The organism is Paraburkholderia sp. BGA-UO-ETr-F12 (assembly GCF_059567945.1).
Genome location: NZ_JCAQOZ010000066.1, coordinates 1 through 114,535 on the forward strand (window position 1 = coordinate 1; position 114,535 = coordinate 114,535).

Below are 114,535 nucleotides of genomic sequence, written 5' to 3' on the forward strand. Positions count from 1 at the left end.
CGGGCGGCATTCGACTGGTCCTCAGCCATGAACCAGTTCGCGATTCTGTTTGGAGAGCGTTTTACCAACGCACGCGGGTAACTCCGCTAACCGCCTCGCACACAAAAATGCGGACAGGTTCGGGCAACGCTAATAGACCACTAACATAACAAGGAAAGGCCAAAAGACCAACAACAGAACAGAACAGAACAGAACAGACCACGACCACAGCACGGCAACGCCAAAAACCCACCTCAACAACAAAACCACCAGCCAGCCCCTGCTACGATGCTGCCTTCGTCAAAGCAGAACGACAACGGTACCCTCGAGTGAAGCGCCTGATCTCCCAACTCCTGCAGACCCTTGAAAAAGGGCTGACCCTGGCAAACCAACCCATCGCCAGAGCCTTCTGGCACCTGCGTCACCCCACGCTGCGCGGCATGGCATGGGCCTGCGCCGCAATCCCGGCGCTCTTCGTGGTGTATGTGCTGGCCCTGATCCCGTTCACGCCCAGCATCGGCGATATCCGTAAGGCGAAAATCGAGCAGCCGGCGCAAATCCTCTCGGCAGACGGCAAACTGCTGGCCGAATTCAAGCCCTCGAACCGCGAGTGGGTAAAACTCCAGGACATCTCGCCAAACGTGGTGAACGCGCTAATCGCCACGGAAGACCACCGTTTCTACCAGCACTTCGGCCTGGATTGGCGCCGCACGGCATCGGCCGCGCTGCACACGTTTTCCGGCGACCGCCAGGGCGGCTCGACCATTACCCAGCAACTCGCCCGCAATCTCTACCCCGATGAGATCGGCCGTGCGCCCACGCTGACCCGCAAGATCAAGGAGGCGATCACGGCCTTCAAGATCGAGGCGCTCTACACCAAGGACGAGATCCTCGAGACCTATCTCAACACGGTGCCGTTCCTCTACAACGCCTACGGCATCGAGATGGCGGCACGAACCTATTTCGGCAAATCGGCCGGCGAACTGAACGTGCTGGAAAGCGCGACGCTCACCGGCATGCTCAAAGGCAACAGCTACTACAACCCGGTGCTCAACCCGGAACGCGCCCTGCAACGGCGCAATACGGTGCTGGCGCAAATGGTCAAGTACGGCAAGCTCACGCCCGCGGCCTACGCGACACTCTCACGCCGTCCGTTGCGGATCGATTTCGAGCGGCAAACCGAGCCGCCCGGACCCGCGCCGCACTTCGCCCAGCAACTGCGCAGGTGGCTCGCGGCCTGGGCGGATCGCAACGACTACAACATGTATTCCGACGGGCTCGTGGTGCGCACCACCATCGACTCACGCCTACAAACCATGGCCACCCAGGCCGTGACCTTGCAGGGCAACCAGTTGCAAGGCATCGCCAACTCGGCATGGGGTACGCGCGCGGGTTGTTCGAACGGCCACGATCTGCTGCAAACTTTCCTGCGCGAAACCCCCGACTACCGCGCCGCGAAAGATGCGGGCCTGACGGACGACGAAGCGCTCAAGCGCGTCTCATCCGATCGCAACCTGGTGCAGTCGGTGTGCGAATCCAAGACCCGGGTACAGGCGGACTTTCTGGCGATGGACCCGCGCAACGGTCAAATCAAGGCGTGGGTCGGCAGCCGTGACTTCAGCCAGGATCCGTTCGACCACGTCCAGCAGGCACGACGTCAGCCAGGATCGACCTTCAAACCGTTCGTCTACGCCGCGGCCTTCGAAGACGGCGCCAAACCCTCCGATACGTTTGTCGACAAAGCCGTCGAAATTCCGTTGGCCGGCGGCGAAGTCTGGCGGCCAAGCGATGAGGATGAACCGAGCGAGCGCGCCATCAGCCTGCGCGACGGCCTCGCGTATTCCCGCAACCGGATCGCGGCCCAGTTGATGGAAACGGTCGGTCCGAACAAGGTCGCGCGACTGGCGCGCGCCATGGGCGTGCGCGACAGCGAACTCGATCCGGTGCCGTCGCTCGCGCTCGGCACGAGCCCGGTGACGCTGAAGGAAATGGTCTCGGCCTACGGCACGATCGCCAACCTCGGCGGTTACGTGGAGCCGGTGATGGTCACGCGTATCGAAGACCGCAACGGCGAGGTGCTGGCAGAATTCACGCCCGTGCCGCCCAAGCAGGAGTTGCCGCCCGACGCCGCCCGCACGCTCGTCGACGTGATGCGCGACGTGGTGAGCCGGGGCACGGGCTCGAGCATTCGCAGCCGCTTCGGCGTTCGCGGCGATGTCGCGGGCAAGACGGGCACCACGCAAGGCAACGCCGACGGCTGGTTCATCCTGATCCAGCCGCAGCTCGTGGCAGGCGCGTGGGTCGGTTTCAACGACAGCCGGGTGACCTTGCGCAGCGACTATTGGGGACAGGGGGCGCACAGCGCGTTGCCAATCGTCGGCGACTTTTTCCAGCGCGCGCAGCGCTCGAAGCTGATCGACAGCCGGGTCAGATTCGCGACCGATCAGCAGCCGGGTTGGTTTGCGGAACGCTCGGACAGGTTGCGCGCGTGGTTCCAGCATCTGTTCACAGCGCAGTCCACGAAGACTGACACGCCGGTCGTCAAGCGCAATACGACACGACACGTGCCTGCCGCCACCGCGCCTGCACCGACGTCCGCTGCGGATGTCGAACCGAAACCGTTGGCCGCGCAGCCGCCGCTTCTTCAAGCGCCTGTGCCGACGAGCGGGGCGGTGAGTGGTGCAGCGAACGGCTCCGTCGACGGTGAGACGCATGGCAGCGGCGAGCCGGCTTTGGCGCCGACGCCCACGCCGGACGACATCGCTCCGCCGGACGCTGACGGCAGCGCGGCCCACTCACTGCCGGGCGCGCCGGCCGGCGCGAGCGCAGCGCCGTGAGGGCTTCGCGAGCGTTCCGCCGTCACGACCTCGCGGCCTTCGCCGTGCCTGCCGCCGCTCGACAGGAACGCGGCAAACCATGATTCGCGCGGGCTGCTTCAGGCGCACCCGCCGTCAGGCAACGAAGCTGCCGTGCCACGCTGCCGCGGCGGTTCGCGTTAGAACCGGTGCGTCATGCCCAACGTCGCAAGAATCTGCTTCGTTCCGGGTGCGGTCACGGTCACACCCGGCCAGCTCACCGTAGCCGTGCCGTTGTTCTTCATGTAGCCCGCCCGCATGTACAAACTCGTGCGTTTAGATATCGAATGATCGATACCCAGTTCGATGCCAGGCGTGTTGTCATGGGTGCCGCGCACGTTGCGCTGAACTCCGGCAATCTCGATCACGTCGGCCGGCGTGGCCTGAATCGTGGCGCCCAACTCCGCAATGCTCAGCGCGTGCCCGGTGCCCAGATGGGCGGCCAGCGACCCGGGCGCCGGGTCCTGCGCACGGTTATAGGAATAGTTGAACTGGAAGTTCACGATGCCGATCCGGTAAGCGAGCGCGCCAATGAAGTGCTCGGTGCCCAGCAGGCTCAGCGCGGCCGGGAGACCGGCAATGGTTTCCCGCCCGGAGTGCTGGTTGACGTACGCAACGCCGGCGTAGAAACCGTAACCCGAGTAGGTGGCCGCGACGTTCAGCATGTTGCCTGTCGTGGCCGGCACGGGCTGCGTCACCGTGGCGGAGAACGCATACATGCCGTAGAACTGCAGGCCTTTGAGATTCGGCGATTGATACATGACTGAATTGCTGGCGCGGCCGGAATCGTATTGCGTCGAGAGCGTGTTCCGGTCCACCGCGAGGACCATGGCCGAAAACGGCGACAATACTTCGTTCGCGCGAAACGGATCGGACGGGTAGATGACCCGGAAGCTGGGTTCGTACTGCCGTCCCATGGTCAAGGAACCGTATTTGTCGTTGCTCAGACCGACCCAGGCCTGGCGATAGAAGAGCGCGGAGGTATCGGCGAACAGCCCGCCGTTGTTCACGTTAAAACCCGTTTCGACGTTGAACTGCGCCTTCAGCCCGCCGCCCAGGTCTTCCGTCCCCTTCAGGCCGAACAGGGAACCGGTCGAGCCGCCGCTTTTCTCGGCATACGAATGGACGCCGCCGTTACTCAGATACTGAATGTTCGCATCGACGACGCCATACAAAGTCACACTCGACTCTGCGGCCGCGGCGCCGCCGGCGGCAAGAATCAGCGTCGCTCCGCAAACGCCATGATTGATAAAACGCATGCATGTCTCCTCTTTTTATATCCGCCTGCAGCGGACTTGATTGCACTGTCTTCATGCGGGAGCGCGTGGGGTCCGAATTCTTCGACCCCGGCGACCCCGGCCGGTCGCGGCAAAATGGAATGACCGTGCTAATTTCAAGTCAATTGACGGGATAAAGCCAGTGCATTGTTTTCATGAGAAGAGTGCAGATATTGCATGGCAAGAAGAACCCGGCGAAACCCGGCTGAGGCCGACGCAATCGCCTGAGTCGTCCGGCCGGCCGAAGCTCGGCGATGTCCCGCCCCGGCGGCTCCTGGCGGCGATTGTTCAGGTGCATGCAACAGTGTTTTCAGTAGGGGAGGCTGATCTGGCGCGCCTGATTGCGGATAATTTCGGGATTGGAAAACAGTTAATAAATGTAGATGAGCAGGTTCAACCCTATTTTTTCAGATCACCCATCCGGTGAGGGGCAGGCACCCGCAGCATCGCAGCGCCAAAACCAGCTGGCCGGCCGGGCGCGCCTGCTTCTCGCAGCGATTGCCACGTGCGCGAGCCTTGTGGGATGTGCATCGTCGACCGATGTTGTCGCTACCGACAAACCCGGCACTTACACCGTTGCGGCGAGCGCGACCGGCGGCCGGATGGCCTGGGCTCGGGCGCATGAACACGCGGTAAGCGAGGCGCGCGATTTCTGCGAACGTCGCGGCATGCAAAGCAGTGTCACGACTGAAACGGTGAGCGGCGTGGAGATAATGACCGAGCACGCATCGTCGGTGAATTTCGAATGCCATCCGAAGTTTTAGGGCTGCGGGGAAACGGGCGACGCCGTGTCGTCGATCAGCGTGAATCCATGCTCGGCGCTCCATTGACGGCGACGCGTCGCGTAGTCGTCGGCCGCCATCGCGGTGCAGATAAAGGTGGGGCCGCCGCCGCACCAGTCGATGGTCAGCGTTTTCGAAAATACCTTTAACCCGGTGGCCACGCCATCGACAAATATGTCGCCTTGCGGTCGCCGGAGCAGGGCGAGCGGATCGTCGAGCGTGCGCAAGGACTCGGGCAGCCAATGACGGCATTCGACAACCGGCGATCCCGGCGGCCCCGGCGGCGGCTCCTCGTGCGCATGCCGTTTTGCGAGGTCTTCGACGAGCGACTCCTGTAGCCAGAGGTCCTGCACGGCGACGAAGCGCTCAGGCCTGGCTGTGGCGATCAATTCGGCGAGCGGCACCACCGAGGGTTGATCGTGCGTAAGCGGGCTGACGCGCCCCTTGACGTCTGTCTCGCTGACCTCGTCAAGTTCCCAGAAACGCGACTCGCGGCAGTGGTACAGAACGCGCTCCCGACGGTCGAAAACGTACAGCCCCCATGTGCCGCGACTTGGCATGGGAGACACGAAGTAGCGCCCATCGTGGGAAAAGCGAGCCGATGCGCCGCCGTTGAGCAGCACGATGCCGTCGGGGAACAGAAAGTCGCAGACAATGGGGCCGCCCATGGCGATCTCTTCCGCACAGATCACGCGGACTGGCTCGTTTTCGGGTGTCTGGACAGGCTCGTCACCGACCCAGGCGCTGCCGCCACGTGGGCCGTCGTGTACGGCGCGCGCAGGACGCTCGGCATTCTGCCCGACTGGCTCTGATTCGACCGTGCGCGGCTGCAGTCCAATGCGCCGTTCGAATGCCTCCAGCGCCAGCACGGAAATCGTCCAGACACCGATACCAGCCGGTATTCCGAGCACGAGATGAGGCACCTCGAGGGCCGTGCGGATGCCGAGTCCAATTGGCCAGCACAGCTTGATGAGCGAGAGCCAATGAGTGCGGAGAACGGCAAATCGACTCTGCAGCCATTCGAACAGCGCGATAGAAAGCCAGCCCGCGAGGCCCCATTGCAGCGATAGCCTTGCACTCGCCCATGTCACCAGAACAATGACCACAAGTTCGGCGAGCATGTGCCACTTAGTCGCGCGCGGCCGTTCAGTTGAATCGTTTGTATTTTCGGCCATTGCCGGATCAATGAAATACCATAGCGCGACATCATAATAAAATCCCGCGTCGTCGTGATTTCGTCGTGATTATTCGTGCGTGCACGCCCATTGAGGCGCTATATCCAATGAAAATATTTTTTCCCACTATCCGTTCGATTTTGCTCATTCTGGTCGGATTGGTGGTTCTCATTGCTGCCATAAAAGGGCTTTGCGATGCCGCCACACTCTGGCAGGCACGCAACTGGCCCGCGGTCGCGGCGCGCGTCGATCAATGTTCGTTGGCGAGGCGCTATGGCAAGCGCGATTCGTGGTGGGAAGTCACGGCTGCGTTTAGCTACGGAAGCGGTTTCGAGCAGCATTACCAGGAAACCTGGACGCCCCCGGATTCGCCGCGGTATAAGCGTGGGCCGGATCCCGTCGTGAACCCGGCCGAGGAGGAAGCCCTCGCCAGAAAGTTTTGCGCCCGAGCCGCTGCGGGAGGACTGCGGGTGTCGGCCGATCATCCCTCGTTGGCGTGGCGAAGCGAAGCGGTCGAGACCGGCGAATGGAAGATGGATCTGGGGATGGGGCTGGGATTCAGCCTCGCTGGCCTGCTTTTGATCGCTGTCGGCGTGGCGCTATGGCCGGGAAGAGAAGCCGCGGTGAAGTCGGCTAAAGCAAGGAAACTGCGCCAGGCGGCGAGGGCGGGGCGGGAGAAAGCAGGCAAGGGCCGTCGGGTCGATTCATAACCCAAACCGCGTAAACCGCCTGCCTCTCTTGCGATCCGTATCAAAGAAAATGCCCGCCAGAGCGGGCCTTCGTTATGTGCCATGCGGGCTGAACTGCAGCAGTGTGGGGCAGTAATCGGTCACCTCGCTCGCGATTGTTTCGGCCGGGATGCTGTTGATATCCTGCTCAGCGAAAACGGTCCGCATTTTCGATTGGGAATGGAGACGCCATTCAGGCTTGATTTGACAGAACATCGCCACACCGGGCTTGCCCAAGGCTGCAGCAATAATCGCTTTGACGGCATCGAACGCGCTTTTGAACGCGAATATCGCGTGCTGCTGATTCGATACGCATCGAATAGCAACCGGCCACGTGCCGGCATTCGACATCGGCACCTGGATCGTTAACAATCGCTCCGTGGAAAAGCGATAAATATCATTCTCAGATTTTTAATAACAAAGGCAACGACAATGATGACTTCCAGCGACGGCCTGACCAGCCCAGCGCGGCTACTGCGACTCGCCTCATGCGTGATCGCGATTGTCTTCGCCATTTTTCTGAACATGCTCGGCAGTCTCGTGATCCGCGATATGGCATTTGCACCGCGTGGCGGGCCGCCAGCCATCGAGCAATTCGTAGATGCTCCGGCGAAAGCGCAGTTGGACTCAGCACGGCGCGATCTGCAATTGCAGCGCGACGCGCTCGATGAGAAGGCTGACACCATGGAGGTGGCGCGCGGACGCGCCGCGAAGGAGTACGCGGACGAGAAGGAAAGTTTCCGTAACTGGCTGGCAACCCGTTCGGTGACGGGCGACAGTGAAAGGGATCCGGACATTCTGGCCAGAACCCGCAAGCTTGATGCGCTCCAGGCGGTGGCGATCAACTGGCAGCATCAGATCGATGCGATTGGCGACCAGCAGCGGACACTGGCATCGCGGAAGGCTCAGTTGGACGCGCGAATCGCCGACGTGGACGCAGTGGCCAAGCGGCGCCTCAACGAGGCGACCCGGCATTATGAGTTGCAGGTGTTCGGCCTGCGGCTTGCGCTAACGTTACCGATACTGCTGGTCGCGATCTGGTTGTTCATCCGCTATCGCAGGGCGCGTTACTGGCCTTTTGTGTATGGCTTTGGCCTGTTTGCATTGAGCGCATTTTTCATTGAACTGGTCCCGTACCTGCCGAATTTCGGCGGCTATGTCCGGGTCCTGGTCGGCATTGCGCTCACGGTATTCGCCGGCCTTTACATGATGAAGGCCTTCAGGCGCTATGCCGAGCGTAAGCGGCTCGAACTGCAGCAGGACCAGGGAGAACGTGCGCGCGCGATCGGATACGAAAAGGCCGTTCGTTCACTCGGAAAAAAACGCTGCCCGTCATGCGAAAAACAATGGAATCTCGGCGGCGACGACTCCACGTTCTGTGTGCATTGCGGATTGAGGCTCTTCAATGTATGCGGATGCGGTGGCCGGAATTTCTTCTTTTTCCCGCATTGCCATCAGTGCGGTACTGCGCAGGACAATGAGCCGGCAGCGGCTTCCGAGTGACGGTCATCGACCGCTTCGATCCGCAACGCGCTCGCCAGAGGATTCCCGGAGCCATTTGCGGGTTGGCCATGGATCGGTCTTCGCCCGCACCGCTGCACGGACGTTGGATGGCCGTTCGCCGACTTAATGCGAATGACGGTTACACTGAATAACCTATCTTCATGTGCCCGGAGACTCCTATGAGCAAGCATAACCTTGTATCGACTGCCGCCACATTGCTGTGCGTGGGCGCCCTGACGGGCTTGATCGCCACCCCGGCTCAGGCAGGCAGCGCGCCGGTGAAATGCCATCTGACCTTCAGCATGTCCGGATGGTCGGCGATTTACCAGCATGCGCAAGGGCACGGCAAGGTAACTTGCGATAATGGGCAAAAGGCCGCTGTCACGATCAGCGTGCACGGCGGCGGCCTGACGGCCGGCAAGTTTCACGTCACCGGCCACGGCGATATCACCCATGTCTACAGCATTAAGGATGTGTTCGGCAGCTACGCGCAGGCCGGTGCTTCGGCCGGCGCAGGAAGTAGCGCTACCGCGCAGGTGCTGACCAAGGGAACGACGTCGATGGCGTTGAGCGGCAGCGGTGAAGGCATAGACCTTGGTGTAGCGGTCGATGCTTTCAAGATCGAACCGGTGCGCTGAGACACCGGAGACGCTTTGATGTATCCCGTCGCCGGGCGTCACAGCAGTGGCGCCCGGGGATGGCGCCCGATGTGCGCACTACGGGATTGGACTTCGGGATTGGACTTGAGTAGTCGGAATAATCGATTTGACATAAGATAAATTATCAACATCTGTCTTGTAAGAGCAAAGTTGTAATGTCGTACCTGGGCAAAGTTCAAATGTCGTAGCTGGAGCTTTTTCGGCTCATGCTGGATGCCGGTTCTGACTGCCGGAGTCCATCGTGGCCCAACCCGGAACGATCACCATGAGCATGCGCGAACTGGATCGACTGAAAGTTATCCAGGCGGTCGTTGAAGAGCGGCTGATGCCCTGGCGGGCGGCCGAGCGGCTCGGACTGAGCCGGCGCCAGGTTGAGCGGCTGGCTAACCGGTATCGATGCGAAGGTGCTGCAGGGCTTGTTTCACGCCGACGTGGCCGCCCGGGCAATCATCAGTTGCCCGTCAATCTGTGTCCTCAGGCCCTGGCGCTGATCCGCGAGCGCTACGCCGATTTCGGACCGACGCTCGCCTGCGAGAAGCTGCACGAATGCCACGGGATCACACTGTCGAAGGAAACCGTGCGGCATCTGATGACGGATGCCGGGCTGTGGATTCCGCGCCGGCAGCGCCCGCCGAAGGTCTACCAGCCGCGGGCCCGGCGCGCGTGTCTGGGCGAGCTGGTGCAGATCGACGGCAGCGAGCATCCGTGGTTCGAGGAACGGGCGCCGGCGTGCACGCTGCTGGTGTATGTCGACGATGCGACCAGCCGGCTGATGGCGCTGCATTTCACGGCGACCGAGTCGACCTTCAGCTACTTCGAGGCAACGCGCGGGTATCTGGAACGCTATGGCAAGCCGGTGGCGTTCTACAGCGACAAGGCGAGCGTGTTCCGCTCGACGCACACGCAGACCGGCGAGCGCGGCGTCACGCACTTTGGCCGGGCGATGTACGAGCTGAACATCGACACGTGGTGCGCGAACAGCAGCTCCGCGAAGGGCCGCGTCGAGCGCGCCCATCTGACGCTGCAGGACCGGCTGGTGAAGGAGCTGCGGCTGCGCGGCATCCGTACCATTGACGCCGCGAACGCGTATGCGCCTGCCTTCATCGCATCGTATAACGCGCACTTTGCGAAACCCCCGAAGAGCAGGTTCGACGCGCACCGGCCATTGTGTGACGATGAGGATCTGGACGCGCTGCTGACCTGGCGCGAACTGCGGCGTGTGACGAAGTCGCTGACGGTGCAGTACGACCGCGTGATGTACCTGCTGGAAGACACGCCGGCGAACCGCAAACTGATCCACCGGTATATCGACGTGTGGGAGTATCCGGACGGGCGCATCGAGGTGAGGGCGAACGGCACGGCCCTTCCCTGCGTGCCTTACGACCGGCTCGCCGCGATCGATCAGGGCGCGGTGATCGAACACAAGCGGCTCGGTCATGCACTGCAGGTCGCACAGGCGCTACAGGCGCAGCGCGACAACCGGCGCGCATCGGGCTCGCCGTCGCGCACGAACCGTGGCGAGGCGGTCCAGCCTGACCAGCGCAAAAGTGGCACGAAGAAGCAGCGCGAGTTCATACAGGCCGATGTTGATGGTGTGATCGTGCAGCTGGCGCAACGCAATCAGCCGAAGCAACCGCGCAAACCTGGCCGTCGGTCTGCAGGATCTGTCTGATCGGACTGACACGCCCTGCCCGCTCACACGCCGTCCTTCAACGCTACGTGAGATTCAAACCGGTAAAGACAGAGTCAAACTCAACGTCGAAACCCGACATTTCTAAATAGCTGCCACCACGACATCTTGAAATGGCCATGACATGAACGGTCGCACTGACGCTTCCTTTCAACGGCCTCAATTGGAATCAGGTCGATATCTTTTCGACTCGCCCTTTGTGCGAAGCGCCACCTGCCTAAGCTCTGGTAATGAAATCAAGACTGCTGAGCAGTTCGGTAAGCAAAAATCCAGAGAGTCGCTCGGCGGCAGATGAAAAGGAGCCCGCCAGGATGGCGGGCAAATTATTACGCCGGAGCCGACTGCGGTTTGCCTCGTCCTGCCGTCGTTGTACAACGATCCATCCCGATGGCCGCAGGACGATAGTTCTGACGGCCACTTAGAAGCGGGTGAGCATGCCGACGGCGCCCATCACCTGATTGCTCGTCGCCGAGTTACCGCCGGCGTTATACATCGTTGCGACATTGTGGTTGCCGATCGCGTGCTGGTACATCGCCTCAGCGTACACTTCCGTGCGCTTCGACAGCGAGTAGCGAGCAATCGCGTTGACCTGGTTCCACTTCGGATCGGTGGCGAAGTTCGACTTGCTCACACCGTTCAGGTGACCGTCCGTGAACGTATCCATGAGGCCGAGATTCAGCGCCGGCGTGAGTGTGTACTTGACGTTCAGTTCATAGTTGTCGAAGTGCGTCGAACCGCCAGCCGGGTTCAGGCCGAACGCGGCAGTGTTCTGGAACTGGCTGTGCGTGTAGACGAAGTTGACCGCCGCCGGGCCGAACGTATAGCCGACGCCCGCACCAACCGTGCGCTGCACATCCGCCGTCAGATTGCCGCCGCCAGCGGTCGACTTGAACTCGCTCGGGTCAGCCGCGACGTTCTGATTGGCCGTGCCCGCAGGGGTGCTCGCAGCCCCCGAGCCGTTGATCTGGAGGTAGGCTGCGGCCAGTCGCAGCGGGCCGTTGCTGTAGCTCGCGCCGGCACTGTACGCGCGGTCGACCGCGAAGCTGGTGCTGTTGCTGAACGCGTACAGGGCGCCGAACTGGAGGCCGGCGTAGTTGACACTCGAGTACTTGACCGAGTTGCTCATGCGGACCGAGTGTTGCAGGTTGTCGTTGTCGTACACGTGTGCGAAGCCCGCGTCGCCGAACGTGCCTGCCGTGCCGGACAACGGTGAGACGTAGTCGACCATCGAGTCATACTGGCGGCCCATCGTGACGGTGCCGTACTGAGCCTGGCTCAGGCCAACGAATGCTTGACGGCCGAACATGCGACCGCCCTGGCCGAGCGCGCCGTTGTTGACGTTGAAACCGTTTTCGAGCACGAAGATAGCCTTGAGGCCGCCGCCGAGATCTTCCGCACCGCGCAGACCGAAGCGGCTGCCGCTGATATTGCCGCTTGCGAGTGCGACGCGCGAGCTACCGTGGCTGGGTGTGCCATTCTGAACGTTGTTCGTATAGGCGATGCCCGCGTCGATCAGGCCGTAGAGGGTGACCGAACTCTGCGCGTTGGCAGCGGACGCTGCAGACGCTCCGATAAGCGTGACGACGAGGGAAATCCTCTTCATGACATAAGACCCCATGACGTGAAAGGAACAATCGGAGCCAGTCTATAGCCGTGTCCGGCGCAGAAACTGAATCGCCCTGAAAAATTAGGAGACAACCATTTCATCAAACCGCAACAATTGAGCTGCGATCTGGCTTTGCGACCTATGGAGAAACGGTTTGGAGTGCCATTTGTTTGTATAGCGAGTTGCTCAGCCGCAACAGTGATTGCGCGCCAAATAGGTCTATTCCGCCCGCACGCCGTCGAGTTTTTGCTCGAGGTAGACCGCTTCGGACGACTCATTCTTCCGAGGTGGCATTGCCCTCCACCGCGTTTGGTCCCGCATTAAAGCAACGGTGCGCATCAGGCTTGCGCTACATGGCCGGCGGTCATCCGGCCGACCCGATCGGCCAACAGCTCGCACAGTACGTTATCCTTATCAGTTAACCTTCCAGATTGGCGCGTAGGCGGTCCAGCAATGCTACGTGCCGAGGCGTTCTTTTGGTATGGCGCAATGACGTTCAGCGCTCATCTGATCTGATGTATCGGGAGCTCGAAGTGCTGACGGATCAGCGAGCGTCTTCACTCGCTTCCAGACGCGCGTCCGTCGATCTCACCGCCGTTTGTAATGAATCGAAGGCCATTTGTCATCCACGTCACATGACTCGCGCGGTACGGACATCTTTCCAACTCCTGGTGGACACACAGCAAGCCTAACGTTACCTCCGTTGTAACGCGCGGTAATGAAAAACAGCATGCCGTAAGCGGCACATTGCGCTCGCTGCCACCCGGTGTGCCCTGTGTCAATCCCGTTGGAGAGATCCATGAAGCGTATTGCTACCATCCCACGAAAACCCTTCGTTCAAGCCATTCTGACGTGCAGCGCATCTGCACTGGCGCTCGGCACCGCACTCTACCCTGCCATTTCCGCCAGTCAGCAGCCTGACACGACCTCCATTCAAACGACCTCGCCGATCAAGCATGTGATCGTTGTCGTGGGCGAAAACCGTACCTTCGATCATGTGTTCGGCGCCTACACCCCGCGACGTGGGCAAACGGTATCGAATCTGCTCTCGAAAGGCATCATCACGCAGGACGGCAAACCCGGACCCAATTTCGCAGTAGCCGCACAGTACACCGCGAAAGCCGACAACCCTAATCGTTTCGATCTGAGCCCTTCCGGCAAGAAGCTCTATACGGTACTGCCGGCACCCAACACGGGCTTTGTGGCAACCGCCCCGAGCGACACCAGCCCCCCGCCCTTCGCAACCCTTGCAGCGGCGCAGGCGGCAGAAGGGACGACACTCCTGCCACAGGACGTCATGCATCTGACGACCGGCGCGTCGGGCTTGCCGCAGCAGGTACCGGATACACGCTTTGGCGCAGACACCTTCAACCTGCCGAACGGCCCCTACCAGATTTCGCGAGTGGGTCCGGACTACGATCAATACATGAATAGCCCGGTGCACCGCTTCTATCAGAACTGGCAGCAGTCTGACTGTAACGTCTCGCAGGCGACCTACGACAACCCCAGCGGCTGCCGAATGGACCTGTTCGCGTGGGTCGAAACATCGGTCGGCGCCGGCTCGAATGGCAAACCGAAGCCAGCCAACTTCACCGACCAGACGACAGGCGAAGGATCGACAGCACTCGGCTATTACAACGTGAATACCGGCGATATGCCCTATTTCACCGAACTCGCGCGTCAATACACGATCAGCGACAACTATCACCAACCGGTGATGGGCGGCACCGGTGCGAACAGCATCATGATCGGTACGGCTGATGCGCTCTACTACACCGATGGCAACGGCAACGCTGCGACTCCGCCCGCCAATCAGATCGAAAATCCTCATCCACTGGCAGGCACAGACAACTGGTACACGCAGGACGGTTACTCAGGGGGTACATACAGCAACTGTTCTGACCCGAAGCAGCCAGGGGTAGGCGCGATCCGCCATTACCTGGGCACGCTGCCCTATCACCCCGACGCGAACTGCGCGGCCAATACCTACTATCTGCTCAACAACTACAACCCAGGCTATAACGGCGACGGCAGCGTCAACACGAGCAGTCCCTTCACGATTCCGCCTTCGCCGGTCCGTACGATCGCGGATTCACTGCTGGCGAAAAACGTATCATGGAAGTATTACGGCGAAGGCTGGAAGACATTCGTCAGCAATCCGTCCACGAGCGTCTACTGCAACATCTGCAATCCGTTTCTCTACGAAACCGCAATCATGAGCAATCCGGCGCTAGTCGCTGCGCACCTGCAGGACACGACCGACCTCTATGCGGATATCACGGCCGGGACCTTGCCGGCCGTGTCGTTCGTGAAGCCGGGTGGTCTGCTGGACGGGCATCCTGAATCGTCGAAGTTCGGTCTGTACGAGGGTTTCGTGCATAAGCTTGTCGATGCGGTCCAGGCCAACCCGAGGCTGTGGGCGTCAACAGCGATCCTGATCACCACAGACGAAGGCGGCGGCTACTACGATTCGGGCTACATCCAGCCGGTAGATTTTTTCGGCGACGGTCCGCGCATTCCGCTGATCGTGGTGTCGCCGTATTCCCGCGGCGGACGTGTGGTACATGAATATGCGGATCATGCGTCGATCGTCAAGTTCATCGATCGCAACTGGTCCCTGTCTCCGATCACATCGCGCAGCCGCGACAATCTGCCGAATCCGGTACAGCTCCCGGGCAATCCGTACGTACCGACCAACTCCCCGGCTATCGGCGATCTCTTCGACTCGTTCCATTTCAATGGAAATCGCGGAGATAATCACGACGGCAACGGCGAGGGTAACAGCGGTGGTTTTGGCTGGTGGCCGTTCTGAATCGACTCAGATAAGTGGGCATATTCGGGAAGTTCCGCGACACGGCGCGTGGGTGGCTGTGCCGCGGAAATCCATTTGGCTGCAGCGCTGTGCCGCCCTCGCGAGACATGAGCGCTTCGGAGTCGACGCTCATATGCAAACTATAGTAATGAGTCAACGGAGGTCGACCTTGAAAACCCGGTCGCCGCTACCTTGTCAGCGCTCCCGGACGACACGACGCAGGCACGCTCAAGGAAGACCCGACGTGATGTCGGGCGCCCCCTTCAAGCATCCATCTTTAATGCGCAGTCGTTGCCGACATATACTGCTCTCGCACTGCCAGTCCTCCGTATGGCAAGTGAGATGCTGTGACCGTCGCAACGTAATCTGAATACGCATATTCCACCCTTGCGACCGCCACGGGTTTTTCCATGAGAGAAGTCAAGGTGGTATCCCCGGTCATTGCCGTCGGAACGCCAAGGGCTTGGCGCAGACTTTGCAGAGCGATCCGCCAGCTCTGCCGGGTCTCTGATTCAGTCATGTCCCGGCGGTAAAGATTGATCGCCATGAGAGTGCGGTCCGGTTTAAAGCTGAACCATATTTCGCTCACAGGCGGGCCGTTTGTGCGAAGCAGTTGCGCCGGTACGCCGCGACAGCGCAGATAGCGAAAACCACGTGAAATCTCGTCGCAGTGCACGTTGTCGCGGGTCATCTGTTCGGCCACCTCCGACTCGGTACTGCGATCGAGTTGCAGTCCGAGTGCCGGACGGTCCGGTGCCGCGATCGAGCCTCTTTGCCTGGAAATAGCGTTGCTCCTCATGGACAGGACGACGTTCGAGTCGACCGTATCGACTGGGCACGGGACGCCGAGTTTAGCCAGAAGCTGCCGCCCGTGCGACGTATGCAGCCAGCCAATCGCAGCGACACTGACGCACGTCGCTGCAATGAGGCCAGCCATAATGCGCGTGCTTCGCGCCGCCGCTAGCTGGAGCATGATGTCGCAACCGTAGGAGGCAGATAAAGCGGGCCGCCGGGCGTAGCACTCGTGATGGTGCCACGCAGGTTGAACAGCGTCGGCACTGCACTATATTGAAACTTTGTGCCAACCGGGATGCCGGCGGAATTGGTCGAGGTGAGCGCGTAGGTTCCATTGGTCGTCGAGGTCAAGGCGGCGAAGTCCGCGGCGGGTAGCTTGCTCTGGAACGTCGCGACCAGGTCCACCATGAACTGGTCGAACACGCAGCCAGGCACGCCGACGTCGTTATGGGCGGTCGTCATGTCCTGACACATTTCCGGTTGGGCGTCGACATCACCGGTAACCTTGACCGGCCCGGGATAGGTGTACGGCCCTCCAAGGAGCGATTCGAACTGCAAAGTAAGACATGCTTCGAGCCGCGCGGGGGTGTCATGGGCCGCACTGCTTTTGCTGGTGTTGCCTGTTACCGCCGCAAAATACGGTGCCTCGACGGGATCTGCCAATAGACCGGTGACTGCCGCGTTCACGACGCCGGCCACGGCTGCCGGGGCGGCCGAGTCACCGCCGAGTGCCGACCAGATCGCCTTATTCTCGGGGTGCTGAACCACCGGTGGACTCACGTCATTGCCGCCGCCACAAGCAGTGAGCGCCACCAGCGCTGCCGCGGCCAACAGGATGCCAACGAACCGTTTCATGGATTATCTCCTCAGGAAGCCGTCGCGACGCCTTTTTCCTCAAGTGCCACGATAAGCACCTCGGTGGGACGGCAAACGTTCTATACGTGGGCTGAGGCAGAACGGATGCAGCGTACGCATTTTCCTCAACAAACGCGCGGATAGAAGGTGGTGGCCTCAGCTTCCATGACGCATGTCGGCCCTGCGATATCTGGCCGTGCAGCAATCCTGCGTGCCGGAGATGCGAACTGGCAATTCGAATGACCTGACAATAATGCTGCTTCGCAGCACTGACCGTTGCCGTCATGCCGGGGATAAAAGCAACGTGACGTCGATGGTGACACTGGACATGTGCGAACTCGACCTTCAAAGGTGATTCAGGCCCACGGACCGCCATCGATCATGGTCACGGCCGCCGAAAACACATAACCTTCACTGCGCAGTGTCTTGATGTAACGGGGTTCGCGCGCAGTGTCCTGCAGGCGTTGCCGCAAACGGCTGACCAGCAGATCGATCGAGCGGTCGAATGGATCGGCCTGGCGGCCCTGGGTCAGATTGAGCAATTGATCGCGCGTCAGCACCCGTTGGGGATGATCGAGAAATACCCGCAGCAGGCGATACTCCGCGCCGCTCAGCGCGGCCATCGTGCCCTCGGCGTCGAGCAGATGGCGCGCGGTGGTATCGAGCCGCCAGTCGCCGAAGCCGATCATCGGCGCGGTTTCGGTCAACTGCATGCCGGGTGGCAGCATCCGCGCGCGGCGCAACACGGAGCGGATACGTGCCAGCAGTTCGCGCACCGCAAACGGCTTGGACAGGTAATCGTCCGCGCCCATTTCCAGTCCGAGAATACGATCCGCTTCTTCGCTGCGGGCGGTCAGTATCAGTACCGGCACCGTGCGGAACTTGCCAGCACGCAGTTCGCGGCATAACACGAGACCGTCCTTTCGACGATTGACACGCACCCGGTTCGCGTTCACCAGCGAAAAATTGACCGGGTGTGCCTCGGTACCAACTTCGAATTTGACGGTTCCGCAATGGCAGGACCCGTGCAGCAGTTCGGTCTGCACATGGCCTCCGCCGTGGCGCCCGGCTGCTGTATAGCACCGCACTCGACGCTTTGTATCGCAATGTATCCGGATGTTCTCCTGACACAAAACATTGCAGCCAGTCGCCCTCCCCGACACAAGCCAGATACGAACGGGCGTTCCAATGCAGCCATGCTCACTACTCAAAGGACGCTGACATGCTCCTCCGACTCAGAATCACCCCTCGCATCGCGCTGTTCGCCGTAAGCGTGGCCGCTGGTGCCGCCGCCATCACCGCCACCCTCGGTGGAGGTCCCGCGGCCAGTGCCGCGGCCCGTCCCGCTACGAGCCAGTTCAACGCCGGCGCGGCCACTACCGCGCCGGAATTTACCGGCATTGATAAATGGCTCAATAGCGATCCCCTCACCTTGCGGCAGTTGCGCGGCAAGGTCGTACTCGTTGATTTCTGGACCTACACGTGCATTAACTGCATTCACGTACTCCCTTACGTGAAGACCTGGAACCAGAAGTACAAGGATCAGGGTCTGGTCGTGGTCGGTGTGCACACACCCGAGTATCCGTTCGAGCGCAACACCGACAACGTCGAGTCGGCGATCAAACGCTTCGGCATCACGTTCCCGGTGGCGCAGGACAACGACTACGCAACGTGGCGAGCGTACGACAATCAGTATTGGCCGGCGTTTTATCTGGTCGACAAGAATGGACGGCTGGCCTACACGCACTTCGGCGAAGGCGACTATGAGCAGACAGAGGCGAAGATCAAGGCATTGCTGGCGCAAAACCCGTGATTCGTATCTCAATGTATCCAGGCACCGAAAGAACACAGAACATTGCAATTGGGCCAGTTTCCAGACACAAGCCAGATACGTCAGCACGTTTTAATACATCAACGCCGGATGCAAGACATAAGCAACTTCGCCGATGACCGGTTGAACGGTTGCGGTTGATTCCAGATTCCAGCGCCTTCCTCTTAACTGATTAGTTCGTGGAGCACGATATGAAAACCTCAATGATCGCTTTGGCCTTCGCCACATTCGCAACAACTGGTTTCGCACACGCATCCGACGCACCGGCAGCAAGTGCAAACCCGGCGGGCGCCGCTCAAATTCAACAATGGAACCCGAGCGAGGCCGGCGCGATGCAAAAGACACGCGCAGAAGTTCGCAACGAGCTGCTGCAAGCCGAGCACGACGGCCAGCTCAGCTATCTTCGCAAGGTGTACCAAGGTAGCTGACCGTCTCAACCCGATGGAGGGTTGCATTCCTCGTTCATTAACATAAGCAATCCTGTTGATTAAAGACCACATGGTTCATCGCGAATGGACCTTGTGAAATGGAACACATTCGGATTACATCATGACTCAAATCGACCAACTACTGTACACGGCTAAAACTCATACAACGGGCGGACGGGACGGAGCGTCACGCAGTTCCGACGACCGTCTGGACATTAAGCTCTCGCCGCCCGGTGGCGCGGGCAAAGGCACCAATCCGGAGCAGTTGTTCGCTGCCGGATGGTCCGCGTGCTTTATCGGCGCAATCGGGCTTGCGGCCAGCGCAATGAAAGTCCGGCTCCCAGCGAATCTGGCGGTCGACGCCGAAGTCGATCTCGGCGTAACGGACGGTGCCTATTTCCTGCAGGCACGTCTGAATGTCAGCGTGCCGGGGCTGGACCGCGAAGTCGCCCAGGCGCTCGTGGATGCCGCGCATCGGACTTGCCCTTATTCCAAAGCCACGCGGGGCAACATCGACGTCCAGATCAGTCTGGTCTAACCGCCGCCGCGCGCCAACTGTGCTTTCGTTACCGTGCCTTTTTGTCCGTCTCGCTGAGGCTCTGGCCGCCTTTGGCCACATCTGCTTCGTGAGTTCGCGCGAAGACGACGAGGCGTGCAATAAGTCGCTGACACACGTCGCCGTGCTGGTTCCGTGTTTCGCTTTGCACGGTCACGATGCCACGGCCGGGCTTCGACCTGGACCGTTCGACAGTCAGGATGGTGCTGGTCACTCGCAGTATGTCGCCCGGCCGCGTGGGCCGCGGCCAGGCGATATCGCCGCCGGCCCCAATGATGCCTCCGGCCAACGGCAGGCTTTGCACCAGCAGCCTCATGGTGACGGCGGCCGTATGCCAGCCGCTTGCGGCTAGTCCTCCGAACAGAGTATCGCGTGCGGCGACGTCATCAAGGTGAAAGGGTTGCGGGTCGAATTCGCGGGCGAACGCCTGGATCTGTGCAGGCTCAAGCCTCGCCTCGGCACTTTCATACACAAGGCCTTCGGAGAGGTCTTCCAGATAGAGCTTCTGGGCTGTCATGCCAATGTTATCGGTCATCTCTCTGCTCCTATGTCGAGCCATGCGCTTTGCAGGCAGCTCTCGCAACTTCGAGGGCAGCGCAGCGTCCGGAAACTCACGCGGACTTCTTCCGCAAACGCCTGCGGCTGCTCCCACGCCGCAAAGTGGCCGCCTTTCGGCAACCGGTTGTAGTGAATCAGCTTCGGATACGCTTTCTCCGTCCAGCTCTGCGGCGCCGCGTAGATTTCGTCCGGAAATACGCTCACGGCAACGGGAATCGCAACGTGCTTCGGCGCGAAGAAGTTCAGCTTGTTCTCCCAATACAAACGTGCCGACGAAACGGCCGTATTCGTCACCCAGTAGAGCGTAACGTTGTCGAGCACGTCATCTCGCGTCAAACCCTCGCTTTGTCCGTTAAAAACGCGGGCAATCAACGCCTGACTCGCCGCATCATGGTCGAGCATCCATGCAGCGAGACCGATCGGGGAATCTTCGATCCCGTACAGTGTCTGCGGACGGTTCGCCATCTCCTGCGCATAGCCGAGACCATGCTTGTAGAAGTAGTCGAGCTGATCGAACGCGTGCCTCTCGTCCGGCGAAAGACCGGCCGGTGGCGGACTTGCATACTTCAGTTTAGTGGCAATATCATCCGGCACGGTAGCTGGCATGTTGGTATGAATGCCCAGCAGTTCCGGCGGTGCGATCAGCGCCATCTGTTCCGTCACCGCATTGCCCCAGTCGCCTCCTTGCGCGACGTAACGCGTATAGCCAAGGCGCTTCATCAGCACTGTCCACGCGCGAGCGATTCGCGCCGGATCCCAGCCTGTTCCGGTTGGCTTGCCCGAGAAGCCGTGTCCCGGCAGCGAAGGAATCACCACATCGAAAGCGTCCGATGCATTTCCACCATGGGCCGTTGGATTAGTCAGCGGATCGATGACCTTCAGCTGCTCGATGATCGAACCAGGCCATCCGTGCGTAATCAGGACGGGCAACGCATTCTGATGTTTCGAACGAACGTGGATGAAATGAATATCCAGCCCGTCGATCTCGGTCACGAATTGCGGCCACGCGTTCAATCTCGCTTCGACCTCGCGCCAGTTGTAATCTGTCGACCAATATTGCGCAAGCTTTTGCATCGTCGCAAGCTGCACGCCTTGCGATGAATCCGTGACCGTCTCGCGTTCCGGCCAACGTGTCGACTTGATACGTCTGCGCAGATCGGCGAGTTGAGATTCCGGCACATGCACGCGGAGCGGACGAATCGAAGCATTGTCGCCGCCTCCCACAGTGGCAACTTCAGTAACGGATTGATTCGGCTCCGCAAAAGCGTAGCGGCTCAGTGACGCTGCAGCGAGCGACGCCGTTGCCACACCGAGAAAACGACGACGCGACGACGCATGGGCATTGATGATTTCTGACACAGAAACTCCACTATTACTTTCGTAGTCTTAATGAATAGAAAGACACACAATCTGCTAATCGACCGACCTCTGTATACCAACATGCCTTGAGCGCCAGATCGGTACCGCGCTTCGGCGGAAAGTGCGATGCCGTGATATCGGCGTCAACTTCCCCGGGGGAAACCCGCGTGCTGCTTCCGCTGGATGAATGCGCCCGATAACTAATCGTCGAGATCGCCAAGCAGTTGGCTCAGGTTCAGTTCCGCGTCGCGCGTCTGGAACCCGCGTGCCATGGCTGCTTCCATACGGCGTTGTGCAGGCTGAGACCGCACGTTTTCACCGAACAGATTCGAATCGCGACGAAACTCGTCGACGGGGGCCAACGCGATGGCATTGACGCGCTCCTTAACCATCGCGTGTCCGGCTGCCGGAAACCGCGAGATGCGTCGCGCGAGCGATGCCACAAAGTCGCCAAGCGACTCGGCCGGCAACGCCCGATTGATCCACCCATACCGTTCTGCTATATCAGCGTCATAATCCAACGCGCCCAGCATCACTTCAAGCGCACGACCGCGGCCCATCAAGCGCGTGATGAACTGGGTCGCGCCGCCGCCAGGGACTAGTCCGAACGCCGCTTCCATCTGACTAAACAGCGCCGATTCCCGCGCGGCAAAGCGCATATCGCACGCCAGCACAAATTCGCTGCCCGCGCCACGCACACGCCCTTCGATCTGTGCGATCGAGACAAGTCGGCTGGCACTCAAATGCCGGAACAGCAGCGCAATCGATGGCTCGCCGGTCAGCTTTGCGGCTTCGTCGCGATACTCCTTGACCTTCGTCACATCCACATGCGAGATGAAAAAGTCGGGGTCGGCACTGCTGAAAACGAGTACGTTCGTACCGTTGTCGGCCTCCGCGTCCTGAATCAGCGTAACCAGGTCGCGCACAAGCTCGGGACCGAGCAGATTCATGGGCGGCGCAAACATCTTCACGAACAGAACCGCTCCGTCGCGGTTCACTTCAAGCGTCTCGAACGTCATCGAGGGCTCCTGATGGGCAAGGCTGGTATCGGGTCTGGAAAAAATGTGGCCGAGCGCCTCACATCGGCGCATTGAGTACATGAGGCGCCCGGATAACTATGAATCTAGTCCTTCCTGGGTCACCTGAGTAGCCGGTAGAATTGAGAACTTCCCTTTCACAGGTGGAAGGCCATGGATCGTTTAGAGGCGATGGGCATCCTGCTAGCGGCGATAGACACGGGAAGCCTGTCCGCCGCAAGTCGAAAGCTTCGCATTCCTCTGGCAACAGTAAGCCGACGCGTGTCCGAGCTGGAGGCCCATCTGAATGTGCGATTGGTCGTGCGCGGCACGCGCAAGCTGACGTTGACGGAAGCCGGACGTGGTTATGTGGCGTCCTGCAGGCGTGTTCTGGAAGAACTCGCGGAGATCGAACGTACAACTTCTGGCGAGTACCATGCACCGCAGGGAGAACTGGTAATCAGCGTGCCGCCGGTACTAGGGCGGATCCACGTGCTGCCGGTGATCGTCGAATTTCTAGCTGCGTTTCCGCAAATTCGTATGCGCGTGCAATTGACAGACCGGCTCGTCAATTTGCTGGATGAGCGCGTCGATCTGGTACTGCGGCTTGGGGAGCAACCGAGCAGCAGTCTGATCACAACGCGTGTCGGGCTGCATCGGCAAGTGCTGTGCGCAAGCCCCGCCTATCTGAACGCGCATGGGATACCGCAGAAACCCGAAGACCTTGTATCGCACGACTGCGTGACATACGAGGAATATGCGATGGGCAGCAACTGGGAATTTCAGTCAAAAGGTCGGACACTAAAGATCGAAGTGCCGTCGCGCCTTGTGGTCAGCTCGGTGGAGGCTGCCGTTGTTGCCGCAGAGGAAGCGGCCGGCATTGCACGGGTCATGTCGTATCAGACCGATGGCGCCGTGAAATCAGGCAGTCTCGTGATGCTTCTGGAAGCCTTCGAACCGTTGCCGACTCCTATCAACCTCATGTACATGGCGCAACGGCAGATTCCGCTCAAGCTTAGGGCTTTTATCGATTTTGCCGTTCCACGACTGAGAGAAAGGCTCGGCCCCGCGAGTAACGTGGATCGGCCCCGGCGCGACAGCCGGACGGCGGATTGACTTCGTCCGTCTCGTGTACCTTATTCGGTCACAACCGCTTTGCTTGCCGCCGCGATGATCGCGTCCGCAACAGCCTTCGGATGACTGAGCATTGCGACGTGACTCGAGTCGACATGAATCGTCGTCGCGCCGATCTTCTTTGCCATTGCGTCCTCTGCACGCGGATCGATCATGCGATCGTGGTCACCCTATCCCAGCCCGATCCATCGGCCAAAGCACCGTGCACCAGGACGACGTTGGTCCCCTTCAGGTCCTGCGGCGGCGCAGCGTGCGCCGCGTGCACAGAGAACGCGCCGCCAAGCAGAAGCGTGAACATGAGATATTTGTTCAACAGACGGTACATGAGGACATCCTCCTGAATGTGTAAAGCGGTGCCAGCCGTCGGCATCGCAGGTACCCGCACGCCTTAGAGGAATGGCGAAATGTTCGCTATGGCGCGTGTTATGTAGGCCTCCTTCTCTCCCACTGGGGCAACGTGCTGAATGGCGTTGCGTGCAGCCTCTATCCCTTCCAGACGCGCAATGAACCACGCCGCCAGATACTGCGCCGCCAAACAGCCGCCGGCGGTCGCGACGTTGCGCTTCGCCGCAAACGGCCGGTCGAGCACCGCCACGCCCGCTTCTTCGACCCACGGTTTGGTGGTCAGGTCGGTGCAGGCCGGAACGCCATTCAGCAGGCCCAACTTCGCGAGTATCAGCGTGCCCGAGCATTGCGCGCCCAGAAGTTGACGCGCCGGGTCGAACCGCAACTGCGACATCAGCGCGGCATCCGCGGCAACCGCGCGTGTCTGTATTCCGCTGCCGACCAGGACCGCGTCGGCCTCGCAGGCGTCCTTTAGCGTCGCTTGCGCCTCCAGCACCACGCCGTTCATCGATCGCACTTTCGCGGTCGGGCTGGCGATCGCAACCTGCCAGCCGGGCTTCTTGACCCGGTTGAGGATATTTAGCGCGATCAGCGAGTCGAGTTCATTAAAGCCCTCAAAGGTCAGAATAGCGATGTGCATGACGTCCTCGTCCGCGTGGAGAAGTTGTGGTGAGCCATGTTAGAGCCGCGATTAGATACAATAAAATAATTGTCATGGATACACTTGGACATGGTTCAGCCGCGCTACAAGCAACTCGTCGACCGCCTTGCGGCGGAGATCCGTGCGGGCCGTCTGCGCCCCGGAACGCGTCTGCCAACGCATCGCGACCTTGCTGCTCGAGAAGGCCTCGCGCTGGTCACGGCCACGCGGGTGTATGCGGAGTTGCAGGAGATGGGTCTGGTGAGCGGCGAAACCGGCCGTGGCACATTCGTCAAGGAGGCGCTCCCTCGAGCCCAAGGCATCGACCTGAGTGCGTGGAACGCGGACACCGTAGACCTGAACTTCAACTATCCGTCGTCGCCCGGCCAGACCGATCTGCTTAGAGGGGCGCTGCGCCAACTCGCCGTAACGGGCGACCTCGAGTCTCTACTTCGATACCAGCCCCACGGTGGGCGCGAGCACGAGCGCGCGACGGCGGCGCGCCATCTGGCAACCCGGGGGCTGCCGGCTACGGTCGAAACGACATTGCTCGTGAGCGGCGCACAGCACGGGTTGACGACGGCCGCCCTGGCTCTCCTCGAGCCGGGCGACGTTGTGGCGGTGGATGCGCTGACTTACCCCGGATTCAAGCTCGCTGCAGAGACTAATCGACTGGAACTCGCATCGATCCCAGCCGCTGGGCGCGGCCCCGATCTGGATGCACTTGCGGCTCTGTGCAAGCAACGACGGGTCCGCGCCATCTACGTCATGCCGACGCTGCACAACCCACTTGGCTGGGTGATGAGCGCGACGCGACGCAGGGAGCTCGTCGCTGTCGCCCAGCGCCATGGACTGCTAATCATTGAGGATGGGGCCTACGCATTCCTGGCTGAAGATGCACCGCCGCCGTTGGCATCGCTTGCGCCTGATACCACGGTCTACGTGTCGAGCCTGTCGAAGAGTGTCGCAACCGGCCTGCGCGTCGGTTTCGTCTGTGCACCGGCCGAATGGGTCCCAAAGATCGAACGGGCTATCCGGGCGACAACGTGGAACACCCCGGCGATCATGACGGCCATTGGCTGCGGCTGGATGGAGGACGGCACGGTGGCTCGACTCGAAGTGGAGAAGCGACGGGACGCGGCGACGCGCCAGGACCTTGTCGCCGATATTCTCGGACAGGTGGAGCGGGTCAGCCATCCCAACTCCTATTTCGTGTGGCTTCCACTGGCGCAGGATGTTCGCGCGGACGAAGTTGCGATGGCGCTGTTGCGTGAGCGAGTGTCCGTATCGACAGCCCTGCCGTTCTCCACGTCGGCTCATGTACCTCATGCAATCCGGTTGGCAATCGGTTCCGTCGACCTCGTCACGCTCACGCGGTCTCTGCAAACGGTGGCCCGAGTGATCGCCGAACGGACCTACTGACCGACAGCCGCGCCAGAGCCTGCTGGGCACGTTTCTCAAGGCGGCTGCACCCTCCTTCATGGCGGCCTGCAAAGAGCGGTTTGCCCAGCCGCCTGAAAGCGATTTCGACGCGCACCGGCCGCGCACCGCATGCTCGCCAGGCGCCACAGCTTGCGGCCCGATATCACCACGGTCGTCCGGCGAATGATGCGGCGGATCCACCGGCACAAAAATTGCGCTGACCGAAAAGCTTTCTCGCCCGACTTGCAGGAGTGGCCTGCTGGTCGGCATATCGCCAACGACGATATCGATAAGGTCACGGAGGTTCTCAATGAACGATACAAGAGATCTAGCGGATTCGGCGCTAGTCACAAAGGATTCCGCGTTATTAGTCCGGCAGTACGACACCGCGGTTTCATGGGGGGCCGTGTTCGCCGGCGGCGTCGCTGCGGCCGCATTCTCACTCATCCTGTTGACGTTGGGTACCGGCCTCGGTCTGACGGCAATTTCTCCGTGGTCATCGGGACCGTCGAATGCGAAAGCATTCGGATTCGCCGCTGTTGTGTGGATATGTGTGACCTCAATTCTCACGTCTGGACTAGGGGGCTATCTGGCGGGACGGCTACGCAGCCGCTGGCTCCTGATCGACAACGACGAAGTCCACTTTCGCGACACCGCCCATGGTTTCCTGAGCTGGGCCGTGGCGACGCTCCTCACAGCGGCCGTACTGACATCGACTCTCTCAGGCGTTGCACGTGTCGCCGCCCAGACTACTGCGGCAGGCAGTCCCGTCACGACGCAGACGATGCAGCGCGGGAATGCGGAGGCCGCGACGAACACGTGGCCGCTGGGCTACTTTGTAGATTCTCTCTTCCGTATGCCCGCCGGGTCGCTTGGGGTGCCCCCCGGTTCCGCCTCCGGTGGCAGCGATATACGCAGCGACATACCGCGCGCGGAAACCGCGCGTATCTTCCTGAACAGCGCCGCGACAGGCGATCAATTGTCGCCAGAAGACACCGCGTATCTAAGCCAGCTTGTCTCCCAACGGACTGGCCTCACGCCAGCAGCAGCACAAGCACGCGTGGTAACAACATACACGCGCCTTTTGCAAAAATTGACTGCGCTTGATGCCGCAACGAAAAATGCCGCCGACAAGGCGCGCAAAGTCTCCATCGGCGCATCCCTCTGGCTCTTCGTCTCGCTTCTGCTAGGCGCGTTCTCCGCCAGTCTGATGGCGACTCATGGCGGCCGCGTGCGCCAACGCTGATTGCAAACTCAATTTCGACTACCCAAGGAGGCGGTTATGCGCTCAATTCTTCTTTACATGCTCGGTGTACCTATTCCAATCATCATTCTTATCGCGCTGTTCTGGCATTAACGACCGATTTACCCTCCGAACGCCTGACGTCTTCCGGCGTCCGGAGGGGCGTCGTGAGCGTTTCCTTGTCCCCAGTGCCGCGACCCAAACGAAGCGGATAGGCATGCCGGTTGCGAAAAAGGGGAATATCTCCTGATTCGCGATATGTCTACGATCCTTCTTGTTGACGACGACGTGCATTCGCTTTCCCTACTCCAGATTATTCTCGTAGGGCATGGTCACCGCGTGCTTCTCGCTCAAGGCGGTGAGGCCGCCCTTCACACGGCCGCGCAACGCCTTCCCGATCTGATCGTGACTGACTGGAATATGCCAGGCATGGATGGCATTGGCTTGTGCGAACATCTGAAAAGCTATCCCGCTCTTGCTCAGATTCCGGTAGTTATGACATCCGGCCGTGTTCCGCCACGGGAGAAGTCGGCACTATGGGATGCTTTTCTTTCCAAACCTCTCGATCTGGCCGCCTTGGAGCACGCCGTTGACTCGCTGCTCGTGAAGCGATTGTCGGGGCCTCAATCCCCTCTCAATGTGCCTGGTCCCGCGTTCTCCCGATGGCAACCCGTCTCCTCAAAACTGATGGTTTAGCGATCGGTGGTGATCGAGACGCCGACGGAGTCAGGTGCGAATTTGCGCCGACGCCGCAGATCGCGGTACGCCAATTGCTCGCTACGGTGATGAAAACTGTTCAAGGAGGTACGCCGTGAGCCAGAAAAGTGATAAGCAGCCGGATGTCGAGCATCCGCAACCGGCGCAGCATAGCGACGATGCACGCAGCCGCATGCCCGAGCGCCGCGACGACGGGCACAAACAGTCTTCCGGAGACAAGCCTTCGAGGAAGGCCGAGGAAGGAGAACCGCCTGTGGGATAAGCGCTCGCTAACGGGGCGCATGTGCGGCTGCAGAGACGCTGCGGATACGCCTCCGCCGGGTTGACCTGATTGCTGCGCCTCGCGGCGAAGGCGCCATGAGCGCTGCACTCCTTTTGCCGCCTCGTCCGCGACTCGAAGATATCGCTCGCGGTAATGAGGCGTTCCTTTCGCATACCAAAGTATCTTGAGAAACGGGCTAGCGGACGCAGTCCGCGCCTATTCACCGTCGCCGCAAGACGCTGGACGTGCCTGATCCGAATATCCCGGTTTGAGCGCCCCCCTTACCCGATGCGCGCGCAGTGAACCTCGTCCCTACGCGAAAACTCCACATGCAATTCGCGGTTCGTCGAAACGCCGCTACGCCGACATTCGCGTCACACCTTGCGATCGACTATGCGTCTCGCGAGAGTCGCCCGGATATGAAAGGCATTCGCAAGCTCTCCCGACCATAGGTGTTCGCGGAGCATCTGCCCGTCAAGTTCGGAGGCAAAGGAACGGTTTGCGCGATGCAAACGTTGCAAATTACACCGTGTAGAAATCGTAATTTTGCAAAGACCAAGGTTCCTGGATTGGGCGGTGACCGTCTACAACGCGGCAAAGGCGTTGCCGAATCCAGTCAACCCCTTCCGGATGCTGCCGTTGCTCAGCGTGCCGGGATTGCGAGCCCGTGACGCGGTTGGCTTCACGTACCCTCTTTGATTATTTTTTTCGCGCTTGCCGATGTGCTATGCGTAGCCGGATACTGACTTTGCCCGCGTTGTCTCCTCTGCGGGTGCATCAGTTTCGGCCCGCCTCGGGCGGGCCTCTTTTGAGCAATGCGTGCGAACGCTTGCCAATGAAGGTGATGTAAATCCGGAGGCGCCATGGAAATCTGCGACGGATGCGCCAACATTGACGGCCGCCCCGTGGGTGTCGAGGGACACGAAGGCATCACTTTGATTGGTGTGGCGGAATGCAACGGTGCGCTCGCGCTCGAACATTATCGCTGCGACAAATGCCGGGCGATCATTGCCAGACGATTCGTGGGCCAGTGCGATGAGCGTGTCTGGAGCGTAATCGAAGCCGCACGGTAGCAATCCCGTCCAGCCTTTTCGGCGGATCGATCAGGAACGCCCGGCAAGTCCGCCACACGATCACCAAGCCCGGGCAATCAATGCACGAACCAGGTGCGAGTCCGCTACGCGCGGATGCACGCCGTCACCGGCGCGGTGCAAAAAACTGCCGCGCCGCGCCGGAATGCGGCAATTCCTGTTTGGCACGCTTCTCGCTAATAAGGGAGTGCAAGGAGCCGGCGCAATCCGGTTTAACACACAATCTGGAAATGGACGGCTAGGGTTCCGGCCTGCTTCAAGCAGGTGCTGGTCCGAGAGCTGTCGACCTCGGTGAGGTTACACGGCGGGATAAAAGCCCGGGAGAGAACGCGATGTTTGCGCTGCTCCCTGCCGTCGCTAACCGTCCCTTCCGAGGTCAACCTCATGCGTAAGCTCGTTCGCTTTCTCAGCATCGCCGCGGTCTCTCTCGCCGCTTTCACCTCCACTCCCTCGTTTGCCGCCGGACGCACCGACTTCAAGGTCTGCTGGACCATCTACGCGGGCTGGATGCCGTGGGGTCAAGCGAAAACCCAGGGCATCGTCTCCAAATGGGCCAGGAAATATGGCATCAATGTCGATGTCGTGCAACTGAACGACTACGTCGAATCCATCAATCAGTACACCGCCGGCAAGTTCGACGGCTGCGCGATGACCAACATGGACGCGTTGACCATCCCAGCCTCAGGCGGCGTGGATTCGACTGCGCTGATCGTCAGCGACTATTCGAACGGCAACGATGGCGTGCTCGTCAAGGGCAAAGGCAAACAGATCGCCGACCTGAAGGGTCAGCAGATCAATCTGGTCCAGTTCTCGGTATCGCACTACCTGCTTGCACGCGCCCTCGAAAGTGCGCATATGAGCGAGCGCGACCTCAAGGTAGTCAACACCTCCGACGCCGACATCTCCGGTGCGTTCGCCACGCCCGCCGTCCACAACGCAGTGACGTGGAACCCGATGCTTGCCGAACTGAAGGCGCAGCCGAACGTCACCGAAGTCTTCGACTCGAGCAAGATTCCCGGTGAAATCATGGACATGATGGTCGTCAACACGAAGACCCTGAACGACAACCCGGCGCTCGGCAAGGCGTTGACGGGCGCATGGTTCGAGATGGTCGCGTTGATGCGGGCCAATAACGCCGACAGTACCGCCGCGCTCACCGCGATGGCGAAGGCATCGGGCACCGATCTCGCGGGCTTCAAGGGGCAACTGTCGACCACCGCGCTGTTCTATACGCCGCAGGCCGCGGTCGATTTTGTCACCAGCCCCAACCTGCCGAAGATCATGACGCGCGTCGCGGAGTTCTCGTTCGATCACGGTCTGCTCGGACAGGACGCGAAAAGCGCGGACGTGGTCGGCATGGCGTTCGACAAGGGTGTCGTGATCGGCAACAAGGGCAACGTCAAGTTGCGCTTCGATCCGACCTACGTGGAAATGGCCGCGGCCGGCAAGCTCTGAGTCGAACAACACGTACTTCATCCGGCAGGCACCCATGAGACTCATCAATCGACACCCCAGCCGAAGCGGCGGCCTTATGCTGCTGTTGCTGCCGTTCATCGTGCTGATGGCGGTTTACTTCACCGGGTCGTCGATGCGGCTCAAGCTCAATCCCGATGACAAGCTGCTGCCGAGCGCCACGCAAATGAGCGACGCCATCAAGGAGGTCGCCTTCAATGAGGACAAGCGCACGGGCGAGTATCTGCTGTGGGCCGACACGGTATCGAGCTTGAGAAGGCTCGGCATCGGCCTCGTTGTGAGCGCTTTAATTGCCTTGGTGGCGGCCATCGCGACCGGCTCGTTTCCGCTGGTAGGCGCGACGTTCTCACCGTTCATCACGGTGATCTCGATGATTCCGCCGCTCGCCGTGCTGCCGATCCTGTTCATCGTGTTTGGGCTCGACGAATTGTCGAAGGTCGTCCTGATCGTGGTCGGCATCACGCCGATGATCATCCGCGATCTGCATGCGCGGGCGCGCGAGATTCCAGCCGAGTTGTGGGTCAAGGCACAGACGCTCGGTGCAACCAGCTGGACCCTGGTTCTGCGCCTCGTGCTGCCGCAACTGCTGCCGCGCTTACTGGTGGCAATGCGTCTCGCGCTGGGTTCGGCGTGGCTGTTTCTTATCGCGGCGGAAGCGATTGCTTCGACAGATGGCCTCGGTTACCGCATCTTTCTGATGCGTCGCTACCTGGCAATGGACGTGCTTCTGCCTTACGTCGCGTGGATCACGCTGCTCGCGTGGCTCATCGACGAGCTGCTGCGCCGCCTCACGCAATGGTCGTTCCCCTGGTACGGCGGAGGCGCACGATGATCGAAGTTCGTAACGTCTGGAAGGAATACGGCGATCAGGTCGTGCTCGAACGGTTGAACCTGCGTGTCGAAGAAGGCGAGTTCTGTTCGATGGTCGGCGCATCGGGCTGCGGCAAGTCCACGTTCCTGAGGCTATTGCTCGGTCAGGAGCGCGCGACGCGCGGCGAAATTCTGCTCGATGGCGAGCCCTTGCCGGCTGAACCCGATGAACATCGCGGCGTGGTGTTTCAGCGCTATTCGGTATTCGACCATCTGAGTGTGGTTCGCAATGTGATGCTCGGACTCGAATTGCGTCGCGCGAAATTCACGGGCCGTCTATTCGGTGCGCAGCGACGCGCCGCGCGCGATGAGGCCGTCGCGATGCTCAAACGCGTCGGCCTTGGTGCGGCGTTGGATAAATTTCCGCAGCAGCTATCGGGCGGCATGCAACAACGTCTCGCGATTGCCCAGGCGCTGATGATGAAGCCACGCGTGTTGCTTCTCGATGAACCATTCGGCGCGCTCGATCCCGGCATCCGCAAGGACATGCACGACTTGCTGCTCAGCTTATGGCGCGAATCGAAGCTGACGATTTTCATGGTCACCCACGACCTGAAGGAAGGCTTCACGCTCGGCAGCCGCGTACTGGTGTTCGACAAGGTCCGCGTCGACCCTCAAGCGCCGGGCGCCTACGGTGCGCGCATCACCTACAACATTCCGCTCGACCACAGCCGCGACTCCAGGTCGTCCATTCACATGGCCCAAGCCGTCGTGGAAGGCGCATCGCGTGTCGAAACGGTCTGAGCCCAAAGGGAATCTTAAGCACATGGATTTGCTACTCGAAGAAACCGTCCCCGGCGGCGGCCATACCTCGCTGATCGTCAAGCGCGGCCAGTCGTTGCGCATCACCGACCTGCGCGGCGGCGCGAACGCCAGCGTCCTGCTGATCAACGCATCCGAGAAAAGCGAACGGCTCAATCTGCCCGATACGCTCAAATGTCAGCACACGGCGAAACTGACGGCCGGTCATTGTCTGTACTCCGATATGGGCCGTGTGCTCGCCGCAATCGTTACGGATACCTGCGGCTGGCATGACAGTATCGGCGGAGTATCGAATGCAGAGGAAGTATACGAACGCTACGGCGCGGGTCGTTACCAGGAGCTGCGCAACGCGTTCTATCGCAACGGCACGGACAACCTGCTGGTCGAAATGGGCAAGTGGGGGCTGGGTATCCCGGACCTGCTGATGACACTCAATCTCTTCAGCCGAGTCGACGTCACCGACGCTGGCGCGTTGAATTTCGTTCCAGGCAATTCAAAGGCCGGCGACTATGTCGAGCTGTATGCCCCGATGAACACGCTGGTCGTGCTGACCTCGATCCAGCATCCGCTCGATCCGAACCCGGAATACGCGCCCAGGCCGGTCAAGCTTGCGTTGAGCCACGCGGAGCGCGACGTCGCCGAACTTTGCCGAACCTCATGCGAGGAAAACGTGCGCGGCTTTCTCAACACCGATCGTTTCTTTCTTTGAGCGGAGCCTGACACCATGACCACAACGCTTACCGTCAGCGACAAACGCCCCGAACATGCGGTCTTTCGCGAGACACTCGCGGCCGGCGAACCGTGGCTTCACGAACTGAAAACCGGGCAGACGCTGCGCATTCTCGACCTGGAAGGCAATCAGGCCGTCGATACGCTGTTCTACAGCCTTGCAGATCCGCGCGAGCGTTTCGACCCGCAACGCACGCTGCGCCGGCAAAAAAACCTGTATCTGACGACCGGCACCGTGCTGTATTCGAACCTTGGCAATCCGATGCTGACGATCGTGGCCGACACCTGCGGCCGTCACGATACCCTTGGCGGCGCCTGCGCGCAGGAAAGCAACACGGTTCGCTACGCACTGGAAAAGCGCTACATGCATAGCTGCCGCGACAATTACCTGCGTGCGTGTGCGCACGACGGACGTTTGTCGAAGCGTGACATCGGCGCGAACATCAACTTCTTCATGAACGTGCCCGTGACACCGGATGGCGGTCTTACATTCGAAGACGGCATCTCGGCACCGGGCAAGTATGTCGAATTGCACGCGGAAATGGACGTGATCGTACTGATCTCCAACTGCCCGCAGTTGAACAATCCGTGCAACGCCTATAACCCGACGCCCGCGGAGTTGCTGATATGGAACTGAAGCGTATCCGCGACTGGCTTTACTTCGTCATGCTGGTTCGCGCCGGACGACATTGCACCCGCACGCGCGAACAACTGACCCACGCACATCGCTGACACGGACCTCTGCCGCGGACGACCGCGGCATGCAATCCCCACGTGGCGGGACGACCCGCCCATGAATCCAGTCCCCTCTCATGTTCGAGAAAATCCTGATCGCCAATCGTGGTGCCATTGCGTGCCGCATCCTCAGAACGCTGCGTGAACTCGATGTAACCGGCGTCGCCGTCTACGCGGAAGCGGATCGCGCGAGCCTCCATGTGAGCGAGGCGCCCATCGCGCACGGTCTCGGTGACGGTCCGGCTTCCGCCACCTACCTCGACACCGGCAAGATCCTCGAGATCGCCCGCCGCGAAAACGTCCAGGCAATTCATCCGGGCTATGGATTCCTGTCCGAGAATGCGGCCTTTGGCGAAGCGTGCGAGGCAGCGGGCATCGAGTTCATCGGACCGACGCCAGCGCAGTTGCGGGCGTTTGGCCTGAAGCACACGGCCCGCGGGATCGCAGCGGACCAGGGTGTGCCGATGCTCAATGGCACGGGCTTGCTGGACGACCTCGCCGCCGCGCTGGCAGCCGCTGAGTCGATCGGCTACCCCGTGATGCTGAAAAGCACGGCGGGCGGCGGCGGCATCGGCATGCGGGTATGCTGGAACGTCGAAGAACTGCGTGCTCATTTCGAGGTGGTCAAGCGTCTTGGCCAGAACAACTTCAGCGATGCGGGCGTGTTCCTCGAAAAGTACATCGAGCGGGCGCGGCATCTGGAAGTGCAGGTATTCGGCGACGGCCGCGGCGACGCGATCGCGCTCGGCGTGCGCGACTGTTCGGTGCAGCGGCGCAACCAGAAGGTACTCGAAGAAACGCCCGCGCCCAATCTGCCGGACGGCATGTCGGCCGCCCTGTGCGAAGCTGCTGTCAAGCTCGCGAAAGCGGTCAGTTACCGCTCCGCCGGCACGGTCGAATTCGTCTACGACAGCGCTGCGCAGCAGTTCTATTTCCTTGAGGTGAACACCCGTCTGCAAGTCGAACACGGCGTGACCGAGCAGGTCTGGGGTGTGGATCTGGTGCGCTGGATGATCGAACTGGCGGCGGGCACCCTCGCGCCGTTGCAGGAACTCGCCGCGGGTTTGAAGCCGCAGGGGCACGCGATTCAGGCACGGCTCTATGCCGAGGACCCGGGCCGCGATTTCAAGCCGAGCCCGGGCTTGCTGACCGATGTCGCGTTTCCGCGCGCCGACGGACGTTCGCTGCGCATCGATACGTGGATCGAGGCCGGCTGCGAAGTACCGCCCTACTTCGACCCGATGCTCGCCAAGGTGATTGCGTGGTCGCCAACGCGCGACGCGGCGTGCCACGCGCTCGCTGACGCGTTGCAGAATACGCGCCTCTATGGCGTGGAGACGAACCGCGACTATCTGCGGCAGATCCTCGACGATCACCCGTTTGCGTCCGGCGAGCCGTGGACGCGCTGCCTCGAAGGTCTCAAGTATCGGGCGAGCACGCTCGAAGTGATCAGCGCCGGCACGCAGACAACCGTGCAGGATTATCCCGGCCGCCTTGGCTATTGGGCGGTCGGCATTCCGCCATCCGGTCCGATGGACGACCGTGCGCTGCGGCTCGGCAACCGCCTTCTCGGCAATGGCGCCGACGCTGCCGCGCTCGAGATTACGATGAGTGGGCCGACCTTGCGCTTCAACACGGACGCGGTCGTCGCCGTGACCGGCGCGAATCTGCCCGTGCTGCTCGACGATATCGAACAGCCGTTGAACACGACCCTCCTGGTTGCCGCCGGCTCGACGCTCGCTTTCGGCACCATTCGCGGTGCGGGCGCGCGGGCCTATCTGTGCGTGCGCGGCGGCTTCGACGTCGCGCTGTATCTCGGCAGCCGCAGCACCTTCACGCTCGGCCAGTTCGGCGGGCATGGCGGACGAGCGCTGCGGGCGGGCGATGTGCTGCATCTTCAGCCGTTGCAGGACGTGCATGCTGGCGCGGTACTCGCTAACCTTCCCGCACTGGAAACCGTGCGCACGCTGCGAGTGATCTATGGTCCGCATGGCGCGCCGGAGTACTTCCGCCCGCGCTATATCGAGCAATTTTTCGACACCGAATGGGAGATCCATTTCAACTCCAGCCGCACCGGCGTGCGTCTGATCGGACCGAAGCCCGAGTGGTCGCGCGAGGACGGCGGCGAGGCGGGACTGCATCCATCGAACATTCACGACAACCCCTATGCGGTCGGTGCGGTCGATTTCACCGGCGACATGCCAGTGATTCTCGGCCCCGATGGTCCGAGCCTTGGCGGTTTCGTCTGTCCGGTGACGATCATCGAGGCGGATCTCTGGCAAATCGGCCAGTTGAAGGCCGGTGACAAGGTGCGCTTCGTGCCGGTGCAGATCGACGCCGCGCGTGAGGTTGCACGCCAACGTCTGCGTGAATTGGAAACGCTCGAATTCGAGTCGCAAGCGGCATTCACGAAGGCCGCGGCGCTCACCTCGCCTATCGTCCTCGAAACCGGTGCGGATCGCGAACGGCTCGTCGCGCGGGTTTCCGGTGACACGCATCTGCTGCTCGAAATCGGTCCGACGGAGCTCGATCTCGCATTGCGTTTCCGGGGACACGCGCTGATGCAGTCGCTCGAAGCGATGGCACTCACCGGCGTGATCGACCTGACACCTGGCATCCGCTCGCTGCAGATTCACTATCAGCCTGAAAGCCTGCCGCTTGCGCAGTTGCTCGCGATCGTCGAGCGCGCATGGCAGGACGTGCTGTTGCAGAAGAATTTGCGCGTACCGTCGCGGATCGTGCATTTGCCGCTGTCGTGGGACGATCCCGCGTGCCGCCTCGCGATCGACAAATACATGACCACGGTGCGCAAAGACGCGCCCTGGTGTCCGAGCAATCTCGAGTTTATCCGCCGCATCAACGACCTCGATTCGATCGATGCGGTCAAACAGATCGTCTTCGATGCGAGCTATCTCGTGATGGGGCTCGGCGACGTCTATCTCGGCGCACCGGTCGCGACGCCGCTCGATCCTCGCCACCGGCTGGTGACGACCAAATACAACCCGGCGCGTACGTGGACGGCGGAGAACTCGGTCGGCATCGGCGGCGCGTATCTATGCGTGTACGGGATGGAAGGGCCAGGCGGTTATCAGTTCGTCGGCCGCACATTGCAGATGTGGAATCGCTATCGCGAAGTCGCGGATTTCGCGGGACGCCCTTACCTGCTGCGTTTCTTCGATCAGATCCGTTTCTACGAAGTCCCAGCCGATGAATTGCTGCGCATCCGTGCGGACTTTCCGCTCGGGCGCTATCCGTTGAAGATCGACGAGACCGAGTTGTCGCTGGCCGACTATCAAACGTTTCTCACGCGTGAATCCGCCGGCATCGAGCAATTCCGCGCGCGCCAGCAAGCCGCGTTTCAAGCCGAACGCGAGCGCTGGCGCGAAGGGGGAACCACGGATGAGAGTTTCGACGCCCCGGTCGTCGAGAGCGCGGAACTGGCACCGTTGCAAGACGGTGAAATTGCGGTGGACAGCGAAATTGCCGGCAGCCTCTGGCAAGTGCGGGTGTCGCCCGGCGATAGGGTCGAGGCAGGCGACGTGCTGCTTATCATCGAGTCGATGAAAATGGAGATTTCCGTGTGCGCGCCGTATGCGGGAATAGTCAATGAGATTCACGTGGCGCCCGGCTCGCCGGTGCGCGCCGGGCAGCGCGTTGCCGTCATCAAACGTCTTTGACTATTCGGAGAAAACACTCATGTCTTCATTCGATCTGCGCCTGTCCACGCTGCGCGCCGCTTACCGCACCGGAACGCATACGCCGCGCAAGCTGATCGGCGAGTTGCTGACGAAAGCCGCTGCACTGAATCCCGAGTTTCATCTGTTCATCCGCCTTCTGAGCGAAGCCGAAGTCGCGCCGTATCTGGATTGGCTTGAAACGCAGGATATCGAAGCATTGCCGCTTTATGGCGTTCCGTTCGCGATCAAGGACAACATCGATCTGGCCGGCATTCCGACAACGGCCGCGTGCCCCGCGTTCGCCTATACACCGGCCGAGTCGGCGACACTCGTCGCCCAGTTGATCGCGCTAGGCGCCGTGCCGCTCGGCAAGACCAATCTCGATCAGTTCGCCACTGGCCTGAACGGCACGCGTTCACCGTACGGCAGGTGCCGTAACAGCGTGCATCCTGACTATCCGTCGGGCGGGTCGAGCGCGGGGTCGTCGCTAGCCGTCGCACTGGGCGTCGCGAGCTTCGCGCTCGGCACAGATACCGCAGGTTCGGGTCGTGTGCCGGCAGGCCTGAACAACCTCGTTGGACTCAAGGCGAGCAAAGGCCTGCTGTCGACCGCCGGTGTCGTGCCGGCCTGCCGCACGCTCGATTGCGTGACCTACTTCACCGCAACCGCGCAGGAAGCCAGCGAACTGCTCGCACTGACCGCCCAGATCGATCCCCGCGATGCATACAGCCGCAAAAACCCGCAATGGAACGACGCACGCGCGTTCGGCAGGCTCGCTACGTTCCGGTTCGGCGTGCCGTCGCAACTCGAATTCGCGGGCTGCGCGGAAAGCCCGGCATTGTTTGCAAAGGCTCGCGCGATGCTCGAAGCGGCGGGCGGTGAAGCCGTCCAAATCGACTTCGCGCCATTCGTCGAAGCGGCAAACCTGCTTTACGAAGGCCCTTGGGTCGCGGAGCGCTACAGCGTCGTGGACGAATTGCTGGAAGCGAACCCGGAGGCCGTATTGCCGGTTATTCGCGATGTGCTGGCGAAGGCGCCGGGGGCCACCGCCGTCGAACTTTTTCGTGCGCAATATCGCCTGCAGGCATTGAAGGCGATCTGCGATGCGGCGCTTGAACCGCTCGACTTCGTTCTCACACCGACGTATCCGCGGCCTGTTACGCTGGCGGAGCTTGAGCGCGATCCCATCCGGCCGAATTCGTTACTCGGCTACTACACGAACTTCATGAATCTGCTCGACTATGCCGCCGTCGCGACGCCGACCGGGTTCATGGCGAATGGTCTGCCATGGGGTGTCACGGTGTTCGGCCGCGCCTTCACGGATCAATATCTGCTAAGCGTGGCGGACACATTGCAGCGAATGAGCGGAATTGAATGTGTCGGCGGCAGCAAATCCGATGCGAACGATAGGCCTCGGGCGAACAACGATCGCGTGAAGGTGGCGGTGTGCGGCGCGCATATGCAGGGTTTGCCGCTCAATCGTGACCTGGTAAGCCGTGGCGCGCGCCTCGTAGAGGCTACGCACACTGCGCCGCATTATCGGCTGTCTGCGCTGGCTGCCGCACCGGATAGCACAAGACGCCCTGGAATGCGCCGAGTGTCAGACGGCGGCACGGCGATCGCGATTGAGGTCTGGGAAATGCCCAGCCTGGAATTAGGTTCGTTCATCGCGACCATTCCCTCTCCGCTTGCGCTGGGGAAGATTGAACTGTCAAATGGCCAGTGGGTGACGGGGTTCGTGTGCGAGTCGTATGGGCTGGAATCCGGGGCAGATATCACGGAGTTTGGCGGCTGGCGAGCATGGCTCGCCAGCCTATTCCGGTAGTCATCGGACGCCTGCCGGACGTAGAGGCGTCGGCTGCAAAGCGCAATGCAGCAACCCAAACTTGACCGCTGGTGCGAAGTCCGGGTTCCGGCCTGGCATTTCGAACAATTACATAAAGCCTTCACCAGCATGACCACTCGCCTTCACTCCCGCCAAAAACCAACCCTCCGCTCAGCCGTTCGTTGACGCCGATTGCGGGCCGACAGATACCCACAGGGTCTTTCGCCCCGAAACATGTTTCACGTTGGTAACTCAAACTTTGGACGTACCCGGTACATTGGCGCATACCCATTGTCCATCCGCTTCCACCAACGCAAACATGAGCAATACACGGTCTGTCAGCAGGGCGCTCGCGGCAGTCGGCGACGCGCCGTTCACTCGATCCCGAGAGGACGCTCCGACAAATCATTACAGCCGGTTTCACAGCATATTGCTCCTCACCGACCGGCTCGACGCGCCATGACTCCGTTACGGCGCCCTATGCCGGTTAGGAGGTTATGCATTTTGCGCGCCCCGTCTTGCTTTCAATTGGATAACGTCATGCAGAAAAAACATTGAGTTGTGACAACACGCAAGAACCATGGCATGTTCCCAAAATCCTGGCAGAGAATGACTCCCCATCCGACCATCAACGGCAGTATCTGTTTTCGTTTTCGGAGATACCTATGAGCGAAGCCGTGTCCACGCAACCCAGGCGCTCCCGACGCGGGCTCATTCTATTTGCGCTTATCGTGCTGGTGCTGATCGCGGTTGTCGTTGTTCACCTGTTGACGCGCAAGAAGCCCTCGCGCGAAGTCGCGCCGATCGTCGTCACCGTGGCGAGCGCGACACTCGGTTCGATGCCGGTCATGTTGAGCGAACTCGGCACGGTTACACCCACCGCCACCGTGACCGTGCTGCCACAACTGAGCGGCTACCTCACTGAGGTCGGTTATCACGAAGGCCAGGAAGTCCAGAAAGGCCAGTTCCTCGCCCAGATCGATCCGCGCCAGTATCAGATCAGCAAGCAGCAGGCTCAGGCGGCACTCGCCAAAGACCGCGCGTCGCTCGCCCAGGCGCGCGCCGATCTTGCCCGCTACACGCAGTTGAACGAGCGCAAGTCGATCGCGCAGCAGACCTTTGAAGATCAGAAGTTCCTCGTGCAGCAGGACGAGGCCGCGGTTCAGTCCGATCTCGCCAACATCGCCCAGTTCGACCTCGACCTGACCTATTGCCGCATCACCGCGCCGGTCGCCGGCAAGGTCGGCCTGCGTCTCGTCGACCCGGGCAACTACGTAACCGCGTCGTCGTCGACGGGGATCGTCGTCATCACCACCGTCAAGCCGACTACCGTGCAGTTCACGGTGCCGCAGGACTCGCTCGCATCGATCGTGCAGCGCCTGAATGGCGGCGCAAAATTGCCGGTCACCGCCTATAGCAGCGACAACGCGCGCGAGATCGCCACAGGCGCGCTTTACGCGGTCAGCAACCAGATGGCCACGTCGACCGGCACCGTCACCTTACGCGCCACGTTCCCCAACGACGACGAAGCGCTATTCCCCAACGAGTTCGTCAACGTCAAGCTGCTGGTCGACACGCTGCAGAATGCCGTGCTGGTGCCGACCCCAGCCGTGCAAACCGGCGCGCCGGGCGACTTCGTCTATCTGGTCAACGCGAACAACACCGTCTCCGTGCATAAAGTGAAGCTCGGCCCGAGCGACGGCAAGAACACGGTCATTCTCTCGGGCCTCGCCCAGGGCAACCAGGTGGTCACGGACGGCACCGACCGCCTGAACGACGGCGCCAAAATCCAGGCGGCCAAGCCGAAGCCCGCGGCGGCCAAGCCAGCGTCCGGCGCCGCCGCCGCGGAACCTGCTACCTCCGAACCCGCTGCCGCGTCGGCCGCGGCGTCGGCCAATGCGGCTTCGTCGTAGCAGGTTCGTGCGCCGATGAATATTTCCCGCCTGTTCATTCTTCGACCGGTCGCCACGCTGCTGCTGATGATCGCCCTCGTGCTGGTGGGCCTCGTCGCCATGCGCGTGCTGCCGGTTTCATCGCTGCCCAACGTCGACTATCCGACCATCCAGGTGCAGACGTTCTATCCGGGCGCGAGTCCGGACGTGATGGCCACCACAGTCACGGCGCCGCTCGAAGTGCAGTTGGGCGAAATCCCCGGCTTGCAACAGATGACCTCATATAGCTCGGAGGGCGCGTCGGTCATCACGCTGCAGTTCGATCTCTCGCTCGACCTCGACATCGCGCAGCAGAACGTCCAGCAGGCTATCAATGCTTCGAACAGCTACCTGCCCTCCGGCCTGCCCGCGCCGCCGACGTATGCCAAGGTCAATCCGGCCGACCAGCCGATCCTGACGCTGGCGGTCACGTCGAAATCGATGTCGTTGACCCAGCTCGAGGATGTCGCCAACAACCGTCTCGGCACCAAGATTTCCGAAGTGTCGGGCGTGGGCGTGGTGACCACGAGCGGTGGCAATGTGCCGGCCATTCGCGTCGAAGCGGACCCGCACAAGCTGGCCGCCTACGGCCTGAATATCGACGATCTGCGCACGCTGCTCAGCTATGTCAACGTCAGCCAGCCGAAGGGCAATTTCGACGGCCCCGACCTCGATTACACGATCAACGGCAACGATCAGATCAGCGATCCGAAGGACTATCTGAACACGGTGATCGCCTACCAGAACGGCGCCCCGGTGTTCATGCGCGACGTCGCGCGGGTCAGTCAGGCGGCCCAGGACGTCGAGCGCGGCGCCTGGTACAACGGCTCGCCGGCCATCGTGCTCAACGTCCAGCGGCAGCCGGGCGCGAACGTGATCGCCACCGTCAATCAGATCATGAAGCAGTTGCCGCAGCTCGAATCCACGCTGCCGGCCGGCATGAAGGTGACCGTGGTGTCGGACAGCACGGGTGTGATCCGCTCGTCGGTTGCCGACGCGGCGCTCGAACTGATTCTCGCCATTGTGCTGGTGGTCGCGGTGATCTTCGTGTTCCTGCGCAATGTGCCCGCCACGCTCATTCCGAGCGTCTCGGTGCCGGTGTCGCTGATCGGCACCCTGGCGGTGATGTATCAGTTGAACTACTCGATCGACAACCTCTCGCTGATGGCGCTCATTATCGCCACCGGCTTCGTGGTCGACGACTCGATCGTGATGATCGAGAACGTCGTGCGTTATCTGGAGGAAGGCCGCACACCGCTCGAAGCCGCGCTGGAGGGCGCGGGCCAGATCGGCTTCACGATTCTGTCGCTGACCATCTCGCTGATCGCCGTGCTGATTCCGCTGCTCTTCATGGGCGGGGTGATCGGGCGTCTGTTCAGCGAATTCGCAGTCACGCTCGCCGTTACCATCGTGATCTCCGCGATCGTTTCGCTGACCGTGGTGCCGATGCTCTGCGCGCGCATGTTGCGCGCGCAGGCCGACCGCCATCCGAGCCGCTTCGAGCGGATCAGCGAAGGCCTGTTCGACAAGACACTCGGCGCCTATGAACGTGGCCTGCGCTGGGTGCTGGATCACCAGGTGCTGACGCTCGTCGTGGCCATCGGCACCGTGGTGCTGACCGGCATCCTGTACGTGGTGATTCCGAAGGGGCTCTTTCCGGTGCAGGACGTCGGCGTGATCGAGGGGATCAGCGTGGCCGACAACTCGGTGTCGTACGCGGCGATGGTGAACCGCCAGGGCGCGCTCGCCGATGCGATCCTGAAAGACCCGGATGTCACCTCGCTGACCTCGTACGTGGGTATCGACGGCACGAACTCGACGCTGAACAACGGTCGCTTCCTGATCAATCTTCGCGATCACGACAAGCGCTCCGATACCGCGCAGGAGATTGCCCGGCGTCTGCAACAGGAAGTCGCGCAAGTGCCGGGTGTCAGGCTCTACATGCAGCCCGAACAGGACCTGACGCTCGACACCACAGTCTCGCCGAACCAGTACAGCTTCGTGCTGCGCGGACCGAGCCAGCAGGCGTTCCAGAAGTACGTGCCGGAACTGGTCGCGAAGCTCAAGCAGATCCCGTCGCTCGCCGACGTGCAAAGCGACATGAATAGCGACGGCCTGAGCGTGAACGTCGAAGTCAACCGGCAACTGGCGGCACGCTTCGGCATTACGCCCGCGACGATCGACAACGCGCTCTACGACGCGCTCGGCCAGCGGATCGTCTCGACCATCTTCGAGCAGTCGAGCCAGTACCGCGTGATTCTCGTCGCCAAACCGGAGTCGCTGCCGAACGTGCAGTCGATCGGCAACCTGTATCTGCCGAGTCAGACCAGCAGCACGGGCCAGGTGCCGCTGTCGGGTATCGCAAAGATCCAGATCACGAAGTCGCCGCTCGTGATCAGCCATCTGGCGCAGTTCCCGTCGGTCACGATCTCGTTCAATCTCGCGAAGGATGCGTCGCTGAGCACGGCGGTCAAGGCGATCCATCAAGCCGAACAATCGGTGAATCTGCCGCCGTCGATCACCTCGTCGCTGCAGGGCGCGGCGCAGGCTTTCGAAGACTCGCTGTCGAGCGAGGTCTATCTGCTGATCGCGGCACTGGTGGCGGTGTATATCGTGCTCGGCGTGCTGTACGAGAGCTTCATCCATCCGGTGACGATTCTGTCCACCCTGCCCTCGGCGGGTATCGGCGCACTGCTCGCGTTGATGATCGCCGGGAGCGACCTGGATGTGATCGGCATCATCGGCATCGTGCTGCTGATCGGTATCGTCAAGAAGAACGCCATCATGATGGTGGACTTCGCGCTGGACGCCGAACGCAATCACGGCAAGCCTCCGCGCGAAGCGATCTTCGAGGCGTCGCTGCTGCGTTTCCGGCCGATCCTGATGACGACGCTGGCCGCCATGCTCGGCGCACTGCCGATGCTGCTCGGCTCCGGCACGGGTTCGGAATTGCGGCGGCCGCTGGGGCTCGCCATCATCGGCGGTCTGACGCTGAGCCAGATGCTGACGCTTTTCACCACGCCGGTGATCTATCTGTTCTTCGACAGAATGGCCGAACGCACGAGACGCTGGCGCAACCGCAACAAACCGGACAATTCGGATAAGCCGGAGGATTCGCCTCGCGGCGACGCGGAGGAAGCGCCTTGAACATCTCGGCGTTATTCATCCGGCGCCCCGTCGCGACCACGCTGCTGGCGATCGCCATTCTGATCTCCGGTGCGCTCGCCTACTTCCGGCTGCCGGTTGCGCCGTTGCCGAACATTGCCTTTCCGGTCATCGTGGTGCAGGCGAACATGGCAGGTGCAAGCCCGGACATCATGGGAACCACGGTGGCCGAGCCGCTCGAGCGGCGGCTCGCCACCATTGCCGACGTCGAAGAACTGACCTCGATCAGCTCCGTCGGCTCGTCGCTGATCGTGGTCGAGTTCGGTTTGAAACGCGACATCAACGGCGCCGCGCGCGACGTCGAAGCGGCTATCCAGGCCGCGCGCGCCGACTTGCCGACCACGCTGCGCAGCAATCCGAGCTATCGCCAGTACAACCCGGCCGATGCGCCGATCATGGTACTCTCGCTCACGTCCGACACGCTTACCAAGGCACAACTCTACGATTCCGCCGATTCGGTCATCCAGCAGCAGCTCTCGCAGGTCCAGGGGGTGGGTCAGATCACGCTCGGCGGCGGCGCGCTGCCCTCGGTGCGGGTGGAATTGCAGCCGGGCAAACTGAGCAGCTACGGTATCGGTCTCGAAGACGTGCGCGCGGCAATCAGCGCGGCCAATGCCGACAGCGCAAAGGGCCATCTCGACGAGGGCGATCAGCGCTACGTGGTCACCTCCAACGACCAGATCACCCATGCTGCGCCCTACCGCGACCTGGTGGTCGCCTACCGCAACGGCGCGCCGGTGCAGTTGCGCGACGTGGCCGAGGTCAGGGATTCGAACGAAAACATCCGCAATGCCGGCCTCTTCAACGGCAAGTCGGCCATTCTCGTGATTGTGTATCCGATGCCTGGCAGCAATGTCGTGAGCACCGTCGCGCAGATCCGCAAGGTCCTGCCGTCGATCGAGGCGACACTGCCAAGCAGCGTGCATGTGGGCGTCGCGATCGACCGCTCGGAATCGGTCAGGGCGTCGGTGGGCGACACGGAGCGCACGCTGTTTATCGCCGTGCTGCTGGTGGTGGGCGTCGTTTTCATTTTCCTGCAATCGCCGCGCGCCACGCTGGTGCCGGCAGTCGCGCTGCCGGTCTCGATCGTGGGCACCTTCGGGCCGATGTACCTGCTCGGCTACAGCATCGACAACCTCTCGCTCATGGCGCTGACCATCGGCACCGGCTTCGTGGTCGACGACGCGGTGGTGGTGCTGGAAAACATCGTGCGTCACATGGAGTTAGGGCTCAGCCCGAAAGAGGCCGCCTTGAAAGGCAGCGGCGAAGTGGGCTTCACCGTAATCTCGATGAGCCTCTCGCTGATCGCGGTGTTCCTCCCCATCATGCTGATGCCGGGCGTGGTCGGCCTGCTGTTCCACGAGTTCGCGGTCACGCTGTCCATCGCGATCCTGATTTCGCTGGTGATTTCGCTGACGGTCACGCCGGCCATGTGCGCCTATGTGCTGAGCCGCGAGAACGCCGGACATTCGAAAGCGCGTTGGGCAATATGGGTCGAAAAGCAGTTCGATCGTTTCAAGGAGGCCTACGCGCGCTCGCTTACTGCAGTCCTGGACCATGCACTGCTGGTCATCCTGCTGCTGGTCGGCCTGCTGGTGGCGAACGTGTTCCTGTTCAAGCTGGTGCCGGCCACCTTCTTTCCCGAGCAGGACACCGGCATCCTGATCGGACAGATCATCGCCGACCAGAGCATCTCCTTTCCGGCGATGCAAAAGAAGCTCACGCAATTGCAGGAGATCGTGCAGAAGGACCCGGCGGTGGCCTCGGTGGCCGGCTTTACGGGCGGCCGCGCGCTCAATACCGCGAACGTGTTCGTCGAACTCAAGCCGCTGGCGGAGCGCCATGCCACGGCCACCGAAGTTGTGAACCGTCTGCGGCCCAAACTGAATGCAGTGTCGGGCGCCCGGCTCTTTATGCAGGCGCAGCAGGATCTACGCATCGGCGGACGGCAATCCGCCGCCGAGTATCAATACACCCTCACCAGCGACGATTCCGCCGCGCTGTTCAAATGGACGCCGCTACTCGTCGCCGCGCTCGGCAAGGAGCACGGGCAGTTGCTCGACGTGAACTCGGACTTGCAGCAAAACGGGCTGCAGACCTACGTCACCATCAATCGCTCGACGGCGGCGCGCTTTGGCTTCGCGCCGAACCAGATCGACAACGTCTTGTATGACGCGTTTGGCCAGCGCACGGTGTCGACCATCTACAACCCGCTGAACCAGTATTTCGTGGTGATGGAAGTGGCGCCGGACTACTGGCAGTACCCGCAAACGCTCAACCAGATTTACCTGAGCACGGCGGCGGGCAACCCCAGCGGCACCGCCGGCACACAGATGCCGGGCACCACGGTGTCGGGCGTGACGGTGGCGACCGAGGCCAGCACGACGACGAACGCACTCAACTCGAACGCGCAGGCCAACGCGACCACCAACAGCATCGCCAACAGCAAGGGCGGCAGTTCGACCGGCAGCGCGGACAGTACCTCCGCTGAAACCATGGTGCCGCTGTCGGCGCTGGCTTCGTTCTCGAACAGCCATACATCGACTCAGGTGAACCACCAGAGCGGCCTCGTGGCTGCGACGATTTCGTTCAACCTGCCGGCGGGCGGTTCGTTGAGCAACGCGGCGGTGGCGATCAACAACACGATCCGCGAGATCGGCATGCCCGCGAGCATTCACGGCTCGTTTGCCGGCGCGGCGGCGGCCTACTCCCAGTCGATGGGCACGGTGCCGCTGCTGATTCTGGCGGCACTCGGCGTGGTGTATATCGTGCTCGGCGTGTTGTACGAAAGCTCCATCCACCCGCTGACCATTCTGTCGACGCTGCCGTCCGCGGGCATCGGCGCGACGCTGGCCCTGCTGATTTTCGGCACACCGTTCTCGGTGATCGCGATGATCGGCATCATCCTGCTGATCGGTATCGTCAAGAAGAACGGCATCATGATGGTCGACGTCGCAATCCAGTTGCAACGCAGCGAAGGCATGCCGGCGAAGGAAGCGATCCACTCGGCCGCCGTGGTCCGTCTGCGGCCGATCATGATGACCACGTTCGCGGCCGTGCTCGGCGCGGTGCCGCTCGCTATCGGCATCGGCCAGGGCGCGTCGCTGCGCCAGCCGCTCGGTATCACCGTGATGGGTGGCCTGATCCTGAGCCAGGTCTTTACCCTGTACACGACGCCGGTGATCTACCTCTACCTCGACCGTTTGCGTTTCAAGCTGGTCAGATGGTCCGCGAACCTGCCATGGAATCGCGACACGCAGCAACCCGGACAACCGGATACGAAGGCATGACGATGAAGATTTCCCGTAACCGCTTTGGCCGCTCTGGTCATGTTGGCCTCGTTGGCGTCATTGGCCCACTGCGGCCCCTGGCCGTCGCGACGCTGGCCCTGCTGACCGGTGCCTGCACGGTCGGCCCCGACTACCACCGCCCGCCGGTCAACGTGGCCGCCACCTACTCGGAGTTGCCGGGTTGGACCCAAGCCGAGCCTTCGGCCGAGAAACCGAAAGGCGACTGGTGGACGGCCTTCAACGATCCGCTGATGGACCAGCTCGAACCACTGGTGTCGGTATCGAACCAGACCGTGCGCGCGGACTATGCGAACTATCAGGAAGCGCTTGCAGAAGTGCGGTTAGCGCGCGCCAGCCTGTTTCCGACCATCGGCGTAACCGGTTCGGGCACCAAGGCGCGTAGCGCGGTCGGCAATGTGGCGCGCGTGACGAACTCGGGCTCGCTGGAAGGCAACGTCAGCTGGGCACCCGATCTGTGGGGCCAGGTGCGGCGCACGATCGAAGAAAACGCCGCGACGGCGCAAGCGAGCGAAGCGACGCTCGCCAATGCGACGCTCTCCGAGCAAGTGGCGCTGGCCACCGCAATCATCGAACTGCGCACCAGCGACGCCAATATCGACCTTCTGCAGAAGACGGTCGCGGCCTACCAGCACTATCTCGACGTTGTATCCGATCAGGATCAGGCGGGCACCATCGCGCCGTCCGACCTGATCACCGCCCGCACCCAACTCGAGACCGCGCAGTCCAGTCTGATCGCGCTCGGCGTGGCGCGCGCTCAATATGCGCATGCGATTGCCGTCCTCGTGGGCAAGAATCCGGAAGAGTTGTCGATCACGCACAGCACCGCGATGCCGACGCTGCCGGGCGTGCCGGTGGGTGTGCCGTCGACGCTGCTCGAGCGGCGGCCCGATATCGCTGCTGCCGAGCGCAGGATGGCGGCGCAAAATGCGGCGATCGGCGTGGCGGTATCGGCGTATTACCCGGAGATTTCCCTATCCGGGCTGGCCGGCTTTACGCAGTCGCCCTTATCCGGTCTGTTCAAGGTGGCCAACTACGTCTGGTCGCTGGGCGGCAGCGCGACCGAAACGCTTTTCGACGGCGGCTTGCGCAGCGCCGACGTCGACGCGGCGAAGGCGGCCTACGATTCAGCCGTCGCCACCTACCGGGGCACGGTGTTGACGGCATTCCAGAACGTTGAAGACGATCTGAGCGGGTTGCGAATCCTGGCCGAGCAATCGGTGGTGCTGGAGACGGCCGTGAAAGACGCAACCCGTGGCGCCGAGATCGCGTTCAACGAGTATCAGGCCGGGACAGTGGACTACACGACGGTGGCCACCGCGCAGGCCACCCAGTTGAGCACTCAGCAGACCGCGCTGAATGTTCAGGAAACGCGCCTGCTGGACACGGCCTCGCTATTCGGCGATCTGGGCGGCGGCTGGTCGGCGGATCAGTTGCATGATCCGCGGCATCCTGAGAAGCAGACTGCGCCTGCGCAGACCGGCAATGCGACGGCCGGGAGTGTCGACGCGAAGGCGCAGTGATCTCGACGTGCAGCGCGGGGCGGCCCCGTCAGCCCTTCACCCCGCGAATGCTTCGGCGCACGCTTGCCGATTGATCGGGCTGCGTGACCGGCCCGCTATGCGTCGTGTTCGAGGCCCCGCTGTCAGGTAATGGATGCATGTTGGGTAGCGCGATTGGGGCGCCGAGTCTGCCGCGGGTGGGAAAAGAACTATAGTAAAGAGGATTTCCAGCCATCCGAAGGAGTTCGAGTATGAAAGCACGTACCTATCGCGCCACCGCTACCGGGATTCTGATCGCCGCGTTGCTACCTGTCTGCGCTGCCCAGGCGCAGCTCGGAAACCTGCTCAACCAGAGCGGAGGCGGCGGGTCGTCCGGTGGTCTGGGGAGCCTTGGCGGCGTGGGCAGTGCGCTGTCGGGTCAGTCATTGACCTCGGGCAGCACAAGCAACGTGGCGGGCGTACTCGAGTTCTGCATCAAGAACAACTATCTCAACGGCAATAGCGCGTCTTCGGTCAAGGACTCGCTGATGAGCAAGCTTCCCGGCGGCTCCAGTTCAGCCTCGTCCGACAGCGGCTATACCAACGGCGCCAAGGGCATCCTGAGCAGCGGCAATGGCCAGCAACTGGACCTGAGCGGCGGTGGTCTGCAGCAACAGGTCACGAAGCAGGTCTGCGACAAGATTCTCGCCCAAGGCAAATCCCTGCTGTGATCCGGCAGCGGACCATGCTCGTGTCGGCGCGCGTACTCGACAAAGCCGATGGAATGCCCACGCTGCCCAATGTGAAGTTCTACGCGTTCGCGAATACGACTTCGGTGGCCGCGCGTGAATTGATCTCCGCGGTCGAGAAATCCGGCAGACACACTGGGTTTTCCATGCCTGCGCGCGTCAATCGACCGGCGGAACCACGCCTTCCGACAAGGTCTTGATGAGCCTGGTGCGACGCCGTTCAAGATCCGCGATCTGACGATCGATAGCGGCGAGGCGTTGCCGCTGAACGTCGGTGATCTGGTCGCACGACCGGGCGCCTTCGGTCAACAGCATGCAGTCCGGGAACCCGCGAATATCCTCGATGGTGAAACCGGTCGCGATCATGCGCTGGATCTGCCTGACCTGCGCGACCGCCTTTTCGGGAAACATGCGGTAGCCGTTGCTCGCTCGCACCGATGCGAGCAGACCGTGTTCGTCGTAGTGCCGTATCGACCGCACGCTCGCGCCGGTGCGCTGCGAGAGCTCGCCGATGGTCAGCACGATGGTCGGCAATTCGTGTGCGGGCATCCTGTTCATGAAAAACAGCTTAGCACAAGCCGCTTGACTCTCACATCAGTGTGAGGGTTGAGACTGGCTGAACTGTCAATCATGAGGAATATGCCATGCGCGCCCGAATTTTCAGTAACGTTTTGATTGCCGCCGTCGCGGCGAGCACCCTCCTCTCGTTCGTACCCGCGGCGGCCGCCGGTTCGACGAACTATATGGTTGCATCGAAGGACGGGGTCAGGCTGGCGGTTCAGGAAACCGGCAACCCCGACGGCCCGCCGGTCATTCTGATCCACGGTCTGCTCGGCAGTCGCCTGAACTGGGACGCGCAGGTGCAAAGCCCCGCATTGCGCCAGTACCGGATCATTACGTACGATCTGCGCGGCCACGGTCTGTCGGACAAGCCCACCGGCGCAGTGCCGTATCACGACGGCCGCCGCTGGGGCGACGACCTCGCGGCCGTGATCAATGGCTCGCACGTGAAGAAACCCGTCGTGGTCGGATGGTCGCTTGGTGGCGTGGTGATATCCAACTACCTCGCAGCCTATGGCGATCGCGCCATCGCCGGTGCCGTGTACGTGGATGGCGTGGTCGAACTGACGCCCGGCCAGCTCGTGGCACACCCCGAGGTCTACCGGGACATGAACGCCCGTGATCTGAAGACGCATCTCGACGGCGAGCGCAGCTTTGTCGGACTTTGCTTCAACCGGCGGCCTGATGCCGACACGTTCGCCCGGCTGCTCGCCAACGCCGCGATGGCGTCCTGGGACATGCAACGAGAAGTCCCTACGATGACGGTGTTCGCCGCCGAGGGTCTCGGCAACGCGCATGTGCCATTGCTCTTCCTCTACGGCGGCAAGGATTCGCTGGTCGATACCCACGCGACGCTTGCCCGCGCCACCGCGCTCAATCCCCGCGTCGTCAGCAAGGTGTACGCTGAATCAGGCCACGCGCCGTTTATTGAGGAGCCCGATCGTTTCAATCGCGACCTGGCCGAGTTCGTCAGAACGGCTACCGGGCAATGAAGACCGAGGTACTGCCCGCCCTTGTGCCTTTGTGCCTTTGCCTCGCGGCGAACCGTCTTGCGGATGCCGGATAAGCGCCCGGGCGTGAACGATCCTGCATCCGCATGCACCGTCATGGCGCCCATGCCCAGCCGTTACGCATGTTGCGCCAGACAGGTGCATGCCGGCAGCACATGGCCTCGTTTGCCGTGTCGGCTGAAATCCCCATGGCAACAGCGTTCTTCGCCTGACCGCATCAGAGGTGGCATGACTCTTGTGCATGTTTCTCAAACTCTCATACAAAAGCGGATGCCGGATGCACGAATATCGATTACGACGCAAACCATACTTGCCGCTCAACGCGCCCGCATTGTATAAGCGTCAGGCATCACCTTGTCAGGACGGAAAGTGAAGCCGGTGAGAATCCGGCACGGTCGCGCCGCTGTATCCGGTTGGGCAGTCTCACGATTGCTGAACCGGGAGTCAGACCTCTTGTCGACCTGCTTCTCCCTCAAATGGGACGCGCCAATCCCAAGGACCTAACCGATGATTTCTCAGTTTGCCAAAGTTTTCAGTGACTCGAGTACGGAGGTGCGAAGCAAGCTCTTCGGCATCTACAGCCTGTTAATCGCGCTCAATGTGCTGGCGTGGACATGGGCCGTCGTGGCATTCCGCAACCATCCGCTGCTGCTCGGAACCGCGCTGCTGGCCTATGGTTTCGGATTGCGTCATGCCGTCGACGCCGATCACATCGCCGCAATCGACAATGTCACGCGCAAATTGATGCAGGAAAAGAAGCGGCCTGTGGCGGTGGGCTTCTTCTTTTCGCTTGGCCATTCAACGGTTGTCGTGCTCGCGTCCGTCGCCGTTGCGATTACGGCATCCGCCATGCAAACGCGTTTCGATCATTACAAGGAAATTGGCGGGGTCATCGGAACCCTGGTGTCGGCGCTGTTTCTGTTCGCGATCGCGCTCATGAATCTGATCATTCTCAAGTCGATCTATAGCGCGTGGCGTCACGTCAGAAACGGCGGCAAATATGTCGAAGACGATTTCGACATGCTGCTGGCGGATCGCGGCTTTCTGTCCCGGCTCTTTCGCCCGCTGTTCCGCCTGATTACCCGCAGCTGGCACATGTACCCGCTGGGCTTTCTGTTTGGCCTGGGATTCGATACGGCAACCGAAATCGGCTTGCTAGGGATCGCCGCAACGCAGGCCTCCAGGGGTCTCTCTCCATGGGCGATCATGGTGTTTCCCGTCCTCTTCAGCGCCGGCATGTCGCTGATCGATACGCTTGACGGACACCTGATGTTAGGCGCTTACGGCTGGGCCTACCTGAAACCGATCCGCAAAATCTACTACAACATGACCATCACGCTGGTGTCGGTCATCGTGGCCGTCGTGATTGGCGGTATAGAAGCGCTGGGGCTGATCGCCGACCAGTTGAAGCTGCAAGGTCCGGTGTGGGATGCCATCGGCACGCTCAATGAAAATTTCGGAACGCTCGGCTACATCATCATCGGCATCTTCGTTCTTAGCTGGATTGCGTCGGTCCTGATCTATCGGGCAAAGCGTTTCGACGAACTGGAAGTGAGCCGCTAACGGCACGCGTCAGTCCGCCCGGGATTCGAGCGGACTGACGGCATCGAAAGCGTGACTTCGCACGCTCGTAAGCCGGTTGTAACCCTGCGCTGAAATTGGTAATAGCGCTACCTTGGACATGTGAAACCTTGTATCTTTGGCTGAGTAGCCGCGTGGCATAATCAGCGCCTCGCTCTTACCTGTATGCGTGCTCCGTTCTCAGCATGTTTCGCTCGCGCCTCCTGAAGATTGGCAACCTGTTCGGATTGCTTGCGATCCTGATGAGCACGCTTGCGCCAACGGTTTCGCAGGCGCTAGCAGCACATAACCGGCTGGGCGAAGCACTCTCGAGCTACTGCACCGCGGAGCCGGACACCACGCCGCTCGCGCATGCCGGCAAGTCGTCGCACTCCTCAGCATTCCACTGGCAAGCGTGCGCCTACTGCGGCATGCTTGCTCATGCACCGGTATTGCCGGGCACGCCGGCGGTGTTTGCCGCCACGCAATTGGTCGTGCGTGCGCCGGTTGTCGCCACGCGCAATGCGCTCCACGTCCCCCTCTTCTACACCGCGGCCCAGCCGCGTGCGCCGCCTGTCTTTTCCTGAGTCGACCTGTACCTGAACAGAATCCGCGCTGTGCGAGCAGTCGTGGCGTGTCGCCGCACGCACGCGCTGCGCGGTATCAAGACAATTGGAGAAGGACTCAATCATGCGTAAGCTTTTCAAGCGGCACGCGGCGCCCGCGCGCGCCGCTCTGATGGCGGCGGCCGGCGCCGCCGCCTGCCTTGCCGGTTCGCCGGCTGCTTCGGCCCATTCGGTCGTCGGCGATCGGGTATTCCCCGCCACCTTGACGGTCGACGACCCAGGCGTCGGCGATGAATTCGACACCCAGTTCGGCCATATCAAGACGCAGGACGACAACGGGGACAACATGAACGTCAACACCGTCTCCTACGAGTGGGACAAGCTGATCACAAAGAATCTCGCGTTCAGCATTGGCAGCAACTACGTCACGCAGAACGCGCCGAACGGCGGTTCGGCCAAGGGCTGGGACAACCTCAGCGTGGGCGCGAAGTACATGATCTACGCCAATGCGCGTCACGAGTTCATGGCGTCGATAGGACTGCTCGCGGAAATCGGCGGCACCGGCGCAAAATCGATCGCCAACGCTTATTCCACGCTCACGCCAAGTTTTTATTTCGGCAAGGGCTTTGGCGACCTGCCTGCCTCACTTGGCTACCTGCGTCCCTTTGCCGTGACGGGGGAGATCGGGCCGAACCTGACGACTACCTCATCCGACAATGGTCCGAACTCGCTCGGCTGGGGTTTGACGTTGCAGTACAGCATTCCTTACCTGCAATCTCAGGTGAAGAACCTGGGCATCCCGCAACCGTTCAGCAACCTGGTGCTGGTCGTGGAAGCGCCGATGAGCACCTGCACGGCCGGCGCATGCGCCGGTCAAACCACCGGCACCGTCAACCCAGGCGTGCTCTGGCTCAACCGTTACGGACAGTTCGGCGTCGAAGCGCAAATTCCGGTCAATCACCAGAGCGGCAATCACGTGGGCGTGCTATTCGACGCCCATCTGTATTTCGACGACATCTTCCCCAACTCTCTTGGCAAGCCGCTCTTCAATTAAATGAAAACCTCTCTTCTGAACTCATTCACAGCACGTGGCCTGGTTGCCGCGTTCGCGTTGACTGTCGCGCAACTGGCGCATGCTCACGCGTATCCGACCCATCAGGCGCCATCCGCCGGTTCCACGGTGACCACCGCCCAGAAGGACGTGACGATCGACTTTGACGACGGTCTGGAACCGGCATTCAGCTCGATTACCGTGACCGATGCAAAGGGCAAACCGGTGACGAGCGGCAAATCCGTGGTCGATTCTTCCAACAGGAAGCACATGTCGGTAGCGCTGAACGCACTGACGCCGGGCGATTATTCGGTCGCATGGGTGGCGGTCGCGGAAGATGGGCATCGTACCCAGGGGCACTACAGCTTCAAGGTGAAATAACGGTAGCCCCGCGGCTCGCACGATATCCAGAAGCTGCCCGGCCTTCTCTTCAGTCACGGCCAGAATGATCTGCACCGGCTGATCGTCGAGCCTGAGCATCAGCGCATTAGCCGACTTCGTTACCCAGCTTGGGGGCCGTTGTGTTCCCGGTTACGTATCAGCGTGGGAATTGCGCGCGAGTTCCGACGCAGCCGGGATCCCGGGCTATGACTGCGAGGCGGAAACTGCGGCACCAAACGGCAACAGGGAAACCCGGGTCCCGCCAGGCCAACAAGCCCGGCGGGACCCGCACCTGCTCAAAAGATTCAGGCGAGATCGAACCGGTCGAGGTTCATCACCTTGGCCCAGGCCGCAACAAAGTCGCGGATAAATTTCTCCTGCCCATCGTCACTTGCATAGACTTCGCCCAGCGCCCGCAACTGGGCATGCGAGCCGAACACCAGATCGACACGGCTGCCGGTCCATTTCACTTCGCCGGTCTTGCGATCACGCCCTTCGAACGTCTCGTTGGCCGCTGAAACCGGCGTCCATTCCGTACCCATGTCGAGCAGGTTGCGGAAGAAGTCGTTGGTCAGTGTTTCCGGCTGCTTCGTGAACACGCCATGCTGGTTCTGCCCGGCATTCACATTCAGAACGCGCAGGCCGCCGATCAGCGCCGTCATCTCGGGTGCGGTCAAAGTCAGCAATTGCGCCTTGTCGATCAGCAAATCCTCAGCGGAGACACCGAGCTTGCCTTTGAGATAGTTGCGGAAACCATCGGCGACCGGTTCGAGGAACCCGACCGATTCCACATCGGTCTGCTCTTGCGACGCATCCATGCGACCGGGCGCAAAAGGCACGCTCACCTTATGGCCTGCTTTCTCCGCCGCCTTCTCGATGCCGGCGTTGCCTGCCAGCACGATCAGGTCAGCCAGCGAAACTTTCTTGCCACCGGACTGCGCGCCGTTGAATTCGGCCTGGATGCCTTCCAGGGTCTTCAGCACGCTGCCCAGTTGCTCGGGCTGATTGACCGGCCAGTCTTTCTGCGGCGCGAGGCGAATGCGCGCGCCATTGGCGCCACCGCGCTTGTCGGAACCGCGGAAGGTGGAGGCCGACGCCCAGGCGGTCGTGACCAGTTGCGAGACGGACAGTCCGGAGGACAAGATCTTCTGCTTGAGCGAGGCGATATCCGCTTCATCGACCAACGGGTGATCGACCGCCGGAATCGGGTCTTGCCAGAGCAGTTCTTCAGACGGCACTTCCGGGCCCAGGTAACGGGCGCGCGGCCCCATGTCACGGTGGGTCAGCTTGAACCATGCACGGGCGAACGCATCGGCAAGCTGATCGGGATTTTCGAGGAAGCGCCGCGAAATCTTCTCGTAAGCAGGGTCGAAGCGCAGCGAGAGATCCGTGGTGAGCATCGTAGGCCGCTGCTTCTTTGCGGGGTCGAACGCATGCGGAATCGTTTCGCCGCCGTCCTTGGCGACCCACTGATTGGCGCCCGCGGGGCTCTTCGTCAACTCCCATTCGTGGCCGAACAGGTTCTGGAGGAATCCATTGCTCCACTGCGTCGGCGTGCTGGTCCAGGTGACTTCCAGGCCGCTCGTGATCGCGTCGGCTCCGCGACCGGTGCCGAAGCTGTTCTTCCAGCCCAATCCCTGATTTTCCAGGCCCGCAGCCTCCGGCTCCGGCCCCACGTTGCTGGCGGGACCCGCACCGTGCGTTTTGCCGAAAGTGTGGCCGCCGGCGATCAGCGCGACCGTTTCCTCGTCGTTCATCGCCATGCGCCCGAACGTTTCGCGAATGTCATGGGCCGCTGCAAGCGGATCGGGATTGCCGTCGGGGCCTTCCGGGTTCACATAGATCAACCCCATCTGAACCGCGGCCAGCGGGTTTTCCAGCACACGCCCATGCTCGTCGCGGCTGGTTTCGCTGCCGTGCAATTCTTCGTCGGCGACGATCACGCCTTCGTCGTCCTGCTTACCGGCTGCACCCTTGCCGTAGCGGACGTCGCCGCCGAGCCAGGTTTTTTCGTTGCCCCAATAGACGTCGAGATCCGGCTCCCACGTGTCCTCACGGCCGCCGCCAAAGCCGAAAGTCTTGAAGCCCATGGTTTCCAGCGCCACGTTGCCGGTCAGGATCAACAGGTCGGCCCAGGAAATTTTCTGCCCGTACTTCTGTTTGATCGGCCATAGCAGCCGGCGGGCCTTGTCGAGACTGACGTTGTCCGGCCAGCTATTGAGCGGCGCGAACCGCTGCTGGCCGCGCCCGGCGCCGCCGCGGCCGTCGCCCGTGCGGTACGTACCGGCGCTGTGCCATGCCATGCGGATAAAGAGCGGGCCGTAGTGACCGAAGTCGGCCGGCCACCAATCCTGCGAATTCGTCATCAGCGCGGCGAGGTCCTTCTTCACCGCGGCGAGATCGAGGCTCCTGAAAGCTTCGGCGTAGTTGAAGCTGTTGTCCAGCGGGTTGGACTTGCTGGAGTGCTGGCTGAGCAAATCGAGCCGCAGTTGCTTTGGCCACCAGTCACGATTCGTCGTGCCGCCACCGGCGGTATGGTTGAACGGGCACTTTGCTTCGTTTGACATGCGCTATCTCCTTGAGAGGACATACCCACTTGGTCTGCTACCGCATCCGGCTCCTGGGGTGCGCCGCCGAACCGCGTCGGCGGGCTGGCCGGAAGTCACATAGTGGGCGCTTTTTGTGTACCACTGTTGACTACCCGACGCGCATACGCTTCATCCGATAACGATGTCATCGCATGCATGGGGCGAGCTTGCCTCGCGTCGGCAAACGACTGCAACTTAAAATATACGTGCGACTGGGCGTCAATTGAATGCGATTCTCGCAATGCCGTTGATAGGTCTCGACTATAGCGCGATCAGCCGTAAGCGAGTGCCCAGCGTGCCCCGCGCAGCCAGCATCGCTCGTCCGCCAGGTCGCCGGTGCGGTACAGGCGTGTCACGCGACGCCAGCCGCCCTTCTGAAAGGCGGCGTCGAGCCGGGCTTCCGACGCGTCATCGCGCCCTCCTTCGCACGGGTAAAGGGCGACGGCGGAGACCCACGCGGCGAGATATTCGTCGCCGGCGCGTTCGATTCGGAATACCACGCCGTAGTGGGACATGGCGGGGGACACGGCGGCGCCCCGGGCAGGCGGCCAGATATTCTCCGTCGTGAGGGGAAGAATCAGCCTGCCGCCGTCGTTTAAACGGTCGAGCCAGATGTCGGCGGGATGGGTCACGCCGGCGTTGACATAGATGACGTCGGCCGGATCAAAGGGCATCGAGAAGCCGTCGCCCTGAAGCACCTGAACGTTGCCGACATTCGACAGATTCGCAGCCGCGCGCGCGGCCAGACCGGCATCGAATTCGATGCCGGTGACCCGGCCTGCGGGACCGGCAAGGCAGGCCATGATGGCCGTGTAGTAACCGACACCCGCGCCGATATGGACGACGTGGTCGCCGGCTCGAATCCCGGCGCTGGCGAGAAGCGGCACATGGTAGGACGGCATGCCGTTATTAAGGCCGCGCTCCGGGATGATGCCGATCAGGACATCGGCATAGACACGGGCGGGATCGTCGTCGGGCGTGGCAACGTAGCCGGCGGGACACAGGATGGGCCACGGTCCGGGGCCCAGATAGCGTTCGCGTTCGACAGCCGCGAACGCCGCCTCGATGCCCGGGTTGGCGATACCCGCCAATGCCATCAGCCGCCGGGCGTACGCGCGGCGGACTTTGGCAAGCTCCTGCTGACTATCCATTTACCGACCTGCCGGTGCGACATGGCGATTTACGCCACCCCTTTCAGGTTAGCCGAAAGTAAAGGCAAACGCTCGCCCGCCCGGATCCAGAAATTCGATCGGGAACGTGTGATCGGCGACCTCGCCGGCTTGCCGCAGGAGTGGGCAAAGACGCTGCCCGGTGACGGTGCCGGTGCCGTCGGCAGCGACGTCCGTGCCATGCGCATTGCCGGGCGCCGCGCTCTGAGCGGGCGTCGAACGCCAGACTCGTGTCCGCGCCGCGCATTGATGTGTAAACCAGACTTTCTACAATGAATCTACCGGCACATGGGGCGCCAGATTGCCTGAAGAATCTCTCCCGCCGGTGATCGTTGGCTGGAGGCCGCGCGTTCGTCTCGCGCAAGGATTCCACATGAAATCTGAACACCTGGAAGCGCATGAAGAGCCGGAGGAAACGACGGCAAGCAAGGTGTGCGTCGCGCTTGCGGCCATCGGCACATTGATGGCGGTTTTCGGCATCGCCATTTGCGTATTCGGTCTCGTCGAGTTCAATCAGACGAAGGTTCTGATCGGCGTGTGCGTCATCGTGGTATCGACGATCGCCTACATTCTGATGCTGACGGGAGCCAGGTGAAAAGCAGCGTGCGCCCTGCTCCGGCAACTGACGTCGCGGGTTGCCCGCCGGTACCGGGCTCCCTGTATGTGTCATAAAGGCGACAACTTTCTTTTAAACTGCTTCTAAACTGTTTACGGATAGATGACGGCTCGATATATTCCGTCAAACACAACGGGATCGACGTTTCGCTTCACTCAAAGACGCCACACGCCGGATGGATTCGCCGATGCTCCGGCGCTTCCGTCACCCGCCGGTGACGACCTCGCATAACGAGGTTTTTGCTGCGCGCCCGTTCGATCGCACCCTCCCGACATTGACCTCATTCCTGCGCGGCCTCGCGCGGCTTTGTCGTGGGCGCTCGGTCCGCATCGCTTGCCAACCTGGGTCCACGCCGTGCTCTCGGAAACACGCGGCATGGACACCTTAAAAGAAGAAGGAAAAAATGAAGAAGACTCTCCTCGCCACCGCTGTCCTCGGAAGCATCTCGCTCAGCGCTCATGCACAAAGCAGCGTCACGCTGTATGGCCTGATCGATGCCGGTATCAGCTACGTGAACAACGCCCGTGCCGGTACGAGCCATGACAACCTCGTCAAGTACGACGACGGCGTGGCATCGGGCAGCCGTTGGGGCCTGCGCGGCACCGAAGATCTGGGTGGCGGCCTGAAGGCGCTGTTCGTGTTGGAAAACGGCTTTAACAGCGGCACGGGTGCCGCGGGCCAGGGCAATTCGATGTTCGGCCGCCAGGCATACGTCGGCCTCTCGCAGAACAACGTCGGTTCGCTGACGTTCGGTCGCCAGTATTCGTTCTCGACAGACTATCTGGGCGGCAACTACTCGACGGGTGGCCAGACTGTCGCTGGCAACTACGCTTACCACATCAACGACGTGGACCAGTTGACGTCGAGCCGGATCAACAACGCGGTCAAGTTCAGCAGCGCGAACTTCTCGGGCTTCACGTTCGGCGCGTTGTACGGCTTCTCGAACCAGGCTGGCGCATTCGCAGGCGCACCGGCAACCGGCACGGCCGCGGCACCGGTCGCAGGTTCGTCGCGTGCATACAGCTTCGGCGTGAACTACGCGAACGGCCCGTTCGCCGCGGGCGCGGCGTACACGGACATCCGTTATCCGAGCCAGGCAACCACGACGCAATCCTCGACGTCGATGGCCAACGTCACCACGGGCACCATCCGCGATCTGCGCACGTTCGGCGTGGGCGGCCGTTACTCGATCGGCGCGGCGACGATGTGGGCGTTGTACACGAACACGCATTTCACGCCGATCACGGGCGGCTCGACCACCTTTGCCGCGTACGAAGCAGGCGCGAAGTACGCATTCACGCCGGCACTGACGGCGGGTGCGGGCTATACGTACATGCATCTGAGCGGCGCCCGGGCAGGTCACTGGAACCAGGCCGACTTGAGCGTCGACTACGCACTGAGCAAGCGCACGGACGTGTATGGACTGGGTATCTACCAGATCGCGTCGGGCCGCAACGGCACGCAGGATGTACAGGCGCAGATCGGCTCCAGCACGAGTTTCTTCGGCCCGTCCGGTCCGGGTGCGGACAACCAGCTGGCATTCCGCGTCGGCGTGCGTCACCGCTTCTGATGTCCATGTCTGAGCCGGTTTGAGCGGGTGTGAGCGGGTGTGAGCGGCAAGGATCCGCTCTCACCACCGTCCGGACATTGCATTGAAGCCCCGTCGATACCCTGAAGCGACCGCGCCGAACGGGTGTCGACGACAAACGGCTCCTGCCTCCCATCACGACGATGACTGAGCATCAAGGTCGAGCGCGGCCTTGCGGACAGCCGCGGCATGGCGCATGGGGCGTCGGTGGCAAGGCGTATTCCAACGTCGAACTGGGCGAGGCCATACAACGCGGCGCCAATTGATGCGCCGCTGACGCATTACGGAAAATGCGCCGGGCATAGCCACGATGCACGCATCGAGCTGGTTGCTCTGCCCGGCCGGCACTGCTTTCGTGTCGCCCGGCAACGGCGCGCCGCCCCGGTCAATAGACGATTCGCATACGACAGCCTTTTTCTGCACGGCATGTTTGCCAGCCAATAGCCACGCCACCCCTATCCCCAAGAGAATGGGATGTGCCTGCCATATAGGGAGGCATGCGTGGCTGCCGCAAGCAGCCATTCCTGCAAAAAGGAAAATCGTATGTTGATGCGTGACGCAATCCCTACCGCCCTGACACGCGGATCCGCTCTTCTTTCGCAAGACCCGATTAGCCCGTCCTCGCTCAAGACCTTCCACCATACGTTCGACATTTACCTGAAAGACTCGAACGCGTTCATGAATACGTATTTCTCACGCTACTTCGAGTGGCAAGGTGTGTGCCGCGAGCGGTGGTTTCATGAATGCATACACAACGATCTGCTGGGCTCGGACGGCATGTTCGTGACCAAACGCGCGCACCAGGAATACGTCCACGAAACGTTCCCCTTCCAACGCGTGGATTGCTATCTGAACACGGTGCAGGTCAAGCAGTGCTCGGCCTATCTGCTGTTCCGCTTTTGCGTGGATGGCCGTGAGGTTTCGCAGGGCTATCAGCAGATCCTGTATGCCGGACGGGACCGCAAGATCAGGCGCTTCCCGCAGGGCATCGTCGAACGGGTCAAGGAGTATGAACTGCCATGGACGGCGTTAGCCGCCTGATCTCGACAACTAACTTTCGCCGTTTATTTTTTTCGCCGGGTTTGTCGTGGGAGTTCACCGCTATCTTTCACCGCCAACTTCCACGCCTGACCTTGACCACTAACCTCCAACGCTAGACTTCACCTTTTCTTTCACCTTTTGCCGCCGGCGCAAAGAACGCGCTGGCGGTTTGTTCAGTGCGCGGTCCGCCGGCGAGCCCGGTACCGGCAAGCGCACGGTGAACGTGGTGTGTGCACCGCGCGTCGAACTGCATTCGATACTGCCGCCCAGAAGCTCCGCCGCGCGGCGGCAGAATGCGAGCCCCATTCCCGCACCGCTTCCATGCCGCTTGGTGGAGAAGAAGGCGTCGAAGATATGGGGCAGCACGTCGGGCGCGATGCCCGGCCCCGTGTCGCGGAATCGCAGCACGCAGAAACCATGCTCCTGAACCGCGCTGATCGCGATCTCCCCCTCGCCGCTCACGTGAATCGCGTGCAGCGCGTTTTTCAGCAGGTTGAACAGGACAAAAACCGCCAGCGTGTCCGAACCCGAAAAGCATAAGCTTGCGTCGATCGGCGCCACGCTGACGCGGGCACGTTCGTCGCCACGAAATGGATATCGCTCGAGCGCCGACGCCACACATTGCTTCATCGAATGAGGCGTAAAGCGCGTGCGGTCCAGACGATCCAGCGTGAACGAAGCGAGTGCCATTTCGACCATCGCGCTGGTGCCCGAGACCTCCCGCCTGATCGCCGTGGCGAGCTGGCTGACGCGTTCTGTCTGCCCGGAATGCTCCTCCTGATCGTCGTAGAGCCCGTGCGTGACTGCCAGCCGGTAGCCTTTGAAAACGTGCGACCACACGCTGGCGATCTCGTCGGCATGCATCGCGATCGTCGCCAGCGGCGTGGCGATTTCGTGCGCGATCGTCGCGGCGATCGCATAGGGATGAATCAGGTGATAGCGGACGATCGTGATCGCGAGAAGCCCCAGACTGAGGGCAACAAACAATACCCCCGGGGGATAGAACGGATAGCCGTAGTTGACCGCATAGTCGACTGCCGCAAATGAATAGACACAGAGGCTCGCCAAACAGAGATCGAGGCGCCGGCGCGCTTCGGCGCCGGCCTGCTTGCGGGCCGCGAGCAGAAGCTGTCCGCTGCGCCCGGCCAGCAATATGGTCTGCAGTACGTGCAAAGGATGCAGCGGCCCGGCGCTCGGGTAGTAGCCAAAGAAGTAGTGCCGGTAGCCGGAGACGACTTCATCGCCAGGCAGCAGCACAGTGAAGACGAGGCACAAACCGTAAGATGCGAGCAATATCGGCCGCTCGCGACGCCTTGCCGCCACCTCCGTCACGAAGTGATAGAAGGTGGTAGGCAGGAAGAGAATGAAGAGATAACCGACCCGAACCAGCACGCTTGCAATGTGAGGGTCCCGCGTCTGGAACAGCAGGGTCCAGGTCCCCTGCCATGCGAATGTCGTCGCGCACATCAAAAGAAACGGCGCCGACAGACGCGTCACCCCTTGAGTGATGAGTACGTAAAGGCCGAACACCACGAACAGCGCTGACACAAAGGCGGTCGGAATGGCGTACATGTGGCTCGATGTGTCGGGAAACGTTGGTCTGTTACGGCATTTTCAAAGCGGCTATGCGGTTTGGCTAATTCCTCATAGATGGGCCTGCAGATTGCGGCCACTACGCCATTGCGAAAACGTCAGCGTGTCCAGACCCAGGTCCGTGGAATCTATTCTGGTCCAGCAATAGAAAACGTCGTCCCAGCCAGGGATGCTTTGCGGCTTTACCGTCCTGAATGCCGCACCGGGACGAAACGCCAGATTCGGCCAGAAAACCGGCATCGACTCGCGGACCGCCATCTGCTTGAGCAGATCCGCCGGCCCGCTTTCGTCGGCCACGATCTCCGCCTGCGAGATCCAGTCGTTCTCTGCCCATGCCTGGAAAACGCTTGGGTTGCCCGCACGGTCGAACATCAGGATCGCGTTCTGTTCCGGACGCCAGTAATACTCGACGATACCTTCGGCGGCGACCACCGCGTCGATCACTTGCCTCGTTCGCGGATCGCAATAGGTCATGCCGTTATCGCCCAGGCCCAGCCAGCCCGACTCCGAACAATGCCTGCTTCTGGCGTCTTTTAGAAAATGGACCAGCCTGTTGGCTGAATCAGCATCTGTTTTTCTCAGATAAAGATCGACAATGCCGGCATTGAAAGCCTTTACTGCAACGGTTTCGTCGGCGACACCGGTCAGGAGCACTTTCGCGCAACGCAAATTGGATATTGACGAAAGGAATTCGACTCCGCTCAGTCCGGGCATATCGTAATCGACCACCACCGCAGCCACCTCTGAAAACCGTGCATCCCGGGTCAGCACGTCCCGCTCCGCCGAGCTTTCGACAAACCGCTCGAGGCCGGTCTCGGTCAGACCGGCTGAAGCCGGCGCAAACGCCAGCGAATTCTCACGGGCGTGTTTGCGGATGAAAGCGAGCGCGGTTTGAGGCCGCGTGAAAAACAGATTAGTGGAAATATCCGGAAAGAATCGGCGCAACGCGTCGAGGTAGCTGTCGCTGTCGTCCACGAAAACGACGGATGCCGGATAGAAAACGGGGGGTCGAATAAAATTGTTCATGTCTTTTACGTGGAATATATGGCGTGCCTTGCACCGGCTTATAAGCCGGTTTCTCTCACACTGGCTCCCGGGCCGATTCCGCAGGACCATATAGTACCGGGGTCTTTGCATTAACGTGCAAACTTGCGGGGGCTTTCCGTCATAGTATGCGAATGGAATAGTTTGAATTTAATCGGGCTGAGCCGACTATTCTGCCGCCGTCGCGCAGAAATGAAGATGTCAGATTCAGGGATTGACTTCAACCCGCCCTTCGCGATGCGCAGCGGCGCTATCGGCACGCGGTGACGCCGTCTACCGTGGTGCAATGACGTATCGACCAATGGCTTTCGCCCGTGAGTCCCGTGCTGCCGCCGATGCCGGGCGGGCGCGGTTGAGGCCTGAAATGAAGGTCGATTCTCGAAAAAGTATGCGTGGCCGGCGCCGCGGGTAACGGCGCGACAGCCGCGATCGCGCGTTGTACCGCCGCGTCCCACGCCGGATTGCCGCTGGAGTGCATCGGCGCAATTGAATCGATCGAACCGTCCGCGTTGACGCGAATAGAAATAATCGCTTCCGGGTTGTCCGCAACGTTGCGTGAATCGACGACCAGATTGCTGGCCAATGCGCAACCCACATAGCCGCGCCATTGCAATCCGGTCAACTGATCGAGCGCCGGTGTCGGCGCGCCGCTCTGCGTCACGCGTGCGAGGCAGCGGCTGGCCACGTCGGTCGCCGATGGCAGCGGCGGACCCTTCTCATTTTGCAGATCCGTTGACGTACACGCCGCCAATAGACACAGCGGACCCAGCACGGATGAAGCAAGAGCAAGCAGCCAGCGATTGTTGTTATTCATCTGCGGTTCCACTTGTCGGCCATTCAGGGTGCGTGGTTCGCAATTGGCGCGCACCGCGCACCGACCCCGAAGCTTACACCTGAGCGCTGCCCTGTTCCCTGAGCCGCTTGCGGTGAGCCGCAACCTTCGCACGGTTGCCGCACATCGCCATGCTGCACCAACGACGCGCGTGACCGCGCGTGTGATCCGCAAACATCAACGTGCATCTGGGGCCTTCGCACGCTTTCACGTAGGTGAAATCCTCCTCGCATACCAGCCTCGCCAACACCTCGGCGATCGGCATCAGTAGCGACTCGGGCGATTGCCAGCGGCGGCTCGCGCGCAACTCAAAGCGCGTCGCACCGTCCGATGCGTTCGTCACGATTTCGCCGTGCTGGTGATCCTGCGCGAGCAACTGATTCAAGGGCTCGATCTCACGCAGATCTTTGGCAGCCAGCGGCCATCCCTTCCGCTTCTGGACAAACCCCCTGAACCATTCGCGCAGTTCGCGCGCGCGCGCCGCCAGCGCATCGAGTTCGGCCGGGCTCGACTGGCTGCGCATCGCCTCGAGGACAGTGCGGGGCACTAGCGCCGCCTGGTCCAGCCAGGCAAGCAAGCCTTCGCCGTCGCTGATCCAGTCGACGGCTTCATCGACTGGCGTTGCAACCGAGTTCAGGAAATCGAGGCCCGGCGCGTCGGCCACCAGTATCGCGAGAGTCTGACGGTAGTCCATTTCTCATGACGGATGTGAGGTGACGATGACTGCATCGTAACCACTAAAAACTCACTTGACAAGTTACATCGTTCGTTTGTAACCTCTAAATAAAGATTTATCAGGTTACACAGCATGCACACCAACCGGATGCGCATGCATACCAGGCAGCACCCAGATCCATCAAAGGAGCGAGAAATGTCGATCGGCAATGTGAGCGCGGTGCTGGTGCACGGCGCGTGGGCTGATGGCTCAAGCTGGAGCAAGGTGATTGAACGCCTGAAGGCAAATGGCATACACGCGGTAGCGGCCCCCTTGCCGCTCAGTGCTTTGCACGAGGACGTGGCGGCCCTCGAAAGAACGCTGGAGCGCATCGACGGTCCGGTTGTCGTCGCGGGGCATGCCTACGGCGGCGCGGTGATCGGCGCGACACGCGCCGACAACGTCAAGGCGCTCGTCTATATCGCCGCGCTTGCGCCTGCCGAGGGCGAAACGGTGAGCGACGTGTTCTATCGTTGTGAAGCGCACCCGCTGGCACCCAAACTGGCGCCGGATCGGCACGGCCGGATATGGTTGCCGGAAGAAGCGTTCGCAGCCGCGTTCGCACAGCACGCGAGCGTGCAGGAGTTGGCCGTGCTTAGCGCGGTTCAACGTCCCATTTCGGTTTCATGCATCGGCGAGACGCTCGGGCGTCCACTCTGGAAGGACCGGCCGAGCTGGTTCCTGAGCGCCGGGCAGGACCGGATGATCAATCCCAACACGCAACATTTCATGGCACAGCGCATGAACGCGCGCGTGCATTCACACGAGGTCGATCACACACCGATTGTTACGGCCCCTGACCTCGTTACCGACGTCATCGTCGAAGCGGTCCAGGCCGCCTCGGCCTCCCTGTCAACTCGTTAGGAATACCTAAAACCGATCGCACCTACAGGCTCTCGCCGCCCGTCATTTCCCAAATCAGGAGTTAAGCCATGTCATCCATTGCCAATCGTTATGCCGACGTCAACGGCGTCAAGGTGTTCTATCGCGAAGCGGGTCGTTCGAACGCACCGAAACTGTTACTTCTGCATGGCTTTCCGAGTTCGAGCCACATGTTTCGGGACCTGATCCCCCTGCTTGCCGAGCGCTTCCATATCATCGCGCCCGATCTGCCAGGGTTTGGCCAGTCGGACATGCCGGCACGCAGCGCTTTTGCCTACACATTCGACAACATCGCCAACGTGATCGAAGGCTTCACCGAGCAGATCGGTTTCGATCGCTTTGCCATGTACGTATTCGACTACGGCGCGCCCACCGGCTTTCGGCTTGCGCTCCGGCACCCTGAGCGGATTACCGCGATCATCTCGCAGAACGGCAACGCGTACGAAGAAGGGTTGAGCGACGGCTGGAATCCGATCCGCGCATATTGGCAGGATCCTTCGCACGCCACTCGCGCAGCCCTTCGCACCATGCTGACGCACGAATCGACCAAGTGGCAATACACGCATGGCGTACCGGACACGAGTTCCGTGTCGCCAGACGGCTACTCGCTCGACGAGTTCTATTTGAACCGCCCAGGCGCCGACGAGATCCAGCTCGATCTGTTCGGAGACTACCGGAACAATGTCGCGTTGTACCCGGCATTCCAGCAGTATTTCCGCACTCATCAGCCCCGTTTCCTTGCCGTATGGGGAAAAAACGATCCGTTTTTCCTGCCGCCCGGCGCCGAGGCATTCAAGCGCGACATACCGAACGCCGAGGTGCGTTTCTTCGATACCGGACACTTCGCGCTGGAGACTCACGCGGCGGAGATCGCCGCGGCAATAGCCGGATTTCTGGTCCGCTGACCGGCAAAGACAGCATCGCGGTCGTTCATGGGATGCGCCGCTCAAACGGCGCGTCCGCGAGCTAAAGGAGAGGGGAAATGTCCAGCAAGGTAGCGATCGTGACAGGCGCGAGCCAGGGTATCGGCCGTTCGACCGCCATCAGGTTAGCGAGCGGCACGACGAAGCGTCACGAAGAACCCGTTCTGATTCCAGACTAACAGGAATATCAGGAACAACTGAGCGAGAGAAAAGACCATGGAAAGCGCCTTGCTTTGGCACCCGCTGCCAGCCCCGGCGAATTTGTGTAAGCTCATCTACGCTTTTATCGCCCAGGATCTTGCGCCCATGCCCTCTTCCATCCGCAACTCGCTCCTCTGGATCTTCGACGCGTTCGAGCGCGATCCGACCTACATCAGCAAGCGGATGTTCGGCAGCGATGCCGCTTATATCGACGGCCTGCTGTGTCTGATTGCCGCCGATCGCGACAAGCCGTGGAATGGTTTGCTGGTCTGCACGTCGCATGAGCGGCAAGCCGCGCTCATCGAGGAAGTACCTGCTCTACGGCCACACCCGGTGCTCGGCAAATGGCTTTATGTCCCGCAAGACGATCCGGCATTTGAAACCGTCGTGGAGAAAATGACGGCACTGGTGCTCGCGCGCGATCCGCGTATCGGCGTCGAACCAAAGCCGCGCAAACGCCGCGGAGCGTCCACGTTGCCAAAGACGTAACGAACATCCGCTCGTACGCAGCCGGTCGGCAAGCCATACATGATGCGACGACACCTCACCGTCAAAAAAAGGTCGCGGTACGCGAGCTTGCACCGAAGAAATACGCACGACTGTATTTCTGCCATGAGCAAACCATCATTCGTGTCTAGCGCTATTTTGACGACCGGAAGACCCGCTCACCGCGCGGCGCGAAGCTCGGCTGGCTCGAGGTAGAAATTCGTGTTTCCCGCGAGGCGTTCGACCATGAAGTCGATGAACGTCCTGACTCGCAGCGGCTGCTCGGTTCGATGGCGATAGTAGATGTAGATGGCCTCACGCTGGGTGACATGCCTGACGAGCAGCGGAACGAGTTGACCCCGCCTGATCGGCGCGGCGGCCGAAAAGCTGCCGAGTTGACCGATTGCAAGTCCGGCCAGCACGGCTTGCGTCTCCGCGTCCGTGTCGTTGACGCATAGGGTCGTCGCGATGTCGCGATAGACAATCTCGTCGCCGATCAGGAATTCCCACGGCGCCTGCTTGCCGGTATTCGCCCTTCGATAGCCGGTGCATCGGTGTGCCCCGAGTTCGTCGATGGTCCGCGGCGCGCCGTGTCGCTCGATATAAGCCGGGGACGCACAAACGATCAGTTGAATCGGCAGGAGCCGCCGCGCGATGGTCCCGCCCGAGGGTGGCGAGCCGCCCCGAAAACCGACGTCGGCGCGATCGCCGACAAGATCGGTGAAGAGGTCGTCGAACTGCACGTCTAGCCCCACATTCGGGTGCAATTCGGCAAATTCCATGAAATATGGCCACAGCACGGTATGCGCCATTGCCCTTGGCGCGCTGACCCGCAGTGGCCCGGCAATCTCGTCCTTCGAGCGCCGCGCGTCGTCGAGTGCGGACGACAGTACGGCTAGCGCAGGTTTTACGCTGTCCAGCAGGCCCTGCCCCTCCTCAGTGAGGCTCAGCTTGCGGGTGGTTCGATGGAACAGCCGGACCCCCAACTCCTTTTCCAGTTGCATCACCGCATGGCTCGCGGCCTGCGGCGAGATGCCCTGATCCACGGCTGCCTTGCGCAGACTTCCCAGCGCCGCGGCCCGGGCGAATATCGTGATCGCGCGCACTTCGTTCATGGCCATCCGGATTAGCAAATAAAAGTTGATTATCAGTCTACCGATCCATGGCTAGTTTGTGCCAATCGCCGCTCCTATGATTCGTTCACTTTCACTCGAAACGCAGGAGCAACATCATGTCAAACCCGGCAAACAACGGCTTCAAGCGCGTCTGGTTCATTACCGGTGCGTCGCGCGGCCTTGGCGCCCTGATCGTTCAGGCGGCTCTCGCTGACGGCAACGCAGTGGTTGCCACCGGCCGCAATGTGGCGGCGATCGCCGAGCGCCTTGGTGACTCGCCGGCGCTCCTGCCGGTGGCGCTGGACGTGACCAACGAAGCTCAGGCGCAAGCTGCGGTTCAAGCCGCGGTGGAGCGATTCGGCCGCATCGACGTGCTGGTCAACAATGCCGGATTCGGTTTGCTGGGTGCGATCGAGGAGTCAAGTGATGCCGACGTGCGCCGCATGTACGACACCAACGTATTCGGCCTGCTGAATATCACGCGCGCCGTTTTGCCGGTGATGCGCGCGCAGCGCTCAGGACACGTCGTCAACATGTCGTCGATCGGCGGCTATCGGTCCGCCGCCGGGTTCGGCGCGTATTGTTCGACCAAGTTTGCCGTGGAAGGCTTGACCGAGGCGTTGCACGCCGAACTGAGGCCGCTCGGCATTCACGCCACGGTCGTGGAGCCTGGTTATTTCCGTACCGACTTCCTCGACGCGTCATCGCTTGTGGTCGCCGGGAATGTCATCGCCGACTATGACGAGACCTCGGGCAATGTCCGCCGTCGCGCCGCGAGCCTGAACCACAACCAGCCAGGCAACCCGGAGAAACTCGCGGCGGCCATGATCGAACTGGTCGATGCACCAACCCCGCCATTGCGGCTGCCGCTTGGCACCGACACGCTGAAGGCCATTGCTGAAAAGAATGCCTACGTGGCGCAGGAAACGGAAACGTGGGCGGCGTTATCGGCGTCGACTGACTTTCCTGGCTGATCGTCAGCCGATCGACTGAGGGGCGCCGCAGTCCCCCTCAGTGCCGCCACGACCCATGCGCCAACTCCACATCCCGTCTCGCCGCGGCCAGTCCTTCAACCATGCCCGCACGATCCAGCGGAATGCAGTAAACCGGCTTCGCCCGTTCGAAACGCCAACTATCGGCGAGCGTTCCGGCATCGACCGGATCGAAGCCGAACTGATCGAGCAGCCCGCTCACGACCTGTTTGGCCTGCTCGTCGTCGCTAGCGAACGGCAGTGCCCGGCGATTCGGCGCACCGGTGGGCTTGCCATCCGTTTCGAGGTCCTTCGCCAGGATCGCGTTGAACGCCTTGACTACCTTTGCCCCCGGCAGTTTGGCGGCCAGCATCTGGCTAGTGGTCGTCGAGCCGCTGGCGAGCGCCTCGATCGCGCCGTCGCGGTCGGGATAGTGATTGCACGTGTCGATCACGATCTTGCCGTCGAGCGCCACAGCCGGTAACGCACCAATGCTGCCGAACGGCACGGCGACAATCACCACGTCGCCGAACTTCGCCGCCTCTTGCGCCGTGCCGAGCGCACAGCCAAGCGCCGCAGCCGTGCTGGTCAGCGTCTGCGGACCCCGGGAGTTGCTGATCATCACTTCGTGACCGGCGCTTTGGGCGAGCGCCGCCATTGCGCGGCCGATAAAGCCGGCGCCGAGTATGCCTATCTTCATGTTTCACACTCCATGTCTATCTGAGGATCGCACCTTTGAGCGCACGCCCATCGGTGAGAAGCACTATGATTCAAAACTTCATCCGGATAAACAGGCGAAATTCGACGGCTGTCGAAATCAGGAGTGGGGAATCATGGATCGTTTGACCAGCATGGCCGTATTCGTGAAAACGGCCGACAGCGGCTCGTTCGCCGCGGCCGCGCTCGCCTTCGGCATCTCCTCGCAGATGGCCGGCAAGCACGTCAGCACGCTCGAGGAACGTGTCGGCGCCCGTTTGCTCAACCGCACCACGCGCCGCCAAAGCCTCACGGAAATCGGCCAGATTTTCTACGAGCGCTGCAAGGCGCTGCTGGCGGACGCCGAAGCGGCCGAATCGGTCGCGCAGGAACTGTCGGCCTCCCCACGCGGGCGTTTGCGCATCACCGCACCGGTGACCTTCGGCACCTGCTGTCTCGCGCCGATGATCACGCGTTATCTGAAAGTTCATCCCGAAGTACGGGTCGAGTTGGCGCTGACCGACCGTTTCGTCGATCTGGTCGACGAAGGGGTTGAAGCCGCGATCCGTCTCGGCACGCTGTCGGATTCGTCCCTGATCGCGCGGCCTCTGATGCCGTACCGATTGGTGGCCTGCGCGTCGCCCGGCTATCTGGCCGAGCGCGGCGAGCCGGCCACCCCGCAAGCGCTGGCGGAACACGAATGCCTGAGCTTCGTCTACACGAGCCTGCCGGTCGAAACCGAATGGCGTTTTACCGACGCGCACGGCGAACACGTAGTCCCCATCTCCGGCCGCTTTCAGGCCAACGACGTGAAAGCGCTGCTGGCCGCCGCGCTCCATGGCGGCGGCGTGATCCTCGCGCCCGAAGTGGCGGTGCGGGACGAACTCGCCGCGGGCCGGCTGGTGCGCCTGCTGAACGGCTACAAAGCGCCCGCGCGCCCCATGCATCTGGTGTTTCCGGCCAGCCGCGCCACCCCGAAATTGCGTGCGTTTATCGACCAGGTGGTGGCCGAATTCGGCCCTCACGCCACCTGAAAAGCGCCGCCGGACATTCCTGTCAGGCGCTTTCCGCCATCCGCCAATCTCCACCCATTGAGCGCTAGAATTGCCGGCTTTGCCCGCTTCGGGCGCGCGACAAGGCAAAATACGGGTTTGCGCGGACGAAACGCACCGCAAGAACACTGCAAAACCGGATGAATCAGACCTCGGCGGCTTGCCTGCCGCCGACCCTCGCCATGACGCATGACGACTGCCCAGCAAGCCAGGCCGGCGCGCCGGGCGCGTCGCATGCGGCGCAGCCAGGACAGCTCGTCCTTTAACAGAGCCCCCTCAGGAGCATTCATGACCGATTCGAACCCCTCTTTTCTCGGCAGGATTTCACTTGCCGTGAGTACGTTTTTCAGCATCCTCGGCGACGGCGAATTCGCCGCCGGGGTATTGCGCCTGCGTAATGGTGGCGGCAGCGCCGCCGCGAGCGCCGCGCCTGCACCCACGCCTGCTCCCGTCGCGGCACCTGCACCCGCCCCCGCGCCGCAACCCGCCCCCACACTGAAGGAAGCAAGCCCCGACGCCGCGCTCCAGTTGCTCGGCCTGCTGCAACGCGACGCGCGCTTCATCGATTTCGTCGAAGAGGACATCAAGAACTATAGCGACGCCGACATCGGCGCCGCCGCGCGCCTCGTGCACGACGGCTGCCGCGCCACGCTGCGCGAGCATTTCACGATCCGTCCGGTACGCGATGAAGCCGAGGGCAGCCGCGTGACGCTGGCCGAAGGTTTCGACGCCACGTCGGTTCGCCTGACCGGCAACGTCGTCGGCAAGGCGCCATTCAACGGCAGCATCAGCCACCGTGGCTGGCGGGTCGACGAAGTGCGTCTGCCGAAGCTCACCGAAAGCCATAACGCCAAGGTAATCGCACCGGCCGAGGTGGAGCTATGAGCGACGCGCGCTTCTCAATCGGCATCGACCTCGGCACGACGCACTGCGCGCTCTCGTACGTCGACACCACCGCCAGCGACGGCGAAAAGACCGCCCAGGGCGTGCTGCCGATCGCCCAGCTCACCGGTCCCGGCGCGATCGACAACCTTGATCTGCTGCCCTCGTTTCTCTACCTGCCGCACCCGGATGAACTCGCTTCGGGCGACCTGTATCTGCCGTGGACCGGCCAGCGCGAATTCGCGGTTGGCGAATTCGCCCGCAGCCGCGGCGCGGCCACGCCGATCCGGCTCGTGTCGAGCGCCAAGAGCTGGTTGTGCCATCCGGGCGTCGACCGTCGCGCGGCGATTCTGCCGAACGACGCGCCGCCTGAAGTCGCGCGCGTGTCGCCGCTCGAAAGCTCGGTGCGCTATCTGACCCACTTGCGCGAAGCATGGGATCACGCGCACCCGGACGCGCCGTTCAGCCAGCAGGACATCACTGTGACGATTCCCGCGTCGTTCGATCCGGCCGCGCGCGAATTGACCGCCGAAGCCGCCGAGGCCGCCGGCTACGGCCGCATGACGCTGCTCGAAGAGCCGCAGGCCGCGCTCTATAGCTGGATCCAGAAGAGCGGCGGCCAGTGGCGCAAACAGGTCAAGGTAGGCGACATCATTCTCGTGGTCGACGTGGGCGGCGGCACGACCGACCTCTCGCTGATCGCCGTGATCGAGCGTGAAGGCAATCTCGAACTGCATCGCGTCGCGGTCGGCGAACACATTCTGCTGGGCGGCGACAACATGGACCTCGCGCTCGCCCACGTGGTGGCCCGCAAGCTCGCGGCGCAAGGCACCACCGCCGACGCATGGCAATTGCGCGCCCTCACCTATGCGTGCCGCTCGGCGAAGGAAACGCTGCTCAGCGATCCGTCGACCGATACCGTGCCGCTCGTCGTACCGAGCCGCGGCTCGAAGCTGATCGGCGGTTCGATCCGCACCGAGCTCACGCGCGCGGAGTTGACCCAAACGATTCTCGAAGGCTTCTTCCCGCAAGTGGAGAGCGCGGCGCGTCCGGTAAGCCGCGCGCGTGCCGGTCTGACGCAACTCGGCCTGCCGTATGCGCAGGACGCCGGCATCACGCGGCATCTGGCGGCCTTCCTGGGCCGTCAGGTGGGCGCGCTCGCCGAACTCGAAGGCTTGCGCGATCTCGCCACAGCGGAAAACGCAAGCTTTCTGCATCCCACCGCCGTGCTCTTTAACGGCGGCGTGTTCAAGTCGCCGCTGCTGGTCGAACGGATCATGGGCACGCTCAATGGCTGGCTCGCCGCTGAAGGTGCGCCGCCAGCGCGCCTGCTCGAAGGCGCCGATCTCGATCTCGCCGTTGCGCGCGGCGCGGCCTATTACGGCTACGTACGGCGCGGCCAGGGCGTGCGCATTCGCGGCGGCACCGCGCGCGCGTACTACATCGCGATCGAATCGGCGATGCCGGCCGTCCCCGGTCTCGAGCCGCCGGTGCAGGCGCTGTGCGTCGCGCCGTTCGGCATGGAGGAAGGCACCGAGGCCGAACTGCCGGCGCAGGAATTCGGGCTGGTGGTCGGCGAACCGGTGCACTTCCGCTTCTTCGGATCGTCGGTGCGTCGTCAGGATCAGGTGGGCACGCTGCTCGACTTCTGGGGTCCCGAGGAATTGCAGGAACTGGAAGAAATCCAGGCGACGCTGCCGTCCGCCGGGCGCACCGCCGGTGAAGTCGTGCCGGTGAAACTGCATGCGCGCGTGACGGAAGCCGGCACGCTCGAACTCGAAGCCGTGCCGCGCGGTAGCGACGAGCGTTGGAAGGTCGAATTCGACGTGCGCGGCAGCGCCAATGCATGACTGAGATGAAGCGCTACAGCGTCGGCATCGATCTCGGCACCAGCAACACGGTGCTGGCTTACGCCGAAGTGGGCAATCCCGCGGCGGGTTCGCAGGAGATTCGCGTCTTCGAGATCGAGCAGCTGATCAGTCTCGGCGAAGTCGCCGCGCGGCCGCTGCTGCCTTCGGTGCGGTATCACGCGGCGCCGGGCGAACTGAGCGCGGGTGATCTGCAGTTGCCGTGGCGCACAGCGGCGGACCCGGACGGCGGCACACCCGGTGAGGCCGATCAGCCCGTCGTGATCGGCCGGCTCGCGCGCACGCTCGGCGGCCAGGTGCCGGGGCGGCTGGTGGCAAGTGCGAAGAGCTGGCTGTCGCACGCGTCGGTGGACCGAGTCGCGCCGATTCTGCCGTGGGGCGCCGCGGACGATGTCCGCAAGGTCTCGCCGGTCGAAGCCAGCGCAAGCTATCTGGCGCATGTGCGGGCTGCCTGGAATCAGCGCTTTCCAGACGCACCGCTCGAAGCGCAGGACGTCGTGCTGACGGTCCCCGCGTCGTTCGACGAAGGCGCACGCGCGTTGACGGTAGAAGCCGCGCGTCTCGCCGGTCTACCTACCTTAAGGCTGCTGGAAGAACCGCAGGCCGCGTTCTACGACTGGCTGTTTCATCATCGCGAAAGCCTTGCAGCCGAGTTGGCTGACACAAAGCTCGTGTTGATCTGCGACGTCGGCGGCGGCACCACCGACCTCACGCTGATCGAAGTGCGCATGCGCGACAGTGAGCCGGAACTCACGCGCATCGGCGTGGGCAACCATCTGATGCTCGGCGGCGACAACATGGACCTCGCGCTCGCGCATCGGGTCGAGGCGCGTTTGTCTGAGGCCGGCACCGAGCGCACGCGTCTGTCGGCGGCGAGTCTGTCGCAACTGGTCGAACGTTGCCGCGGTGCGAAGGAACAACTGCTCGGGCCGCATGCGCCGGAGTCCGCTTCGATCACCTTGCTTGGCGCGGGCGCGAAGCTGATCGGCGGCGCGCGCACGGTGCAGGTCACGCGCGAGGAAGTCGAGCAGATCATCGTCGACGGATTCTTTCCGGCGGTGGCGTCGCACGAACGGCCCGGCAGACCGCGCGGCGCGATCGTCGAATTCGGCCTACCCTACGCCACCGACCCAGCCGTGACGCGTCATATCGCATCGTTTCTGAGCCGTTTCGCGGCGCAGTCGCGTAAGGCGCTGGGTTCTGCCTCTGATTCTTCTGCGCATTCGTCCAACACTGAAGCAGGTCAGGACGAGTCCTTGCCGATCCCCGACACGCTGCTGCTGAACGGTGGCGTGTTTCGCGCCGAGGCGCTCAGGCAGCGACTCGCCAGCACTCTGGGCACATGGCGCGGCGAATCGCTCAATGTCCTGCACAACGACAATCCCGATGTCGCCGTGGCGCGCGGCGCGGTTGCCTATGCCCTTGCCCGCAGCGGCCAGGCGCCGAAAATCGGCGGCGGCTCGGCGCGCAGTTACTTTCTCGTGCTCGACGAAACCGTTGACGGCGAGCCCACCGCCGAAGCAGCGCAACGCGGCATCTGCCTGCTGCCGCGCGGCACCGAAGAAGGCCACGAGATCCGGATCGAGGACCGCACATTCGCACTACGTCTCGGGCACCCGGTTCGCTTTCACCTGGCCTCGTCAAGCGCGGACACGATCTATCGGCCCGGCGAACTGACCGATCTTGCGCAAGGCGACTTCGTTCGACTCCCCCCAATCGCGACGATCGTGCAAGCGCGCGGCGCAAATCCGGCGCGTGGCGAAACGGCGGTACAGATCGCCACCTCGCTTACCGAGGTGGGCACGCTCGAGGTGCACTGCATCGAACTCGACAATCCGGCGCAACGCTGGCTGCTCGAATTCCAGTTGCGCCGCGAAGACGCCCAGGTCAACCTCCCGGCGGACCCGGCACACGCCCGGCACCCCGCGCTCGACGAAGCGATCGACCATATCGACCGATGCTTCGGCTCCCGCGCGCAAAAGGTCGACCCCAAGGAAGTCAAACGTCTGCGCTCGCAGCTCGAACAACTGCTCGGCCCGCGCGAAGCCTGGAACAGCGCGCTGCTGCGCGAACTGTTCGGTGCGCTGTGGGAGCGCGCGCGCCGCCGGCGGCGCTCGGCGGACCATGAGCGCTTGTGGTTGAACTTGGCCGGCTATTGCGTACGGCCGGGTTTCGGCTATCCGCTCGACGAATGGCGCGTCGAACAACTCTGGTCGCTGTTCGACGACGGCATTCAGTACGTCAACGAAGGCCAGGTCTGGTCGGAGTGGTGGACGCTATGGCGCCGCGCGGCGGGCGGCCTCGACGAAAGTGCGCAACTGCGCGTGCTCGACGCGATGGCCTATCTGCAAACAGCCGCGCAATCGCGCCACAAGTTGCCGTTCGACGTGTCGAAGACCGGCTTCACCGACATGCTTAGGCTGAGCGCGTCGCTCGAACGGATTCCGGTCGAACGCAAGATCGAGCTCGGCGAATCGGTGCTCACGCGCTTAAAAAAGCCCACGGAAAATCACCAGAGCTGGTGGGCGGTCGGCCGCATCGGCGCGCGGCGCCCCTTCTATGGCAGCGCGCACAGCGTCGTGCCGCCCGACATCGCAGCGCAATGGCTGGACGCGATTCTGGCGCTCGACTGGAAGAAGGTCGACCCCGCGGCCTTCGCCGCCGTGCAGCTCTCCCGCATGACCGGCGACCGTTCGCGCGACTTGCCCGAGCCGTCGCGCCAAACGGTGGTGCGCAGGCTCGAAGCGCTCAATGCGCCGCGCGCATGGATCACGATGGTCAGCGAAACCGTGGAACTCGACGACGCCGACGAAGGCCGCGTATTCGGCGAATCGTTGCCTGCGGGGCTGAAGCTGATCGCAGCAGCGCCGTGACGATCGCGTCTCAACCCACACGTACTACGCATCGACATGATCAATCTGTTTCAGGCCATGCAGGCTTTCGTCAAGGTTGCCGACGCGGGCAGTTTCGCGCAAGCCGCGGAGCAACTCAGTGTCTCGACCTCGGTTATCACGCGCCATGTGTCGAGCCTCGAAAAACATCTTGGTATCCGCCTGCTTCAGCGCACCACGCGCAAAGTCGTGCTGACTGAAGCCGGCGCGGATTATGCCGACGGTTGCCGGGTTGTGCTGGCGGAACTCGAAGAGGTCGAATCGCGTGCCACCACGACGTCGAAAGAGGTGGCGGGCGATCTGCGGATCGTGGCGTTGGGCAGTTTTTCGCTGTTCCGGCTCACACCGCTTTTTGCGGAGTACCAGGCAAAATTTCCGCACGTGAATCTGCGTGTCACGCTCACCGAGAAACGCGTCGATCTGCTCGAAGGCGGTTTCGACGTGGGCATCGTGACCGAACACATGATCCGCTCGGAATCGCTGGTGGCGCGCCGCCTCATCAATTCGCACGTGGTGCCGGTGGCGGCCGCCGCGTATCTGGCCGAAGCCGGTTATCCCGCGACCCCGGCCGATCTCGCGCGGCATCGGGTGATCGCCGCATCGCTCGACGCCAGTCCGCAGACCTGGGTATTCATTAACAAGCGCGATGGTGACGACAGCAACAACGGCAGCGAGCAAAGCATCACGCTCGATGCGTCGTTCACGGTCAACAGCATGATCATGCAGAAGCAGGCCACGCTCGGCGCAATGGGTATCGCGCTGCTTCCCCTCGAAATGGTCAGCGACGAACTGCGCGCCGGCACCCTCGTACAAATCCTCGGCGACTATACGGTGCTCAATGGGGACGTCGCGGTTTCGCTGGTTTATCCAAGCCGCGAATTCGTGCCGCGCAAGATCCGCGAATTCATCGATCTCGCCGTCGGCTATTTCAAGTGACACGAGAAACGCCGAAGACCTGCGGGCTGGATTGAACGCATGGGCGGCCTACATCCGCACTGCTCTCACAGCGCGGCGTAGACCCCGGCCATCGCCGTGAATCCCGCCAGGCGCTTGATGCGCGTGCTCCAGCGCCGGAGCGCCGGATAGTCGATCGATTCGATCCCGGCTTCGTCGAGCAGCGCTACCGGCACGAAGCAGGCGATATCCGCCACCGTAGGGGCTGCAGTCGCGCAGACAAAAGGCGTACCGCCTGCCTCATTGAACCAGCAGCGCTCGTCGAGGATACGCAAGAGCTTTCTCGCTTTGTGGCGCGCCGCATCGTCGTTAAGCGGCGCACCGTGCAGCACGTGCGTACGCATCGGAAAAACCACGCCGCTCAATTGCGCAGCGAAGCCGAGCCATGTCTGAACGTACGCGAGTTGAAGCGGATCGTCGAGCGGCAGCCAGTGCGCTGCGCCGCCCGATTCCGTGCCGCCGTAACGCCGCGCCAGATAGACAAGGATCGCGTGGGCATCGTGCAGCAACGCGCCCTGCGCTTCGAGCAGCGGCAGGGTACCGAGCGGATTCATCGCCAGAAAATCCTGCGCGGCGTTCTGCCTTGACGGGTAGAGTTCGATCCGTGCTCTTTCGTAAGGCACGCCGAGCAAGCCGAGCATCAGCCGGACCTTGTAGCTTTCGCCGCACAACTCGTCATCGTAGAGTTTGAGCATGACGGCCTCACAGATCCAGAGTCAACGTGCCGGTCGCCGCACGCGAGACGCAGACCATCATGCAATCGCCCGCGGCCCGCTCCTGCGGCGTCAGAAAATCGTCGCGATGCAGCGGCGTTCCCTCGATCACCCGCGTGCGGCACGTGCCGCATACGCCCTGCTCGCATGAACTCGGCACGTCGATGCCGTGATTGCGCAAAGTCTGCAAGACGGTGACGCCGGCGGCAACCTTGAGCGTGCGCCTGCTACGCGAAAGATAAAGATCGAAGGCGCCATCCGCCGCGTCAGGGTCCACGGGAGAACGCTTTTCGCCGGCGAGCCCCGGCGCGCCGACCGGCTTCGACAACGAACGCTGAAGCATGACCGACTGCGCGGGCGACAACGTTTGAGGCACGCAAAGCGGCAACCGATCGGGGAGCCTCTCGCTCGATAGCGCCTCACGCTGGTCGAACTGCTGCTCCAGCGCATCGCGCAACACATTGAGCCGCTGCTGATGATGCCGCTGCACGCTCAGGCGTTCGGCCGCGGCAAACGGCCCGAGCGCGACGCCATGTAAATACGTCCGCCCGGCGCGCGCCGGTTGCACCACGAACACCACACGCTGCCCGGCGTCGTCCAGTTGCTCGATCATCACCGCGTGCGGCGCGACGTCGAACGTCACGCATCCGCTTGCCTGCCATGGATCGAAGCGTGCATGGTCGAAGCAATAGCCGGCGAGCGCATGCTGCACGGCTTCGCCGGGGGCTTCGATCGCGACGGTGCGCAAGCGGACCGAACGAACTTGAGATCGCGCATCCGCGTCTTCGCTCGCGGCGAGGCTCGCGTCATCCTCGAGCTCCTCGATCGGCGCGAATGGCGGCACTTCGCCAACTGCTGCGAGACAGGTCCACACGAAGCCGTAATGCACTTCCACTGGCCACGTCTTCACCGCGACCGCCGGTGCTGCCGCATCCGGGTGCGCCGGCACGAAGCGGCACGCGCCGCTGCCGGAACTGAACTGCCAGCCGTGATACTGACATTGCAGCGCTTCGCCACGATGGTGCCCGAGCGACAAACGCACGCCGCGATGCGGACAACGGTTTTCCCATACGTTGAAGGTGCCGTCGCCGGCCCGCCACACCACGAGTTCGCGGCCGAGCAGTTCGGTGTGATAGATCGCCCGATCGCCGAGTTGATCCACGTCGCACAGCGCAAACCACGCGCGTTCGATGCGCTCTTCAGCGGCCATGAGTCGTCCCATAGGTGACCCGCTGTGCCGAGAGCCAGCGGCGGTAGGCGACCGACATCGCGTCGGCGCGCACCGGATGTTCGTCGCCCGTGCCGAGCGGCAAGCGTTTGGGCACCTGATTGACCAGAATCTTGATGTCCTGCGCGAAGATGGTTTGCTGGAAGCCGCGCAATTCGCTGTCACTGCTGGCGTCGTCGAGATAACTCATGACGGTGTGCGCGACACACCACTCCTCGTCGACCGGCTGCACGAACAGCGCGATCACGTCGAAGCGTTCGGGTTGCGGCGGACAGGTCTTGTACAGAATCGCGCTGTACGGCCGCGCCACGCGGTACACATAGCGCACATCGAGCGCGGCGCCGGCGGTCATCGCGGCGCGTGGCTGATAGAAGCGGCAGTCGTGTGCATACAGTTCGTCGTTGAGCTCGTCCCGTTCGATACGGTATGGCGCCACTTCGGTGTACGGCTCCACGCCAAGATAGCCCGTATGCACGAACGGAAAATGTCCCATGTCGAGAAAATTTTCGACGGCCCGCAACCCGCTCACATGCACGCGAAACGCGCCGGCATGCAGCAGACGCCGATCGGGCTCGTCGGCCTCGGGAATCGCCAGAATGTCGCGGCGCGGCTCGCCGGCACACACCCATAACACGCCATAGCGTGCCTGCGCATGGCACGGCGTTTGATCGTCGAGACGCCAGACGCGGTAGCTGTCTTGCGGCCGCGCCCCAGCCTGCGGCAGCGCGACCATACCGATATCGACCCCGAGCAGACGTGTGCGGGTCGCGGCGCTCGAACCGCCGGCGGCGCGAGCGGCGTCGAGCGCATCGACAGCGGCCACCGGATGCCAGTCATTCCAGATCACCTCGTCGATCGTCTCGCCGTTCATTGCTTCGCCTGCCGTACCCGCCATCGTCGCCATGCCCATAGCCCTTGCTCCGTCATTGCGCGATGCTGCCCTGCACACCGTCGACGAACCAGTTTATACGGTTCGTCTCGTCCGCGGACAGCGTGGCGCCGGCAGCCACCCGCAACTTGCCGCTCTGGTCCTTCAGCGGCCCGGCGAACGGATCGAGGCGGCCGGCGACCAGCGCGGCGCGTTTTTCGGCGAGCGCACGCTGCGCATCCGCCGGCACCGCCGTCGTATTCACGTTCACCAGATCGGTGATGCCTTCCTTGACGCCCCAATAGACCGGCTTGTTAGTCCACGTGCCACGCCGCACTTCGTCGATCACTTTGCTGTAGTAGATACCCCAGTCGTAGGCGACCGAACCCAGATGCGCATGCGGACCCCAGCGGCTCATATCCGAATCCCAGCCGAATGCGTGGACCTTGTGCTGTTCGGCCACAGCCATCGTCGCGGTGGAATCGGTGTTCTGCATCAGCACGTCGGCGCCGAGTCCGACCAGCGTTTCCGCCGCCTGACGCTCCTTGCCCGGATCGAACCAACTGCTGATCCACACGACCTTCACGACCGTTTGCGGTGCGACCGAACGCGCGCCGAGCGCGAACGCATCGATATTGCGCACGACTTCCGGAATCGGCACCGAGCCGACGAAACCGAGCACATGCGACTTCGATACGTACCCGGCGACCACCCCGGCGAGGTACGCCGACTCATACACCTTGCCGTTGAAGTTGCCGAGGTTAGGCGCGCTCTTGTAGCCGGAGCAATGCAGGAACACCGTGTCGGGATAGTCGCGCGCGACTTTCATCATCGAATCCATGTAGCCGAACGATGTGCCGATCACGATCTTGTCGCCCTTCGCCGCACGGTCGCGGAACACGCGGGCGGCGTCGGCGTTCTCCGGGACGTCGTCGACGCGCGTCACCTTGATCTGGTCGCCGAACTGCTTCTGCGCGGCGCTAATGCCGAGGTCGTGCGCGTGGGTCCAACCGGCATCGCCCGGATTGCCGAGGTAGACGATGGAGACGTCGAGCGGCGCGCCGGCAGCGGCAAACGCGTCGGTGTTCAGGGTAGCGAGCGCAACGAGCGAAGCCGCGCTGCCGGCAAGGAGCAAACGGCCGAGACGATTGAGTCGGGTCATGGCGAGGTTCCGGTGGTGAACGAAGAGGGACTGGCGGCAGCGCTGGCCGGAGAGGCCGAACAGGCAGCAGGAGAAGCAGGCGCGATTCCGATACCGATCCCGCCCAGCGTGTCGCACACCAGCGCCGCCAGTTCGGCCGGCCGCGCCAGTTGCGGCACGTGCCCGCAGTCGATCGAGCGCACGATCGCGCCGGGCACCAGCGCCTGCATCTTGCGTTGCAAGGGCAACAGCACGGAACGGTCGCGCAGCGCTTCGACGTAAATGCGCGGCACGCTGCCAAAACGCTCGGCGCTCAGCGTTGTGACGAGCGCGCGGCCGCCTTCCTGCTGCGGCGTGAGTTTCGCGGCGGCTTGCCGCGCCGCTTCCGGCGGACAATCGTGCAGGAAGATTTCCAGCGCTGCCTCGGGTGGGACGACGGAGGACGAGCCCTCGTCGCGCCATTGCAGATACGGCGCGATGCCGCCGGCATTCGGCACCTCGGCCGCGCTGGCGTCGACGAGCTCCGCGTAGCCCATGCCCGAAGGCAGCATCATCCCCGCGACGTAGACGAGGCACGCGATCCGCTCGGGCAGCGCCTCGGCCAGTTGCGAGGCCGGCACGCCCGCTCCGCTATGCGCAACCACGACGACCGGAGCGTCGAAGGCCGCGAGCGCTTCGGTCAGCGCATCGACATAGATTTGCAGCGAGACTTCGAGACCGGCATCCCGCGCAGGATTTGCGCCGTTGCCCGGCAAGTCGACAGTGCGGGCCCGCCACCCGCGCGCCGCGAGTTCCGGCAGCCAGGCGTCCCACGCCCAGCTGCCCTGCCAGGCGCCGTGAATCAGCAGCATGCCTGCTGCCGGCGTGCGTGCGGGCATCATCCGTAGGTTCTCCGGTAGCACGCCTCGAGATGGCCTGCGACGGTGATGGGGGGATATTTCGGCGCTTCGCCCTCTACCGCGCAGCCCGGCAAACAGGTCACCACATAGTCCGGGCGCCCGGTAAAGAAAAACGGCATCGAGTAACGTTCGCGGCCCGACGCATTCACCACGCGATGCAACGTCGAGCGATAACGGTCGTTGGTCCAGCGCGCGATCAGGTCGCCCAGATTGACGACGAAGGTGCCCGGCAGCGGCGGCACGTGAATCCAGCCGCCGTCGCTGTCCTGCACCTGCAAACCGCCGTTGCCGTCCTGCCACAGCAGCGTCAGGCAGCCAAAGTCGGTATGCGCGCCGCAGCCCTTTTGCTCGGGCATCGCCTGGGCCGGTTGCGGCGGATAGTGCAACAGCCGCAGCGTGCCCATCGCTTCGTCGCAAAACGCGTCGAAATGGTCTTCCGGCAAATCCAGCGACAAAGCGAGGCCGCGCGTCAAACGCGTCGACAGATCGAACAGCGCGGCAAAATAAGCCTCCATGGCCGGGCGAAAAGCCGGCAACTGCCGCGGCCACTGGTTCGGTCCGCAGTTGAAAGCGCGCGCCACGACACGCGGATGATCGAGCGGCAGTTCATTGCCGATGTAAAAACCTTCCTTCAGATCGGGCGGCGTGCCTGCTTCCAGCACCTGACCGCGTAACGGCTCGTAGCCGCGGTTGCAGAACGACTGCGCCTTGTCGACCTCGCGCTTCTCGGCGTCACTGAGCGCGAAAAAGCGCTCGGCCTCCGCACGCGCGGCGTCGATTAGCGCCGGCTCGATGCCGTGACGAGTGATGTAGAAGAAGCCCTTATCGATGCAGGCGGCGTGAAGCGCCGCGCCCACTGCCGCGCGTTGCGGCGGATCGGCCGATTCGAGCCCGGCCACGTCGATGACGGGCAGGCTCGTGTGCGGCACCGCTTTGGCTGATAGCACTTCGGACATTGCGGCTCCCTTGAACCCGTTTCGACCGAGTGTAGGCCGCGGCAGGCGGTCAAAAAAGCGCATAAAAAAGTGCATGCCGATGCCGTTTCGGCATCAGCACGGCCGTCAACCTTCGGCCCATGGATTGGATCGCGGACCGGCTCATGGCATAGAAGGCGTGAGGCTTTGTCCTGCGCGTCGACCCCGAGGCGCGTGCCGTCAGACGGACGGTTCGTCGTCTTCCCGAGCGGCGATCGCCTCGGCCAGCAGCCGAACGAACGCGTCCAGCGCCGGCGTCAAGGTGCGCCCGGCACGGGCGTAGGCGCCCAGCTCGGAGACCAGCGCGCGCGGCGTGCGCAGCGGAATATGCACGAGCGTGCCCTCGGCGAGATCACGCTCCAGCCCGAGGCGCGTCTGAAACCCCACGCCGCGCCCGCGGGCCGCCATGCGCCGCATCAGTTCGATCGAATCGCTTTCGAGCACGGTTTGCAGCGGTTTGGCGTAATGGCGGATCAGCGGTTCGAGCAAGCCGCTGATCGACAATTGCGCGTTGCCGAGAATGAGTGGATAGCGCGCGCACTGCGCGAACGTGACGGTTGTTTCGCCGGCGAGCGGATGATCGACGGCGACGATTGCTCCGAGCTGAAAACGCCCGACGGCGAGTTGCTGCAAATCGTCCGTGCGCGGCAGCGAGAACGCGAGGCCAAGGTCGGCATCGCCATCGAGAATCGTGCGGGCAATCGATGCCGAACCGGCGGTATGCACCTGGAAACGGATGGCCGGATAGCGCGTCAGCATCCGTTCGACCAGGTCCGGCAGAAAACTCGAGTTGAGCCCCTCGACCGTGACGATGCCGATCTCGCCGCGACGGATGCCGCGCAGCGCGTCGAGTTCGCTTTCGAAGCGTCGCGCATCCTGCAACACGGTAATCACATGCCGCGCGAACACCTCGCCCGCGGCCGTCAATGCCAGGCCGGCCGGCAGCCGTTCGAACAGCGGCGTGCCGACTTCCGCCTCGAGCTTCAGCAACTGCCGGTTCACCGCCGACGAGGCCACGTGCAATTGGCGCGCGGCTTCACGGATCGAGCCGCAGCGGCGAATCGCATCGAAATAGCGCAGCGAGCGCGCGTGAATGTGCCATGCAAGGGTATCGACCGCCGTGGTTTTCGACATATCGGTCCGGGTTGTTATTGATTGGGCAAGCCGGGCAAAGCCGACGCAGTTCGGGTCAGGTCGCGCTGACCCTTCCCAAAACAAAAAAGCGTACTGTCTCGCAACAGTACGCCTTTGAAAAGCCGGCAAAAAAACTACTCTCGACAAAACCCGCGCTGCGGCAGCTCAAGGCCGCCCGCACGGCGCACACGGTTCATGCCGCTTCGGCCAGCGTCTTGCGCTCCTCGATCGCCATCGCCGGCGGCGCGGCGTGATCGACGCCCATCGCCTGCAACGACTGCGCGCAGGCCCGCACCACGCGGCGCATCACGCGCTCGTCCACCTGACCGATGCAGCCGATGCGGAAACTGTCCACCACCGTCAGCTTGCCCGGATAGATGATGAAACCCTGCTCCTTCATCAACTCATAGAAGCGCTCGAATTTGAACGACGCATGCGCCGGCGAGAAAAACGTCACGATGATCGGCGAGCGCCAACGCGCGTTCAGCAGCGGCTCGAAACCGAGTTCGCGCATGCCCGCGACCAGCACGTCGCGGTTGTTGGCATAGCGCGCGAGACGTCCGGCCTGGCCGCCTTCGAGCTTGTGCAGACGCAATGCCTCGATGAACGCGGCCACGGTATGCGTCGGCGGCGTAAAGCGCCATTGGCCGGTGCGGTTCATCACGTCCCACTGGTCGTACACGTCGAGCGAGAGCGAATGACTGCGGCCCTTCGCTTCCTGCAACGCGCGCTTGCGGGCGATCAAGAAACCGAAACCGGGCACGCCTTCGATGCATTTGTTCGCTGACGACACGAACGCCTCGCACGCAATCCGCTTCACATCGAGCGGCACCGCGCCGAACGCGCTCATCGAATCGATCAGCAGCTTGCGGCCCTGCTTCGCGGTGGCGGCGGCGATTTCTTCGATCGGATTGAGAATGCCCGAGCTGGTTTCACAATGCACCGCGACCACATGCGTGATACGCGGATCGGCGGCCAGCATGCTTTCGACTTCAGCGCCGCGCGGCGGCAGGTAGTCGCCCTTGTCGAGCACCGTGCAGGCACGGCCGAGATAGCCCAGCGTGGTCGCAATGCGCTTGCCGTATGCACCGTTGGCCAGCACGAGGGCGTGGCCGTCGCGCGGAATCAGGCTACCGAGCATCGCTTCGACGCAGTAACTGCCGCTGCCCTGGAGCGGCACACAATCGTACTCGCCCGCGGCGTCGCCCGCGATCTCCAGCAGGCTGCGACGCAGTTCGGCGGTCATGGCGCGGAAATCGCCGTCCCACGAGCCCCAGTCGCGCAGCATCGCCTGTTTGGTCGAGAACGCCGTGGTCAACGGTCCCGGCGTCAGCAGATACGGCTCGCCCATTGCCGGCGCGGCGCAGGTTGAGGCTGAGGGCGTGGCTGAAGGTGCGGCTGAGGATGTGGTGGTCACTGCCGGTGAGTTGTCGATTGCGCTTGCCATGTTCGGAATCTCCGATATCGCTGTTTCGATGCGTGACACAGTACATAAACCGTGCTCATTGGTAAAATCGATATAATCGATGTAGATATCGCAAAAACTTATCCAAGCGAGGCAGACGTGCAATACGCGCAATTGCGGGCGTTTCATGCGGTCGCGGAACATGGCGGGTTTTCGAAAGCGGCGCAGGCGCTGTCACTCACACAGCCGGCGGTATCGGATCACGTGAAGCGCCTCGAGCAGGATTACGGCGTCAAACTGTTCGAGCGCGGCCCGCGTGGCGTCGAAACCACCGAACTCGGCCTGCGTCTTTTCAGCGTCACGCGGCAAATGCTCGGGTGCGAGCGCGAAGCGCGGCAACTGCTCGAATCGGCGGGCGGCCTCGAATCCGGTTCACTCTCGCTGGCGGCGGATGCACCCGACCTGGCGGTCGCGCTGATCGGCGCGTTTCGCAAGCTTCATCCGGGAATCGTCGTGACGCTGTCGATCGCCAATGCCGCAGACTGTATGCAGCGCGTGTTGTCGAGCGCGGTCGACGCCGCCATTACCGCCGCGCCGCAAGTGCATAGCCGGCTCGAATCACGCGTGCTGCGGCGCGATCCGCTGGTGGCAATGGTGCCGGCCGGCTATCCGGTGGCGAAGAAACGCCGGTTGAGCTATGCGGAACTCGTGCAACAGCCGATGATTTTTCGCGAGCCGCAATCGGTCACGCAGCAGTTGCTGGAGATCGAACTGGTGCGCGAGTCGTTGCAGGTCGAACCGGTGATGTATGTGGACGGCCGCGAAGCGCTGGAAGAAGCGGTCGCGCAAGGCGTGGGGGTAGGCGTGATCGCGCGCGCCGAATTCAACGAATCGCGGCGCATCAGGATGATTCCGCTCCAGGATTGCCAGGTGCGCATGACCGAATCGCTCACGCGGCTCGCCGGGCGGCCGGGGTCGAATCTGCTGGACGCGTTGTTTGCGGTGGAATTGACAGGCGCCGCCGTGGCGGCGCAATAAACCGGTCGGCCGCCGGACCGACACGATCCGGCGGCTCCCTCCTTAGCGCGAACCGCCGCTTGCGATCAGGCTTTCGCCGGTCAGCCAGCGCGAGTCGTCGGAGGAAAGGAACACGGCGACGTCCGCAATATCGTCAGGCTGGCCGATGCGGCCAAGCGGTGTCGTGCTGACTGCCCAGGCCTCGAAGTCCGAGCCGATAAAGCCAGCGCTATGCGTGCCTTCCGTTTCCACCATGCCGGGATTCACGGAGTTGACACGAATCTTGCGTGGGCCGAGTTCACGCGCGAGCACGCCGGTGATGGCATCCACCGCGCCCTTGGTGGCGGTATAGACCACGCTGCCCGGCGGCGTGATGCGGCTCACGACCGAACTGACGTTCACAATGCTGCCGCCCTCGCCCAGATGCTTCACCGCCGCCTGCGTGACCAGCAGCAGACCCAACACATTCACATCGAACTGCTTGTGGAAGTGAGCTTCCGTGACTTCCTCGATCGGCGCCATCTCATACACGCCGGAGTTGTTCACGAGAATGTCGAGGCGGCCATACGTTTCGACCGCTGCCTCCACGATGCCTTGCGCGTCGGCGGCCCTGGACACGTCGCCGGCCACGGCCACCGCCTTGCCGCCCGCCGCGGTAATGGCGGCGACCACATCGTCCGCGCCCGCCTTGCTGGACGCATAGTTCACCACTACCGAGGCGCCCTGTGCCGCCAATGCCTTCGCAATCGCGGCGCCGATGCCTTTCGATGCGCCCGTCACAACCGCAACCTTACCTGTGAGCTTGCTCATGATCGTGTGTCCTTTGGATGAAATTCGCGCCAACGCGACGTCGCGACGATTCGCGGCGCCGGCGTCGATGAAGCTGCAAAATGCAGTGGCGCTGTCACTGCAGCCAATGTAGGCACACAAACCCAAGGGATAAAGCGGCTCAAGACGAATAGATACGTCGGATCAGCCGAACAATCCGCACCGGCGGCCAGGTTCCGGCCCCGTGCTCCGAACACCGAGCGGCCCCCGCCCGCTCACGTCACCGCTTCGACGTAAATCCACCGAAGAACGATTGCGCGTTCGCCTCGAGCGTCTCGACGTGATATCCGCCTTCCTGCACGATCAGCGTCGGCAGTTGCAGCGCGCCGAGCCGGCCGCCGAGTTCGCCAAAGCCCTCGGTCGTCACCGCGACCATCGCTTGCGGATCGTCTTTGTAGATGTCGAAGCCCAATGCCACGACCAGCACGTCCGGCTGAAAGCGGCTGACCACCCGCAGCGCGGCGTCGAGCTGCTCGAAGAACACCGCCTCCGACGAACCGTGCGGCATCGGCAGATTGACGTTGTAGCCCTCGCCTCGTTCCGTACCGCGCTCGTCTTCGAAACCCGCCACCACGGGATAGAAATTCGTCGGATCGCCGTGAATCGACACGTACAGCACGTCGTCGCGGCCATAGAAGATCTCCTGAATGCCCTGACCGTGATGCATGTCCGTATCGAGAATCGCCACGCGCCGATACTTTTGCCGCAGCGCTTGCGCTGCAACAGCCGCGTTGTTCAGATAGCAGAAACCGCCTGCTGCTTCGGCGCGCGCATGATGGCCCGGCGGGCGGCACAACGCATAGGCCTCACCCGCGCCGTCGAGAATCGCCTGCGCGCCGGCCAGCGCGCTTTGTGCGGACCAGTAGGCCGATTCGTAAGTATCCGCGCCGATCGGGCAACTGCCGTCGGCGAGATAGCGGGCCGCTTGCGCGAGCACGCCGCGCAAGGGATTATTCTCGCGGATGTACACGTTCGACATCACCTCGTCGCCCCATTCCGCGGGAATCTTCTTCCACTCGCGGTGCGCTTCTTCGAGAAAGCGCAGGTAGTTCATCCCGTGCACCGCGGCGAGCGGCGCAGCACCGAAATCCGCCGGCTCGCGCACGTCGAAGCCGAGCTTTTTCACGGCTTCGGCGAGTCGCAACGCACGTTCGGGCACTTCCTGCGGCGTGCGCATCTGACCGCGCGACAGATAGCTGCGCGGATAGTGCTTCAACTGCGCCGGATGAAAAAACGTCTGCATAGTCCAGTTCCTTGGCTTCAGACGCAAGCCGGTACGGCGATCGTCGCACGCGCCGGCAAGCGCTTTGATTTCACGGTGATTCAGCGTGCCGGCAGCGCTTCGGGTGCATCGGCACGACGGTGCTTCAGCGCATCCAGTGCGACGATGCACGACAACGAGATACCTGCGAGGCAGGTGTAAAACACCGCAAGCGGCCACCATTGTCCGGCGAATTGATGGGCGAGCCATGTTCCCGCCAGCGGCGTCAGGCCGCCGGCAATCGCGCCGCACACCTGGTATGAAAGCGAAATCGCGGAGTAACGCACGCGCACCGGAAACACGCCGCTGACAAAACCTGCGATCACCGAATAGAAGCTCGCCATGCACACCACCGCCAGCGCGATGCCGACAATCATCGAGAACCGGCTGCCACTCTGCACGAGCGTGAACATCGGATACGGCGACAGCATCGCGGCAAACGCGGCCAACTTCAGAAAACGCGCCCCGCCGAGCTTTTCCGCGAGCCAGGCGGCGAGCGGTTGTGCCAGAAACTGGATGATGGCGACCGCGAACAGGCAATCGAGAATCAGCGATTTCGACACGCCGATGTTTTGCGTGGTGTACGAAATCATGAACGTATTGGTGAAATACACGCCGGCAATACCGATCGTATTCGCGCCAACGCACAGCGCAACGAGCGCGCCGGAAGAACGGAACACTTCGGCAATCGGCAACTCGACGGTGCGCTTCGCGTCTTTCTCGCGCTGGAATTCCGGCGACTCGTTCACCCCCATGCGGATAAAGATGCCGACCGCGAGCAACACCGCGCTCGCCAGAAACGGCAGCCGCCAGCCATAGGCGATGAAGTCGTCGTGAGGCATCGACGTCACGGCGCGAAAGGCGATCAACGAGAGAATCAATCCGGCCGGGCTGCCCAGTTGCGCGAACGAAGCGAAGAAGGTGCGCCGTCCTTGCGGTGCATGTTCGCCGGCCATCAGCACAGCGCCGCCCCACTCGCCGCCCACGGCGATACCTTGCACCACGCGCAGCAGGACCAGCAGCACGGGCGCGAGCACACCGACCTTCGCATAAGCCGGCAGCAAGCCGACGCACACGGTGGCGACACCCATCATCATCAGCGTGGTCATCAGCGCCTTCTTGCGGCCGATGCGATCGCCCAGGTGGCCGAAGATCACACCGCCCAGCGGCCGTGCAAAGAAGCCGACCGCGAAGGTCGCAAACGACGCCATCGTGCTGACAAACGGATCGTGCGAGGGGAAGTACAACTCGCCGAACACCAGCGCGGCGGCCGTGGCGTAGATGTAGAAGTCATACCACTCGATCATCGTGCCGATGAAAGCGGCGGTTGCCGCGCGCACGGGCTGACGGGTGGCGGGGGGTGAAGCGTTCATGGCGGCTCCTCAGTCGCGATGCCTGACGTCAGGGCATCTTATGAGGGGTTTTATCGCTAGCCATAAAACATTAGTCAAATTTCGGCTTATTATCTCAACTATAAATTCAGCTAATGCCGGAGGAGATTCCATGACTCAGTTGCGCGCGGACGTCACGCGTTTTTTGAATGACCGGCTCGACTGGAACCTGCTGCGCACGTTCCTCGTGATCATGCAGGAGCGCAGCGTCAGCCGTGCCGCAGCCCGATTGCATCTGACCCAGCCCGCGGTCAGCCAGGCGCTCAAACGGCTCGAAGACACGCTCGGGCGCAACCTGATCCAGCGCCGCGGCCCGCACTTCGAACCGACCCGCGCGGGCGAAGAGGTGTACCGGATCGCCAGCGATATCTACGGCCACATGTCGCGGCTCGAAACCGAACTTGACGATCGCAGCGACGACATCACCGGGTCGATCCGGCTTCTGACGGTGAGCCGGATCGACTCCGGCGTCTACGACGAATTCCTCGCGGAATTCCACAAGACCTACCCGCGCGTGGATTTGCAGATCGAAGTCATGCGCTCGTCGGACATCATCTCGTCGTTGCTGCAAAAAACCGCCACGGTCGGTCTCGGTCTATGCCGCACGCCCGTCGATAAACTCGAGCAGCGCTGCTTTCTGCGGCAACGCTATGCGCTTTATTGCGGGCGGCATCATCGGCTGTTCGGGCGGCATGCGCTGTCGGTCGATCAGTTGCTGGCGGAAAACTTCGTGTCATTCACCAGCGACCAGATCGGCGACAGCCTCTCGCCGCTCACGGTGTTCCGCGATCAGCGCGGCTTCACCGGACGCATCGTGGCGGCCTCTCCGAGCCTCGATGAAGTGCGTCGGCTGATCTTCGCCGGATACGGCATCGGCTGCCTGCCCGAGCACATCGTGCGCGACGATCTCGCGCAACAACGCCTGTGGCGTTTGCCTCCCGAAGAGGGATTGGTCGACGTCGATATCGATCTGCTATGGCTGCGCGCGCGCAAGATGAACGCCGCCGAGCAGGCCTTTCTCGACGGCATGGAGCGCACGATGCAACGTTACGCGCTACCTGAACGGCTTGCGCCGCGCTGACTGGGGACGAGCCTCACGGCTCGCCGATTGCCGCGTTTTGCGGATGAACGCGATCTGCGCGGCCACACTGGCCAGCACGGCCAATGCGCCCAGCGTATCCAGAATAGTCGGCCACATGATGCATCCCTCCCTGGTTTACTCCGCCACGTCCGGATCAAATGGATACGCGCGCCAGCAGGCCGGCCGCCACGAAGGTCGCGGCAACCCCGCTCGCGCGCATAGCAAAGGAAGAGATCATCGGGACGTTGTTATGAATGTCGTGTCCGGATTTTCGGTTGCCGCGGCGCGGCTCACAATGCGTAAGATACGTACTGTGACTTAGGCTATAACTAAGGCTGAGGCTGAGACTTAAGTTCAAACTCGGACGCGGCCACGATAACAACACCCGATCCAATCTCACCCCATGCGCTTTGACCTGATCGACCTCCGCCTTTTTCTGCACATTCTCGAAACCGGCAGCATCACGCATGGCGCGGCCCGCGCGAACATGTCGCTGCCTTCGGCCAGCGCACGTTTGCGCGGTATGGAAGAAGCCCTGGGCGTGCCATTGCTGGAGCGCGGCCGGCGCGGCGTAGAGTCGACGGCAACCGGCGATACGCTCGCGCATCATGCACGGCTCGTGCTCGGCCAGATCGACCGGATGGAGGGCGAACTCGGTGAACATCGGGCCGGGCGCAAAGCCTGCATCCGCTTGTGGACCAATACCGCCGCGATCACCGAGTTCTTGCCGTCCGCGGTCGGCCTGTTCCTGCGCGATCACCCCAACGTACAGATCGATCTGAAGGAGCGGCAAAGTAGCGAAACCATCAAAGCAGTGCTGGCCGGCGCGGCGGAAATCGGCATCATTTCGGACGCCGTCGAGCATGGTGCATTGCAGACGCTGCCCTTCGCCATCGACAAACTCGTGCTGATCACGAGCCGTGACGACCCGCTGGGCGCACGCCGCCGCGTGACGCTCGCAGAGGTGGCCGAGCGTGAATTCATTGGCTTGAGCACGAGCAGCGCGTTGCACGCGTACCTCGGCGAACGCTCACTGCTTGCCGGGCAACCGCTCAGCGTTCGCGCTCACATGCGAACCTTCGAAAGCGTCTGCTGCATGGTCGAACAGGGCGCGGGCATCGCCATCGTGCCGGCCACCGCCGCGAAGCGCTATCGCGGCACGCCGGGTATTCGGACGATCGAGTTGACGGACAGTTGGGCCACACGTCAGTTGCTGATCTGCATGCGCGACCTGAATGCGCTGAAACGGCCGGAAAAAGCGCTGGTGCGTCACCTGGCCGGGATGTGGGAATGACGCATGTGGGAATAACGCATGTGGACATGACAAGGGGCGATGAGCGCCCCCGTATTATCAGTAACATTTATTATCTAACCGATTTTTAATCGATTTGCCTGATTGTTGGTGGTTTCTTATCCTTGACGCACAACCGGGCGCCGCGAATTGCATGTGGCGTCCGCTCTGCCCCTCTCTGTCCTTTTTGCTCAGTTGGCCGCCAAGATCATGGAAAGAACCACCTTCAGCGTACGCGTCGACAGCGTGCGTGACGAAGCGCACGGCGTGCGCTCGTTCAGCGTATCGCGTCTGGACGGACAACCGTTCGAGCGCTACGAACCCGGCGCGCATATCGACGTCACCGGCCCCTCGGGTGTCACGCGGCAATATTCTCTGTGCGGCGACCCGGACCATCGCGAAACACACCTGTTTGCGGTCAAGCGTGAAGAAGCGTCGCGCGGCGGCTCGCGCTCGCTGCATGAGGACGTGACGGTCGGCTGCGAATTGACGATCGGCGCGCCGCGCAATCTGTTCCAGCTCGCGCCCGGCGCCACCGAACATATTCTGATTGCGGCGGGTATCGGTGTGACGCCGCTCCTGAGCATGGCATACCGCCTGCTCAAGCAGAAACAGCGCTTCGTGCTGCATTATTTCGCGCGCAGCGCGGAACATGCGGCTTTCCTGCCCTTGCTCTCGCGCGCGCCGTTCAATGATTTCGTGCGGTTTCATTTCGGCGTCGCACGGGACCAACTCGACGCGGCGCTAGCCGGTTGCGTCGCCAATGCGCGCGACGGCTCGCACCTTTATACCTGTGGGCCCGCGCCCTTCATGGAACGTGTCGTGGCAATAGGCGAACAGCACGTTGCCGCCGATGCGATTCACCTCGAACGTTTTGCGGCTGCGCCGGCTGCTGCGGCTGACGACGAATCGAACACGCTGGGTTCATTCGACGTGCGTATTGCCAGCAGCGGCGCAACGGTCCATGTGGATAAGCACACGACGATCGTCGCGGCGCTTGCGTCGATCGGCATTGAAGTGGATACGTCATGCGGTGAAGGCGTCTGCGGCACCTGCATGGTCGATGTGGTGAGCGGCACGCCCGAGCATCGCGATCATTGCCTGAGTAAAGCCGAACGCGCGAGCGGCAAGGTGATCTGCTGCTGTGTCTCGCGCGCTGCTTCGCCGCTGCTGGTGCTCGATCTTTAACAGCCGATCTTCAATCTTTAAAGCAAGCCGGCGCCGCATTCGCAGCACCGGCTTGCTTGCGCCCTTAGCGATCGTCGTCGTGGATCGACGAAGCATGCCGGCACAGCGCACGCACTTCGACGTCCATATACGGAAACAGCGGCAACTGGCTCAGCACGTCATGCAGATGCGCGGGGCTTTCCACGTCGAACACGCTGATATTCGCGTAGCGCCCGGCGATACGCCACAAGTGCCGCCACACGCCCTCCTGCTGCAGCTTCTGCGACATCGCTTTCTCATCGGACTTCAAACGGGCGGCGCGCTCCGCGTCCATATCGGACGGCAGATTGACAGTCATCTCTACGTGAAACAGCATGCTTGCTCTCCTTTTCTTATCTCAGGCTTCGGCGCGCACGCGCTCCACTTCGGCGCCCGGCAGATTGTCGCGTTCCTTGAACAGCGTGAAGTCGAAATCGATCAACGCGAACTGACCGTCCACGCCGTACGGTTTGCCTTCCGCCCCCTCGGCCTGCCTGACGGCGGGCACGAGCCCGTCGCGCGTGGCAAACGCAAAGTCGTCCCACAGATACGGATCGCCGTCGATGTTGATCTGGGTGGTCAGCTTGCGGAAACCCGGCGCCGAAACGAAGAAGTGAATATGCGCCGGACGATGCCCATGGCGGCCCAACTGATCGAGCAGCAACTGCGTCTGCCCTTGCGGCGGCACCGAGTAACCGACCGGCACCACGCTGCGGAAGCTGTACTTGCCTTCGGCATCGGTGCGAATCGAGCGGCGCAGATTGAAAGCCGGCTGCGACTTGTCGAAGTACGAGTAGTTGCCGAGGTGATTCGCGTGCCACACCTCAACCAGCGCATTCGCCAGCGGCTTGCCGTCTTCGCCGAACACGCGGCCGCGCATCACCAGCGTCTGACCCGGATCGGTGCCGTCATCGAGTCGCGCGTGGCCGTCGGAAACCGGCGCGCCCGCCACATACAACGGTCCTTCGATGGTGCGCGGCGTGCCGCCTTCGACGCCGGCCTTCGCTTCGGCTTCGTCCATGCGCAGATCGAGAAAATGCTCGAAGCCGAGACCGGCGGCCAACAGACCGAGCTCGCCGCTCCTGCCCGCGTCGCCGAGATAATTCAGCGCGGTCCAGAACTCGTCCGGCTGCACGTCGAGGTCTTCGATCGTATAGAACAGATCCCTGACGATGCGGTTGACGATCTGCTTCGTGCGCGGATTGCCTTCATTGATGGCGCTGTCGTTGATTTTTTGCAGCAGCGCGTCGATGGCTTGCTTGTTCATGGGGTATCTCCTTCGTTTGATGTTCTTGGCGGTTAGCGAATGAACCGTCAGTTCATGGTGATGCTTGCGCCCTTGCGCGTATCGCGCCGTAAGCGGTCGATCTTGTCCCAGTCGAGCGTGATGCCCAGACCCGGTCCTTGTGGAAGATGCAAAACAAAATTCTCGTAACGCAGCGGTTCGGTGAGAATCTCTTCGGTCAGCAGCAACGGTCCGAACAGTTCGGTGCCCCACTTCAATTCGCCGAAGGTGCTGAAGAGTTGCGCCGAGGCGATCGTGCCCACCGCGCCTTCGAGCATCGTGCCGCCGTACAGGTCGATATTCGCGGCGAGCGCAATCGCCGCCACATTCGCGGCGCCGCTCAGGCCGCCCGATTGAGCGATCTTCACGGCGAACACATCGGCGGCACGCGCGCTCGCCAATGCGAAGGCATCGGCCGGCCCATGCAAGGCCTCGTCCGCCATGATCGGCACCTGAGCGAGATCCGTCAGACGTTTGAGACCCGCGCGATTCTCCGCGGCAATCGGCTGCTCGATCAGCGCAACGCCTGCCTCGGCGAAGCGTTTGCCGGCCCAGATCGCCTCGGACTCGGTCCATGCCTGGTTCACGTCGACCCGCACTTCACCGCGCCCTTGCAGCGCTTTTTGAATCGCCACAACGTGCGCCACGTCGTCGGCCAACGCTCGCGAACCGATCTTCAGCTTGAACACGCGATGCCGCTTCGCTTCGAAAACGCGCTCGGCTTCGTCGATATCGCGGGTCGTGTCACCGCTCGCGAGGGTCCACGCCACGTCCACCGAATCGCGGATGCGCCCGCCGAACAGTTCCGACAAAGGCACGCCGAGGCGCTGCGCCTGGGCATCGAACAAAGCGGTTTCAACCGCCGACCGGGCAAAGCGGTTGCCCTGAAACAAGCCGCGCAGCGTGGCCATTGCCGCGCCTGGCCGGGTCGCGTCGAGGCCCTTGAGCAGCGGTGCGAAATACGTATCGATGTTGACCTTGATACTTTCCGGGCTTTCTTCACCGTAGGCGAGCCCGCCGATGGTCGTGCCCTCGCCCACACCGACCACGCCGTCGGCGCAGCGAATGCGCACCAGCACGAGCGTCTGGCAGTTCATCGTCGCGACCGACAGGCGGTGCGGACGAATCGTCGGTACGTCGACGAGAATCGTCTCAACGCTCTCGATCTTCACGGGTGTTGCTATCATTCCTTGCCCTCCTGAACTGCTTTCCTGAGAGCACCATAGTAGAAATAACCCGCGAAGCAGTCCAACACCGATTCCGACTACTTCCATACCTTAGAGGTATGCATGGAACTTCGCCAGCTCCGCTATTTCATCGCGGTCGCCGAAGAAATGAACATTACGCGGGCCGCCAACCGCCTGCATATGACGCAACCGCCGCTCAGCCGCCAGATCCAGCAGATCGAGGAAAGCGTCGGCCTCGCGCTGTTCGAACGCGGTTCACGGCCGCTGCGTCTGACCGAAGCCGGCCGGATTTTCTATACGCAGGCGCGGCGCCTCGTCGATGAAGCAGACGAACTCGCGCCGCTTACCCGGCGCCTCGCGCAACTGGCCGAGCGCATCGTGATCGGCTTTGTGCCGTCCACGCTGTATGGCGCGCTGCCCGCGGTGATTCGTGCGTTTCGCGAGGCCGCGCCGCATATCGAACTGTCGCTGATCGAAATGTTCACGATCGAACAACTCGGCGCCCTCAAAGGCGGCCGTATCGACGTCGGTTTCGGCCGCTTGCGTTTCGACGATGCGCAATTGGCGCGCGAGGTGCTGGTCGAAGAGCGGATGATTGCCGCGCTGCCGCAAGACCATCCGCTCGCACGCCAGAAGAAACCGCTGACGCTTGCGGCGCTCGCGCAGGAAACGCTGATCGTCTATCCGAGCACGCCACGGCCGAGTTATGCGGACCAGCAGCTATCAGCGATGCACGATCACGCACTGGAGCCCAGGGCCGTTCATGAAGTGAGGGAGTTGCAAACCGCGCTAGGTCTGGTCGCGGCGCAAGTCGGCGTGTGTCTGGTGCCGGAAAGCGTGGAGGGGTTGCGCGCCCATGGCGTGGTGTACCGGCCGGTGCCGGCGGCCAATATCGCGTCGCCGATCATCATGAGCCGGCGGCTGCAGGACGAGTCGCCGACCACCACGTTGTTGTGTTCGCTCGCGCGGGAGTTGTTCAAACGAGTCTGAAATCTCAGTCGGCGTGCTGCCGGTCCGCTCGCGCCCGTCGATTTCGCGAGCTCAACGTTCGTCGAACCGCCGCACGATATCGCCCATCAGATTGCGCAACCATACGTTGCCTTCGTCCTGATCGAAATGCTCGTGCCAGTGCATGGTGACGGCCGCCATTGGCAACGTGACAGGCAAGTCGTAAAGCTGAAAGCCGCCGTCCCGATTGAAAATCTGGGCGAGACGCCGCGGCAGCGTGGCGAACAGATCGGTCACGGCCAGCACGCTCGGCAAGGCCACGAAATGCGGCAACTCCAGTGCGATATGCCGGCCCACACCTTGCGCGCGAAACGCGTCGTCGAGCGCATAGTGGCTGTGCTCAACCGACGTGATCTGCACGTGCGATGCATCCAGAAACGCCTTCATGTCCAGCTCTTTCGTACGCGGCAAGCCGCGCCGCTTGCGCGTCATGCACACGTAAGTCTCTTCGAACAACGGTTGATGACGCGTGCGCGCGGTCAGTGCGGGCAGATTGCCGATTGCAAAGTCGAGCCGGCTGCCGCGCAATGCGTCTTCGATTTCTTCTACCGGCAATGGCTCGATGCGCAATTTCACGCGCGGCGCCTGCCGATGCAAGGCTTCGCAAATCGGCGGCAGGTAAGCCAACTCCCCTGCATCGGATAGCGACAAGCGGAACGTGCGCGTGCTCACCGCCGGATCGAAATGCTCCGCGTAGCGCAGCGCTTCACGCACCGTATCCAGTGCCCGCGCGACGATGCCCGACAGTTCGAGCGCGATCGGCGTGGGCTGCATGCCGGCGCGCGTGCGAATGAACAGCGGATCGTCGAACAGGGTGCGCAAGCGCCCCAATGAATAACTGATCGCCGGTTGCGACAACGCAAGGCGCTGACCGGCCCGCGTGAGGCTGCGCTCCTCGACGATCGCCTGAAAAACGCGCAGCAGATTGAGGTCGACGTGGTCCAGTGAATTCATCGAGATATCCATGAGATTGATCTTATATTTTATTTTAGATCAATTTGACGCATATCAGTCGCTCAGCGAGACTTTGCTTCATCGATCACCCACAGACCACTCCAATGAGCGATTCCTCCTATCAGACCGTCGATGCGAGCGCCTTGTATCAGCGCGCGCAATCCGACCGCGTCGCCCCATCGCTGTACTACGATCCGGCGGTTTTCGAAACCGAGCTCGAGCGCATTTTCTACAAGACGTGGATCTGGGTCGCGCATGAAAGCGAATTGCCGAATCCGGGCGACTTCCGCACCACCACGATCGGCCGTCAGCCGGTGATCGTGGTGCGTGACAAGAGCGGCGCCGTGAACGTGCTGCAAAACCGCTGCCGCCATCGCGGCGCGACGGTGTGCGAGCAGCACAAGGGCAACGCCAAAGGCTTCACGTGCCCGTATCACAGTTGGACCTATGGTCTCGACGGCGCATTGCGCGCGCTGCCCTATGGCGACGGCTATGAAGGCGTGATCGATAAGACCGAGTTGCCTCTCGCGAGCCTGCGCGTGGGCATCTATCAAGGTCTGATCTTCGCGAGCTTCAATCAGGACATTGAACCGCTCGAGGATTTTCTCGGTGGCGCGAAGCCATGGATCGACCTGTTCATGAAGCAAGGCGCGGGCTATCCGATCAAGGCCAACGGCGAACATCGCTTCCGCTTCAACGGCAACTGGAAGATCCAGCTCGAAAACACCACCGACCTGTATCACTTCCCAGTGGTCCACAAGTCGTGGATGAAGTCGATCGACGACGAAACGGCAGCCGCCATCACGAGTTTCATGACGAGCGACCAGGCATTTTGCCGCTCGCTCGGCAATGGTCATAGTCTCGCGGTGCTGGTGCCGGAACTCGTCGATCTCGATCACGACGACGGCGCACCGATTCCCGAACGGTTCGAGGAACTCGCCGCCACGCTCGCGAAAAAGCACACGCCCGACGAAGTGCGCCGCATCGTACGATCGTTGATGGGGGTCGGCTTCAATCTGAATCTGTTTCCGAACCTTGCGCTGTCGATGGCGTTTTTCCGCGTGCTGCGGCCCATTTCCGCGAACGAAACTGAAATTCGCCACGTGGCTCTGGCGATGGATGGCGGCCCCGAAGAAGCGAACCGCGTGCGTCTTCGCATTCACGAACACTTCCAGGGCCCGTTCGGTTTCGGCAGTCCGGACGACGCCGAAGCATGGGAACGCGTGCAGCGCGGCTCGCATGCCGGCCCCGATCTGCCGATCCTCGTGAACCGCGGTCTGAATCGCGAAAGCACCGCGCCGAACGGCGAAAAGACCGCGCACGCCACCGATGAAACCGGCATGCGCGAGGCTTACGCGCAATGGCGCACGATGATGGAGCAAGCATGATGGACCAGAAGAACACACTGTTCTCGCAGCAGACCTTTGCCGGCGCGATCGAACTGATCTGGCGCGAAGCCGAGTTGCTGGACCGCAAGGACTATCGCGAGTGGCTTTCGCTGTGGGATCCGGCGGGTTTCTATGTGGTGCCGATCGATCCCGCCACCACCGATTTCGCCGCCACGCTGAACTATGCCTACGACGACCAGGACATGCGCGAGAAACGCGTGCAACGCATGACGTCCGGCTACTCGGCCTCGGCAAGCGACGCCGCGCGCACCGTGCGTACCGTTTCGCGCTTCACGCTGACGAGCGATACGAGCGACGAGGTCGAGGTGAGCTCGGCACAGATCGTCGTCGCGTACAAGCGCGGCAAGTCGACCCTGTTCGCAGCGGATCTCACGCACCGCATCAGTTTCGCGAGCGGCGAGCCGCGTATCGCCCAGAAGGTCATCCGCCTGATCGATTCGACCGAGGCGCTTAGCGCCATCGGGTTCCTGCTGTAACCGACGCCCCTACCAGCGAGCACCACGATGCCAAACGACACGTTTTCTCCCACGGCCGGCTCGCCCGTCGCGCCCGCGGTGCCGGCCACCTCGCGCACCCTGCGGCGGATCATCGTCGCCTCCGTGCTCGGCAACGCGCTCGAATGGTATGACTTCTTTCTGTACGGCACGGCGGCGGCCCTGATCTTCGGGCCGCTGTTCTTCCCGCTGCACGGCGATCCGCTGATGGGCACGCTGGCCGCCTTCGCCGGCTTCGCGATCGGCTTCGTGGCGCGCCCGCTGGGCGGCATCGCGTTCGGCCACATCGGCGACCGTCATGGCCGCAAACGCGCGCTTGTCGTGACGCTGATGATGATGGGCGTGGCCACCTTCGGCATCGGTCTGCTGCCGACTTTCTCGCAGATCGGCTTTCTGGCGCCCGCCGCACTCGTCTGTTTGCGGATCGTCCAGGGCATCGCGTCGGGCGGCGAATGGGGCGGCGGCGTGCTGCTGATCAGCGAGAGCGCGCCGGCCAATCGCCGCGGCTACTATGCCTCGTTCAGTCAACTGGGCGTGGCGGGCGGCTTCGTGCTGTCGGCGGCGGCGTTCTATCTGGTGCAGCGTTTGCCGGCCGGGAGCTTCATGTCCTGGGGTTGGCGCGTGCCGTTTCTCGCGAGCGTGCTGATCTTCGGCGTCGGTGTCTATATCCGCCGGCGTCTGCCGGAGAGCCGCGACTTCAGCGCGGCCAAACCGAAGCACATGCCGGTGCTGACCGTACTGCGCAATCACCCGAAGCAGGTGGTGCAGGCCATGGGGCTGCGAGTCGCCGAAAACGGCGGCACGTACATCTTCCTGTCGTTCGTGCTGGTGTACGGCAAGACGATCGGCGTGCCGGTTTCGGTGATGCTCGGCGGCGTGATGGTCGCCATGCTGCTCGAACTCGTCACGATCGTGCTGTGGGGCAGACTATCGGATGTGATCGGACGCCGGCCGGTGTATCTGATCGGCGCGCTCGGCCTTGTCGTGATTGCGTTTCCGGCTTTCTGGCTGATCGATACGCACGAACCGCTGCTGGTGTTTCTGTCGCTGGCGCTCGGCCTGCCCTTCTGCCACGGCGCGATGATCGGCACGCAGCCCGCCTTGATGGGCGAACTCTTTCCTACCGAGGTCCGCTATTCGGGCATGGCGCTGGGCCACGAAATCGCTTCGGTATTTTCCGGCGGACTCGCGCCGCTGGTCGCGATCGCGCTGTATTCGAAGGTGCATGCGCCGTGGCCGGTTGCGTTGATGCTGGCCGGCTTCGGTCTCATCACCGCGATCACCCTTGCGACCATTCCGAAACACGTCAGCACGACGCATGATTGAAATGCGATCAGCCGCGAGGCGCGACCACCAGCGGCAGCGTAAAGCTGCATTGAAGGCCGCCTTGCCGCGCCGGTTTGGCCCAGATTTCGCCGCCATGCCGCGTGACGATGTTCTTGCACAGCGACAAACCTATCCCGTTGCCGCCCGCCTTCGACGAAGAAAAACCGTCGAACAGCCGTCCATGAGCGTCGGCGGCCACGCCAGGGCCGTTGTCGATCACCTGCGCCAGCACGAGCTTGCCCCGCATGCTGGTGACAAGGCGCAACTCACGGCGCTGTGTAATCTCATTGATGCCTTCCAGCGGGCATTGGGTCAGCGCCTCGATCGCATTGAACGCCAGATTCAGCACCACCTGGCCGATCAGCACACGCTCGCAGTACACCGGCAACGCTTCAGACGCCTGCTCGATCGAGACCGTCACGCCCGCCTCTCTCGCCCGCAATTCGACGAAGTACGCGACGTCCGCGACGATGTCGCGCAGATCCGCATACGTCTCGCTCGATTCCCGCTTGACGATGTAATCACGCACGCTCTTGATGATGAGCGCCGCGTGCTCGGCCTCACGATCGGCGCTACGCAAGCCCCACAATGCGTCGTCGATCGAATCGGCTTGGGCGAGCCGCCGGATCGCGCCTTCGATGAAATTGCGCACCGCGGCGAGCGGCTGACTCAACTCGTGTGCAATGGCGGTCGCCATTTCTCCCATCGCGTTGTAGCGCCCCGCGTATTCCAGCAATCGGGCCTCGTGACGGCGCGCCTCTTCAACGGCGACTTCGTCCGTGATATCGCGAAAGTGCAGCAGGCGGCCGTTGAGGTCGTCTTCGATTTCAATTCTTCTGCAGGTGATGCGCAACCAGCCGGGCGTGCCGTCGCGGCGCGTGATGCGATAACGCTGCGGCGCCGAAGGCTGAATACGCGGCGCGACGGCGAGTTGTTCGAGCAGCCGGTCGCGATCGGACTCGCTGCAATAGTCGAGCACGTCGCCCATTGGCGCCCCCTCTTCCAGACCCAGCACGCGCCGTCCGGATTCGCTGACGAACTCCACTTCGCCCCTGGGTGTCAGAACGGCGACGCCCTCACTCAGATCCTGCATGAATTCCCGCAACCGCGATTCGTAGCGGCGCAGCGTCTGCTTGAGCGTGTCCTCGGCGCTGATATCGCGGAACTGCACCATGACCACGGCCCGATTACGCAGCGGCACGTAGGTGGCAATCGCCTCGGACAACATGTCGACCCCGTTACGCGAGCGGTAGCACCACTCGTAGACCTGTGGGCCTTCGGTAATGGCACGGTCCATGGCGCCGACGCCGATCTCGCGCCGGTACTTCGGCACCGGCCGGGTCATGTCTTTTGCCTTGAGCGGCAGCAGTTCTTCGAGCGTAAAGCCGAGCGCCTCGCAGGCCGCGCGATTAGCCCAGACAATTGCCTTCGTGTCGGCGTCATGCAGCAGCACACACAGCGTGAGCGCGTCGAGCAGGCGGTGGAAATCTTCTTCGGCGGGGAAATTCATCGGGCGAGACGGCAGAGAAATTCGATCACGTATGGCATGGAACATAACACCAGTTCGCCGGACTCGCGTCTGAAGATTTCTTTAGTTGCCCCCGGCGCGTTACCTAAAAAACGCCTACCGCGTCCCAATTGAAGCGTTCTTTTTGCATTTCTAGACTGACCTCACTCTGCACGCATCGTCATCCATTTCAGCGCCCGCGACCTGCTGCCCCGAGTTTCAGCCCATAACGAATCAAGGAGATGCCCCGCCATGTCAGACACCGCCACCGACACTGTTGCCGCCGACGCTTACGCCAGCCGCGAGGCAATACGCTTGCCGCTCGCCGATGTCATCGCCGAAATCGCCGTACGTCGCGAAGAGTTCGAGCGCCTGTCACATGTGCCGCGCGACCTGATTGCGAAACTCAAACAGGCAGGGGTGTATCGCGCGGCCACACCGCGGTGCTTCGGCGGCGACGCGCTCGCGCCCACCGCGTTCCTCGACATGATTGAACGCATCGCGGTCGCGGACGGCTCGGCAGCATGGGTGGCGAGTTTCGGCTCGGCCAACGTGTATCTCGCGGCGCTGCCGCTCGCCACTCAGGCGCACATCTACGCCGACGGCCCCGATCAGGTGTTCGCCGGCGGCCTGTTCCCGGTTCAAGCCGCGCAACCCGCCGACGGCGGCTGGCGCGTGAACGGCACCTGGAAGTTCGCGAGCGGCTGCAAGGGCGCGGATTGGCTTGGCGTGGGCATCGGCATCGGCACCGGCGCCCCGGGCGTACCCGGCAAACCTCGCACCGCCGTGTTTCGCCCGCATCAGGTGGAGATCGTCGAAAACTGGGACGTGGTCGGCATGCAAGGCACCGGCAGCCACGATCTGCGCGTCACCGATCAGTTCGTCGCCGACGACTGGACCTTCGTGCGCGGCGGCGAAGCGTGCGTGGACGAACCGCTGTATCGCTACCCCACGATCGCCTACGCGGCGCAAGTGCTGGCCGTGGTCAACCTGGGCCTCGCGCGCGCCGCACTCGATGTCGCCAACCAGATGGCTGGCGGCCGTAAGACCACCACTGGCGCGCCGCAACTCGCCGACCGCGCGTACTACCGGATCGAACTGGCGAAAGCCGAGGCGCAATTGCGTTCGGCCCGCGCGTTCTTCTACGACGCCACCGACACGGTCTGGCAATCGATCCTGGCCGGCAACCCCGTGACAGCGGAGCAAACCAGCCTGCTGCGCCTTGCCGCAACGCAGATCGCCCGCGAAGGCGCCGAGGTCGTGCAGCGCGCCTACCGGCTCGGCGGCACGATGGCGATCTACCGCACGCACCCGTTGCAACGCCTGCTGCGCGACGCGATGGTGGTCACCCAGCACGCGTTTCTCGGCGAAGGCAACTACGACGGCGCCGGCGCGGTGTTCGTCGGCGTCCCGCCGATTCCGGGCTACCTGTAAGCTATTTTTCGCCTTTGCCCTTCAAACGATTTCATGGAGAACCATCGAATGTCCGATAACCCGAAGCTGCCCTTGCGTGTTCTGTTCTGCTGCGGCGTCACGCAGAATTTCTTCGACTTGCCGCGCGAGAAGATCGGTGAAGTCTGGCAGGCCTACGGCAAGATGCTGGCCGCGCTCGAATCGATGGAGGGTGTCGACGTGCTCGGCATCATGGACGACGACCGGCTTACCGTCGGCAGCGCCGACAACGCACCGTGGACCTTCTACATCATGGCCGACGTGCGCGACTTCGATACGACGGTCGCGGTGTGCAATCTGTTTCGCACTACCCCGGTCGGCGAGTACAACCTGTGGCGTTATGGCAAGATCGAAGCGCGCGTCGGCCGCGCGCTGGCCGTGCCGCCCCAGCATGCCAACGCGGCCTGACGACAATGCCGGAGCACGACGCGATGAACGGGACGCCCGCTACGCTGGCCATGTTGACCGAACGGCTCGCCGCGCTCGAAGCCGAATCCGCGGTGCGCCGCACGATGGCGCGCTATATGGCGCTATGCGATGTGCCCTCGGGGGCGCTCGAAGGCGAGACGCTTGCCGCTCTCTTTGCTGAAGATGCGATCTGGGAAGGCATCGGCTCGCAGTACGCGAGCAAGTTCGGCCGCCTCAGCGGCCACGCGCAAATTCTCGCGATGCTGACGCGCTACCTGCCGCCGTCGCCGCATTTCACGGTGAATGTGCACTTCCTCACGTCGGAAACCATCGAGGTGCGAGGCGCAACCGCGAAAGGCCGCTGGATCATGCTGCAGGCGTCAGGCTATGTCGACGCGCCGGCCGAATTGATCTCGGCGCGGCTGGAGGTAGATTTCGCATCCGCCGGTAACGGCCGCGACTGGCTCATCAAACACTTTCGCACCGAACGTCTTTTCGATGCGCCCTGGCAAGTCAATGCGAGGAAACCGAATCCATGAATGAGTTTATCCAGACCTTGTCGTTAGGCGGCACCAGCCCCAGCATCGCGATCAAGGACACGATCGATATCGCCGGCTACGCAACCACGGCCGCGAGCCGCGCGTTGGCCGATACGCCTGCGGCCAACCAGCACGCGGAAGTCGTGGCACGATTGCTCGATGCCGGCTGGCATATTGTCGGCAAGGCCAATATGCACGAGCTCGCGTTCGGCATGACCGGTATCAACGACTACACCGGCACACCGCAAAATCCGCAGGACGCCGCGCGCATTCCCGGCGGCTCGTCGAGCGGTTCGGCGGCGGCCGTCGGTTTGAAACTGGCCGATGCCGCGCTCGGCACGGACACCGGCGGCTCGATTCGCGGCCCCGCTGCATGTTGCGGCGTGATCGGTTTGAAGCCGACCTACGGACGCGTATCCCGGCGTGGGGTGGCGCCACGTGAATCGACGCTCGATTGTGTCGGGCCGTTCGCGCGCGATATGCGGATGATCGTCGCCGCAATGCAGGCAATCACCGCCACCTTCGACTTGCAAGCCGCGCTGGCGCCACAAACCGGCGTGTGCAACGTCGGTGTCCTGCAGGTCGACGCAACCCCGGCGATCCTCAGCGCAGTTGCACGTGCAGCGGACCAGGCCGGTTGCAATGCTCGCACGGTGGAACTCCCGGGCTTTGCCGAAGCCTTCGAAGCGGGCCTCGCGATCATCAATGTCGAAACCTCGCACGCGTTCGGTCACCTCGTGGCGAGCGGCAAGCTCGGCGCCGATCTGGACGCACGGTTGCGCGCCGCGGCTAAAACCACCAGCGCGCAACGCGATGCGGCGGAATCGGTACGACGGCAATTCACCGCGGCGGTCGATCACGCGCTTGAAAGCGTGGACGTACTGATTCTTCCCACGCTGCCCGCGCTGCCCATCACGCTCGCTGAGGCACGCAGCGGCACCTCGGTTATCGGCATGTCGTCGCTGATCCGGCCGTTCAATCTGAGCGGCCATCCGGCACTGAGCCTGCCCTTGCCTGTCGACGGTTCGCCGCTCAAGGCGGGCTTGCAGATCGTTGGACGCAAAGGGGCGGATGAACAGGTCTGCGCGATAGCAGCACGCTTCGAAGCGGCACTCGCCGCGTGAAGTCGCGCAACGAAACCGGCAACACACCGGGCCGCAATGCATCAGGCCGCTACAGCAGCCGCAGTTTTCTCAAGGAGTAGAAGCAATGCAGAAGCGAGTTGTACTCGTTACCGGCGCCGCACGCGGTCTCGGTGCCGCGATTGCCACGCGTTTTCACGCAGCGGGTTACGCGGTGGCGATCGGCGACATTGCGTTCGACGCCGCGCAAGCCCTCGCCCATGAATTGAGCGCGGACGGTTCAAGCGCCTTCGCGCTGACTCTCGACGTCACTGCGAAACACGCATTCGAATCCGCCCGCGATGCAATCCTGCAACGTTGGGGCCGCATCGACGCGCTGATCAACAATGCGGGCGCATCCAAAGTCGTCCCGGTGATGGAGATCACCGCCGAGCAGTTCGATCAGGTGATCAACGTGAATCTGCGCAGCGTGCTGTTCGGCTGCCAGGTATTCGGCCAGTATTTCGCTGATGCCGGCGTAGGTCGCATCGTCAACATCGCCTCGCTGGCCGGCCAGAACGGTGGATCGGCAACCGGCGCGCACTATGCGGCGGCCAAAGGCGGCGTGATCACGTTGACCAAGGTGTTCGCGCGCGACCTCGGTGCAGCGGGCGTGACTGTCAATGCGATTTCACCCGGACCGATGGACCTGCCGATCGTGCACGAGAGCGTCACACCCGACAAGCTGAAGGCAGTCATCGCGAACATCCCTGCGGGACGTCTGGGCTCCGCGGAGTATGTCGCCGATGTCGCGATCATGCTGGCGGCTGAGCATGCTTACTTTGCGAACGGTGCGTGCTGGGACGTGAATGGCGGCTTGTTCATGCGTTGAATCCGTCCTGGTCCCACACGGCCATCACGTCGCGCACCAGCATCGCAATCGACGCCGCGCGGAGTTTGTCCTTGATGCTTGCACGATGTACGTCGACGGTCTTCACGCTGATCGACAGATCGGAGGCGATACGCTTGCTGCCCTTGCCGTCGATCACGCCGCGAAGCACTTCTTTCTCGCGTGCCGTCAGCGATTCCAGCCGCTTCTTCAACTCGCGCTGCTTCTGGTCGGCGGCGTGACGAGATTCAGCCAGTTTCAACGCGCGCTGCACGCGATCGAGCATTTGCTGAGAGTTATACGGCTTTTCGACGAAATCGATCGCACCGTTTTGCAACGCGCGCACCGACATCGGAATATCGCCGTGGCCGCTGACAAAAATGATCGGCAGCGTCGCGCCTTGGCGGTTCAGCTCCGCTTGCACGTCGAAGCCGCTTTGCTGCGGCATACGCACATCGAGTACGAGACACGCGGGCACGCCAGGATCGAAAGCGCTTAGGAATTCGCTGGCATTGGCGAAACCCGCCGACTTCACGCCCACCGATTCGAGCAGCCATGCAAGCGAGGTACGCATGCCGTTGTCGTCGTCGACGATGTAGACGATCGGTGCGGGGGACGCAGCGGACTGAGACGGGTGGGACATGGAGTAAGCCGGAGCGGTTCGGGAGTGTGCGATTCGAAGGTGCGATTCGAAACATCATGCCGGCTCATGATAACCAGCGGAAAAAGTGCTGCAAAGCGATAGTTACCCTGTAGCGCGGATAAATGTTCCCATGCCTGCCCTTCACGCGCTCGCGGTTCGAACACGCATTAGGGAAAGCTTTAGACGGATTGGGAAAGACGCGCCCCTGCTCACCGCTCGCGCCGATTTTTTTCCGGACCCGGATTGATTACGCTTGACTCCAGATCCCTGCCGCGACTCCCGAGGACTTTAGACCATGAAGCCGAATCCGCAACCGACTCCTGTCGCCGACGCTGAGCTGGCGACAAAACAGCAATTCCGTCAGGCCATGGCGCATCTGTCCGCGGCCGTGAACGTGATCACCACGGCTGGCCCGCATGGACGCTGCGGGGTGACTGCGAGCGCGGTGTGTTCCGTTACCGATACACCACCGACACTGCTCGTCTGCCTGAACCGTTCGAGTGCGATGCACGCCACCTTCGAGCGCAACCGTCATGTTTGCATCAACGTGCTGCCGGGCGAGCATGAACTGCTTGCGCGTCATTTCGCGGGCATGACGCAGGTGCCGATGGAAGAACGTTTTGGCTGGCCGATCTGGGACGACGGCACGCATGGCGTGCCGGTCCTGCGCGATGCGCTTGCGAGTCTCCAGGGTGAGATTGTCGACCTGAAGGAAGTGGGCTCGCACTCGGTGATGTTCGTCAAAACGACCTGTATCAGCGTACGCGCGGACGGCGACGGCCTGATCTATTTCGATCGCAACTTTCACCGCATCAAGCGCCCGGCGCCGCAGTGAGCGCGGCCGGACTATTGGAATGAAACCACGGCGCGTGGCTTGCTCAAACAACGCCCGCGCTATCGGTATCGAATTGAAACGACGGCACCGCCGCGACCGCTTCGACGAAACAGTCGATCAGATAATCGCAGGCCGATGTATTCAGCGCGTCGCGCCGCGAGATGATGCCCACCGACACGCGCGGCAATGGTTCACGCACCGGTATCGATATGATCCGCTCGCGAATCCAGTCGGTTTCCAGAAAACTCTTCGGACAACATGACAGCAGATTGCTTTTCACCGATAGCGAAAAACTCGCACTGAACGAACTGCACTCCACCACCACGTTCGGCGCCTTTGCGCCATGCCGCACAAAAAAATCCTGGAGCGACTGACCGATGCTTTCGGGCGTGGTGTTCAACATCCACTCCGCGTCTTCCAGCTCCGCGAGCGATTCGGCCTTCGCCAACGGGTGCCCTTTGCGCGCAGAAATGATCAACTCGCCTTCGAGCAAGGAGCGGAACACGAATTCCGGCGCGAGCTTCTTTTCATCCACGATAGCGATCACGAAATCGAGCGAGCCGTCGCGCAAGCGGGCCAATGCCGCCGTCAGAAAACCCTCCTGAACCGAGAGCCGCGTCTTCGGCATGCGCTGCCGGAACGAGTGAATGGCGCGCGACAGAAACTTGAGCGATACCAGCGGGGTGACCGCACACGACACGGTACCGCCCGCCTGACCGGATAGTTGAATCACATCGTCCTTTGCATGCTGCATTTCCGCGAGGATGAGTCTTGCGCGTGCGCACACGGCCTGGCCGAACTGGGTGAGTTGCGCACCACGCGCGCTGCGCGACACCAGCGGCACACCCAATTCCTGTTCGAGCTCGCGAATCGCCTTGGTCAACGCGGGCTGGGACAGGCACACCGTTCTGGCAGCAGCGCGAATGCTGCCGTGCTGGGCTATCGCCACTAATGCGCGCAACTGGTTGTATTTCACGGGTAAGCGGCCGGATAAGCGATTAGAGAGAAATGACCACGGTCGGCTTCAGTCAGCGGCTGACAGTTTGAATCGATGGTACACCGTGAGAAACGTGCCGGCCATGCTCCCAAATACCCATTGCCGTGCGCACCCATGAGCCTCGACGCCAGCCCCCGCCGGGCGCGATAACCCAGCGTTATCACAATAAGAAAAAGCAAATCCAGAACGCTTTTTTGACTCCCTAGACTTTTCCTGTCGTCGTCATTGAAGGCGCTCTGCTCGATAGTCTGTTCGATAGAAACACGCTCGAATCGAGTGCGCCGTGCTATCGAAGCATCACGGATTGATTCACCTCCAGAGGGATCCCGTTTATGAAGTCATCTTCACTCAGTTCCCCGCTGTACGACGCCAGTCAAAGTGCGGGGCACGGCGCATCGACCCGCGGACTGATCGTCGCGACTACCATCGGCAACGCGTTCGAGTTCTTCGACCTCACCGTCTACAGTTTCTTCGCCGTGCTGTTCGGCAAACTGTTCTTCCCGCTTGCTTCGTCGCAACAGCAACTATTGCTCTCCGTCGGCACATTCGGCATCGGCTTCATTGCACGGCCGCTCGGCGGGGTGCTGTTCGGCGTGCTGGCCGACCGCTTCGGCCGCATGGCAGCGATGAACCTGACGCTCGTAACCATGGCCGTCGGCACCGGCCTGATCGGTGTGATGCCCACCTACGCGCAAATCGGCATCGCCGCGCCGCTCGCGATCGTCGCCGCGCGTTTGCTGCAGGGCTTTTCCGCCGGCGGTGAGGTCGGTGTCGCAACTACGCTGCTCGCGGAACGCGCTTCTTCCGGCCGGCGCGGTTACATCACAAGCTGGCAGTTCGCGAGCCAGGGTGCGGCGGCGCTGGCCGGCTCGCTGGTGGGTTTTCTGCTGTCGCACTACCTCGACAAGGCGTCGCTCGAATCCTGGGGATGGCGCATTCCGTTTCTTGCGGGTGTGCTGATCGCACCGCTCGGCCTGTATCTGCGCTCGCGGCTGGGCGGCGAAGCGGACGCGCCCGCCGACTCCGCGCGCGAACCCGCCGGTGTACTGAAGACCGTTCTGCAACGCGACTGGCGCCTCGTCCTGGTGGCCCTTCTGCTGGTGGTGGGCGGCACCTCGGCGCATTTCATCGTGATCTATTACATGTCGACATATGCAATCAAGATGCTGCATCTGCCGATGGACGCCGCGCTCTGGTGCGGAATTCTCGCCGGCGCGGTGATGCTGGTGATGTCCCCGGTGGGCGGCATCTGGTCCGACATGTTCGGCCGCAAACGCGTCGCCTTCATTTCGCGTGTGCTTCTGACCGTGCTGATTCTGCCGGGGTTCTATCTGATCCAGCATTCGCCTTCGACGGGCACCTTGTATCTGGTGGTGTGCGCACTCGCCGCGCTGCATTCCGTCAACGCGGGCGCGAACGGCGCGATGCTGCCCGAGATGTTCCCGCGCAGCACGCGCGCAACCGGGCTTTCGATTGCGTACGCCGCGGGCGTGTCGATCTTCGGCGGCTTTGCACAATTCATCGTGACATGGCTGATCCAGGCGACCGGCAATCCGGCTGCGCCCGCCTGGTACGTCATTGTCTGCGGCGCGCTCTCGCTGGTCGCGCTGCTGTTCGTAGCCGACCGCACCCGTCAGGACATCTAGGCGCACGCGAGCGCGTCATTCATCTTTCAACACCACGAAATTCTCATGTCAGACACTCTTCATGCCGATGCACCGCTCGCCGCAGGTAGCGAACTTTGCGACCTGCCCGCCCTCACTTTGCTCGATCTGCAACGAAAGAAAACCGTGAGTGCCGTCGAGATATTGAATGCGCACCTCTCACGTATCCATGCCGTGAACCCGCAGGTCAATGCACTCGTCACCCTCGCCGACGAAGCCACCTTGAAAAGCCGTGCCGCGGATATCGACGCGCTATGGGCGCGCGGCGTCTGGCAAGGTCCCTTGCATGGGCTGCCGGTTTCACAAAAGGACCTGACCGCGACGCGCGGCGTGCGTACCACCTTCGGCTCGAAAATCTTCGAACATCACGTGCCTGAACACAGCGCCTTGATCGCGCGCCGCTGCGATGCCGCCGGTGCTCTGATGATCGGCAAGTCGAACACGCCTGAACTCGGCTCGGGTTCGCACACCTTCAACGACGTGTTTGGCGTGACGCGCAATCCGTGGGACCTGAGCAAATCCGCGGGCGGCAGCAGCGGCGGCGCCGCTGCCTCCGTCGCCTGCGGCATGAATCCGCTCGCTTGCGGCAGCGACATGGGCGGCTCGCTGCGCAATCCGGCCGCGTGGAATGCGGTGGTGGGTTTGCGCCCGTCACCGGGACGCGTGCCGCGGGCACCGGATTCGAACGGCTGGGCAACGCTCGGCGTAGACGGGCCGATGGCACGCGATGTTGCCGACACGGCCTTGCTGCTCAGCGCGATTTCCGGTCCCTCCGGCGAAACTGCGACTGAGATCGGCGAGCCCGGTTCACGTTTCGCGCAGCCATTGCAACGCGACTTTCGCGGCACGCGCATCGCCATGTCGGTGCAGCTCGCCGGTCTTGCTGTCGACCCCGAGATTCAGCGAACCGTGCAGGCACAGGCGGCGATCTTCGAGTCGATGGGTTGCGAGGTGGAATTCGCCGACCCCGATCTCGGCGATGCCGAGGACGTGTTTCGTATCGAGCGCGCGTGGATGATCGGCAGCCTTGTCGACCGGCTCGATGCCGATGCACGCGCCCAACTGAAGCCGGAAATCGAAGCCGAGTGCCGCCTGCACAGGTCGCTGTCCGCAGCGGATCTGGGCGACATGTTCGTGCGAAAAACAGCGTTGTTCGAGCGCATGCGCCGCTTCATGGACAA

At 62.3% G+C, this 114,535-nt stretch carries 102 protein-coding genes, 1 pseudogene and 2 riboswitches (1 of these 105 cut by a window edge); of the genes and pseudogenes, 62 read left to right on the top strand and 41 right to left on the bottom strand.

The features are described from left to right. Window positions 1-308 precede the first annotated feature (308 nt). Window positions 309-2,816: a penicillin-binding protein 1A gene (locus AC57B6_RS33525; protein ID WP_496422943.1), complete on the top strand. Its 2,508-nt coding sequence runs from the start codon at window positions 309-311 to the stop codon at window positions 2,814-2,816. Between the two features lie 158 nt (window positions 2,817-2,974). Here AC57B6_RS33525 and AC57B6_RS33530 read toward each other — a convergent pair whose 3' ends face one another. Further along, window positions 2,975-4,093: a porin gene (locus tag AC57B6_RS33530; protein ID WP_025496056.1), complete on the bottom strand. Its 1,119-nt coding sequence runs from the start codon at window positions 4,091-4,093 to the stop codon at window positions 2,975-2,977. 401 nt (window positions 4,094-4,494) lie between these two features. Between AC57B6_RS33530 and AC57B6_RS33535 the strand changes: the two genes are divergently transcribed. After that, entirely contained in the window at window positions 4,495-4,875 is a 381-nt protein-coding gene (locus AC57B6_RS33535) for a hypothetical protein (protein WP_496422944.1), read from the top strand. Here AC57B6_RS33535 and AC57B6_RS33540 read toward each other — a convergent pair. Further along, window positions 4,872-6,014 carry a hypothetical protein gene (locus tag AC57B6_RS33540; protein WP_496422945.1) on the bottom strand — a complete coding sequence of 381 codons (1,143 nt, stop codon included), beginning with the start codon at window positions 6,012-6,014 and terminating at the stop codon, window positions 4,872-4,874. The two genes, AC57B6_RS33535 and AC57B6_RS33540, sit on opposite strands and share 4 nt — an antisense overlap. Window positions 6,015-6,175: 161 nt before the next feature. On the opposite strand from AC57B6_RS33540, the gene AC57B6_RS33545 reads away from it, so the two are divergent. After that, complete coding sequence (locus tag AC57B6_RS33545; protein WP_496422946.1) at window positions 6,176-6,778, top strand: DUF3592 domain-containing protein; 603 nt, start codon at window positions 6,176-6,178, stop codon at window positions 6,776-6,778. A gap of 72 nt (window positions 6,779-6,850) precedes the next feature. Here AC57B6_RS33545 and AC57B6_RS33550 read toward each other — a convergent pair whose 3' ends face one another. Next, entirely contained in the window at window positions 6,851-7,168 is a 318-nt protein-coding gene (locus tag AC57B6_RS33550; protein ID WP_496422947.1) for a hypothetical protein, read from the bottom strand. A 63-nt stretch (window positions 7,169-7,231) separates the two neighbouring features. Here AC57B6_RS33550 and AC57B6_RS33555 point away from each other — a divergent pair, with 63 nt between their 5' ends. The 3 genes from AC57B6_RS33555 to AC57B6_RS33565 all read left to right on the top strand — a co-directional run bounded on the left by AC57B6_RS33555 (window position 7,232) and on the right by AC57B6_RS33565 (window position 10,630). Then, window positions 7,232-8,299 carry a hypothetical protein gene (locus tag AC57B6_RS33555; protein ID WP_496423147.1) on the top strand — a complete coding sequence of 356 codons (1,068 nt, stop codon included), beginning with the start codon at window positions 7,232-7,234 and terminating at the stop codon, window positions 8,297-8,299. A 179-nt stretch (window positions 8,300-8,478) separates the two neighbouring features. Continuing rightward, the gene (locus AC57B6_RS33560) at window positions 8,479-8,937 is read left to right on the top strand and encodes a hypothetical protein (RefSeq protein ID WP_025496050.1); all 459 of its coding nucleotides are present in this window, start codon (window positions 8,479-8,481) and stop codon (window positions 8,935-8,937) included. Between the two features lie 262 nt (window positions 8,938-9,199). Further along, window positions 9,200-10,630, top strand: coding sequence for an ISNCY family transposase (locus AC57B6_RS33565; RefSeq protein ID WP_496422948.1), 1,431 nt, complete (start codon window positions 9,200-9,202; stop codon window positions 10,628-10,630). Window positions 10,631-11,066: 436 nt separating this feature from the next. On the opposite strand, the gene AC57B6_RS33570 is transcribed toward AC57B6_RS33565, so the two are convergent. Continuing rightward, a complete protein-coding gene (locus AC57B6_RS33570; protein ID WP_496422949.1) occupies window positions 11,067-12,251 on the bottom strand; it encodes a porin in 1,185 nt (394 codons plus the stop codon). A gap of 802 nt (window positions 12,252-13,053) precedes the next feature. Between AC57B6_RS33570 and AC57B6_RS33575 the strand changes: the two genes are divergently transcribed. Further along, window positions 13,054-15,066: an alkaline phosphatase family protein gene (locus tag AC57B6_RS33575; protein ID WP_496422950.1), complete on the top strand. Its 2,013-nt coding sequence runs from the start codon at window positions 13,054-13,056 to the stop codon at window positions 15,064-15,066. A 277-nt stretch (window positions 15,067-15,343) separates the two neighbouring features. Here AC57B6_RS33575 and AC57B6_RS33580 read toward each other — a convergent pair whose 3' ends face one another. The 3 genes from AC57B6_RS33580 to AC57B6_RS33590 all read right to left on the bottom strand — a co-directional run bounded on the left by AC57B6_RS33580 (window position 15,344) and on the right by AC57B6_RS33590 (window position 17,762). Further along, window positions 15,344-16,039 (bottom strand): hypothetical protein, encoded by a 696-nt coding sequence (locus AC57B6_RS33580; protein ID WP_052719705.1) that lies wholly within the window; start codon window positions 16,037-16,039, stop codon window positions 15,344-15,346. Further along, entirely contained in the window at window positions 16,027-16,716 is a 690-nt protein-coding gene (locus AC57B6_RS33585; protein WP_025496046.1) for a hypothetical protein, read from the bottom strand. The genes AC57B6_RS33580 and AC57B6_RS33585 overlap by 13 nt, the downstream gene beginning before the upstream one ends. 356 nt (window positions 16,717-17,072) lie before the next feature. Beyond that, window positions 17,073-17,762: a winged helix-turn-helix domain-containing protein gene (locus tag AC57B6_RS33590; protein ID WP_496422951.1), complete on the bottom strand. Its 690-nt coding sequence runs from the start codon at window positions 17,760-17,762 to the stop codon at window positions 17,073-17,075. A gap of 176 nt (window positions 17,763-17,938) precedes the next feature. Here AC57B6_RS33590 and AC57B6_RS33595 point away from each other — a divergent pair, with 176 nt between their 5' ends. From AC57B6_RS33595 to AC57B6_RS33605, 3 genes are all read left to right on the top strand, one after another. Then, a complete protein-coding gene (locus AC57B6_RS33595) occupies window positions 17,939-18,529 on the top strand; it encodes a thioredoxin family protein (protein WP_174459560.1) in 591 nt (196 codons plus the stop codon). A gap of 209 nt (window positions 18,530-18,738) precedes the next feature. After that, window positions 18,739-18,975, top strand: coding sequence for a DUF4148 domain-containing protein (locus tag AC57B6_RS33600; RefSeq protein ID WP_028198725.1), 237 nt, complete (start codon window positions 18,739-18,741; stop codon window positions 18,973-18,975). 121 nt (window positions 18,976-19,096) lie between these two features. Then, a complete protein-coding gene (locus tag AC57B6_RS33605) occupies window positions 19,097-19,513 on the top strand; it encodes an organic hydroperoxide resistance protein (protein ID WP_496422952.1) in 417 nt (138 codons plus the stop codon). Window positions 19,514-19,541: 28 nt separating this feature from the next. On the opposite strand, the gene AC57B6_RS33610 is transcribed toward AC57B6_RS33605, so the two are convergent. The 3 genes from AC57B6_RS33610 to AC57B6_RS33620 form a co-directional block, all read right to left on the bottom strand. Then, a complete protein-coding gene (locus tag AC57B6_RS33610) occupies window positions 19,542-20,066 on the bottom strand; it encodes a MaoC family dehydratase (RefSeq protein WP_063627888.1) in 525 nt (174 codons plus the stop codon). Further along, window positions 20,063-21,448: an epoxide hydrolase family protein gene (locus AC57B6_RS33615; protein ID WP_496422953.1), complete on the bottom strand. Its 1,386-nt coding sequence runs from the start codon at window positions 21,446-21,448 to the stop codon at window positions 20,063-20,065. Before AC57B6_RS33615 ends, AC57B6_RS33610 begins: the two co-directional genes overlap by 4 nt. A gap of 200 nt (window positions 21,449-21,648) precedes the next feature. Next, window positions 21,649-22,467 (bottom strand): enoyl-CoA hydratase/isomerase family protein, encoded by an 819-nt coding sequence (locus tag AC57B6_RS33620; protein ID WP_042276147.1) that lies wholly within the window; start codon window positions 22,465-22,467, stop codon window positions 21,649-21,651. A 171-nt stretch (window positions 22,468-22,638) separates the two neighbouring features. Here AC57B6_RS33620 and AC57B6_RS33625 point away from each other — a divergent pair, with 171 nt between their 5' ends. After that, complete coding sequence (locus AC57B6_RS33625) at window positions 22,639-23,580, top strand: LysR family transcriptional regulator (RefSeq protein WP_281662936.1); 942 nt, start codon at window positions 22,639-22,641, stop codon at window positions 23,578-23,580. Between the two features lie 20 nt (window positions 23,581-23,600). Here AC57B6_RS33625 and AC57B6_RS33630 read toward each other — a convergent pair. The 3 genes and pseudogenes from AC57B6_RS33630 to AC57B6_RS33640 form a co-directional block, all read right to left on the bottom strand. Beyond that, window positions 23,601-23,759: pseudogene (locus tag AC57B6_RS33630) on the bottom strand (alpha/beta hydrolase); the annotation flags it as partial. Further along, entirely contained in the window at window positions 23,750-23,923 is a 174-nt protein-coding gene (locus AC57B6_RS33635; RefSeq protein ID WP_491564557.1) for a hypothetical protein, read from the bottom strand. The pseudogene AC57B6_RS33630 and the gene AC57B6_RS33635, both read right to left, overlap by 10 nt. Before the next feature lie 63 nt (window positions 23,924-23,986). Then, window positions 23,987-24,583, bottom strand: coding sequence for a DJ-1/PfpI family protein (locus AC57B6_RS33640; RefSeq protein WP_144194672.1), 597 nt, complete (start codon window positions 24,581-24,583; stop codon window positions 23,987-23,989). A gap of 90 nt (window positions 24,584-24,673) precedes the next feature. Between AC57B6_RS33640 and AC57B6_RS33645 the strand changes: the two genes are divergently transcribed. The 17 genes from AC57B6_RS33645 (at window position 24,674) to AC57B6_RS33725 (ending at window position 50,005) form a co-directional block, all read left to right on the top strand. Next, a complete protein-coding gene (locus AC57B6_RS33645; RefSeq protein ID WP_496422954.1) occupies window positions 24,674-26,005 on the top strand; it encodes an aminotransferase-like domain-containing protein in 1,332 nt (443 codons plus the stop codon). A gap of 406 nt (window positions 26,006-26,411) precedes the next feature. Continuing rightward, window positions 26,412-27,251 (top strand): hypothetical protein, encoded by an 840-nt coding sequence (locus AC57B6_RS33650; protein WP_178369764.1) that lies wholly within the window; start codon window positions 26,412-26,414, stop codon window positions 27,249-27,251. 255 nt (window positions 27,252-27,506) lie between these two features. After that, window positions 27,507-27,944 carry a response regulator gene (locus AC57B6_RS33655; protein ID WP_081833191.1) on the top strand — a complete coding sequence of 146 codons (438 nt, stop codon included), beginning with the start codon at window positions 27,507-27,509 and terminating at the stop codon, window positions 27,942-27,944. 115 nt (window positions 27,945-28,059) lie between these two features. After that, window positions 28,060-28,227, top strand: a complete 168-nt coding sequence (locus AC57B6_RS33660; protein WP_198793829.1) for a hypothetical protein — start codon at window positions 28,060-28,062, stop codon at window positions 28,225-28,227. Between the two features lie 863 nt (window positions 28,228-29,090). Beyond that, window positions 29,091-29,300 (top strand): hypothetical protein, encoded by a 210-nt coding sequence (locus AC57B6_RS33665; RefSeq protein ID WP_028198716.1) that lies wholly within the window; start codon window positions 29,091-29,093, stop codon window positions 29,298-29,300. 245 nt (window positions 29,301-29,545) lie between these two features. Continuing rightward, a riboswitch (guanidine-I (ykkC/yxkD leader) is annotated at window positions 29,546-29,644 on the top strand. Between the two features lie 58 nt (window positions 29,645-29,702). After that, window positions 29,703-30,773, top strand: coding sequence for a putative urea ABC transporter substrate-binding protein (locus AC57B6_RS33670; protein WP_496422955.1), 1,071 nt, complete (start codon window positions 29,703-29,705; stop codon window positions 30,771-30,773). Window positions 30,774-30,807: 34 nt separating this feature from the next. Next, a complete protein-coding gene (locus AC57B6_RS33675) occupies window positions 30,808-31,623 on the top strand; it encodes an ABC transporter permease (RefSeq protein WP_496422956.1) in 816 nt (271 codons plus the stop codon). After that, window positions 31,620-32,405: an ABC transporter ATP-binding protein gene (locus AC57B6_RS33680; protein ID WP_028198713.1), complete on the top strand. Its 786-nt coding sequence runs from the start codon at window positions 31,620-31,622 to the stop codon at window positions 32,403-32,405. Before AC57B6_RS33675 ends, AC57B6_RS33680 begins: the two co-directional genes overlap by 4 nt. Window positions 32,406-32,427: 22 nt before the next feature. Next, complete coding sequence (locus AC57B6_RS33685; protein WP_178369765.1) at window positions 32,428-33,132, top strand: urea amidolyase associated protein UAAP1; 705 nt, start codon at window positions 32,428-32,430, stop codon at window positions 33,130-33,132. A 15-nt stretch (window positions 33,133-33,147) separates the two neighbouring features. Continuing rightward, window positions 33,148-33,789 (top strand): urea amidolyase associated protein UAAP2, encoded by a 642-nt coding sequence (locus tag AC57B6_RS33690; RefSeq protein ID WP_106353080.1) that lies wholly within the window; start codon window positions 33,148-33,150, stop codon window positions 33,787-33,789. Between the two features lie 175 nt (window positions 33,790-33,964). Then, the gene (uca, locus tag AC57B6_RS33695) at window positions 33,965-37,564 is read left to right on the top strand and encodes an urea carboxylase (RefSeq protein WP_496422957.1); all 3,600 of its coding nucleotides are present in this window, start codon (window positions 33,965-33,967) and stop codon (window positions 37,562-37,564) included. Window positions 37,565-37,583: 19 nt separating this feature from the next. After that, window positions 37,584-39,389, top strand: coding sequence for an allophanate hydrolase (gene atzF / locus AC57B6_RS33700; RefSeq protein WP_496422958.1), 1,806 nt, complete (start codon window positions 37,584-37,586; stop codon window positions 39,387-39,389). Window positions 39,390-40,054: 665 nt separating this feature from the next. Continuing rightward, on the top strand, window positions 40,055-41,302 hold the full coding sequence (locus AC57B6_RS33705) for an efflux RND transporter periplasmic adaptor subunit (protein WP_496422959.1): 1,248 nt from the start codon (window positions 40,055-40,057) through the stop codon (window positions 41,300-41,302). Window positions 41,303-41,317: 15 nt separating this feature from the next. Continuing rightward, window positions 41,318-44,467, top strand: coding sequence for an efflux RND transporter permease subunit (locus AC57B6_RS33710; protein WP_496422960.1), 3,150 nt, complete (start codon window positions 41,318-41,320; stop codon window positions 44,465-44,467). After that, window positions 44,464-47,775, top strand: coding sequence for an efflux RND transporter permease subunit (locus AC57B6_RS33715; protein WP_496422961.1), 3,312 nt, complete (start codon window positions 44,464-44,466; stop codon window positions 47,773-47,775). Before AC57B6_RS33710 ends, AC57B6_RS33715 begins: the two co-directional genes overlap by 4 nt. Further along, the gene (locus AC57B6_RS33720) at window positions 47,772-49,316 is read left to right on the top strand and encodes an efflux transporter outer membrane subunit (RefSeq protein ID WP_454805593.1); all 1,545 of its coding nucleotides are present in this window, start codon (window positions 47,772-47,774) and stop codon (window positions 49,314-49,316) included. The genes AC57B6_RS33715 and AC57B6_RS33720 overlap by 4 nt, the downstream gene beginning before the upstream one ends. Window positions 49,317-49,546: 230 nt before the next feature. Then, entirely contained in the window at window positions 49,547-50,005 is a 459-nt protein-coding gene (locus AC57B6_RS33725; protein ID WP_106353074.1) for a YjjA family protein, read from the top strand. Between the two features lie 177 nt (window positions 50,006-50,182). On the opposite strand, the gene AC57B6_RS33730 is transcribed toward AC57B6_RS33725, so the two are convergent. After that, window positions 50,183-50,581 (bottom strand): MerR family transcriptional regulator, encoded by a 399-nt coding sequence (locus AC57B6_RS33730; protein ID WP_496422962.1) that lies wholly within the window; start codon window positions 50,579-50,581, stop codon window positions 50,183-50,185. A gap of 86 nt (window positions 50,582-50,667) precedes the next feature. Between AC57B6_RS33730 and AC57B6_RS33735 the strand changes: the two genes are divergently transcribed. From AC57B6_RS33735 to AC57B6_RS33755, 5 genes are all read left to right on the top strand, one after another. Next, window positions 50,668-51,576 carry an alpha/beta fold hydrolase gene (locus tag AC57B6_RS33735; protein WP_496422963.1) on the top strand — a complete coding sequence of 303 codons (909 nt, stop codon included), beginning with the start codon at window positions 50,668-50,670 and terminating at the stop codon, window positions 51,574-51,576. 344 nt (window positions 51,577-51,920) lie between these two features. Next, window positions 51,921-52,066: riboswitch (cobalamin riboswitch) on the top strand. A gap of 35 nt (window positions 52,067-52,101) precedes the next feature. After that, entirely contained in the window at window positions 52,102-53,157 is a 1,056-nt protein-coding gene (locus tag AC57B6_RS33740; RefSeq protein WP_028198703.1) for a HoxN/HupN/NixA family nickel/cobalt transporter, read from the top strand. Window positions 53,158-53,360: 203 nt separating this feature from the next. After that, window positions 53,361-53,741, top strand: coding sequence for a DUF2946 domain-containing protein (locus AC57B6_RS33745; protein ID WP_496422964.1), 381 nt, complete (start codon window positions 53,361-53,363; stop codon window positions 53,739-53,741). 103 nt (window positions 53,742-53,844) lie between these two features. Then, window positions 53,845-54,774: a hypothetical protein gene (locus AC57B6_RS33750; RefSeq protein ID WP_052719706.1), complete on the top strand. Its 930-nt coding sequence runs from the start codon at window positions 53,845-53,847 to the stop codon at window positions 54,772-54,774. Beyond that, window positions 54,775-55,152 carry a copper resistance CopC family protein gene (locus AC57B6_RS33755; RefSeq protein WP_025496215.1) on the top strand — a complete coding sequence of 126 codons (378 nt, stop codon included), beginning with the start codon at window positions 54,775-54,777 and terminating at the stop codon, window positions 55,150-55,152. A 305-nt stretch (window positions 55,153-55,457) separates the two neighbouring features. Here the strand turns inward: AC57B6_RS33755 and katG are convergent, their stop codons facing one another. Both katG and AC57B6_RS33765 read right to left on the bottom strand, forming a co-directional pair. Then, the gene (gene katG, locus AC57B6_RS33760) at window positions 55,458-57,719 is read right to left on the bottom strand and encodes a catalase/peroxidase HPI (protein ID WP_496422965.1); all 2,262 of its coding nucleotides are present in this window, start codon (window positions 57,717-57,719) and stop codon (window positions 55,458-55,460) included. A 293-nt stretch (window positions 57,720-58,012) separates the two neighbouring features. Then, window positions 58,013-58,891: a protein-L-isoaspartate O-methyltransferase family protein gene (locus AC57B6_RS33765; RefSeq protein WP_496422966.1), complete on the bottom strand. Its 879-nt coding sequence runs from the start codon at window positions 58,889-58,891 to the stop codon at window positions 58,013-58,015. Window positions 58,892-58,912: 21 nt separating this feature from the next. On the opposite strand from AC57B6_RS33765, the gene AC57B6_RS33770 reads away from it, so the two are divergent. The 4 genes from AC57B6_RS33770 (at window position 58,913) to AC57B6_RS33785 (ending at window position 62,154) form a co-directional block, all read left to right on the top strand. Continuing rightward, complete coding sequence (locus AC57B6_RS33770; RefSeq protein ID WP_420910249.1) at window positions 58,913-59,185, top strand: hypothetical protein; 273 nt, start codon at window positions 58,913-58,915, stop codon at window positions 59,183-59,185. A 97-nt stretch (window positions 59,186-59,282) separates the two neighbouring features. Further along, window positions 59,283-59,504 carry a hypothetical protein gene (locus tag AC57B6_RS33775; protein WP_030103306.1) on the top strand — a complete coding sequence of 74 codons (222 nt, stop codon included), beginning with the start codon at window positions 59,283-59,285 and terminating at the stop codon, window positions 59,502-59,504. A gap of 424 nt (window positions 59,505-59,928) precedes the next feature. Beyond that, window positions 59,929-61,095 carry a porin gene (locus tag AC57B6_RS33780; protein ID WP_496422967.1) on the top strand — a complete coding sequence of 389 codons (1,167 nt, stop codon included), beginning with the start codon at window positions 59,929-59,931 and terminating at the stop codon, window positions 61,093-61,095. 561 nt (window positions 61,096-61,656) lie between these two features. Beyond that, entirely contained in the window at window positions 61,657-62,154 is a 498-nt protein-coding gene (locus AC57B6_RS33785) for an acyl-CoA thioesterase (protein ID WP_025496208.1), read from the top strand. A 99-nt stretch (window positions 62,155-62,253) separates the two neighbouring features. Here AC57B6_RS33785 and AC57B6_RS33790 read toward each other — a convergent pair whose 3' ends face one another. The 4 genes from AC57B6_RS33790 to AC57B6_RS33805 form a co-directional block, all read right to left on the bottom strand. Next, window positions 62,254-63,726: a sensor histidine kinase gene (locus AC57B6_RS33790; RefSeq protein ID WP_030103308.1), complete on the bottom strand. Its 1,473-nt coding sequence runs from the start codon at window positions 63,724-63,726 to the stop codon at window positions 62,254-62,256. A gap of 72 nt (window positions 63,727-63,798) precedes the next feature. Further along, the gene (locus AC57B6_RS33795; protein WP_178369777.1) at window positions 63,799-64,773 is read right to left on the bottom strand and encodes a response regulator; all 975 of its coding nucleotides are present in this window, start codon (window positions 64,771-64,773) and stop codon (window positions 63,799-63,801) included. Window positions 64,774-65,041: 268 nt separating this feature from the next. Continuing rightward, entirely contained in the window at window positions 65,042-65,605 is a 564-nt protein-coding gene (locus AC57B6_RS33800) for a TonB family protein (protein WP_028198698.1), read from the bottom strand. 73 nt (window positions 65,606-65,678) lie between these two features. Continuing rightward, entirely contained in the window at window positions 65,679-66,317 is a 639-nt protein-coding gene (locus AC57B6_RS33805; protein ID WP_496422968.1) for a CGNR zinc finger domain-containing protein, read from the bottom strand. A 177-nt stretch (window positions 66,318-66,494) separates the two neighbouring features. Between AC57B6_RS33805 and AC57B6_RS33810 the strand changes: the two genes are divergently transcribed. The 3 genes from AC57B6_RS33810 to AC57B6_RS33820 all read left to right on the top strand — a co-directional run bounded on the left by AC57B6_RS33810 (window position 66,495) and on the right by AC57B6_RS33820 (window position 68,833). Next, a complete protein-coding gene (locus AC57B6_RS33810) occupies window positions 66,495-67,202 on the top strand; it encodes an alpha/beta fold hydrolase (protein WP_030103309.1) in 708 nt (235 codons plus the stop codon). A gap of 68 nt (window positions 67,203-67,270) precedes the next feature. Then, complete coding sequence (locus AC57B6_RS33815; protein ID WP_496422969.1) at window positions 67,271-68,125, top strand: alpha/beta fold hydrolase; 855 nt, start codon at window positions 67,271-67,273, stop codon at window positions 68,123-68,125. Between the two features lie 324 nt (window positions 68,126-68,449). Then, on the top strand, window positions 68,450-68,833 hold the full coding sequence (locus AC57B6_RS33820) for a hypothetical protein (RefSeq protein WP_106356843.1): 384 nt from the start codon (window positions 68,450-68,452) through the stop codon (window positions 68,831-68,833). A gap of 176 nt (window positions 68,834-69,009) precedes the next feature. Here the strand turns inward: AC57B6_RS33820 and AC57B6_RS33825 are convergent, their stop codons facing one another. After that, complete coding sequence (locus tag AC57B6_RS33825; protein ID WP_496422970.1) at window positions 69,010-69,945, bottom strand: LysR family transcriptional regulator; 936 nt, start codon at window positions 69,943-69,945, stop codon at window positions 69,010-69,012. 116 nt (window positions 69,946-70,061) lie between these two features. Here AC57B6_RS33825 and AC57B6_RS33830 point away from each other — a divergent pair, with 116 nt between their 5' ends. Next, window positions 70,062-70,919, top strand: coding sequence for an oxidoreductase (locus tag AC57B6_RS33830; RefSeq protein WP_216751866.1), 858 nt, complete (start codon window positions 70,062-70,064; stop codon window positions 70,917-70,919). Window positions 70,920-70,956: 37 nt separating this feature from the next. Here the strand turns inward: AC57B6_RS33830 and AC57B6_RS33835 are convergent, their stop codons facing one another. Beyond that, window positions 70,957-71,616 carry an NADPH-dependent F420 reductase gene (locus AC57B6_RS33835; RefSeq protein WP_496422971.1) on the bottom strand — a complete coding sequence of 220 codons (660 nt, stop codon included), beginning with the start codon at window positions 71,614-71,616 and terminating at the stop codon, window positions 70,957-70,959. A 133-nt stretch (window positions 71,617-71,749) separates the two neighbouring features. On the opposite strand from AC57B6_RS33835, the gene AC57B6_RS33840 reads away from it, so the two are divergent. From AC57B6_RS33840 to AC57B6_RS33860, 5 genes are all read left to right on the top strand, one after another. After that, the gene (locus AC57B6_RS33840; protein ID WP_046569454.1) at window positions 71,750-72,646 is read left to right on the top strand and encodes a LysR family transcriptional regulator; all 897 of its coding nucleotides are present in this window, start codon (window positions 71,750-71,752) and stop codon (window positions 72,644-72,646) included. A 306-nt stretch (window positions 72,647-72,952) separates the two neighbouring features. Then, on the top strand, window positions 72,953-73,549 hold the full coding sequence (locus AC57B6_RS33845) for a DUF2760 domain-containing protein (RefSeq protein ID WP_030103315.1): 597 nt from the start codon (window positions 72,953-72,955) through the stop codon (window positions 73,547-73,549). After that, window positions 73,546-75,396, top strand: a complete 1,851-nt coding sequence (locus AC57B6_RS33850; RefSeq protein WP_408269588.1) for an Hsp70 family protein — start codon at window positions 73,546-73,548, stop codon at window positions 75,394-75,396. The genes AC57B6_RS33845 and AC57B6_RS33850 overlap by 4 nt, the downstream gene beginning before the upstream one ends. Beyond that, window positions 75,393-78,287: an Hsp70 family protein gene (locus AC57B6_RS33855; protein ID WP_496422972.1), complete on the top strand. Its 2,895-nt coding sequence runs from the start codon at window positions 75,393-75,395 to the stop codon at window positions 78,285-78,287. The genes AC57B6_RS33850 and AC57B6_RS33855 overlap by 4 nt, the downstream gene beginning before the upstream one ends. Before the next feature lie 36 nt (window positions 78,288-78,323). Beyond that, the gene (locus tag AC57B6_RS33860; protein WP_496422973.1) at window positions 78,324-79,241 is read left to right on the top strand and encodes a LysR family transcriptional regulator; all 918 of its coding nucleotides are present in this window, start codon (window positions 78,324-78,326) and stop codon (window positions 79,239-79,241) included. A gap of 65 nt (window positions 79,242-79,306) precedes the next feature. Here the strand turns inward: AC57B6_RS33860 and AC57B6_RS33865 are convergent, their stop codons facing one another. From AC57B6_RS33865 to AC57B6_RS33900, 8 genes are all read right to left on the bottom strand, one after another. Continuing rightward, window positions 79,307-79,954: a glutathione S-transferase family protein gene (locus AC57B6_RS33865; RefSeq protein WP_444515682.1), complete on the bottom strand. Its 648-nt coding sequence runs from the start codon at window positions 79,952-79,954 to the stop codon at window positions 79,307-79,309. A gap of 7 nt (window positions 79,955-79,961) precedes the next feature. After that, entirely contained in the window at window positions 79,962-81,194 is a 1,233-nt protein-coding gene (locus AC57B6_RS33870; protein ID WP_496422974.1) for a Rieske 2Fe-2S domain-containing protein, read from the bottom strand. Next, entirely contained in the window at window positions 81,172-82,110 is a 939-nt protein-coding gene (locus AC57B6_RS33875; protein WP_496422975.1) for an aromatic ring-hydroxylating dioxygenase subunit alpha, read from the bottom strand. The genes AC57B6_RS33870 and AC57B6_RS33875 overlap by 23 nt, the downstream gene beginning before the upstream one ends. 13 nt (window positions 82,111-82,123) lie before the next feature. Next, a complete protein-coding gene (locus AC57B6_RS33880; RefSeq protein WP_496422976.1) occupies window positions 82,124-83,230 on the bottom strand; it encodes a BMP family ABC transporter substrate-binding protein in 1,107 nt (368 codons plus the stop codon). After that, window positions 83,227-84,090, bottom strand: coding sequence for an alpha/beta fold hydrolase (locus AC57B6_RS33885; RefSeq protein ID WP_496422977.1), 864 nt, complete (start codon window positions 84,088-84,090; stop codon window positions 83,227-83,229). The genes AC57B6_RS33880 and AC57B6_RS33885 overlap by 4 nt, the downstream gene beginning before the upstream one ends. Then, on the bottom strand, window positions 84,087-85,064 hold the full coding sequence (locus AC57B6_RS33890) for an isopenicillin N synthase family dioxygenase (protein WP_496422978.1): 978 nt from the start codon (window positions 85,062-85,064) through the stop codon (window positions 84,087-84,089). The genes AC57B6_RS33885 and AC57B6_RS33890 overlap by 4 nt, the downstream gene beginning before the upstream one ends. 198 nt (window positions 85,065-85,262) lie before the next feature. Further along, window positions 85,263-86,216 (bottom strand): LysR family transcriptional regulator, encoded by a 954-nt coding sequence (locus AC57B6_RS33895; RefSeq protein ID WP_042276130.1) that lies wholly within the window; start codon window positions 86,214-86,216, stop codon window positions 85,263-85,265. A 193-nt stretch (window positions 86,217-86,409) separates the two neighbouring features. Continuing rightward, on the bottom strand, window positions 86,410-87,663 hold the full coding sequence (locus AC57B6_RS33900) for a 2-aminoethylphosphonate--pyruvate transaminase (RefSeq protein WP_496422979.1): 1,254 nt from the start codon (window positions 87,661-87,663) through the stop codon (window positions 86,410-86,412). Window positions 87,664-87,780: 117 nt separating this feature from the next. On the opposite strand from AC57B6_RS33900, the gene AC57B6_RS33905 reads away from it, so the two are divergent. Then, window positions 87,781-88,659 carry a LysR substrate-binding domain-containing protein gene (locus tag AC57B6_RS33905; protein ID WP_028198678.1) on the top strand — a complete coding sequence of 293 codons (879 nt, stop codon included), beginning with the start codon at window positions 87,781-87,783 and terminating at the stop codon, window positions 88,657-88,659. Between the two features lie 42 nt (window positions 88,660-88,701). Here AC57B6_RS33905 and AC57B6_RS33910 read toward each other — a convergent pair whose 3' ends face one another. The 3 genes from AC57B6_RS33910 to AC57B6_RS33920 all read right to left on the bottom strand — a co-directional run bounded on the left by AC57B6_RS33910 (window position 88,702) and on the right by AC57B6_RS33920 (window position 92,100). Then, complete coding sequence (locus AC57B6_RS33910; protein ID WP_106356834.1) at window positions 88,702-89,448, bottom strand: glucose 1-dehydrogenase; 747 nt, start codon at window positions 89,446-89,448, stop codon at window positions 88,702-88,704. A gap of 238 nt (window positions 89,449-89,686) precedes the next feature. Further along, window positions 89,687-90,709: a histone deacetylase family protein gene (locus tag AC57B6_RS33915; protein ID WP_491564774.1), complete on the bottom strand. Its 1,023-nt coding sequence runs from the start codon at window positions 90,707-90,709 to the stop codon at window positions 89,687-89,689. 80 nt (window positions 90,710-90,789) lie between these two features. Then, window positions 90,790-92,100: an MFS transporter gene (locus AC57B6_RS33920; RefSeq protein WP_496422980.1), complete on the bottom strand. Its 1,311-nt coding sequence runs from the start codon at window positions 92,098-92,100 to the stop codon at window positions 90,790-90,792. Between the two features lie 139 nt (window positions 92,101-92,239). Here AC57B6_RS33920 and AC57B6_RS33925 point away from each other — a divergent pair, with 139 nt between their 5' ends. Next, window positions 92,240-93,199 (top strand): LysR family transcriptional regulator, encoded by a 960-nt coding sequence (locus AC57B6_RS33925; protein WP_496423148.1) that lies wholly within the window; start codon window positions 92,240-92,242, stop codon window positions 93,197-93,199. Here AC57B6_RS33925 and AC57B6_RS33930 read toward each other — a convergent pair. Beyond that, window positions 93,173-93,316: a hypothetical protein gene (locus AC57B6_RS33930; RefSeq protein ID WP_178369793.1), complete on the bottom strand. Its 144-nt coding sequence runs from the start codon at window positions 93,314-93,316 to the stop codon at window positions 93,173-93,175. The genes AC57B6_RS33925 and AC57B6_RS33930 overlap by 27 nt on opposite strands. 286 nt (window positions 93,317-93,602) lie before the next feature. On the opposite strand from AC57B6_RS33930, the gene AC57B6_RS33935 reads away from it, so the two are divergent. Next, on the top strand, window positions 93,603-94,493 hold the full coding sequence (locus tag AC57B6_RS33935; RefSeq protein ID WP_474633105.1) for a LysR family transcriptional regulator: 891 nt from the start codon (window positions 93,603-93,605) through the stop codon (window positions 94,491-94,493). A gap of 207 nt (window positions 94,494-94,700) precedes the next feature. Further along, window positions 94,701-95,678: a PDR/VanB family oxidoreductase gene (locus tag AC57B6_RS33940; RefSeq protein WP_183797724.1), complete on the top strand. Its 978-nt coding sequence runs from the start codon at window positions 94,701-94,703 to the stop codon at window positions 95,676-95,678. Window positions 95,679-95,742: 64 nt separating this feature from the next. Here the strand turns inward: AC57B6_RS33940 and catC are convergent, their stop codons facing one another. Genes catC through catB2 form a run of 3 tightly spaced genes read right to left on the bottom strand, consistent with a single transcriptional unit; the run spans window position 95,743 to window position 98,168 of the window. Continuing rightward, on the bottom strand, window positions 95,743-96,033 hold the full coding sequence (catC, locus tag AC57B6_RS33945; protein WP_028198671.1) for a muconolactone Delta-isomerase: 291 nt from the start codon (window positions 96,031-96,033) through the stop codon (window positions 95,743-95,745). Window positions 96,034-96,054: 21 nt separating this feature from the next. Beyond that, window positions 96,055-96,963, bottom strand: a complete 909-nt coding sequence (gene catA, locus AC57B6_RS33950; RefSeq protein WP_030103332.1) for a catechol 1,2-dioxygenase — start codon at window positions 96,961-96,963, stop codon at window positions 96,055-96,057. Between the two features lie 47 nt (window positions 96,964-97,010). Continuing rightward, entirely contained in the window at window positions 97,011-98,168 is a 1,158-nt protein-coding gene (catB2, locus tag AC57B6_RS33955) for a muconate cycloisomerase CatB2 (protein WP_178369795.1), read from the bottom strand. A gap of 102 nt (window positions 98,169-98,270) precedes the next feature. On the opposite strand from catB2, the gene AC57B6_RS33960 reads away from it, so the two are divergent. After that, window positions 98,271-99,158, top strand: a complete 888-nt coding sequence (locus AC57B6_RS33960; RefSeq protein ID WP_028198668.1) for a LysR family transcriptional regulator — start codon at window positions 98,271-98,273, stop codon at window positions 99,156-99,158. A 51-nt stretch (window positions 99,159-99,209) separates the two neighbouring features. Here AC57B6_RS33960 and AC57B6_RS33965 read toward each other — a convergent pair whose 3' ends face one another. After that, window positions 99,210-100,130, bottom strand: a complete 921-nt coding sequence (locus tag AC57B6_RS33965) for a LysR family transcriptional regulator (protein ID WP_106356830.1) — start codon at window positions 100,128-100,130, stop codon at window positions 99,210-99,212. Window positions 100,131-100,234: 104 nt separating this feature from the next. Here AC57B6_RS33965 and AC57B6_RS33970 point away from each other — a divergent pair, with 104 nt between their 5' ends. From AC57B6_RS33970 to AC57B6_RS33980, 3 genes are read left to right on the top strand one after another with little or no spacing between them, the layout of a single operon-like run. Further along, window positions 100,235-101,518, top strand: coding sequence for an aromatic ring-hydroxylating oxygenase subunit alpha (locus AC57B6_RS33970; RefSeq protein WP_030103336.1), 1,284 nt, complete (start codon window positions 100,235-100,237; stop codon window positions 101,516-101,518). Continuing rightward, window positions 101,515-102,015, top strand: a complete 501-nt coding sequence (locus tag AC57B6_RS33975) for an aromatic-ring-hydroxylating dioxygenase subunit beta (protein WP_496422981.1) — start codon at window positions 101,515-101,517, stop codon at window positions 102,013-102,015. The genes AC57B6_RS33970 and AC57B6_RS33975 overlap by 4 nt, the downstream gene beginning before the upstream one ends. A 27-nt stretch (window positions 102,016-102,042) precedes the next feature. Beyond that, window positions 102,043-103,359, top strand: a complete 1,317-nt coding sequence (locus AC57B6_RS33980) for an MFS transporter (RefSeq protein ID WP_496422982.1) — start codon at window positions 102,043-102,045, stop codon at window positions 103,357-103,359. Between the two features lie 7 nt (window positions 103,360-103,366). Here AC57B6_RS33980 and AC57B6_RS33985 read toward each other — a convergent pair whose 3' ends face one another. Continuing rightward, window positions 103,367-104,869, bottom strand: coding sequence for a PAS domain-containing sensor histidine kinase (locus AC57B6_RS33985; RefSeq protein ID WP_496422983.1), 1,503 nt, complete (start codon window positions 104,867-104,869; stop codon window positions 103,367-103,369). A gap of 249 nt (window positions 104,870-105,118) precedes the next feature. Between AC57B6_RS33985 and AC57B6_RS33990 the strand changes: the two genes are divergently transcribed. The 5 genes from AC57B6_RS33990 (at window position 105,119) to AC57B6_RS34010 (ending at window position 109,218) form a co-directional block, all read left to right on the top strand. Then, the gene (locus AC57B6_RS33990) at window positions 105,119-106,300 is read left to right on the top strand and encodes an acyl-CoA dehydrogenase family protein (RefSeq protein ID WP_496422984.1); all 1,182 of its coding nucleotides are present in this window, start codon (window positions 105,119-105,121) and stop codon (window positions 106,298-106,300) included. 48 nt (window positions 106,301-106,348) lie between these two features. Then, window positions 106,349-106,726, top strand: a complete 378-nt coding sequence (locus AC57B6_RS33995) for a hypothetical protein (RefSeq protein ID WP_028198661.1) — start codon at window positions 106,349-106,351, stop codon at window positions 106,724-106,726. A 23-nt stretch (window positions 106,727-106,749) separates the two neighbouring features. Continuing rightward, on the top strand, window positions 106,750-107,265 hold the full coding sequence (locus AC57B6_RS34000; protein WP_144195226.1) for a nuclear transport factor 2 family protein: 516 nt from the start codon (window positions 106,750-106,752) through the stop codon (window positions 107,263-107,265). Continuing rightward, window positions 107,262-108,389, top strand: a complete 1,128-nt coding sequence (locus AC57B6_RS34005; RefSeq protein ID WP_216751891.1) for an amidase — start codon at window positions 107,262-107,264, stop codon at window positions 108,387-108,389. The genes AC57B6_RS34000 and AC57B6_RS34005 overlap by 4 nt, the downstream gene beginning before the upstream one ends. A gap of 85 nt (window positions 108,390-108,474) precedes the next feature. Next, on the top strand, window positions 108,475-109,218 hold the full coding sequence (locus AC57B6_RS34010) for an SDR family NAD(P)-dependent oxidoreductase (RefSeq protein ID WP_028198658.1): 744 nt from the start codon (window positions 108,475-108,477) through the stop codon (window positions 109,216-109,218). Here the strand turns inward: AC57B6_RS34010 and AC57B6_RS34015 are convergent. After that, a complete protein-coding gene (locus AC57B6_RS34015; protein WP_496422985.1) occupies window positions 109,208-109,858 on the bottom strand; it encodes a response regulator transcription factor in 651 nt (216 codons plus the stop codon). The genes AC57B6_RS34010 and AC57B6_RS34015 overlap by 11 nt on opposite strands. Before the next feature lie 295 nt (window positions 109,859-110,153). On the opposite strand from AC57B6_RS34015, the gene hpaC reads away from it, so the two are divergent. Further along, window positions 110,154-110,693 carry a 4-hydroxyphenylacetate 3-monooxygenase, reductase component gene (hpaC, locus tag AC57B6_RS34020; RefSeq protein WP_106356769.1) on the top strand — a complete coding sequence of 180 codons (540 nt, stop codon included), beginning with the start codon at window positions 110,154-110,156 and terminating at the stop codon, window positions 110,691-110,693. A 43-nt stretch (window positions 110,694-110,736) separates the two neighbouring features. Here hpaC and AC57B6_RS34025 read toward each other — a convergent pair whose 3' ends face one another. Next, entirely contained in the window at window positions 110,737-111,669 is a 933-nt protein-coding gene (locus AC57B6_RS34025) for a LysR substrate-binding domain-containing protein (protein WP_030103345.1), read from the bottom strand. A 353-nt stretch (window positions 111,670-112,022) separates the two neighbouring features. Between AC57B6_RS34025 and AC57B6_RS34030 the strand changes: the two genes are divergently transcribed. Both AC57B6_RS34030 and AC57B6_RS34035 read left to right on the top strand, forming a co-directional pair. Further along, entirely contained in the window at window positions 112,023-113,336 is a 1,314-nt protein-coding gene (locus AC57B6_RS34030) for an MFS transporter (protein WP_496422986.1), read from the top strand. Window positions 113,337-113,381: 45 nt separating this feature from the next. Then, window positions 113,382-114,535 carry the 5' portion of an amidase family protein gene (locus tag AC57B6_RS34035; protein WP_496422987.1) on the top strand. The gene runs 310 nt beyond the window's last position, so 1,154 of the gene's 1,464 nt are visible here — the first part of the coding sequence; the start codon lies at window positions 113,382-113,384; the stop codon falls past the right edge of the window.

What these genes read in the sequence shown, in the direction of transcription:
- AC57B6_RS33530 (WP_025496056.1), bottom strand. Translation starts at nt 4,093, where the DNA reads ATGCGTTTTATCAATCATGGCGTTTGCGGAGCGACGCTGATTCTTGCC.
- AC57B6_RS33535 (WP_496422944.1), top strand. Translation starts at nt 4,495, where the DNA reads ATGAGCAGGTTCAACCCTATTTTTTCAGATCACCCATCCGGTGAGGGG.
- AC57B6_RS33540 (WP_496422945.1), bottom strand. Translation starts at nt 6,014, where the DNA reads ATGCTCGCCGAACTTGTGGTCATTGTTCTGGTGACATGGGCGAGTGCA.
- AC57B6_RS33545 (WP_496422946.1), top strand. Translation starts at nt 6,176, where the DNA reads ATGAAAATATTTTTTCCCACTATCCGTTCGATTTTGCTCATTCTGGTC.
- AC57B6_RS33555 (WP_496423147.1), top strand. Translation starts at nt 7,232, where the DNA reads ATGACTTCCAGCGACGGCCTGACCAGCCCAGCGCGGCTACTGCGACTC.
- AC57B6_RS33560 (WP_025496050.1), top strand. Translation starts at nt 8,479, where the DNA reads ATGAGCAAGCATAACCTTGTATCGACTGCCGCCACATTGCTGTGCGTG.
- AC57B6_RS33570 (WP_496422949.1), bottom strand. Translation starts at nt 12,251, where the DNA reads ATGAAGAGGATTTCCCTCGTCGTCACGCTTATCGGAGCGTCTGCAGCG.
- AC57B6_RS33575 (WP_496422950.1), top strand. Translation starts at nt 13,054, where the DNA reads ATGAAGCGTATTGCTACCATCCCACGAAAACCCTTCGTTCAAGCCATT.
- AC57B6_RS33580 (WP_052719705.1), bottom strand. Translation starts at nt 16,039, where the DNA reads ATGCTCCAGCTAGCGGCGGCGCGAAGCACGCGCATTATGGCTGGCCTC.
- AC57B6_RS33585 (WP_025496046.1), bottom strand. Translation starts at nt 16,716, where the DNA reads ATGAAACGGTTCGTTGGCATCCTGTTGGCCGCGGCAGCGCTGGTGGCG.
- AC57B6_RS33595 (WP_174459560.1), top strand. Translation starts at nt 17,939, where the DNA reads ATGCTCCTCCGACTCAGAATCACCCCTCGCATCGCGCTGTTCGCCGTA.
- AC57B6_RS33600 (WP_028198725.1), top strand. Translation starts at nt 18,739, where the DNA reads ATGAAAACCTCAATGATCGCTTTGGCCTTCGCCACATTCGCAACAACT.
- AC57B6_RS33605 (WP_496422952.1), top strand. Translation starts at nt 19,097, where the DNA reads ATGACTCAAATCGACCAACTACTGTACACGGCTAAAACTCATACAACG.
- AC57B6_RS33610 (WP_063627888.1), bottom strand. Translation starts at nt 20,066, where the DNA reads ATGACCGATAACATTGGCATGACAGCCCAGAAGCTCTATCTGGAAGAC.
- AC57B6_RS33620 (WP_042276147.1), bottom strand. Translation starts at nt 22,467, where the DNA reads ATGACGTTCGAGACGCTTGAAGTGAACCGCGACGGAGCGGTTCTGTTC.
- AC57B6_RS33625 (WP_281662936.1), top strand. Translation starts at nt 22,639, where the DNA reads ATGGATCGTTTAGAGGCGATGGGCATCCTGCTAGCGGCGATAGACACG.
- AC57B6_RS33635 (WP_491564557.1), bottom strand. Translation starts at nt 23,923, where the DNA reads ATGTACCGTCTGTTGAACAAATATCTCATGTTCACGCTTCTGCTTGGC.
- AC57B6_RS33640 (WP_144194672.1), bottom strand. Translation starts at nt 24,583, where the DNA reads ATGCACATCGCTATTCTGACCTTTGAGGGCTTTAATGAACTCGACTCG.
- AC57B6_RS33645 (WP_496422954.1), top strand. Translation starts at nt 24,674, where the DNA reads ATGGTTCAGCCGCGCTACAAGCAACTCGTCGACCGCCTTGCGGCGGAG.
- AC57B6_RS33655 (WP_081833191.1), top strand. Translation starts at nt 27,507, where the DNA reads ATGTCTACGATCCTTCTTGTTGACGACGACGTGCATTCGCTTTCCCTA.
- AC57B6_RS33665 (WP_028198716.1), top strand. Translation starts at nt 29,091, where the DNA reads ATGGAAATCTGCGACGGATGCGCCAACATTGACGGCCGCCCCGTGGGT.
- AC57B6_RS33670 (WP_496422955.1), top strand. Translation starts at nt 29,703, where the DNA reads ATGCGTAAGCTCGTTCGCTTTCTCAGCATCGCCGCGGTCTCTCTCGCC.
- AC57B6_RS33675 (WP_496422956.1), top strand. Translation starts at nt 30,808, where the DNA reads ATGAGACTCATCAATCGACACCCCAGCCGAAGCGGCGGCCTTATGCTG.
- AC57B6_RS33680 (WP_028198713.1), top strand. Translation starts at nt 31,620, where the DNA reads ATGATCGAAGTTCGTAACGTCTGGAAGGAATACGGCGATCAGGTCGTG.
- AC57B6_RS33685 (WP_178369765.1), top strand. Translation starts at nt 32,428, where the DNA reads ATGGATTTGCTACTCGAAGAAACCGTCCCCGGCGGCGGCCATACCTCG.
- AC57B6_RS33690 (WP_106353080.1), top strand. Translation starts at nt 33,148, where the DNA reads ATGACCACAACGCTTACCGTCAGCGACAAACGCCCCGAACATGCGGTC.
- uca (WP_496422957.1), top strand. Translation starts at nt 33,965, where the DNA reads ATGTTCGAGAAAATCCTGATCGCCAATCGTGGTGCCATTGCGTGCCGC.
- atzF (WP_496422958.1), top strand. Translation starts at nt 37,584, where the DNA reads ATGTCTTCATTCGATCTGCGCCTGTCCACGCTGCGCGCCGCTTACCGC.
- AC57B6_RS33705 (WP_496422959.1), top strand. Translation starts at nt 40,055, where the DNA reads ATGAGCGAAGCCGTGTCCACGCAACCCAGGCGCTCCCGACGCGGGCTC.
- AC57B6_RS33710 (WP_496422960.1), top strand. Translation starts at nt 41,318, where the DNA reads ATGAATATTTCCCGCCTGTTCATTCTTCGACCGGTCGCCACGCTGCTG.
- AC57B6_RS33720 (WP_454805593.1), top strand. Translation starts at nt 47,772, where the DNA reads ATGACGATGAAGATTTCCCGTAACCGCTTTGGCCGCTCTGGTCATGTT.
- AC57B6_RS33725 (WP_106353074.1), top strand. Translation starts at nt 49,547, where the DNA reads ATGAAAGCACGTACCTATCGCGCCACCGCTACCGGGATTCTGATCGCC.
- AC57B6_RS33730 (WP_496422962.1), bottom strand. Translation starts at nt 50,581, where the DNA reads ATGAACAGGATGCCCGCACACGAATTGCCGACCATCGTGCTGACCATC.
- AC57B6_RS33735 (WP_496422963.1), top strand. Translation starts at nt 50,668, where the DNA reads ATGCGCGCCCGAATTTTCAGTAACGTTTTGATTGCCGCCGTCGCGGCG.
- AC57B6_RS33740 (WP_028198703.1), top strand. Translation starts at nt 52,102, where the DNA reads ATGATTTCTCAGTTTGCCAAAGTTTTCAGTGACTCGAGTACGGAGGTG.
- AC57B6_RS33745 (WP_496422964.1), top strand. Translation starts at nt 53,361, where the DNA reads ATGTTTCGCTCGCGCCTCCTGAAGATTGGCAACCTGTTCGGATTGCTT.
- AC57B6_RS33750 (WP_052719706.1), top strand. Translation starts at nt 53,845, where the DNA reads ATGCGTAAGCTTTTCAAGCGGCACGCGGCGCCCGCGCGCGCCGCTCTG.
- AC57B6_RS33755 (WP_025496215.1), top strand. Translation starts at nt 54,775, where the DNA reads ATGAAAACCTCTCTTCTGAACTCATTCACAGCACGTGGCCTGGTTGCC.
- katG (WP_496422965.1), bottom strand. Translation starts at nt 57,719, where the DNA reads ATGTCAAACGAAGCAAAGTGCCCGTTCAACCATACCGCCGGTGGCGGC.
- AC57B6_RS33765 (WP_496422966.1), bottom strand. Translation starts at nt 58,891, where the DNA reads ATGGATAGTCAGCAGGAGCTTGCCAAAGTCCGCCGCGCGTACGCCCGG.
- AC57B6_RS33770 (WP_420910249.1), top strand. Translation starts at nt 58,913, where the DNA reads ATGGCGATTTACGCCACCCCTTTCAGGTTAGCCGAAAGTAAAGGCAAA.
- AC57B6_RS33775 (WP_030103306.1), top strand. Translation starts at nt 59,283, where the DNA reads ATGAAATCTGAACACCTGGAAGCGCATGAAGAGCCGGAGGAAACGACG.
- AC57B6_RS33780 (WP_496422967.1), top strand. Translation starts at nt 59,929, where the DNA reads ATGAAGAAGACTCTCCTCGCCACCGCTGTCCTCGGAAGCATCTCGCTC.
- AC57B6_RS33785 (WP_025496208.1), top strand. Translation starts at nt 61,657, where the DNA reads ATGTTGATGCGTGACGCAATCCCTACCGCCCTGACACGCGGATCCGCT.
- AC57B6_RS33790 (WP_030103308.1), bottom strand. Translation starts at nt 63,726, where the DNA reads ATGTACGCCATTCCGACCGCCTTTGTGTCAGCGCTGTTCGTGGTGTTC.
- AC57B6_RS33795 (WP_178369777.1), bottom strand. Translation starts at nt 64,773, where the DNA reads ATGAACAATTTTATTCGACCCCCCGTTTTCTATCCGGCATCCGTCGTT.
- AC57B6_RS33800 (WP_028198698.1), bottom strand. Translation starts at nt 65,605, where the DNA reads ATGAATAACAACAATCGCTGGCTGCTTGCTCTTGCTTCATCCGTGCTG.
- AC57B6_RS33805 (WP_496422968.1), bottom strand. Translation starts at nt 66,317, where the DNA reads ATGGACTACCGTCAGACTCTCGCGATACTGGTGGCCGACGCGCCGGGC.
- AC57B6_RS33810 (WP_030103309.1), top strand. Translation starts at nt 66,495, where the DNA reads ATGTCGATCGGCAATGTGAGCGCGGTGCTGGTGCACGGCGCGTGGGCT.
- AC57B6_RS33815 (WP_496422969.1), top strand. Translation starts at nt 67,271, where the DNA reads ATGTCATCCATTGCCAATCGTTATGCCGACGTCAACGGCGTCAAGGTG.
- AC57B6_RS33820 (WP_106356843.1), top strand. Translation starts at nt 68,450, where the DNA reads ATGCCCTCTTCCATCCGCAACTCGCTCCTCTGGATCTTCGACGCGTTC.
- AC57B6_RS33825 (WP_496422970.1), bottom strand. Translation starts at nt 69,945, where the DNA reads ATGAACGAAGTGCGCGCGATCACGATATTCGCCCGGGCCGCGGCGCTG.
- AC57B6_RS33830 (WP_216751866.1), top strand. Translation starts at nt 70,062, where the DNA reads ATGTCAAACCCGGCAAACAACGGCTTCAAGCGCGTCTGGTTCATTACC.
- AC57B6_RS33835 (WP_496422971.1), bottom strand. Translation starts at nt 71,616, where the DNA reads ATGAAGATAGGCATACTCGGCGCCGGCTTTATCGGCCGCGCAATGGCG.
- AC57B6_RS33840 (WP_046569454.1), top strand. Translation starts at nt 71,750, where the DNA reads ATGGATCGTTTGACCAGCATGGCCGTATTCGTGAAAACGGCCGACAGC.
- AC57B6_RS33845 (WP_030103315.1), top strand. Translation starts at nt 72,953, where the DNA reads ATGACCGATTCGAACCCCTCTTTTCTCGGCAGGATTTCACTTGCCGTG.
- AC57B6_RS33850 (WP_408269588.1), top strand. Translation starts at nt 73,546, where the DNA reads ATGAGCGACGCGCGCTTCTCAATCGGCATCGACCTCGGCACGACGCAC.
- AC57B6_RS33855 (WP_496422972.1), top strand. Translation starts at nt 75,393, where the DNA reads ATGACTGAGATGAAGCGCTACAGCGTCGGCATCGATCTCGGCACCAGC.
- AC57B6_RS33860 (WP_496422973.1), top strand. Translation starts at nt 78,324, where the DNA reads ATGATCAATCTGTTTCAGGCCATGCAGGCTTTCGTCAAGGTTGCCGAC.
- AC57B6_RS33865 (WP_444515682.1), bottom strand. Translation starts at nt 79,954, where the DNA reads ATGCTCAAACTCTACGATGACGAGTTGTGCGGCGAAAGCTACAAGGTC.
- AC57B6_RS33870 (WP_496422974.1), bottom strand. Translation starts at nt 81,194, where the DNA reads ATGGGACGACTCATGGCCGCTGAAGAGCGCATCGAACGCGCGTGGTTT.
- AC57B6_RS33875 (WP_496422975.1), bottom strand. Translation starts at nt 82,110, where the DNA reads ATGGGCATGGCGACGATGGCGGGTACGGCAGGCGAAGCAATGAACGGC.
- AC57B6_RS33880 (WP_496422976.1), bottom strand. Translation starts at nt 83,230, where the DNA reads ATGACCCGACTCAATCGTCTCGGCCGTTTGCTCCTTGCCGGCAGCGCG.
- AC57B6_RS33885 (WP_496422977.1), bottom strand. Translation starts at nt 84,090, where the DNA reads ATGATGCCCGCACGCACGCCGGCAGCAGGCATGCTGCTGATTCACGGC.
- AC57B6_RS33890 (WP_496422978.1), bottom strand. Translation starts at nt 85,064, where the DNA reads ATGTCCGAAGTGCTATCAGCCAAAGCGGTGCCGCACACGAGCCTGCCC.
- AC57B6_RS33895 (WP_042276130.1), bottom strand. Translation starts at nt 86,216, where the DNA reads ATGTCGAAAACCACGGCGGTCGATACCCTTGCATGGCACATTCACGCG.
- AC57B6_RS33900 (WP_496422979.1), bottom strand. Translation starts at nt 87,663, where the DNA reads ATGGCAAGCGCAATCGACAACTCACCGGCAGTGACCACCACATCCTCA.
- AC57B6_RS33910 (WP_106356834.1), bottom strand. Translation starts at nt 89,448, where the DNA reads ATGAGCAAGCTCACAGGTAAGGTTGCGGTTGTGACGGGCGCATCGAAA.
- AC57B6_RS33915 (WP_491564774.1), bottom strand. Translation starts at nt 90,709, where the DNA reads ATGCAGACGTTTTTTCATCCGGCGCAGTTGAAGCACTATCCGCGCAGC.
- AC57B6_RS33920 (WP_496422980.1), bottom strand. Translation starts at nt 92,100, where the DNA reads ATGAACGCTTCACCCCCCGCCACCCGTCAGCCCGTGCGCGCGGCAACC.
- AC57B6_RS33930 (WP_178369793.1), bottom strand. Translation starts at nt 93,316, where the DNA reads ATGTGGCCGACTATTCTGGATACGCTGGGCGCATTGGCCGTGCTGGCC.
- AC57B6_RS33935 (WP_474633105.1), top strand. Translation starts at nt 93,603, where the DNA reads ATGCGCTTTGACCTGATCGACCTCCGCCTTTTTCTGCACATTCTCGAA.
- AC57B6_RS33940 (WP_183797724.1), top strand. Translation starts at nt 94,701, where the DNA reads ATGGAAAGAACCACCTTCAGCGTACGCGTCGACAGCGTGCGTGACGAA.
- catC (WP_028198671.1), bottom strand. Translation starts at nt 96,033, where the DNA reads ATGCTGTTTCACGTAGAGATGACTGTCAATCTGCCGTCCGATATGGAC.
- catA (WP_030103332.1), bottom strand. Translation starts at nt 96,963, where the DNA reads ATGAACAAGCAAGCCATCGACGCGCTGCTGCAAAAAATCAACGACAGC.
- catB2 (WP_178369795.1), bottom strand. Translation starts at nt 98,168, where the DNA reads ATGATAGCAACACCCGTGAAGATCGAGAGCGTTGAGACGATTCTCGTC.
- AC57B6_RS33960 (WP_028198668.1), top strand. Translation starts at nt 98,271, where the DNA reads ATGGAACTTCGCCAGCTCCGCTATTTCATCGCGGTCGCCGAAGAAATG.
- AC57B6_RS33965 (WP_106356830.1), bottom strand. Translation starts at nt 100,130, where the DNA reads ATGAATTCACTGGACCACGTCGACCTCAATCTGCTGCGCGTTTTTCAG.
- AC57B6_RS33970 (WP_030103336.1), top strand. Translation starts at nt 100,235, where the DNA reads ATGAGCGATTCCTCCTATCAGACCGTCGATGCGAGCGCCTTGTATCAG.
- AC57B6_RS33975 (WP_496422981.1), top strand. Translation starts at nt 101,515, where the DNA reads ATGATGGACCAGAAGAACACACTGTTCTCGCAGCAGACCTTTGCCGGC.
- AC57B6_RS33980 (WP_496422982.1), top strand. Translation starts at nt 102,043, where the DNA reads ATGCCAAACGACACGTTTTCTCCCACGGCCGGCTCGCCCGTCGCGCCC.
- AC57B6_RS33985 (WP_496422983.1), bottom strand. Translation starts at nt 104,869, where the DNA reads ATGAATTTCCCCGCCGAAGAAGATTTCCACCGCCTGCTCGACGCGCTC.
- AC57B6_RS33990 (WP_496422984.1), top strand. Translation starts at nt 105,119, where the DNA reads ATGTCAGACACCGCCACCGACACTGTTGCCGCCGACGCTTACGCCAGC.
- AC57B6_RS33995 (WP_028198661.1), top strand. Translation starts at nt 106,349, where the DNA reads ATGTCCGATAACCCGAAGCTGCCCTTGCGTGTTCTGTTCTGCTGCGGC.
- AC57B6_RS34000 (WP_144195226.1), top strand. Translation starts at nt 106,750, where the DNA reads ATGAACGGGACGCCCGCTACGCTGGCCATGTTGACCGAACGGCTCGCC.
- AC57B6_RS34005 (WP_216751891.1), top strand. Translation starts at nt 107,262, where the DNA reads ATGAATGAGTTTATCCAGACCTTGTCGTTAGGCGGCACCAGCCCCAGC.
- AC57B6_RS34010 (WP_028198658.1), top strand. Translation starts at nt 108,475, where the DNA reads ATGCAGAAGCGAGTTGTACTCGTTACCGGCGCCGCACGCGGTCTCGGT.
- AC57B6_RS34015 (WP_496422985.1), bottom strand. Translation starts at nt 109,858, where the DNA reads ATGTCCCACCCGTCTCAGTCCGCTGCGTCCCCCGCACCGATCGTCTAC.
- hpaC (WP_106356769.1), top strand. Translation starts at nt 110,154, where the DNA reads ATGAAGCCGAATCCGCAACCGACTCCTGTCGCCGACGCTGAGCTGGCG.
- AC57B6_RS34030 (WP_496422986.1), top strand. Translation starts at nt 112,023, where the DNA reads ATGAAGTCATCTTCACTCAGTTCCCCGCTGTACGACGCCAGTCAAAGT.